Source organism: Vibrio sp. bablab_jr001 (assembly GCF_016464285.1).
In the GTDB taxonomy this organism is placed as follows: domain Bacteria; phylum Pseudomonadota; class Gammaproteobacteria; order Enterobacterales; family Vibrionaceae; genus Vibrio; species Vibrio fluvialis.
On record NZ_JACDWZ010000102.1, the window covers coordinates 115,343 to 230,685 of the forward strand.

Here is a 115,343-nt window from a genome sequence, read left to right on the forward strand (position 1 = left end):
TTCAATATGACTGTATGCCCGTCCAGCTTTTAGGCATTTCAAAGAATTGCAAAATTTAAGTAAATTGGATGAAAATTCCTAGGCGAGAAAGTCTGGGTTTGACTGCGCCACAGACAATGGGTCAACTCGCTTTGGGGCATAACCAAGCCAACACCAACCTCGCTAGCTTGGGGCAACAAAAATGAATTGCAGAAGTCGATGTAGTGAGTAATCGATGTGTCGCTACGCGCTTACTTTACGATGGTCTATCCAACATCAAGAATAAAAAAAAGCGAACCCGAAGGTTCGCTTAAGCATCGTCAGAGTGTGGAGCAAACTAAACGATTACAACATCGCGACTGATTGTTGAGCAATCACGAATTCTTCATTGGTTGGAATGACCATAGCAATCGCGTTCATCATCTCGGATTTCGCGACAATGCCAGCATTACCAAAACGTGCGTCTTCGTTGCCTTTTGCATCTTCAACGAAACCGAACACGGATAGATAGTTCAGGATTTCGCGACGGATCGGCAGCGAGTTCTCACCGATGCCTCCGGTGAAAATGATGCCATCCACACGACCCAGCGGGATCATGTAAGAAGCAATGTATTTCGCAACGCGGTAGGTAAACACTTCAAATGCCAGTTTCGCGCCTTCGTGACCCTGTTCCATCGCTTCCAGAACGCCACGCGCATCAGAAGTCAGGCCAGATACACCAAGGAAACCCGATTTTTTGTAGAGCGTTTCGAACACTTGTTCTTTGGTCCAGCCTTTCTTAAGCAGGAACTCGATGATGCCCGGGTCGATGTCGCCAGAACGGGTACCCATCATCAGGCCAGCTTGTGGGGTGAAGCCCATAGAGGTATCAACACTCTGACCATCGCGGATGGCACAAACTGACGCACCGTTGCCCAGGTGAACGGAAATCACGTTGGTGTCGTTGACGTCTTTGCCGAGCATCTTGGCGGCTTCGCGGCTTACGTAGTAGTGGCTGGTACCATGGAAACCGTAACGGCGGATAGCGTACTGTTTGTACAGCTCAGTCGGGATTGCACCGCTGTACGCTTTTTTCGGCATGGTTTGGTGGAATGCGGTATCGAACACAGCAAACTGTGGCAGCGTCGGGAATGCTTTAACCGCAGCGCGGATACCTTTCACGTGTGCCGGGTTGTGCAGCGGCGCCAGGTCAGCCAGTTGTTCAATTTCGTCGATCACGTTGTCGTCAATGCGCACGGTGGACGTGAAGTGCTCACCACCGTGAACGATACGGTGACCTACAGCCACGATGTCGTTGGTAAAGCCAAGGGTATCAACCAGTTTTACAATGCGGTCTACCGCGTACTGGTGATGGTTTTCTGGGGTACTAATGGCTTCTTCGGTTTTCTGACCCTGATATTTCCAGCTGATGACCGCTTCCGGCAAACCAAAACATTCGCCAAGACCCGACACCAAAGCATCACCGCTCTTTGAATCAATGACTGCGAATTTAAGTGAGGAGCTACCTGAGTTGATGACCAACACATACGAGTTCGACATGGGGTTGTATCCTGTTTCCGACTGAGAGTTCGAAGCCTGCGCTTCTCCATTTACAGACTCCCATTATTCAATAATTTTTGAATCTTTCAACTTTGTTTTAGTCTTTTATGTGATGGAAACGTTTTTTTGTTGATCTTTGACAATGATTGATTTTTTTTGAGGTTGGAAATATTTCCATCAATCACAGTTCAGTGAATAAAAAAGAGCTCCGTCATTGCTGAAGGAGCCCTTGTTGCCTAGCTTAGCTGATGTTGTTATGAATATTATTTTGTATTTTATGCAACCAAAATCTCATTCCAGTCGAGTGTGATCGGTTCACGACGCGCGAACATGACAATGTGTTCATTGATGATCGACTGCTGCACGGCGACTTTCTCGGCACTGTCACTCTGGCAGACGAAGATCAGGCGCTGCTGTTCATCATCAAGTGAAAGCGTTGTCACACCGGATGGAAATTCCACGCGGCCTTGTACTTCATCCCAGCTGGCCGGCACTTTACGGGCAAAGTGACGACACAAGGTGACAAGGTATTTGGCGACATGTTCAGAACGTAATTCGGCTTTAGATTGGTATTGCATAAAATATCCTTGATGTTGCCCGCCTCGCAGCGGGCAAAAGGGTTAGAACTGGTAAGATGCGGAAATCTTGAAGCGGCGACCCGGTTCGTAATCATCCATGGCGCCTGCGCGGGCATTCGCTCCAGTGCGTGATGCGTGCGATACGTACAGCTCGTCAAAGATGTTGTCGATACCGAAAGTTACCGTCAGGTCAGGCACGGCGTAAGGCATCCACTGCGCATACAGGTTGTGCGTGTCATACCCTTCTTTCTTATCGCTGTTCTCTTCCACATTGGTTTCATCCAGCACCACGATTGACGTCCAGCCAAACAAGGTGTCGATTGAATCCGCGTGATAGCCCAGGTTCAGAGCAATGCTGTCGCCCATGTCGGCGCTGCGGCCGTTGGCATCCAGCATCGGACCGCCGGTTGATTTGTCTTCGGTGTCTGAACGTGAGTAAGACAGGCGAGAGCTGAACGCTTGATATGCGTAGGTCGCACTCACTTCAAAACCTTTAATCACTACATCACCTGTATTTTCAAAGCGATAGCCGTCTACCGCGCTATCCCAGGTTTGCATGATGTAATCGTCGATTTCGGTGCGGAATACCGTCAGGTTCGCAGCCACAAAGTGATCATCAATGCGCTTGTCAAAGCGTACACCACCCTGAGTGTTCAGACCGGTTTCGGCTTTGATGTCATCCGCCAAATAAGATGTCTGTTGATACATCACGAAGGTTTCCAACAGCTCAGGCGCTTTAAACAGCGAGCGAGCATTGGCAAACAGCGTCCAGTCTGAATTCACTGCCCATTCGGTGCCCAGAGACCAGGTCACGTCATCGAAGTTGTTGGTTTCATTCACCGCTTTGCGCTTCACGTCGTCGTAACGCAGACCAGCGGTAATGTTCCAGCTCTCGGTCAGTGACAGGGTGTTCTCAGCAAAAATGGCGTTCGACAGGCGAGATTCATCCATGTAAGACGAACCGGCGTAAGAGCTCTTACTGGTTTGATCGACGACATCGGCACCGTAGACCACGCGGTTGTCCAGGTTCAGCAATTGGTAATCCGACTGGAACTTCGCGTTCAGACCCACGTTACGGTTGGTCGCCGTATTGGTATCTTTCGGACGCGGCCAACGACCGGTCACTTTGCTCTCGTCACGTTCGATTTCGGTTTCGCTGCTGTAAAGCGTTACCGTACCGCTGTGTTTCTCTTTGGTCAGTTTGTATGACGCAGTGACAGTGTCACGGTTGTATTTGGTTGGCAGCAGGTCATCAGCAGTCAGGTTGGTGTTCGCTGAACCGTTCATGTCCGGGCGCGGGCTGTAATCGCCTTCATCGCGATACAGGTCATAAGCCAGCTGGAAACGGTGGCCGGCCGCTGGTTCATAACCCACTTTACCCAGAATATTGTAGGTATCGCCTTTAACGCCAAAGGTTTCATCACCATTGCCGTCTTCAAAATTGTCACGAGCAATGCCTTGTGCGTACAACATGGCATCAACATCGTCGCTCAGCTGACCATAAACGGTTACCGAACCTTGCTCGCTGGCGTTTGAGTTGTAGCCGCCAAAAACGCGTACACCGAATTGTTCGTCACCGCGCAGCAGATCTTTCGCGTTCTTGGTTTCAAAATACACCGCACCGCCAAGACCACTTTGCGTCACCGAGTTGTTACCAACCTGAATATCGGCCGATTTCAGAATGTCTGGGTTAAGAGTCAGGTTGCCGATGTGGTGGAACATGTTGGCGTGTTGTGAAGCACCATCAAGACGAATATCCAGGTCCGTTTCGTTCAGACCACGAATGTTGATACGCTGGTTGACTGAATGTGTGCCGCCGACATCCACACCTGGAATATCACGCAGCAGGTCGGACATATGGTCAGCCTGCTTGACTGACAGATCATCCGTACCCAGAGATTCTGAGCTACTGGACACTTTGGTTCCCCACACCACAACATTGTCGGTCTGAGTCTCTTCTTGCTGGGCAAAAGCCATATTGCTCAGCGCCGCACTGATCGCCAAACATACCACTGACTTGTGAATAGAACGCATTTTCTTACATTCCTTATATTTTAGTTATGAAAATACAAATGATAATAATTCGCAAGCATGGTAGAGTGACGCACTCAGAATGAGAAGATGAATAGGTTATGCAAAATCGCATAACGCTTATGAGAAATAACCGTATGTCACTCAGTCAACGTCTGGAAATGATTCCGAAAAAGGTCACGATGACCCGAAAACTGCAGCAGGATGATAAGCAGATTATTATTAGCCACGGCCAGAGACAGGCGGCCGCGCTGGCAGAAGGATCGTACATCAATTACGCCAACGAAGGCGCATTTATGCTGCATGGCGGAATAAGCCATGAGCTGACCGACTCCAATGTGGTCGCCACGACGCCTGCATCGGTCATCATCACGTTGCTGCTTGAAGGCAGTTTGATTTTTGGCTATGACGATTTGGAGTTTAATTTAGAGGCGGGCAAACAGGCTCAGGGCGTGATTGTCAATTTCACTCAGCCAGCGAGCTTTCGCCGCCGTCTGCAAAAGGACAATCACGTCGTTAAACTCAACATCATTCTGGATCAGGCGTGGCTGAGTAAACGCATTCGCAAGCCCTGCCCGCTGACACAGTTTATTCAGCAAGACAAAGCGTTTTGCCATCTGACATTAAGTGAAGAGATGGTGAGCGGAGTACGCCGAATACTGGCAACGCCCAAACCGCAGACTCTGTTAGAAACCTTGCACCTTGAGCACGCCGCGATTGATTTGGTGCTCAAAACCGTTGAACAACTTGAGCCACTCAATCATGAAAAAATGACCAGCGAGACTCGCAGTTACTGTTCGCAAATGGGACAGATCGTGCATTTTCTCGATCAGCACCTTTACGAGGAGTTATCTCTCGACACATTGGCACAGCAAATGGCGATGAGCACGTCAAATCTGCAACGCAAATTCAAGCAGCAGATGGGCATGACGGTGGCGAACTATGTGCGCCAGCGACGCCTCAATAACGCGCGCCAGCAGTTGGAGCGGGGCTACGTCACCATTACCGAAGCGGCGTATGAAGCGGGCTATCATCACCCGTCCAACTTTACCGCGGCATTTAAAAAAGCCTTTGGTCAATCACCGCAGGCTTTTATGGCAAAGCAATCGGATTAATCGGGCATCAGTGCGTGTGATACAGACACATGCGCTTGCCTTCAATCTCAAGCACGCGGAACGGCGTTTCGTAGATATCGCCTAAAACCTCTTCCCGTATCACCTCTTCCACACTGCCCGTCGCCACCACTTTGCCTTTCTTCAGCGCAATAATGCAATCGGAATAGCACGACGCAAAGTTGATGTCGTGAATGACCACGACCACCGCTTTATTGAGATCGTGCGCCAAGCGTTGAATCGTCGCCATGATTTGCAACGAGTGTTTGATGTCGAGGTTATTCAGCGGCTCATCCAGAAACACATAGTCGGTATCTTGAGCAATCACCATGGCAATGAACGCCAACTGACGCTGACCGCCACTTAGCTCATCCAGATACTTGTTCTCAATGCTCTGCAGATCGAGATACTCAATCGACTGGTCGATCACTTGCTGATCACGCGCATCCAGTTTGCCCTGCGAATAAGGAAAACGGCCGAACGAGACCAGCTCTCGCACTGTGAAACGCATCGTCAGCGTGTTGGCCTGACGCAGCACCGACAGCTTTTTCGCCAGCGCTTTGGTATCCCAATCCACCAGCTCTTTGCTGTCGATCCATACTTTACCTTCATCGCGATTCACCAGTCGGCTTGCCATCGAGAGCAGCGTACTTTTACCCGCGCCGTTGGGCCCGATGATTGACGTGACCTTACCTTTTTCGAACTCAGCACTGGCGTCTTTCACCACCGCTTGTTGCCCAAATATTTTCGTCAGTTTATCGAGTTGAATCATTGCTAGACCACTTTGTTACGAATCAGAAGAGAAAGGAAATAGATGCCACCAACAAAGTTGATGATGACGCTGAGTGTGGTGCCAAATTGGAACACTTTTTCTACGATCCACTGCCCTGCCAGCAGCGCAAACACCGACATCGCCGAACAGGCAATCAGCAGCACGCGATGCTGATAGGATTTAAACCATTCGCGCGTCAGGTTGGTGACCAGAATGCCAAAGAACATGATCGGACCAATCAGTGCGGTGGAAATCGAGATCAGCACTGCGCTCAACATCAACACATTACGCGTAGTTTTACGCACATCTACCCCGAGACTGACGGCGTTATCGTTGTCCAACCAAAACACATCCAGCACGCGGTGCATGCGAAACAGCAGATACGCGACCAGCAGTAGTAATGGCGCAACAAAATAAACCAGGCTGACTTTGACGTTGTTGAAGCTGGCAAACATATTCGCCTGCACCGACGCAAAATCGTTCGGGTCCATCAACATGATGAGGAAAGATGCGATGTTGGAGAACAACTGCCCCAGAATCACACCCAGCAGCAACAACGCAATCAGGTTGCGCTTCTCTTTGCTGAAATAGAACGTAAACAGCACAGTTGAAAAGCCCAGCATCGCCGCGACCGACAACGAGAAGTTGAGGTAGGCATTCATCGCAAAGCTGCTCAGGCCGCCAAACAGCGCCACAATCCCCACCTGTACAAACAGATACAAGGAATCAAAACCCATGATGCTCGGTGTGAGGATGCGGTTGTGGGTGATGGTTTGAAATGCCAGCGACGACTGCGCAATCGCAATACCTGCCAGCACAATTGCCAGCACTTTCGGCACGCGGCGCGACAAGAAATACTGATAGTTGTCCGGCGTCAGGCCGACACCGATGAATGCAGCGGCAAACACCATTGCCAGCACAATCAACAGTGTGAGTTTAAGTTTATCGTGCATGGCGCTGGCCTCGCAGAATCAGCGCAATAAACGCCACACCACCAAAAATACTGATGATCATAGAAATCGGAACTTCATACGGGAAGATAATCACGCGGCCAATCAGGTCGCACAGCAGCACCAATAACGCGCCGAAAATGGCGGTGCGCGGAATGTTGAGTCTCAGGTTGTCGCCGTAGTAATAGCTCACTACGTTCGGCACAATCAGGCCCAGAAATGGCAGCTGACCGACAATCATCACCACCGTCGCCGACATCACTGACACCAGACACACCCCAATCACCAGCACCTGCTGATAATTGAGCCCCAGATTCACGGCAAAGTCTTTACCCATACCCACCGCAGAAATACGCGCTGCGTACAGGTAACTGAATATCGCCACGGGAACCGCGATATACAACAGCTCATAGTTGCCTTTAAGCAGGTTGGCGAAGTTGGCCACCGCCCAGCCCGACAGGTTCTGCACCGCGTCGTATTTGTAGGCGATAAACGTCGCCGCCGAACTGACGACATTACCGAAGATGATCCCGACCAGCGGCACAAAGATGGCGTTCTTAAACTGAATGCGCTGGATGAACTGGACGAAAATCAGCGTCCCCACCATGGCTACCGCAAAAATCAGCCACAGGTTATTGCCGTCACCAAAAATGACCAGACTTAACACATAGCCCAGCATCGCACACTCGATGGTGCCGGAGGTGGACGGCGCGGCAAAACGGTTCTGACTGATTTGCTGCATGATCAGGCCAGCGATGCTTAACCCCGCACCGGCCAGTAATACCGCGAGAAGACGTGGAGCACGGCTGGTGAACAGCAGGTTCCAGCTATTGGCATCGCCATTCATCAGGGCGATAAAAGACAAATCGCCCACCCCCACAAACAGTGAAGATAGGCTGATTAGCACAAAAACAAGCAATAATCTTTTCAAAACTAACCTCAGCTTGCTGGCTCACAGCCTGCTTCTAGAGCAGGCTGTACCATCGCCAATTACAGCAGACCGATAGACTGTTTCATGTCCGCCACCATCTGTTCTGTCGCTTTCACGCCAGAGATGGAGATGTACCAAGCATTCAGGTCAAGGTAAGTCATGTGTTTGTTTTTATAAGCGTCTGTCGCTTTCACCAGATCGTTTTCAAACTCTTCGTGGGTGTGGCTCGTGCCTTTATTCACCAGTTTGTCACGGTCGATGATAAACAGTGTCTGTGGGTTGTGTTCACGAATGAACTCGTAAGAGATCAGGTCGCCATGACGGCCGCCCTGCTTCACTTTCACGTTCTCGTGGAAACCGAAATCGCGGTAAATCGCCGAGAAGCGCGAATTAGCACCGAAAGTAGTCAGGTTGCCACCTGAGCTCATCACCGTTAGCGCGTTCACTTCATGCGTTTGTGTGTAATCGTTCACCGCTTTGAACTGATCGTTGATTTGGGCAATCTTGGCATCCACTTGTGCTTCGATATCAAAGACTTTACCCAGGTTGTGCCATTGTTCCTGAGTGCTTTCCCAGTAACCTTTGCTGTCATCGGCCGCAAATACGATGGTCGGCGCAATCTTAGCCAGTTCGTCGTAGCTGGTTGCCGCACGCGGACCGATGATGATCAGATCCGGCTTTTGCATATAGATAGATTCGAAATCCGGTTCAAACAGCGAACCCGCCTGACCGTATTGATCGCCTTTGTACTTTTCCAGGTAAGGTGGCAGTTGAGGCACTTTCGATACCGCAACAGGCTGAATACCGAAACTGTCTACCGCATCCAAAGCACCCAAACCGATCACCACTACGCGCTGTGGTTTCTGTTCCAGTGTGGTTTTACCCATCTGGTGTTCAATGGTTACCTGCGCAGAATGGGCAGAAAAAGACATCACCAGGGCCAAAGACGTCAAACTGATAACGGATTTCATAATCTTCCTTTCTATTAATAATTGCGATGAATTTTGATAAGCATTCGCATTAAGATGGCGCAACTATACCCATATCGAAGTGTGGCCGCAACTGGGTTGCGTCACTTCTGTTTGTAAATCTATGTAAAAGAAGGAAGATGTTGATCTGACGTTAAAAAGACGTCAGATCAAATGATCGATTAAGCGGCCTGAGCAGAGGTAAAGGTGAAGGTTTTGCAGTGTGAACCATGCACATGGGTGATGGTTTGCGGCGCGACAATAGTCCAACCCGGTTCACTATCGAGCGGCTCAGAAGCCAGAATGATGTCGCCTTCCATCACCTTAGTGAATACCGTCGGCGGATGTTGGTCTGAGCTGTAACGTACCAACCAGAACTGTTCACCATCGGAAATACAAATCGATGCTTTGAAAGGAGTGTGAACGCCCTTCTCTGCCATCACCTGCTCAATCTCATGGATGGTGGTGCGAATAGCGTCCACTGGATTGTCGGTCAGCCCGTTTTTCATCATCAGCAGAAAGATCAGTTCACTGTCAGTCGTTCCGGTCCGTTGCACATACAGCGATTCCGGCAACAGGCGTTCCAGCGTGTATTTTACTTTTTCATACTCGCCAATCTGACCGTTATGCAGAAACATCCATTTATCCAAAATAAACGGGTGACAATTTCGGCGTGAAACTTGCGTGCCGGTTGATGAACGCACGTGCGCCATAAAGCGGTGGGAACGAATGTGATGAGCCAGTGAACGAAGGTTTTCGTCACTCCATGCCGGAAGCACTTCATGAAATTGTCCTGGCGTGCTGCGCTCGGTGTACCAGCCCAAACCAAAACCATCGGCATTGACGCGCGTCACGGCTTTGCGAGCTTCAATACTTTGATGAACTAAGGAGTGTTCCGGTTGATAAACCAGTTGATCGAGATAGATAGGGTTGCCCTGATAGGCGAGCCAGCGGCACATGACAAATTCGTCCTCCAGACAGAAAGAGGCTTCAATTAACCACGTTTATCGGACACAGGCAATATCCCGACAAAAATTGTTTTTATTGCTCATAAAACAGCCAATTCTATCTGCCATTTTTGCACCCAATTCGAGCAACCATCACTGCTGCCATCATGCTTGCACCATAATTAAGCAAGGTATTCATTTCCCAGCATTTTTCACTGGTTGAACCATAGATAATAAATATGAATCAAGTTCAAACTTTCGCAAGTCGCCAAATCCGCCCGTGTTGAGCGAACAGTAAGTTATTTTTTCATTCCACCGCGCCCTTCAATTTAGAGTAAAAATTCTAAAAGCCATGCTTTATCTACCCTGAAGAAGCACAGAGCATTTCTTATTACTTTATTTATCCGTTATTTATTTAAACATTGTGCATAAATAAATGACCACACCCTCAATAATTATCGTTATTTTATGTTCACTTATTATGTGTAATTTGGAATGGTTATTTCAGAGCTTAATTATTTCGTCTTGTCGATGAAATACGCTGACTATAAATTGTTACAAATATTTCACACACGTTGAGTTGACTCGATGAAAATTATTTTTGCATCGCTACTAATGCTGGCAACCTCACAGGCCAATGCGACTGCGCAGCCTGATGATGAACGTTTGATCGCAGCTCTGATAGAGCGAGGCGTTATTTGTCAGGGGCTAACCGCCGAGCAACAACAACAGGCGTTAAATATATATTTAAATAAAAAACACAATAAAAAGAATCCTAATAATAAAAATACCGGTTCCTCATCAAACCCTAACCCGACTGAACACTGTATTTCTCCGGACTCCGAATAAATACATCAATAAGAATTCATGCTGGCAGAGTTTTCTGTTGGCGTGTTTGCACCATAAATATGGGAAATAATAAGGAAATATAATGAAAAACATGAGGAAAACCTTGCTTGCCTCAGCAGTGGCTTCTTGGTTTAGCGTCGGTGCATTTGCACAAACACCAGTGGATATGGGTGTCGTTAACGAAGACAAGTTGATCGACATGCTGGTACGCAATGGCACCGTTAGCGCAGATGCAACCGCAGCAGAAAAACGTCACGCACTTGACCTTTATCTAGAGAGCAAAATTCGCTCTGGCTTTAAGGGTGACGCTCAGTTTGGCAAAAAGGCACTTGAGCAACGCGCGAAAGTGCTGAAGGTGATCAAGAAAGAAAAAGGCATGCACAAAGCCAGTGTGTTCGCGCTGGAAATTGGCCAGCAACGCACCGATAAAGTGCTGGCTTTGCTGATTGATTTCCCGGATCTGCCGTGGAACGACAACCAGCTCACCAAAGAGCATACCGAAATGCTCTACGACAGTTACGATGCCGCGCACTATCAGAATCTGCTGTTCTCAGACAGCGGCTATACCGGACCGAACGGCGAAAACCTGATCTCCATGCGCCAGTACTACCAGAATGAATCCGGCAAAAGCTACAGCGTTGCAGGTCAGGCTGCCGGTTGGTATCGCGCATCGAAAAACGCGGCTTACTACGGTGGCAACTCTCCCGCGACCGATAGCGACATGCACGCTCAGGAACTGGTGCGTGAAGCACTGGATCAACTGGCGCAAGACCCAAGCATCAACCTTGCCGACTACGATGTTGAAGACCGTTACGACTACGATGGCGATGGCAACTACCGTGAACCGGATGGCGTGATTGACCACCTGATGGTATTCCACGCCTCTGTGGGTGAGGAAGCTGGCGGTGGCGTACTGGGCGCTGATGCGATTTGGTCACACCGTTACAATCTCGGCCAGTACCATGTATTAAAAGGCACCAGCAGCACGGTTCCGGGCCGCTTTAACGGCCAGTATGCAGCCTATGACTACACCATTCAGCCGATTGATGCGGCAGCTGGTGTGTGTGCCCACGAATACGGCCACGACCTTGGTCTGCCGGATGAATACGACACGCAATACACAGGCAAAGGTGAGCCGGTCTCTTACTGGTCCATCATGTCTTCTGGCAGCTGGGCAGGTAAAATTGGCGGCACGCAGCCAACCGCGTTCTCCGCGTGGTCTAAGCAATTCCTGCAAACTGCGATTGGCGGCCGCTGGATCAACGACGACCAGATTTCCATTGACGATCTGAAAAAAGGCGCTCGCACTTACACCCTGTTCCAGACCACCGACAATGCGCGTCCGAACCTGGTTAAAGTGAACCTGCCGATGAAACGCACCGAAGGCATTCAGCCATATGAAGGTCAATACGCGTTTTACTCCAACAAAGGCGACGATCTGAAAAACAGCATGAGCCGTCAGGTCACGATTCCGGCTGGCAGCAGCGCGATGCTGACGTTTAAAGCCTGGTATCAGATCGAAAAAGATTACGACTTTGCGCGCGTGCTGATTAACGGTCAGCCGATTCAGGGCAACATCACGTCGATGGACGACCCATACAATACGGGTCTGGCGCCAGCGATTGGTGGCGAGTCGAACGGATGGGTCGATGCGCAGTTCGATTTGTCTGCCTGGGCAGGCCAAACGGTTGAGCTGAGTTTTGACTATGTGACGGATGGCGGTCTGGCGATGGAAGGTCTGTACATCGACAATCTGGCGCTGGACGTCGACGGTAATGTAAGCGCTCTGGATGACGCGGAAAGTGGCTCTACGTTCGCTCTGAACGGCTACACCACCAACGATGGTTTCCACGAAGCTAACCACTACTACCTGCTGCAATGGCGCAGCCACAACAACGTCGATGAAGGTTTGGCGAACATCAAACGCATGGGTCAGCTGATCAGCTTCGAACCGGGTCTGTTGGTGTGGTATGTGGATGAATCGTACAAAGACAACTGGGTAGGTAAACACCCGGGTGAAGGCTGGTTAGGCGTGGTTGATGCCGACCAGAACGCGATGGTCTGGGCGAACAGTGGTGAAGCAGCGCAAACCCGATTCCAGGTTCGTGATGCGGCATTCTCACTGTTTGACCAAGCGCCAATGCGCCTGGAAAGTGCCGATGGTGATGTTCTTGAGGACGTAAGCCTGATTGGTAACGCAAACTTTGCTGATTCTCAGGATTACAGCTCGCCATTAGCACCGGACTCCGGCCGCCTGCTGACCGAATTTGGTCTGCAAATCGACATCGTGAATCAGAGCCAGGATAACGAGTACGGTGTGGTTCGCCTGTCTCGCGCCAACACAGCGAATGTACCGCCAACTGCGAACTTCGAACTGGATGTGAATGGCCTGAGTGTCAATGCACACAACTACAGTCAGGATCAGGATGGCAAGCTGGCAAGCTATGCCTGGGATTTTGGCAACGGCCAAACCAGCAGCGAACTGTCTCCAAGTTGGAGCTATGACGCCGCAGGCACGTACACCGTTAGTCTGACCGTGACCGATGATCAGGGTGATAGCGATACCTTCACTCAAAGCATCACCGTCGTGCAGCCGAACAATCCGCCAGAAGCAAGTGCTCGTCACATTCATCTGGGTCGCTGGGTGACCATGTGGTCCACCAGCACTGACAGCGACGGTCGCATTGTCGACACCGAATGGACGCTGCCAAACGGCAAAATTAAACGTGGCCGTATGTTTAGCGCCATTCTTCCGAGCTACGGCAAACAGGACATCACACTCAAAGTGATGGACGATGACGGCGCCAGCACCACCACAATCATTTCCCTTGATCTGTAAGTCCCACCTTTGTTTCTAATCCATGGAAACAGTTGAGCGCAACGCCCGTTGCGCTCTTTTTTTATTGCGTTTGCATACGTTCCAGCGCTTCAACCCGCCGCCATTGTTTGGCATCAAAGCTCGATTCACGCAACGCGGCAATTTGCTGCGCTTTTTGCGTCTCACTCAAGCTGTTGTCGGCCAGCAGCTGCGCACGCTGCGCTAGATATGACGTTAACGCCTGCTGAAATTGGGCGCGTTGATTATCGAGTTCTCCCAAACGCTGCGCTCCGGCTTCACCGACCATTTCGACACGGGCCAGATAACGCGACTGTTCATCGTCGCCATCGGCGCTGTAAAGTCGGTTGACTAAATCGGCATTCTGTTCGCTGCGCTGAATATAATCTTCCTGCTCAGCCACAACGCTCTGCCACTGTGATTTGGCATCGGCGGCGTCACTTGCCTGACCGGCAATACGCAGTTTTTCCATCGCCAGATGCCTGAGCTGATTTTCTTCGCCAAACAAACTCTGCTGTTGTTGCGGGGTAAAAAACTGCAACTGCAGGGCGAGGATCTGCTGATTAAGTTCAGCAAGTGAGTGGTAATCAAGCGAACTGATGGCAACCGACGGTTCAAGCCCAGCCAGTGCCTGCTTGTAGAGCACAAATTGATCGAACAACGCCCCGTCGACCAGAAAGCCGTTTGCACTCTGTTCGTAGTTGGCGACGTGGTGCTCAATCTCTTTTAAATCACCTTCCCCCAGCCCGGAAACAAAATAGTCGAGCAGATCTCGCGGTGAAGATTGATCCAACTCGGTATCGCTTTGAGACGCCACCTGCATCGCAGCAGGTGGCAAAGTGGAATCGGAAGGCCAAAAGGCCGCACTGAGGCTCCCCAATACGGCCACTATTCCTAAACACAGTGCGGTCTTTTGCATGTCGACTCCTTATAGGCCTTGCAGTTTCAGACGGTTAGCGTGCTGGCGGTACAAGGTAACAGGGTCAGTTTCAAACAGGTGGTGAATACCGAGCAAGCCGTTGATTTCATCCAAATGATTCATCTTGTAATCATCTCGAATCACTTTGCCTAAATGGGCGCTGCACGTCCCCACCAGGCCATCACTCGGGCCATCAAACGCCAGTCCCAGCACCATCATCGCCGCATCGGTAGGATCAAGCGCATTGGTAAACGTTGATGCGCCAGTCCAAGAGTAGTAACGCACGCCGTTCACCTCATAATCGCCTTCACCACATTCAGTCGCAGGAATGCCTTCCGGGTAGTTTTGGTTGAACGCCAGTGACCCTTGGGTCGTCAGTGCATCGAGCGATGCCAGCGCATCTTGTTCAAGATCGCTGCCGCCAGACAGCAGGTTAATCAGCGTCACCAGACCATCGGCCAGTTTAACCGCCAGCGCTTCAGTGACAGAGTCTTGCGGAATGGTATTGCGCACTAAATCCGCCACCGCCGAGCCTTTGTTTACTCCGCCAATACTGGTTGCCGAGGCGACCAAATCCGGACGGACCGAAGCAACGTAACGCACCGTTGGTCCACCATGACTGTGGCCAATCAGGTTGACTTTTTCCGCGCCCGTAGCGGCGAGCAGCGTTTCAACCTGCTCAAGCAGCTGTTCACCGCGCAATTCGGTGCTGTTGGTGGCAGACACCTGCGCCACGTACACCGTCGCGCCATCTTTGGTCAGAGACTGAGGAATGCCATAGAAGTAATCCACGCCAGCTAACGTATCGAAACCAAACAGACCATGGACCAGCACAATAGGATATTTGGTGTGGGTATAACCTGTTTGGTCGAGCGCGCCCGCACTGGTCGAGGCCAGTGACAACGAACTGAACAGGCAGAGAGCAGAAAGTAATAGTTTGTTTTTCAAGTGATCTTCCTTCTTATTAGGGGATCTGTGCTTCATAAAAAACACAGACATCGGACCTCTGAGGAGCAATCTAACGTTAGAAGAAAGTGACGAAATTACCGACGACAAAAAACCTGCTTCGTGAACCCGAGCCAGTATTCAACAGATTTAATAAACATAGGTTCATCAATGTTACGGATAAAATAGATAAGAAGAACAGATAGAATGGAGTGGTCAGTACGTCGCGTGAAGACAACACGCGACGCTACCGGCAGTTAAGCCAGTTTAAACTGTGCCATTTCGTGGTTCAGGTCGGAAACTTGTTCACGCACCTGCTGTGAAGTCTGATTTGAGCGTTGGCTGATTGCCGCCACATCTTCCACCGCATGCGTTACGCCATGCATCAGGCTGGTGATCGCTTGAGTAGCCTGGGTTTGCTGCTCTGCCGCGCTGGCAAGTTGCAACATTTGATCGTTCAACATCGCGATTTGTTCCGTGGTGGACTCCAGTTTTACCACCGCCTCTTCGATGTGCTCCGCGCCCAGCTCCGCAATCTGCTGACCTTGCTGGATCTCTTTCACCACCGATGCCGTTGAGGACTGAATCGCCTGCACAATCTGGTTAATCTCGGTGGTCGACTGCGTAGTGCGGGTGGCCAGCAAACGCACTTCATCCGCCACCACCGCAAACCCGCGGCCGTAATCGCCGGCGCGTGCTGCTTCAATCGCTGCGTTCAACGCCAACAAGTTGGTTTGCTCTGCCAAGCCTTCAATCACTTCAGTCACTTTACCAATCGCCGCACTCTCTGCACTGAGTTGGCTCACCAACACGTTGGCTTTCTCAATCGTCTCATGCAGCGTCTGCATAGTCTCTTTGTTGAGTTCCAGTGACGCTTTGCCCTGCGCGATTTCGCGCTGCGATTCCGACAGGGTCTCAACCGAACGCTGCGCCTGAGCCAACGTGTGCGTGGTGGATTGCGCGACGTCAGACAATTCAGCATCCATCTCCGTGATGTGTTGTTGCTGGTTTTTCACCTGAGTCAGCGTCTGTTGATTGGAGTTGAGCAACGCGTTCATACTCTCACTCACCTGATTGGCTTTGTCCGTCACACCGCGCACAATGCCCGCCAGAGAAGCGTTCATGCGGTTGATGGATTCGGTCAGCGCAGACAGCTCATCGTTGCCTTGCACAGCTAATGGTTGCTGCGACACATCGCCAGCAGCAATCCGTTGCGCTCGCTGTGAAATCTCCGACACACGGCGACCAATGCTGCGTCCCATGTAATTGGATATCGCCAGTGCCGCAACAATAACCAGCACCAGCGCGACTACCAGAAACGTCAGCACCTGATGAATCGATGCTTCAATACCCTGCCCGCTGCGATCGGCTTTTTGCTGCTGCGCGGCCACCACATTTTCCAGACTCGCTTCCAGCGCGCTCGCCGCAGGTAGCAATTGCTTTGCCATTTCCTGGTTGGCAAAGTTCCAGTCTGGCGACTGACGCAGCGCGATGGTTTGATCCGCCAGTGGGAAATAGAGTTGTTGCATCTCTTTAAACAGATCCCACAACGAGCGATCGCTGTCATCCAGCAATTCGAGTTTGTCTTCGATCTCGCTGACCGACTGGTTGTGCGCTTTGATGAACTCCTGATATTTGCTCAGGTATTCCGGTTTGCCGTACAGCAAGAAGTCGCGCATCGCCGATAGAGCGTTGGCCAAAGAGTTATAGCTGTCGGCGTAAACTTTAAACAGGCGCTTACGTTCATCGCCCTCTTTCTTGGACGCTTCGTCGTTGATAAGACCCTGAATCTGGTCCAGCGCCACCTCGGCAATCGGCGCGGCTTCGTTAGTAAACAGGTTGTGTGCCGGCAGGTTTTCCGGGCCGTGCGCCAGTTCCACGATCTTATTGACTGAGGTTTTTACCTCGCCCCACTGTTTAACCACCGTTTGATAATCCTGCTCGGCGATCAGAGTTTCCAGCACCGGTAAGCTTTCGTCGGTTTGCACGATGATGCTATTCAACTGCTGCTTGAGGGTTTCACCAGCAACTTCGTCACTGCCCAGCAACATGTAGGCGCGCACGGTGGACAGCGTTGCCTGAATCGACTGCTGAATACCGCGGCTGGTATCGACGGTGGGTAAATCAGAATTAAGAAGGGATTGCGTGTGACGCTCTAATATCGACACACTGCGATAGGTCATCGCGGCAGACGCGACAAACAAAAGGGCCAACAACAAAAAACTCAGCTGCAACTTCCCTGAAATCGTTAGCTTCATCCATAAGCTCCTGTACAACGTTAGGCGGTCACTATAACGTTAATTTTCTGTTACGCAAACCGGGGAATATGAGATACCGTAAACGCGTAACTGACTGATATAAAATCCCATGCACATTCATATTGTTAACGAAACACGGGCAGCGAGCCGGCCTGTTTGACCTGACGCATTGCCAGGTGAGTGTGAATGTCTTTCACGTTGTCCAACTGCTGCACTTTACGAATAAAGCTCTCATAGCCGACCAGATCCGGGCTGACCACTTCCAGCAGATAATCGTACGCCCCCGACACCACGTGCGCGCTGATCACTTCATCCATCTCCACCAACGCCAATTCGAACTCGTCAATCGAACTGGCTTGATGATTGTTGAGGCTCACTTCAACAAACACCGTCATGCCGATGCCAATCGCTTTGCGATTCAGTTTGGCCTGATAACCGTCAATCACGCCTTCATCTTCGAGTCGCTTAAGCCGCCGCGCGCAAGGCGAAGCCGAAAGCCCCACCAACTCCGCAAGCTCGGCGGTTGAGAGCCTTCCCTGTTTCTGAATCAGAGCCAGCAAGTGGCGGTCAATTCTGTCCATTTTCATTTTTGGTCATTTCCAGCGTTATTTTTCATTTCATTGATGAAATCCATCAATATTTCTCTCTACATAAACTAAATTCGCCGAATATCAGCGTCAAGTAACCGTGATAATAAATATCGTCGCCGGATTTGTGAATCGCACACGGCACCACTGCTTATCAAGGATGACATATGTTCTCAGGATATCTGGCCATGCTGGCCACGCTGCTGCTCTGGTCTGGCTTTTTCTTATCACTGCGCGAAGGGGCCATCAGCGCGCTGACGCCTGCCGATATCGCGCTGACGCGTTTTTTGATCCCCGCTGTCGTGCTGCTGCCGTTTGTCATGAAAGCCAAAGCAAAAATCGCGGTGGTGCCTAAGCGTTACCTGCTCGGTATGTTCATTGGTTGCGGCCTGCCCTATCTGCTCCTGACTGGCAGCGCGATGCATTTTGTACCGGTTTCCGATGGCAGCACACTGGTTCCCGGCACACTACCGCTCTTTGTCTCCGGCATTGCCGTCTGGCTGTTTAATCAGCCGTTAAGCCAGCATCGTATCTTTGGTTTGGTGTTGGTATTGGGCGGGATTGGCGTGTTTCTCTCAACCAGCGCAATGGATTATCAGAGTGATAAACTGTTTGGCCATCTGCTGTTTCTGCTCGGCAGTATGATGTGGGCGGTGTTTACCATCTGCGCCCGCGTTGCGAACCTCCATTCGCTGGCAGCGGCCGGATTCATTTCGCTGCTATCCGTAGTGCTGCTGCTCGCGCTGATTGCGACAGGAGTATTACCCAGTTATCTGGCACAAACGCCCGTCGCACAATGGCCATGGCAGACGCTATTTGGTCACAGTTTGATTCAGGGTGTCGGGGCAGGCGTCATTGCCGCATTTACTTATCTGCACGCCGTAACCACACTGGGCGCGGAACGCTCGGCGGCGTTTGGTTCAGCAACCCCGGCCATTGCAACCTTACTGGCAATTCCGGTATTTGGTGAGATTCCAACCAGCATGACCTGGCTGGGATTGGGATTAGTCAGTTGCGGCAGCTTAATTGCCAGCAACGTATTTATGAAGTACGACGCATCGCTGGCGTACCAGCCACCGCAACACGGCAAAGGATAACTTAGCGAATCACTTCCACGATGAGTGGCACAACAACGCACAGGCCAAACAGAGTGTTGGCCTTGTCGCTGTAGCGTAAATGGATAAGAAATGGCGAGGCGACAAACAGCGTCACTAACACGGGAACCGCGCTAATCACACCGAACAGATACAGCGCCACCAACAGGACGGACAAAGCGACTGTCCAGCGCACCGGCACCAGCAGCTTTTTTCCTAATCCAAACATAAATACCAAGGCAGCAAGCAAAGGTAACATCAAAACACCTTTATGATATTAATTCTCATTTAGATTTATAATAGTCATGCCCGTTAGCAAAAGCAATAGGCAGAGCAACAAAGATATCCGGCTTGCGGTTGGGCAACTCCGCGACTTCAGGTATATTTCGCGTTTACTCAATAAAGAAGTCAGCTGTTATGAAAACCCCCTGTATCGCCGCCTGTAAAAATAACGCCGGAGTTTGTTCTGGTTGTCATCGCACCATGGATGAAATTATTCAGTGGCGTCATTTGTCCGACCACGAGCGGGACACCATCATGCAGCGCTTATCCGGCCAGCAAACCACGCACCACTGCCCATCTTGTGGTGAGCCGGCACATTGCGATATCAGCGCAGGCAAAAGCACCTGCTGGTGTTTTGAGTTGGAAAAACGCGACCTTTCAGCCCTGCCAGAAAGCTCAGTGTGTTTGTGTCGCCGATGCTTAGCAAAACAGCCGCTTGAATAATAATTTCACATTACTTTTTCTAATTCAAAACATAGATTTTTATCTTGCGTAAGATCACACTTTTCGATTGATAAAGCGCTCCACCCTCACTAATATCTCGCGCCGAGAACACCGCATTCCTTCCCGTTCTCATTAGTCATATTTTTGTAATTTATCTTTCTCGCGTTATTAATGTTGTTGGGTGGAGAAAAAGATGTCTGCAACATTTCCGTTAGCCAAACTGACGTTCCTGATCGCCATTCTGACCGCTGTCGGCCAGATGACTCAGACCATGTATGTGCCTTCTATCGGTCATATGGCCGATGATTTTCTGGTGTCTGCCGCATCGCTGCAGGCGGTGATGGCGTGCTATCTGATCCCTTATGGTGTCTCGCAGTTTGTCTACGGGCCACTGTCTGATCGCCTGGGCCGCAAGCCAATCATTATCGCGGGATTAGTTATCTATATCCTTGGCTCTCTGGTTGCTTTGTTTGCACAAGAGTTTTCCTGGTTCCTGGCGGGTAGCTTTATTCAGGGGCTGGGCATCGGTTGTGGCGGTGCGATGTGCCGTACTCTGACCCGAGATTGTTTTACTGGCGCAGAACTGCATCGTGCAAACAGCCTGATCAGCATGTGTTTGATCTTCTCACCGCTGATCGCCCCGGTGCTGGGCGGCTACCTGACGGAGTTCTTTGGTTGGCGTTCAAGCTATCTGTTCTTATCGCTGTTTGCGATTGCCGTGGTCATTACCATGATGACCAGCATGGTCGAGACCTTGCCAAAAGAGATCCGTAAAAAAGAATCGGTGCTGCGCAGCTACAGTTTCGTCATGTCGGATCACCGTTTTCAGGGTTACCTGATCTGTTTGGTGGCAACCTTTGCTGGCGTTGCAGTGTTTGAAGGTGCCGCGGGTGTGCTGTTAGGCGGCGTACTTGAGTTGCCGGCGACCACCGTCAGCTTGCTGTTCGTCACCCCGATTCCGGGTTATCTGGCTGGTGCCTGGCTATCAAGCGTGATCGCTCAGCGCTACAGTGAAAAACGTGCGCTGCGCGTGGGCCTGTTCGCGATTATGCTGGGATCGATGATCGTTCTGATCCCGGGTCTGCTTGACCAAACCACAGCGCCAACCTTGATCGGCGGAGCGACCGTTTACTTTCTGGGTGCAGGCATTCTGTTTCCGGCTGCGACCACTGGCGCGTTGGCGCCGCTGCCTTACCATGCCGGTACTGGCGGCGCGATTCTGGGCGGGATGCAAAATCTGGGAGCTGGCTTGGCAACGTTGCTGGCCTCCGTATTCCCGGCCTCAAACCAACTGCCATTGGGCATTATTATGTTGGTGATGTCGCTACTGGCTCTGCTTGGATTGCGCCGCGTTTACAAACGCCACGATCCATCCAAACACATGCCATTGGCCGTATAATCAGACGAAAAAAAGGGAGGCTCAGCCTCCCTTTTTGTTTTCAGTCACTGCTTATTTCGCGGTCAGTGCCACACCTTCAAACTTCACGCCATCCCAACCAAAACGGATGAAATTGCGAATATTCTGGTGATCGTCGTTCTCCGGATGTTGCAATACATCCTGACGGTAAAAATCACCAAAACAGGCCAGTGTGGCTTCCGGGCTGAGCTGATTCAGCTGGGCGAACGCAAAAATCTTACATGAACCATTATTCTGGTTCGCTTCGTTGCGGGTTTCGCCGTTATCAAACGCCGTCGGTGTGAAATCGTAATGCGCATCGATGGTGGCAATCACCTCTGCAAATACGACGTTTTCAGGTTGCTCAGTCAGTTGAGTCAATAGCGCGCTCAGTTCCATGTGTGTCCATTCCCGTTGATTTCGAAAGCCCGCAGTCTAAAGAAAAATTTCCCCGATGAAAACCTATGCACAACTTGAAACACTTTATGCATCCAACAAGGTATGAAAAATGCTAGTAATTAATGAGAAAGTTGATGCACATATCGCCTGTGTTACAGCAGTAATTTGTCCGGCATCAAACCCGATGCAAATAGGGATACAATTTTATTGCTTTAATACGTACGTTATGTTTTTTAATCCTTGTCTACACTAATGTTTTACCGATTAAACCTATAAATTGAATGAGTCGTCAGAGGGCTTTATGAAAAAACTATTGCGGCATTTTCCTTTGTACAGGGTGGTCACGCTGATTGCCGGGCTGCCTATCGCCATTGCGTTAATACTTGCTACGTTCAACGTCCTCGACCTCAGACAGCGAGTCGAAACCGCCGAACACGATCAGGAAACGGTAAAACTGATCCTGCTGTACGATAACCTCGCCCACAACTTAGCCCTCGAACGCGGCCTGACTGCCGGTGTGCTGGGTTCCAAAGGCCAAGGGCCTCAGGTTGAACAGCTGAGAAAACAGCGCAGCGAAACCGATACGCACGTCAAAGCGCTGCAGAGTTTTTCTCCGGTGACCGTCAATCCCGTATTGGCCAACAAACTGAAAGCGGATGTGCAAAACCAGCTCGCTCAGTTGAATGATGTACGCCGTCAGGTCGACTCGTTAACGCCAACGGTTTCTCCTTTTGCCTACTACTCCAATCTGAACCAACTGGCGATCGATGACTCACAGATTCTGCTCTCGACCATTGATGATGCGAATGTCGCCGAATTGGGCAGCTCTCTCATTTCTGTGGTGATCATGAAAGAGCGTGCAGGTCAGGTACGTGGTGCCCTAAATGGTGCGTTTGCCCGAAAATCGTCCACACCGGCGCAGTACACCGCCGTGAATGGTTATATCGAATCGGGTAACTACGCAGAACGTATGGCCGCGATGACCATGCCAAAAGCGCTGAGCGACAAACTCAGCGAATTCAAAAGCAGCGAAACTTGGAAAAACGTCGATAAGGTTCAGCAATCTTACCTGTCACAAAGTCAATCTCTGGATGCGTTAGAAGGTCCGGCCCCGGCTGAGTGGTTCGCGGCGGCAACCGAACGTATCAAATTGATTAACCAACTGCGCAACGGCATTCAACAACAGATGACCACCATGTCGGCCGAGCAGGCGACTCAGGCTATCTGGAATCAGAACGTGATTTTAATTGCCAGCCTGATTGTGGCGGTCTTGTTGGTTTGGAGCCTGCTGACCAGCGTCATCACGCTACGCGAACGCGCGGGCAAACTGAATAAAACGCTGCATTCAATGGCATCGAAGCGCGATCTGGGTGTGTCGATTGCATCCGAAGGACGTGACGAGATTTCGCAGATTTCACAAAGCGTCAACGGCCTGACCAACAACATTCGCAGCCTGCTGTCTGATGTGACGCAAACCAACGATCATAGTGCCGAGCGCCTGAAGAAGATTGTCATGGGCGCACAAGACCTCGGTAAAAGCAGCGGTGCAACGACCGCAAAATGTGAAAACATTGCCGCGGCGATGACCGAGTTGTCGCAATCTAGTGTCGAAATCGCTCAGTCTTCAGAGCGTGCGCTGGAAGAGACACACCAAATGACTCAGCGCGTCGTCGAGTGCCAGGGTCAGAGCCAATCCTCCTTTAAAGCGGTTGAGGCGCTGGTGGAGCAAATCGAACAAACGCAAACCTGCATGAGCGAGCTGGAAAAAGACGCCATGAGCGTGAGTAAGATTGTCGATACCATCAACGGCATTTCAGAACAAACCAACCTGCTGGCACTGAACGCCGCGATTGAAGCGGCGCGTGCCGGTGAACACGGGCGCGGTTTTGCGGTGGTGTCGTCAGAAGTTCGTGATTTGGCGCAGCGCAGTAAAGAAGCTACTGAGCACATCAGCCAATTGCTAAGCAACATCACCAACAACACTGCGACAGCAGTGAACAACATGGAAAAAAGCCGTGATGCGACCCATGAAACTTTTGAGTCCGTCTCAACGGTAACAAACAGTGTTGCCGCTCTGGAAAGCGTGATCGAAGAAGTTAACGCTCACATCACCAGCATCGCTAACGCCACGATCGAGCAATCAAAAGCCAGCGAAGCCGTCGATAAAGACGTCGATATTCTGGCTGAAATTGCCCAGCAAACTGGTGAACTGGCGCAGCAGATGAATAACATCGTCAGCAGCTATCACGGCGAAGTCGACCGCGTGAAGCAGCAACTCGGCGCGTTCAAACTGAATTAATCAATGCGGTAACCAATAAAAAAGGTCATCACTGTGATGACCTTTTTTATTACTGTTCATAGAGGTTCAGAACGGCACTTCAATCTGCATAAACCAGTCTGCCTGATACACTTCGTGCCAGCGATAATCCAAACGAACGCGCGGCTCGCCCGCTTTCTTCTGGCCAAAACCCAGGCTCAGTTTCAAACCATGACTCATTAGCCACTCTTCGGTGCTCATCTGGTTTTCGCGTGCGGCCAAATCGGTCGGCATCCACACCCCCAGCCCCAAATAACTGTTTTCCAGTTGTTGAGTGAGAAACGGGTTCGTGTCATTACTATCTGCGGCAATCCAGCCGTTCCAGTAGTTGACATCATGGGCGCCGGATTCGGTTTCGACATCGAAGTTCAACAAGTGCTCTGAGGTGTATTCCCAGCCATCGCGCAGAGAAATACACACACCAGCATTGTCTAGTTGGGCGGTTTCGTAGGATTCATCGGTAGGGAGTGTTGCGGGCGTATAGAGATCGCATGCAGACGCTAAGGTCGGCAAAGAGAAAAGTGTCATCAGCAAAACGCACTTTTTCATGAATACGACTCCAGCCCAAAACGGGCAAACAATTAATAAACATCCAGTTTTCGCAGCAAATGTTCTACCGAAGGTGTGGTCATTGAAGACACATCCCCTTTCTCAGCCAGTCGCTGACGGATATCCGTACTGCGCACTTTGACTTTTTCCGGACAGGCCATCACTGACCAGCGCTGCAAAATCTCTTTGGATTTAAAAAACTTACCGAAGTTGAAAAGATTATCAGGTCCGACCACGAAAGTAATGTCAGCGTTTGGAAAAATTTCCTGTAAACGCTCTAAAACGGCGTAAGTGGTAACACTTTCACCCGGATTGATTAAATCTTGTTCTACAGTACAACGTTCTAGCTTATTTGAAGCCAAATCGCTAATAAAAGCATCAATAAGCTGGCATCGGATCTCATAATTTAGCATTTCCTTACCCCAGGCATGCGAAATGCTGGGTACGAGTAAAATGCGATCAAAATGTTCCAGTGAGTCGATTACGCTCTTGTGCCCCAACGTTGGTGGGTTAAAAGCGCTGCCAAAAACAGCAATTTTTTCCATCTTTTTCCCGATTAAGAGTGAAAACGGCATTCACGGTTTTCTAATTGAATGTTTGCGGTATGATACTACTAAATGTTTATTGCTTGCAGGAAAAGGAACTCTAATGGAACAAATTATCCGAGAAGAGATGCGAGTGCTACCAAGCATCGATCCAGAATTCGAAATTGAACGCCGTGTTGGCTTTATCAAACGCAAACTGACTGAATCTGGCTGTAAAGCGCTGGTACTGGGTATCAGTGGCGGTATTGATTCCACTACGTGTGGCCGTTTGGCGCAGCTGGCAGTCGACGCACTGAACCAAGAACACGCCACCGACCAATACAAATTCGTCGCCGTTCGCCTGCCTTACGGCGAGCAGAAAGACGAAGACGAAGCGCAACTGGCGCTTTCTTTCATTCAGCCAACATACTCGGTGTCGGTGAACATCAAAGCGGGGGTTGATGGTCTGCATGCGGCATCACACGATGCATTGGCTGGTACTGGCCTTATCCCAAGTGAAGAAGCCAAAGTCGACTTCGTGAAAGGCAACGTGAAAGCGCGTGCGCGCATGGTGGCGCAATACGAAATCGCAGGCTACGTGGGTGGTTTGGTTCTGGGTACGGACCATTCGGCAGAAAACATCACTGGCTTCTACACCAAATTTGGTGACGGCGCGTGTGATATGGCGCCTCTGTTTGGCCTGAGCAAACGTCAGGTTCGCCAAGTTGCAGCAGCATTGGGCGCTCCGGATCTGCTGGTACACAAAACACCAACCGCCGATCTGGAAGAACTGGCACCACAAAAGGCGGACGAAGATGCATTGAATCTGACGTACGAACAGATCGACGATTTCCTCGAAGGCAAGCCCGTTGAGCAGTTCGTTATCGACCGTTTGGTGGGCATTTACAAAGCAACCCAGCACAAGCGTCAACCGATTCCAACCATCTACGACTGATCGGATTGCATACTTTTTGGTGCTTTATGCATCAATGCACCTAAGTTATTGTAAAGCCAAGCCTTCTGCGCTTGGCTTTTATTCACACGCCTTACGATGTAGCACAACATTCTCGCTACAAAAGCACTCCCAAAACCATTACGTATCAAGGGAATAGCGTGACTGTACTCCCATTACTTTCATTTCATTTTTGATAGCCAGATTTGTGTGAACCAAGCTTCATATTTTTTGTGAATAGCGTCGGAAAATATATTCATCTTTCACTTTATAAGGTTCACAAATATGTTGTACGTGGAATTCCTGTTCCTCTTGCTGATGTTATACATCGGCTCACGTTACGGCGGTATTGGCCTTGGCGTTGTATCGGGCATCGGCCTTACGATCGAAGTCTTTATTTTCAAGATGCCACCGACTTCACCACCAATCACCGTTATGCTCATCATTCTTGCGGTGGTGACCTGTGCTTCGATTCTTGAAGCGGCCGGCGGTTTGAAATACATGCTGCAAGTGGCTGAACGTCTGCTGCGTAAAAACCCTAAACGCGTCACCATCATTGCACCACTGGTGACTTACTGTATGACTTTCCTGCTGGGTACCGGTCACGCGGTGTACTCCATCATGCCAATCATCGGCGACGTTGCGTTGAAAAACGGCATTCGTCCGGAACGTCCGATGGCGGCGGCTTCTGTGGCATCGCAAATCGCCATTACCGCGTCTCCGATTTCTGCGGCGGTGGTGTACTACTTGGCTGAACTGTCCAACATCAACCACAACATCACACTGCTGTCGATTCTGATGGTGTCTGTGCCAGCCACGCTGTTCGGTACCGTGCTGATGTCACTTTACAGCCTGCGTCGCGGTAAAGAGCTGGAAGACGACAAAGAGTACCAAGCGCGCCTGCAAGATCCTGTGCTACGTGAAAAAATCTTCAGCACCACCGCAACGTCTTTGAATGAGCATCTGCCAGCTTCTGCGAAAAACTCAGTTCTGCTGTTCATTCTGTCGATCATCGTGATTGTACTGGTGGCGATGTTCCCTGAAGTGCGTCAAATCGGCGATGCCAAACCGATTAACATGGCAACCGTCATTCAGATGATGATGCTGTGTTTCGGCGGTATTATTCTGCTGGTCACCAAAGTGAATCCGAAAACGGTACCGGAAGGCGTGGTGTTCAAATCGGGTATGGTGGCGGCGATTGCGATCTTCGGTATCGCATGGATGTCGGATACCTACTTCCAATACGCGATGCCGCAGTTCCGCTCTGGCATCATCGACATGGTAAACGCCTACCCTTGGACGTTTGCGCTGGCGCTGTTCATCGTATCGGTAGTGGTGAACTCGCAAGCGGTGGTGGCGAAGATGATGCTGCCTGTGGGCTTGGCGCTGGGCTTAGAACCTGCCCTGCTGATTGGTCTGATGCCTGCGTTGTACGGTTACTTCTTTATTCCGAACTACCCGTCTGATATCGCAACCGTAAACTTCGATATCACTGGCACCACCAAGATCGGTAAGTGGTATTTCAACCACTCCTTTATGGCACCCGGCCTGGTTGGTGTGATTGGTGGCTGTTGTATGGGCTACGTCCTCGGTCAAATCGTGATTGGTTGATCACCCAAGCGAATGAAAAAGCGGGCTTCATGCCCGCTTTTTGTTTTGAACCACGGTTTATGTAGAACCCATCCTATTTGAACGGGTTCTTTCGCTATTTAAATTGGCTTTGCAATGCCCGGCTCACCGCCAATTTTCGCTCACCGATGTAGACGTACATTTTGCTGGTGAAGTCCTTTTTCACTTTATCCACCTTAGCGACATTGACGGCGACGGAGCGATGGATTTGCCAGAACTGTTCGGGGTTGAGCTGGGCCAGCAGATCCTTAAGCGATGAGCGCAGCAGATACTCTTCGATTCCACGCTCCCCCTGCTTGTAAACCGACAGGTATTTATCTTCCGCTTTGAGATAGAGCACATCTGCCGCAGCGATCAAATGAATCTCCTCGCCCTTGCTCGCTTTCAACCAAGTCAAATAACTGGGTTTAACGTTGAGCTGCGATAGCTGGGAAATCAGCTGCGTCATGTCCGGCGCGGTTTGCTCGGCGCTTTGTAATCGCTGCTGCAAACGTTCACAACATTGTTGCAGACGAGATTCGGTAACCGGTTTAAGCAGATAATCCGCCGCATTGGTGTCAAAGGCGCGCAGCGCGTACTCATCAAAGGCCGTGACAAACACCACCAGCGGCGGCTTGATGAGTCCTTTGAGTTTATTCGCCAGTGCCATGCCATCAAGCTTGGGCATTCTGATGTCCAGAAACACGATGTCCGGCTGATGCTGATGAATGGCTTCGAGTGCCGTTTCCCCATTATCCGCTGTGGCCACCACCGTGAGTTGTGGCCACAGATCCGCCAAAGACTGGTTGAGATGGCGGCGCAGCAGCGGCTCATCGTCTGCGATCAGCGCGGTCACGTCAGGCCGCATAGTGCTCTCCTTGTGAGTGTTCCATCGCGTGTTCAGCGATTCGAATAGCGGCCGTCACGCCGCCCTTTGCGTTCTGAGTAATCGTGAAATGGGCATCATGACCAAACAAACCGTGAAGACGCTGACGCACATTCTCCAGCGCGATACCATTCCCTTTGGGAATATCGCTGAGCCCAGCGCCATTATCAGAGACCGTGAATACAATCGAGTCCTGCAGGCGCTCAATCGCCACATTCACTTCTCCGCCCTCCGCTTTGGGTTCAATGCCATGCTCTATCGCATTTTCCACCAGTGGCTGCAACAGCATTGGCGGCAGGCAGAGCGAGTTCCACTGCTGACTAGCAGGTAAGCTGTAGCGCAAGCGGTCTCCCAAGCGAATCGCCTGAATTCCGAGATAAGCGTCAATCAATTCCAGTTCATCTTTGAGTGTCGAAACACCTTCGCGACAGCGCATTGAACTGCGCAATAAATCGGTCAGTTTTTCCAGCATACGCTGCGCTTTGTGCGGTTCGCTGGCAATCAGCGCATTCACATTCGCGAGCGTGTTAAACAGAAAATGCGGTTCAATCTGGCTTTGCAGCTGTTTGAGTTGACTCAGCAACAGTGCTTTCTCCTGTTCGCTCTGACGACGTTTCGCCACTTCGAGCGCATTTTCCGCCACCAGTTTTTGCTCATGGGCATAGAAATAGAAAAAGCACAGCGCGGTAAACATAAAGCCCAGCATCACCACCGGTTTGAGCGCTGCAATACTGTCGAATCCCGGGTATTGATTCAACCACATGTACGCGTTGGCGGTGCCCAGTACCATTCCGCCAGCCAACGCAAGCAGATTGATATAGCGGGTAGAAAGCGATGGGAGCGCCGCCCCGAGCACCAGTGCACACATATACGCACTCAAACCGTAACCAAAGCTGATGATGAGATGGCCGCTGAGCGGGCTTGACCAGATAGCCTGAGTGCCGAGCGCAATCACAAAGCAAAACAGCGCGGTAAATGTCAAGCTCTTGCCATGACGTTTTAGCCAAAGAGTTGTGTCTGTCATGAGACGATTCCTTTATCAATGAGTGGATCCTAAACAGTTCAGGCGGGTTTGCCTACGCGCTCCCTTTAATGCCGCAACGAAACGTGCGGCACATCCCTTTTCTGTGTTGTCGGGAATCAGATTAAAGCGATTTGAATACTCATTTGGCGCTTTGCGACGAACGGTCATACTCTGGCGTGAACGGTTATCTGTCAGCGTCATTGACGCAGAGAAATCGAATCAGCAACGTTCACATACTAAAAAACCAGCCCGAAGGCTGGTTTTCATCTTTTCAGCAGAGTGGTCTATGGCACACCATGGCCTTTCGACGCGACCCAAACTCGATACCACTGTTCGCGGCTGAGAGTCAGATCCAGTGCGTCAACAGCCGCTTGTACCCGCTCGATTTTACCCGAACCGATGATCGGCAGAGGTTTGGCCGGCAGTGCACGAACCCAAGCGTAGATCACTTGATCAATGCTCTCTGCGCCTAACTCTTCACGCAGTTCTTCTAAAACAGCGCGCACACGTTGCGCCTGCTCAGAATCCCCGTGAAAGATAGCGCCGCCACCCAAACATGACCACGCCATCGGACGGGTACGCAGCATCTGCATTTGATCCAACGTTCCATCGTGCGCGACGTCGAAATTGAGGGGGTTAATTTCCACCTGGTTGGTTACCAGCGGTTTACCCAGACGCGACTGCAGCAATTCGAACTGCGCAGGTGAGAAGTTCGATACGCCGAAGTGTTTCACTTTGCCCACTTTGTGCAGCTCGGTAAACGCTTCAGCCACTTCGTCTGCATCCATCAACACATCCGGACGGTGAATCAGCAGCAAATCAATTTCGTTCACACGCAGACGCTCCAGCGAGTTGTTCACCGACTGGTAAATATGCGCCGCACTGGTGTCGTAATGGTTGATTTTGCGCTCTGGGAATTTAGCGCTGCACAGCTTGATGTCACACTTGGTGACGATCTGCAATTGCTCGCGCAGCGACGGTTCCAACGCTAACGCTTCACCGAACAGTTGTTCACACTCGTAGTTGCCATAAATATCAGCGTGATCAACCGTTGTGATCCCAAGCTCGAGGTGCTGTTTCAGGAAGGTCAAACGCTCTTGCGCCGTCATACCCCATTCGCCCAGACGCCAGTAACCTTGTACTAACTCAGAAAATTCCGGGCCTTGAGAGGCAATCGTTACTTTCGCAACCATGGTTTTACTCCTTTTCTCTCTTTGGCGAACATCCTAAGCTTGTTTCCCTGCCACCTCAACGGATAGACTTGAGAAGTTCGAACTGGAGTACGAAGTTGTGAGTTTTGCTACACGTTTACAAGAATTGATCGGCGAAGAGAGCATCAGTGGTTTTGCTCGCCGGGTAGAAATGTCTGAAGGTCTGATCCGCAAATATCTCAAAGGCAGCGAACCCAGCCTGTCTAAAGCTAACCAGATAGCGATGCGTGCTAACTGCTCACTGGAGTGGCTGGCGACCGGTTGTGGTTATCTCTACCGTCAGGCCGAAGTGGTGGACATGGACGCTTACGCGCTGGCGCACAGGTATGTGACAGGTAACGTTTTATCGAGCAGTGATCAGGAGCAGCAGCGTCTGATCATCTCCGGATACCAGTATCTGCGGGCACATAAAAAAGCCGATGGCTATCTGGATGAAACCGCCATGGCGGCATTTTTGCAGCGTCATCCTAAGGAGCTGACGCCGTCCGCGTAAAAGTCAGGGCAATATCTGAACCGTCAGTGAAGAGCTTGGCCTGCGCGTTCTGGTGCTGCCAAATCAGAGTTTTGGGAAACGCCCGCGCATGTTGGTTGAGAAACACAACCAACGCTTTATCCGTTGCCTGCCAGCTTTGCGTCTGCATCTGCTGCGTCACATCAAAGGTTACCTGAGCCAGCTGTGCATGTTGAAGTTGAAAGCCATCTTTGCGCAATCCAAGCTGCAGCTGACTCCAGCTATGCATACTGTAATCGGTATGCAACACCATCTCACTTTGATGATCGTGGTGAAACGCAACCTCAGCCCATACGGTTGTGGCGTAATAGGCAAAAGGTTCGCTGCACCACTTTTTCACCGACGGTATTTCGCTGCACTCTATCCAATCGCTGCGCTCAGCAAACGATGCCTTACCCGCATTCTGCCCCAGCAGATAAGGCTGCAGAAAATCCGGATGCGCCGCCGTTGACGTCAGGCTCCAACATGCCATTACCGCCACGCTCATCCAGCGCCATGTGTTCATGGGTCTCTCCTCTTTTCTGCCAGTGTGCCGTTATCGATTCATCAGTACAACCGCCTCGCCTCTACGCCTTTTAATGGCAAAACGTGAGTCACTTCAAGCTCTTGGGGCGTAGGCTCAGGAAGGATGTATCCTGACACCACAAGGGGTAATGTGGAGCGTGAATAATTCCAACAATATCCCGACTACTGGCATCGTATCTCTTTTCGTTGAATCGGGTATGGGTAGAGAGGGAAACGAAGCAAGGACCTGAAAGAGTATGAAACTCAGCACCCTGACACTGGCACTGCTCGCCGTGGCTCCTGCCGCCATGGCCTCGCCCAACCTGACGATATCAACCACCACTAACAGCCGTGATTTTCCACTCAGCAGCGAAGAACCGTTGGTAGTCCCGTTAACCAAAGATGACTACACACTGCGCATCACGGGTGTCGACGGACAATGTCAGGCTCCGGCAGAGCAGAGCGTAAAATTCAACACGCCGATAGGCCTCAATTGTGGCAGCGCAACCGAGCTGCCTCTTAAAATTCGTTTTACCGGTGAATACGCGTTCAGTTACGACGCCAAGGCTCACACGCTGACGTTTGTGCGCCAGGCCACGGCTTCAGCCAAGAAAGAGTTCAAGCGCCCGATCCCGAATGTGTCATGCGAAGTGTATCAGGGTGGCGATGTCACGCTGACACTTGGCAATACCTTTGCCGATGGCACCCAGCTCAAAGATGCCTTTACCCAACAAGTTGTTACCGTGCAACAAGGCAAAGTCACGCTCACTCCAGCCAAATCCAGTGGTGGTCTGGTTCTGTTGGAACCGGTAGACACCAAGGCGCAACCTTTTACCTATCGCAACGCCAACATCTACTTTGTGATGGTTGACCGCTTTAAGAACGGCGATCCGAGCAACGATCACAGCTATGGCCGTAAAAGCGATGGCAAAGATGAAGTCGGCACCTTTCATGGCGGCGATTTAAAAGGTGTGATCGCCAAACTCGATTACATCAAGAGCCTCGGCACCGACGCTATCTGGCTGTCACCGATTGTCGAACAGGTGCGCGGTTTTGTCGGCGGTGGCGACAGCGGATCATTTCCGTTCTACGCCTATCACGGCTACTGGACTCGCGATTTCACCAAAATCGACGAGAATTTTGGTGTCGATGACGACCTGAAAACTCTGGTTGCCGAAGCACACAAACGCGGCATGAAAGTGCTGTTGGATGCGGTGATTAACCACGCAGGCTATGCCACGCTGGCCGATTTACAATTCGACGGTATTGATGTGGTCAATCCGGCCAACTTACCGAAAGCCTGGGCCGACTGGGCACCTAAAGCTGGCGAGAACTGGCACAGTTTCCATCAAAACATCGATTACAAAAGCCCGAACTGGAAAGAATGGTGGGGCGGCGCTTGGGTACGTGCCGACTTACCGGGCTATCCACAACCCGGTTCCAGCGACATCACCATGACGCTGGCTGGCCTCCCCGATTTTCGCACTGAATCGACCGACTATGTCACGCCACCCAAATGGCTGCTGAATAATCCCGGTACTCGTGTGGTCGCCAAAGACAACTACACGGTATCCGATTATCTGATCGAGTGGCAAAGCGACTGGGTCAAACGATTCGGGGTAGACGGTTACCGGGTTGATACCGTTAAGCATGTTGAGGGCGATGTATGGAAGCGCCTCAAACAGAAAGCGAGCGAGAGCCTCAATGAGTGGCGTGCGGCCAATGGTCAGCAAGGCGAACCGTTCTGGATGATGGGCGAAGTCTGGGGCCATCGCGCCTATCGCAGCCCCTATTTCGACGACGGTTTTGACGCGCTGATCAACTTCGATATTCAAAAACGCATGGACACCGGAGCAGCATGCCTGAGCCAGATGGCGATGGTGTATCGTGATTACGCGCAAACGCTGGCGAAATACCCAGATTTCAATCCCGTCAGCTATATGTCTTCACACGATACGGAGCTGTTCTTTGGCCGATTTAAATCGTTCGACATGCAGCGTAATGCGGCTAACGCTCTGTTGCTGACTCCGGGTGCGGTACAAGTTTACTACGGTGATGAAGTCGGCCGGGAAGCCGGGCCATACGCCGATGATTTCCATCAGGGTACCCGCTCAGATATGGTGTGGGATCTCAATGCCGATCGCGAGGCTCTGCTCAAACATTGGCAGACCGTAGGGCAATTCCGTCAGCGCCATCCGGCCATCGGTGCGGGTGAACATCATGTCATTGAACAAAAGAATGCTTACGTGTTCTCGCGTACGCTGGACGACGATAAAGTCGTGGTGGCGTTTGTCGGCCGTTAACTCAGCCATGCAAAGAAGAAATAAAGCGCACTCTGGGAGTGCGCTTTTTCTTAAGGGAAATAACAAGGGATCAGCAATCAGTCCAGACGCAGCGTCAGACCTGAGTAGGCGCTGTAGCCTTTCAGCATGACATGGTAAGTCGTGCCAGGAACCGCAGAGATAGAACATTGCTCACTGTTACCTGAACGATATGGACGGCAATCCCAAGAACTGGTGGTTGGTTTGCTGCCTGCTTTCACGTACAGGTCTGCATCGCCCGTTCCTGAACCGATAGAAACGGTCGCTGTCGACGCGCTGCTTACGGTAAAGGTATAGAAAGTTTCAGAGCCCGCAGAACCAGAAAGCCCGGTCACAGGTTGGCCTTTCACCAGCTCATTGCCAGAATCAACAGAACAAGATGAGTTCACACCCACAGTGGTAAAGGCTGCACTCACGTCGTTCACGTTGTAGCCCAGATCTTGCGCCGCTTTCACGACGCCACAAGCACCTTCATCAAACGTGCTGTTTGGTGTCCAGTACAACTGGTTTGCCACCGCAAATACTTCAAAGCCTTTGCGAACGTTCCAGCCCTGTTTGTTAGACAACAGGTAGAACGCACGGTTGAACACACCGCTTGAGTGGTGCACGTCAATACCGCTGTAGTACTGAGAAGCGTGGTCGATAGAACTGCCATCTTTAGACGGAGTATCGAAGTAGCGCAGACCACCGGACGACTTAAAGATGTCGCTGCCGACCACCCAGTCTACCGAGCCGCGCATGTAGTATTCCGCCGCTTCACCCGCGATGTCAGAGTAAGCTTCGTTGATACCGCCAGACATACCTTCATACACCAGACCAGAGTTTTGCTCGGTAAAACCGTGGCTGACTTCGTGCGCACTCACGTTGATATCCACCAGCGGATAAAAGGTTGAATAGCCGTCACCAAACGTCATGGCAGAACCATCCCAGAAGGCGTTCTCGTAGTTATTACCGTAGTGCACACGCATGGTTAACTGAAACGTCAGCGGAGATGTGTTCAGCCAGTCGTTATACATATCGAATACCACTTTACCGAAGTAATGGGCATCGTTGAGCGGAGAATACGCACCGTTCACCGCTTTATAATCGTTGTAGTTGCTGCTGTTGTTACAGTCGTAGCTGTACGCCGTCGTGCCTGAGGTTTTGTTTTTCAGGTCAACGGTTTTGACCGCAGAACTCAACATGGTACAGGTTGAACCGGTTTTGCTGATGGCAAAGCCCGGGTAATTAGTACCGTATTGATACATGCCGGTTTTCTGGTTACCACCAGGGCCGGTACCCGTTGCATCAGCGTGTGCAAGACCATCCCACTGTTTCAACACTTCGCCGCTGTTGGCGTCGATGAAGTAGAAAGGACGTGCAGGCGTGTCCGACGCCACAAAGAAGTTCACCAGATAAACCAGTTGCGCTTGTTGATTGTCGTCCAAACGCACCATCAACACCGCAGATTGGTTTTCCATCGGCAGTTCCTGACCAGCAAAAGAGGCGTTGGCCGCACTAAAATTGTCCGCCGCTTTGGCAATGGCCTGTTTCTCATCGAGCGTTGGCTGCACTGTCGCCACATCCGCTTCAATGCCTTGTGCCATCATGCCCTGTACTTTGGTTACCCCTTTGCTCGACTCTGTCGCAACCACGGCAGTATTGAACACTGGAACACCGTTATACATTTGCTGATAACGTACTTTTACTTTGCCGTTTGGCAGTTTAATGGTTTTGACTGCCTTATAACGGTTTGCCTGAGTGACGACGCTGCTTTTCTGCTCAGTCAGCGCTTGCTGAAACTGACCGCTGTCTTCAACCGCAACCCATTGCGCGGCAGAAACCGGGAAAGCCATCACTGAACCTACTGCGAGTAAGCCTTTAACTTGACGTTGTAGTTTTTTCATTTCTCAGTCCTAGAGAGTGTGAAAATAGTTAGATTGCCTTTTAACTGGCATCTGTTGACCTGCGACGAACGTCGCCCATTGAAAGTGGAACAAGAAAATCCAGCTCGCCACTCGGTCAAAAAAATAATTTTCACCCCATGTTCATTAAAGCTTACAGTGACTTAGCGGAATGAGGGCTCATTGATAAAAAAGACAGGAAAATCCTAGTTATCAATCAAAAGTTTATATTTAACTGATAAATATATGCACACAAAAGCATACACATATTTGTCAATAGATTTGGTCGCGACAGGCACAAAAAAAGGCAGCTTTCGCTGCCCTTCCCGATAAAAATATCGATAAAAAATCAGAACTTATAGCCGCCTGCAATCATGAAGACCCAAGGGTTGATTTTCACATCGGTTGAGTATGATGTGCCACCCGCTTTGTATTTCGCGGTGGTTTCGATGTTTGCATACCAGGCAGATGCGTTCAGGAACCAGTTGTCGTTGATTTTGTAATCCACGCCCAGGTTAGCCGCCAGACCCCAAGAGTCGTCCAGTTTCAGATCGCTCAGACCAGCGTTCTCACCCGTGCTGTTGAACTTCTCATCGAAGAACATGGTGTAGTTGATACCCGCACCTACATATGGACGAAAATCAGATTGTGGCTCTGCAAAGTAATATTGCAGCATGAACGTTGGCGGTAGATGTTTAGTCTCACCGATTTTGCCAAGACCGCTCAGGTCAGTCGAAATATCGTGAGAGAAAGGTGATGCCGCCAGCACTTCAAAGCTGATGTTGTTGGTGATCATGTAGCCAAGAGTCAAGCCTAACTGAGTATTGCTGTTTACTTTCAGCTCTTCATCGCTACCAAGAATTTTGTCACTGCTGTCATTTGGGACTACCGCAGCCAGACCTGCACGAACAATAAAGTCACCTTCTTGGTGAGCCAGAACGTTCGCTGAAGCCAGCGCTGAAAGTACAGCAAGTCCGCAAAGTGTTTTTTTCATTATGTGATTTCCTTTTTCTAGGGCTAGAGTTTGTAGTTCTTGTTGCTGCGCACAGTAGCACATAAAGACCACACATTTTTGATGGAAATCAATTTGTAAAATTTATTGCGGCAAATAGTAGAAAAATGCAAACCCCATCACTTTTTATTGCAATTATCAAACATTTATCTAATGCAACTTTTGCGTGCGTCACAAGATGCCATTCGATTCTCACTTGACTTAGATCAATTCAGGTGAAGTTTGCGAATCGAAACTTTGGACGAGATCTACACTTATGATGATGGGTTAAACGGTGAAAACAGGAGGGCGTTATGAGCTTAATTCCGCGTGACTCTTGGTCAGATTTCTATCGTTTGTTCGACAATGCCTTTCCGGCACTTCGGCCTCGTTTCGATACTGACACTTTCTCTCCACGTGTAGATGTGATTGAGAAAGAGACGGCATTTGAAATCATCGCCGATCTACCGGGAGTGGCAAAAGATGACATAGCCGTCACCTGCCGCAATGGTACGCTGACGATTGAAGCTTCAACCACGAAAAACGAAGAAACCAAAGAACAGGACAAAGTCATTCATAAAGAACGCTATCACGGCAAAATGGTGCGCAGCTTCTCTTTAGGCGACAACGTGGATCTGAAAGAGATCTACGCCGAATTTGAAGAAGGCGTTCTGGTGGTGGTCGTTCCCAAACTGGAAGGCAAACCTGAAGAGAGCCAACGTATCAACATCAATTAACGGGCTCTTAATCGGCGCGGCGCTGGCAACAACGCCGCGTTTTTATTGTGGATAATTTGCTGATCATTTGACCTTTTGCTAACACCAACCCGCCAGATCCCGACCACAATGATCCCGTCAATACAAATCAGACTGGAGTAAGTATGAAGAAGATCATTCTGCTGCTTGCCGCCATGTTGTTTAGCAGCGTTGCTCTGTCTGGCATGCGCCTTGGTGCGCCGCAAACGAACCTGAGCACCGCCAGTTACCAGACACAAAAGCAAGCCGCCGAAGCGGGCGAAGCCATGATGGCCAATCTGCAAGCAATGCCCTCGCAAGAGCTGTTAAAAGTGCTGCCGATTTACGACGAAAATGTAGACAGCAAAAGCGTGCGAATCAGCCAGATTCGGCGCAGCGTCAAACCGGTCGCCGAGCCCAGTGGCCAGATTGAGTTTCAAAGTATTCTGACCGTTAACTACCGTTATCAGTATTACCCTCACGACGATTAGTCGCTCCTGCCTGATGAGTTCCCCCGCTCATCAGGATTTTTTATCCTAGCCATCAACGCCAGCACAATGCCTTAGTCGTAGCGGCTTGCTGAGTAGCCGCCTGATACTTTCCGATCTTCACTCACTTCGTACAAGCGCAGAGCCTTTTCTTGCTCAATCAATGCGTTCATTTTTATGCTCACACGGACAGCAAATATGTTTTGGGACAGAAGTGCGTGAGTCACTTGGCAAATTTAGCAAAAGGCAATGAGCTGACCCCGTTAGTGCCAACTTATTTATTGAGAGGATATTTTTGAGGAAGGTAAAGTTTGCCTTATATGCCGATATTCAGCATATAAGGCAGCAATATTATTATTTTGTTGGCGGTGTGCCTTCAGCATTTGAAACAACCGCATCAATTTGAATCAATGCGCCTGATAGGATCTTTTCAACACCAATCACGGTTCTTGCTGGAAGTTTGCCATTGAAAAACGTCGTGTATACCTCATCAACCAGATGCAGGTCAGCGATATTGGTCAGTTGAATATTGACCTTCACCAAATCATCCATTTCATGACCAATGCTTTCAACGATGGACTTAATATGTGTGAGACACTGCTTCGCTTGCTCGCCAGTATTCCCGTCTACCAGTTTTCCTGTCTGTACATCCACAGGAAGCTGAGCTGAGATATGGTTGTAGTGAGAGAAAGCCACGGTTTGCGTTGAAAGCCCACTCACTGGTGCCAATTCGGTATTGTTCGCGCGAATCACAAGCCCGTGTCTGTCTTCCACTTCTTGTGGTGGAGTGCCGTCGCCATGAGAAATAACCGCATCAATTTGAACCAATGCATTCATTGGCAGGCCTGCCGCTTGGGTCACGGTACGCGCTGGAACATAAGCGACGCTGCGAGCGATGGACGAGTCAGGGAAGAACGTCATGTATACTTCATTCACTTGCTCAATGTCGGCAAGATCTCTCACCTGAATGCCCACTTTGACAATATCATCAAACGGTACATCAATACTTTCTAAAACTGTCTTTAGGTTACGCAAACACTGAGCCGTTTGCGCCTTGATTCCACCTTCAACCAACGCGCCTGTATTCGGATCAATTGGCAGTTGCGCAGAAAGGTTGTTGTAGTGCGAGAAAGCCACTGAATGAGTCGATGTCGCGCTCTGAGTCACGCGATTACTGTTTCTCGCCAGCTTAATCAACGCGCAGGGTTCTTGAGGCTGGGTACCTTCACCGTTAGAGATTAAAGCGTCAACCTGAATCAGTGCATCACGGTCAGGGAGTTCAGCCACTGCAGACACTGTTTTCGTTGGGAAGCATTGAGTAAAGAACGTCGCCATCACTTCGTTGACTGCGCCTGCATCGTCAATATTCTTAAGGAATACATTTACTTTAACCACATCATCCATCACGTGCTCAATGCTCTCTACGATAGATTTAATGTTTTCAAAACATTGCTTCGCTTGCGCTTTGATGTCCCCTACCACCAACTCACCACTTTGAGGATCAATCGGCAGTTGCGCCGAGATATTGTTGTAATGAGAGAAAGCAACGCTCTGTGTAGAGAGTGCATTGATTGGCGCTCGGTCTGTATTTCGAGATAGCTTGATGATCTTACCGCTCATGATGATAGGTATCCTTATAATAGGTTTGTAGGGGATTTTGATAGTGATTATTTAGGGCTTATCTTTCTAAGAGCGCTGATGGTAATTCAAGGCTATTTACATGAGTGTGATGAAATTCAAAATTCAATTTCACTGGCAAGCTTACACGCCTTGGATAATTAGTCATGGCAAGACTAATTATCCAAACAATCCAGAATAAACCTCACTATATTTATTCAATAAGCGTATTCATTCCCTGAAAATGAATATATAGCATTTAAAATATGCCGTTTATTTTAGTTTAGATATTCAAATGTGATGGCAGCTTCACAACATACTAAAGAAACGACCCGCGCCAGACCAAATCGAGTGCTTTGATACCCGCATTTAATGAATAGATTTTTGTTTGAAATATCGTAGATACAAAAAATCCAACTCTGAGTCAGATTTTTAAACAACCCATCTACATTTGCCTGAACAGCTTAACATCGTTATCCAAGATTTCATTGTTAGTGCAAGGTTGCTGGGGAGCAGTCGTCGCTGGCATATCAACTACTGTTTAAAAAAAGTCTAAATGCTTAATTCGCATGTGACATCCTTCTACATATTTCATCAATGATTTAAATCGATGAATGGAATACCAGATAAATCGCCAATAATATAAATAGGATAGCATTGATCTTATTTAGCCAATGTCGATGTGTTCCCACGAAGAGGTTTTTGGCTTTATAAGCTAGTAGCGCATAAGTTGAATGGGCGCAGATAAATGCCAGACTGAAAATCCCCACTAAAACAGAAAATTGCATAACATAGCTTTCATCTGGTTTTATAAAGTGAGGAAAAATAGAAAAGAAAAACAGGATAGCATTAGGGTTGGTAAATTGTAACAGTATACCTTCTCCGAACACTTGGCGTTTTTTGAACACTAAGTTCGAAGAGATAGTCTGAGCCTTTCGACTGCTAAACCACAACTTAAATCCCAGATAGAACAAGTACGCGGAGCCACAGTAAGAAACCGCTTGGAAAGCCATCGGTGATGACACCAACAGCAACCCTAAGCTAGTGGCAGAGAATACTGCAACAGCACAAACTCCCAACGTTAAACCGGAAATACCGACGACTGAACCTTGAAAACCAAAGTTAATCGCGTTCGTGATCGATTTTAAGGTGCCCGGACCAGGCATATATACAACGGCTAATGCAATAGCAGCAAAACTGAAATAGGTATCCAAGATGAAACCCGTTATGGTGAAGAAAGAAACACTATTGTCAGCCGTTCTAGAGTGGGGGGAAAATACTATTTAACTAATAGTTTGATACATTTTTCTTATCAGTGACATGTTCTTTCAGCCAATTGACACCGTATTCGACCAAAGGCTGACCACGCTCTGGATCCCACACTAGTGCTGCAGTCACAATTGAAATCGGCTCTTCCAGCGGGACGAGTTTTACGTTATTGGGAATCATGTTGACCATGCTCATGGGTACCAAAGCAACACCCTGACCACAACTCACATAGGCAATCTGAGCCGTAACAGAACGAACTTCGTAGAGTATGCGTGGATTGAACCCATGGTTTCTACAGGCCGAAGTTAATAGATCGAAATACGTTGGATTGACCCGCCGAGAAGACATAACAAATGCTTCCTCTTTCAGATCTCTCAATGAGATACACATATCTTCACCCATTGGATGGTTCAGCGGTAACGCAACACCGAGCTTATCTTCTGTTAAAGGTAACGTGCTCAATCCCAAACCGACCTCACCTTCCACCCGCACAAACGCCAGATCCAATTCACCAGATGATAATGATGTGATTGCTTCAGCACTGTCAATTTCATCAACAAAAACAGTGACATTCGGGTAGCGTTGTTTGAAATGTTCTAGAAAGGCGGGCACCACTTCAAACATAGCAGACGTGATCGCACCAATGTGGATGACACCAGATTGTCCGTGCGCCACCTCTCGAACGATCTTTTCCAGCGATGACATTTGAACAACAAACTTTTGCACATGAGGAAGAATCGCTTTGCCCGATGCGCTCAGTTTGGTACCGCGTCGAGAGCGTTCAAACAACGTGAGCTTCAACGACTGCTCAAGTATTTTGATTTGCTCCGTTAAAGGAGGCTGAGACATTCCCAATCGCTTTGCCGCGCGACCAAAGTTTTCTTCTTCAGCCACCGCCAGAAAAAGATAAAGTTGTTTTATCAACCGGTAATCGATTTTACTCATCAATAGTCCCTAACCACACCATAATGAAGTACGTTAAAATGCCTCACACTCTGCTGCTAATTCTATTTTCGTATCACAGAGATACTAATATTAGAATTTAACTATCAATCAAAAGTTGTACATTGGCAACATCAACAACAGATGCGAGTATTGTATGGAGTTATTTTCAAGCCAACGTTTACCTTTTTTAATCGAAGGTATACACCTTAGCGTTTCGGCGATAACCAGATCGGGCACAAAAGCTCCGATTGTCTTTCTCCATGGATTTGGTTCCACCAAAGAAGATTACGCCGACATCGTTCACTATGCAGAGTTCAACGGTCATCCTTTTCTGGCCTACGATGCCCCGGGATGCGGCGAAACACAATGCAGCGACCCCACATCCGTTACGATCCCGTTTCTGCTGAAAACCGCCATTGCGATATTGGATCAAGTAGGATTCAAGCAATTTCATCTTGTGGGACATTCCATGGGAGGTTTAACCGCATTGATGTTGGCACATCAGTACCCAGAGCGTGTACTCAGCTTCACCGATATTGAAGGGAATATAGCACCGGAAGATTGTTTTCTGAGCCGCCAAATTATCAATTATCCTGCTGACAACGCTGTAGATTTTTTTGATGCATTTATTGATCGAACAAGACATGCGCCAGACTATGCCAGTGCCTTATACTCAGCAAGCCTACGTCATAAAGTACGAGCAGATGCCGTTAAACCTATCTTCTCATCTATGGTTGAACTGTCTGATGATGGTGAATTGATGGATAAGTTTCTTAACTTACCTTGCCCTAAGATGTTCATGTATGGTGAGCAGAATCAACATCTTTCCTACTTATCTGATATTGAGAGCCAAGGTGTAAAACTGGCAGAAATACCATACTGCGGACATTTTCCTATGTACTCAAACCCTGTGAGTATGTGGAACTCTATTGCTCAAAACATCAAACGTTCATCTTAAAACATTCTTTTGGGGTCACACTCATAATTCGTTAAACATAGCCATAAATGCAGACGGATTTAAATAGCCAAGCTCAAGGGCTTTAACTTTACCGTTATCGCCCACCCCAACCTATTTTTAAGGGCTTAAGTGCCAGGGCAGTTCAGACGACTCACGGCTAGTAATCATGAAGAAGTTTCGGAAACTCGATGGCGTAGTATATTGCTGGGTATTTACGCTAAGCAGAAAGGAACAAAAATGAGTTTGACGACGTGCCCTATTAGATTACAACCAGCAAAGAAACACACTTAGCGATTAATCAATGAGACAGGTGTTACATCTTTAGGGGTTCGTAACATCACCTTTCTCTTCGTCATTCATATCCTCATCCATTTGAGCAGAATAACGCGTCATGGTTGCCATTTGCTTAACAAGCATTGTGCCTAATTGTGAGGTCAGCACCTTGAACGCTGCTGGGGAGCAATCCCCGCCGCGCGCCAGTGTGTATGCCGTATCGATCTGCTCGGTTTGCTGCGGATAGTACAACTTGGCAACCCGGGCACACATAGCTAAATCGGTGTACCAACTGCCGTGACGTTCGGCGATGAGGTAATAGGCTGTACGCAGGATCTTTTTGGCCAAGACTTGGTTTTGAACCTTAACTTCCCTACCCGCCACATGCTCAGAGCTAAATGAGAGAAATGCCGCAAGATCATGGTTCAGCTCCAGCGCGATGTGGCGGCTGGGCTTGAGTGCCTCAAAGGTTTTTGCAACATCATCGCCGCTAATACAGCAACAGCAGTGCTTTAACCAGAACTGCCAACGATATTTCTCTCTGGGATGCAGCACTTCTTCCAGACAGCCCGGGTCGAGATCGAGTTTGGAGATCTGAGAAAAGCGACGCGGAAACTCGCATGAAATTTCGCGCAGTCTTTCACGTTGAGATGCTTGCATTTGATGGTTGAAAATCAGTGAAATATCCAGGTCTGAACGCTCGATCTCCGCCACTCCGCGAGCGCCGCTGCCATACAGATAAACGCTGTGTATCTCGCCCGGAAAAGCGTTGTTTAAGTTATCAAGCAAAGCATCAACAACGGGCAAAAATTCGCGCTGAATCTTGTCTGGTGAGCAGGTATTATGAATCAAGCCTTGCTCGTCGAGGCCTGTATCGGCAGCGGCGCCGTCGCTTTGGTGAAAGCCACTCTGCGTTTTTGCTTGCATGCTTATTCCTTCATCACTGACACTACCTGCATGGCAAAGTCGTATCCATATCTCTTTATTTTTTGCCTATTCGTATAAACCGGGCGAATCACTTCAATGTGCGTATTTATCCAACGCAGACGTTGCGCTACTATTGCTCAGAACAAAAGCAAATTAACGAATACGGCCACCGCCGCGAGCCCTTCACATTTTTCTTATTGTGCCTTTGCTCGGGCGATTTCTGACACCGCGTTATTGAACACTGCCGTTTCGTTGTCTCGTCTGGACAGTCACTCATGCAATTATTTCAACACCTTAAGTGGTTTTTCCGCCAGCACCGCTTTACCTATGCGTTGGCGCTCTCGATGCTTTTTGCCGTCGCGATGCTCAATATGGCAGTGCCGTGGTTTATTGGTCACGCTATCGATAAGTTACTGGAAACCCGCGATTTTTCTCAAGCAGAATTTTACCTGTTTGCTCTGCTTGGAGTCAGTGTTCTGGTCTACCTGCTGCGTTACGGCTGGCGCCGAGTGCTGTTCGGCACCTCTTATCAGCTTGGCAACATTCTGCGCGAGCAGTTCTATCATCGTCTGCTGAGACAAGGCCAAGCGTTCTACAACCAGCACTCCACCGGTGATTTAATGGCGCGTGCCACCAACGATATCGACGCGGTGGAAATGGCGGCCGGTGAAGGCATTTTGTCGGGTTTTGATGGCCTGATGACCTTCATCCTCGTGCTGGTGATGATGTTTGTTTTTATCGACTGGCAACTGGCTGTGCTGGCCATTCTGCCCTTCCCGTTTATGGGCTATGGCTTCTATAAACTGTCGAATCGCATTCATCACCAGTTTAAAGACACGTTAGATTCCTTCTCGACCCTGAATGAGCAGGCACAACAGTCGGTCGCTGGCATTCGCATGATCAAGTCCATGGGCCGTGAAGCGATTGAAGCAGACAAATTTGAGCGTATTGCTGAACAATCGGCGCAAAGTACTTACAAAGTTCAGCGTTCTGAAGCGTTATTCGATCCGATTATTCAGCTCAGCTTGGGTGCGGCACTGCTCATCGCCCTGCTTATGGGTGGCTGGCAGATCAGCAGCGGTAACCTCACCGTGGGTCAGCTCACCAGTTTTACCCTGTATCTGTCCGAGCTTATCTGGCCCATGTATGCCTTTGGTTGGCTGATGAACATTTTGCAGCGCGGCAACGCCGCGATCGGCCGTTTGGAAGAGCTGCTCAACCTGCCAGATTCCATTAACGATCAAGGCACCACTGAGCCAGCAGGCTATGCGCTGGCGATTGAGCACGTCAGCTTCCATTACCCGGAGACCGGGCAACCTTCACTGAGCAATATTTCCCTGCAACTGGGCGAAAACCGCGTGCTTGGTATTGCAGGAGCCACAGGAGCTGGTAAGTCGACCCTGCTGCACCTTTTGATGCGCTACTGGGAAGCAGAGCAAGGTTCGATTGAGGTCAGTGGTATTCCGATTCAATCCATTCCCCTGCCCGCTCTGCGCAACCTGTACGCGTATGTGCCGCAGGATGCGTTTTTGTTCAGCATGAGCATCATGGAAAACATTCGTATCGGCCGCAGTGAAGCCAGCGATGAAGAAGTGCATCAGGCAGCAAAACTGGCAGCGATTCACGACGATATTTTGCAGTTTCCGGAAGGCTACCAAACTCTGGTGGGTGAGCGCGGTGTGACGCTTTCTGGTGGTCAGCGTCAACGTATTTCTATCGCTCGTGCGCTTATTAGCCAAGCACCCATTCTGGTATTGGATGATGCGCTGTCGGCGGTCGATATCAAAACGGAAAAAGTGATCATTGAGCACCTGCAGCAGCGACGTGAGCAGACGCTGATTGTAGTCAGCCACCGTCTGTCCGCCATTGAACGCGCGGATGAAATTGTCGTGCTGGCGCATGGCGAAATGATTGAAAAAGGCACGCACCGCGAACTGATTCGCCAAGACGGCTGGTATGCGCGCATGGCGGCGTACCAACAAATGGAGCAGGCACTGGAGAACAATTTGCAATGAAAACTCAACCACAGAAAGCCAAAAGCTCCGGGTCATTGCAACTGCTGATGAGCTATGTGTTTGCCGAAAAGGCCCTGTTTGTCAAAACGCTGCTGCTGGTGATTCTGGCCACTGGATTTGATGTACTCGGCCCGATGTTGAGCAAAGTGTTTATCGACGAATTTGTGATGCAGGATCACTACCCACTGTGGCCAGTGGCGGGCGTGATCGGTCTGTTTGTGTTCTCGGTATTGGCGGGAACTTACCTCAAATACAAACAGACGCTGCGTTTTCTCGATATCGCACTCAATGCCGTGCTGGATATTCGTAAGCGCCTGTTCAAACATGTACTGACGTTGCCCGTCGCTTTCTTCGATTACGCGCGCACTGGTCAGTTGGTCAGCCGAATCACCAACGATACCGAATCGATTAAAGATATTTATGTGCAGTTCTTGTCGAATATCCTCGCCAACTTGATTCTGCTGATCGGCATTCTGACCGCGATGGCGATTCTGGACATTCAACTGATGTTGGTGGCCCTGATGCTCATCCCGGCGGTCGTGACGCTGATTTATCTCTATCAAAAGTTCAGTGTCAAAGCCGTCACCGAAAGCCGTCAGTTGCGTTCGGACATCAACTCGACGATGAATGAATCGATTTCCGGCATGACGGTGATTCAGGCCACCAATCAGCAGCACGCGAAATATGAGCAGTTTCAGGCCATCAACCGCGATTACTACGCCACAAGGCTGAAATCGGTCACGGTCGGATCTTTGCTGCTGCGTCCGGCCATCAACCTGCTGAGTATTCTGGTGTTAGGCGGCGTGGTGTGGTTCTTTGGCCTCAAAGTGGTCGAGGGCGTGGCAGAAGTCGGCGTACTGTATGCCTATTTGAATTATCTGGGCCGTTTCACCGAACCGCTGGTTGAGATTACTCAGCGATTCAGCCTTTACCAGCAAGCCATTGTGGCAGGCGATCGCGTGCATGAACTGCTGCAAGAGCCTTCCGCCCATGAAGGTTCCGCTCGTTGGAGTGAAATCTCACGTGGCGATCTTGCCATTGAACAACTGACGTTCAGCTATCAGAAAGATAAACCGGTTCTGCACGATATTAATGTCCAGGTAGACGCGGGGCGTTTCTACGCCATTGTTGGTCATACCGGCAGCGGCAAATCGACGCTGCTGAATCTGTTGCTCAATTTTTATCAGCCACAATCCGGTAGCATTCGGATTGATGGCCACAAACTGAGTGATTACGACCAGCACACCTTGCGCCAGGGGATTGGTTTTATTCCTCAGGAGCCGTTTGTATTGGCGACCACCGTGTTCGATAACATTGATATGGGGCGTAATCTGAGCCAGGAGGCGGTGGAACGCGCAGCCAAGCAGGCACATCTGCATGAAGTGATCATCGCGATGAACGACGGTTATCAGACTGAACTTGGTGAAGGCGGTTTGCGCCTCTCGACGGGTCAGCGCCAGCAGTTGATCATTGCCCGCGCGTTAGCTGGCTCACCAAAAATTCTGTTGCTGGATGAAGCAACAGCCAACATCGACAGCGAAACAGAGCAGGTTGTGCAGCGCGCACTGAATGAATTGCAAGGCAAAGTCACCTTGATTGTGGTGGCACACCGCCTTTCCACCATTCATCATGCCGACAATATTCTGGTGCTGGATAAAGGCCACTTGATTGAACAAGGCAACCACCAGCAATTGATGACGATCGAACATGGTCGTTACCGCGCCATGTACCTGTTGCAGCAGCAGGAGCAAATGGTGGCGCAGGCAGAACAGACCGTTTGCTTATCGTCGTAACGTCCTCTGCAGCAATAAAAGCCGGTGATAAAAAAGGCCGCCGAGTCTACGCTCAGCGGCCTTTTTCTATTTCAGACTCAGCCACCCTAAGCCCGAAGATGTTGGGTCGCCAACCGGCAACCTCGCCATTATTTGTAGTAAGCTTCTACTGTGCCTTTCAGCGTCATCAGCAGCGGTTGACCACGGCGGTCCAGTGCTTTAGGCGCGGCGACTTTTACCCAGCCTTCGCTGATGCAGTATTCTTCAACGTCGGTACGCTCTTTGCCGTTCAAGCGAATGCCGATTTGGTGTTCAAAGCATTCAGCCACAAAATGCGGGCTACGAGGGTTACCTGCCAGGTGATCCGGCAGTGCTGGTTTTGCAGTCGTGTCGTTCATATTATTGACCCAGTGTCATTAAAAAGTGCGCCATTTTAGACAATGCGCCGCGCGGGCTCAAGAAAACAATCTGGGGTTGTTCATCTCGGCTATGTTTCCCCGATGTAAATTATCCCTGATGATTATTGTGTGAAAGGCATTAACTGCGCATACTCAGTACTTTATTCCAATCGGATTCAGTGGGTAAGAATGGCTCATAGCGTGTTGAAAAGAGTGGCCATGTTCCTCGCGGCGTTTGCTCTTACTTTGGGTGTTCTCGAAGTGACTACCTATTACTTACAGCAGGATGAACAGATTCGGTTCGCCAAAGAAGTGCTGGACGAAGCTGAGCAAGCGACTGAGCAGATATCTGATGCCCTTCACGTTGCCAATACCATCTTCCAACCCAGTTGCGATCACGCCACCATGACGGTGATTCGCCAACTCGTTCACGAAAACTCCGAAATCTACGACATCGGTTTGATGGAGGGAGAATCCGTCCTGTGCTCCGCGAACTGGGGCGTTTTTGACCCCGTGAATGTCGCCGATAAATTCCAGACAGCATTTAAAGGCTATCGTTTTTACACCCAAGTGGGTCATCTTTTCCCTGTGGATGACAAGTACGATTTGACCCGTCTGAACCAATTCGTGACACTGACCGTACCCGATCAATACCAGCACTTGATGCAACGTATGCCGAGATTCCGTTTCAGTGTGGAATCAGCCACGGATGAGCATGTTTTTACCCAATACACACCTGGCAACGATTATGGCAACCCGTTTCCGCCATTGAGCATCAAAACGAAAACCTGCAGCGACCGGTTCAACTACTGCGTTCATACGCACAACGCCAAAGCCGGACTGGCGAACTACTCGGCGCATGTCCTGTTGGCTTTGCTCGCAATCGCACTGCTGTTCAGCTTTCTGCTCGCCTACTCTTTCTGGACGTTTATCAGTCGACACAATTCCATCGAACATCGTTTTCGCGAGGCGTTATCGCAGAAGAAACTCTATATGGAATATCAACCCGTTGTCTCGGTGAAAGACAAACGTATCGCCGGAGTCGAAAGTCTGGTGCGCTGGGAAGACAACCAGTATGGCCGAGTGTCACCGGAACTCTTTATCGGAATTGCCGAAAAGCTCTCCCTTTATCCGCAACTGGCCTATTTCGTTGCCGAGCGCTCTATCAGCGAAATGGCGCCGATTCTTCAAGAGAATCCGGGCTTTTCTCTTGGGATCAACATCGCCGCGTTCGAACTGCAGGATCCTCAGTTTTTGCCGTTCCTAAGTAAGCTCACGCTTGAGCTGAGTATTCAACCCTCACAAATCAAAATAGAGATCACCGAACGAATTGACCTTCCTCTCAACGAATTAGCCGATTTTTCCAGAAGAGCGAAATCGATGGGCTTTATGGTCGTGTTAGATGATTTCGGTACGGGCGTCGCTAACTTAGTCTGGCTGACCGAAATGGATTTTGATTTCATCAAAGTCGATCGTGTGTTCGTCAATGCGCTTAATTACGACATGAAACGCAATATTGTCAGGCCAGTGATGGATCTCATCACCGGACTCAACAAACAAGTGGTTTTTGAAGGGGTTGAGACGGAACATGAGTTTAAGATCATTGAAGAAAACTGCCCGTGGGGTTACATCCAAGGCTGGTATTTTTACAAGTCGATGCCCAAAAGCGAACTGGATGCGGTTCTCGCTCGCGATAACGCATAGACACACGCAGTGTTACTCGGCGCGCTTAAACACAACGTAGTGAGAAAATAGAAAACCGAGTACAAGGCTGGTTGCGGAGAAAGCGACCAGCGTCATCAACGGGTAGAAGTTTGCCATATCGCTAATTTTCCCCATTAGTAACGCTAAAGCGCCGAGAAAAGCGGTATAGAGCAGATATTTTTTCGATGTCACAGACGATTTAAACGTGAATCTCGCATTCACAAAGAATGAAAATGTCACCGCAATCAAGAAGGCCGAAAAGTTCGCCACACTCTGTGAAACGCCCAACGAGTAGATCAGCGCAAATGAGAGCCAATGCACCACCGTGTTGACTAATCCAACACTGACATACTTAGTAAATCGTTTCTTAATAAGCTCTGACAAGGTTGTTCTGCTTCCCTGAATAAAGGCTACTTTCGTTTATAAAAGTCGTCGCGCAGTAAGTCAAACAATCACACTGCGAGATTTCCGCTGAATTAATACTGGCAGCCAAACTGGCACGCCTAAAAAGGGTTACAACTTTCGTTGTATATTTTTTTGTTTGTGACATCTATCCAGAATAATCCCTCACTTCTTCGTGGAGAATGCGTCAATATTCATCAAACCTCATGATATGCTCCCTGTCTCATAGGAAGTGTTTATAAATAACATAAGGCAATAGATTGATGAAAATTTCCACGCTCGCTACATTTGTTCTCGTCTCAACACTCATGGGCTGTGCAACAGCGCCTCGTACAGCGCAAGAGAAAACCGTCGAAGTTGACGGGAAAGTCCTCAAGTTTGCAGGCAGTTACCTAGAAGATAAAAACAAGCTGATCCTCACCGTCAATGGTGACCCTATCATGCAAGGACAGTTTCCTCCTTACACGCCAACCCAAAACTTCAGCTCTACCTACCAAGGATTAGCCCTGCGCAGCCACTGTTATTTCGGGTCTGTCTTAGGCGATCAAGGCGGTGCATTCGGCGTGGTTGCAGGCATCATTCAGTCGACTAAAAACAGCAGTGCAGACAAATGCGAGCTCTTCGTTAACGATAAACTTGTCGACCAACTTTATTTCTAATCACTATTCTGCTTCGGATAGATCAGCGCTAATGCAGTGAAACAACGTAGGGAAATAACATTCCCGACGCTGCCGCAGGAATAGATAATGGCCATCGAATATAACCTTTAAATTCGATGGCCATCTTGTTTATTTCCCTTGATTAACGACTCACACCACTGTTTGATGCGCTGATTCGGTTGAGTCATTAGCCTTCCTACAAAGCCACGGCACCTAAATTCTGCATTTGTCTCAGTACCCAGTTCACACGTTGCTGGACGTAGTGTGTCATCGGATAAGGCTGAATGCGGTACGGATTCGGAAGAACAACGGCCAATTGCGCAGCTTGGTAACGCGTTAAGCGGTTTGCCGATACGCCAAAGTAGTGCTCGCTCGCAGCCTGAATGCCATAAATACCCGGACCAAATTCCACCACATTGAGATACATTTCCATGATGCGCTCTTTACCCCAAATCAGCTCAAGCAACAGCGAGATATAGAGCTCATAGGCTTTGCGGATATAGGTGTGACTTGGAAACAGAAACACATTCTTCGCAGTTTGCTGAGTAATGGTGCTCGCACCGCGATCTGGCCCATTTTCGCCACGATTTTTTATTACCGATGCCAAAGCGTTCACGTCAACACCCCAATGCTCGGGAAAGCGTTGGTCTTCGGAGGCCATAACGGCCAGTGGTAACGAGGGAGAGGCGGATGCCAAAGGAATCCATTGATGCTGAGACTGTTGAGGGTATCCTTGCGGCGGAAACAGCGTACGCGACACTTGCCATCCCCAGAATGGCGGATTGACGTATTTCAGCACCAAAACCAAAACAACTGGCAATCCCAGCGCTAAAACGATAGCCGTCATCAACAGACGTTTAATCCGATGTCGGACTCCTCGCATAAACACTCTCACACCTCTGCTTTTGGTTTCGTTGATGACTCAAAAGAGACAAGTAAACGAGATTTGGAACTGAAAGTTGTCCGTTGTATGTAAAAGTGATGACAAATTTATTAGTTCAATGAGAGAGCATCACCAAACAAGAGGCAGCCGAATACATGGATAGTTGAGAACCGCCGCGCCCTCGCGTTATTGCCAGCGCGAACGTCTATTTAGACAATTCAGCCATCGCTTCTGCCAATTCAGCGTTGGCTTCATCGAGTTTCTGCATTTTCTTTTCAATCTTGTCCGATTTTCCAGAAGCACGCGCTTCTTCAAGTTCTTGACGTCGTTGCTGCACTTCTCGTTGTTTCTCTTGGACTTTCGCCTGTCGCTCTTTTAACAGACCGTCTTCGGTACAATGCTCACGGACCTGGCTTAATGCTTCGTTTAAGCCATCAAGCTTGCGCTGATTACCATGCGCTTTTGCTGCATCGATTTCTTGTTGAATGGCCTGCTCTTTCGCCGCACAGCCTTTTAGTGGCGGTGTATTAGCTAAAGCAACCGACACTGGCAGCAAAGCGAACAAAGCAACACTGATAGATTTTTGGGTCATACAAACACCTCCTGATTATTGAGCGATGAAGTATGCCACGCAGTGCATTACCTAAGGTCTAGGCTATGTAAATTTTTCTGCTTAGTGAGGCCGTTAGAATGTTCTCGACGTGGTTAAAAAGTTGTCGAAGCGGAGGCGCGGGAGGACTGGGGGGAAGTGAGGTGCCTTCGTCAACAAACAGAAAAGGCACCCGGAGAAGTTTCGTTACCAAACGCGCTTACTTGGCGTGCGCTTTCACATACTTCTTCACTTTCTTCATCGCCATTTGACGTTTCAATGGTGACAGATAATCGATAAATAGGTTGCCGGACAAATGGTCGATTTCATGCTGCATAACGATCGCAAGAAAGTCATCGGTTTCAATCTTGATAGGATTGCCGTTCCGGTCTAATGCTGTCACGACAACCGAAGTAAAACGCTCCACTTCCGCATAGTAATCAGGTACCGACAGACAGCCTTCTTCGCCCATCGCTTTGTTGCTGCCACTGACAACTTCCGGGTTCACTAAGACCAATGGCTCGTCACGATTTTCGGAAAGATCGATCACCACCACGGCTTCCTTACGTCCCACTTGTGTTGAAGCAAGACCAATACCATTGTCGGTCGCGTATAACGTATCCAACATATCATCAATCAGAGACTGAATAGCGTTAACGTCCTGAACCTTTTCTGCCTGAATATTCAAGCGAGGATCCGGAGCGGTGAGGATGTCTAAAACTGCCATATATACCTGTTCAAATGTCTTAATAATTTAACTAGCGTGTTGGAGCGCGATTATCGCAAAGTCTCGTTGAGGTAGCAAAACTAAAGCATCATTAGGCTAAGCGACAACTGACAAAAGCACTCACATTCATCTTGAACCCGTTAAATTTTGGCGACGTTGTGGCTCAGCTTGATGTAAATAGCGCGTAAAGGTATCTCGCGGGCGCTCAAGATTGTTCTCAGCTAATACTCTTGAGGCCATGCCTCGGTGATTGCTTCCGTGCGTCAACAGATGCAGCAGGATCTCTTCCACGCTGAGTTGCCCTGAATCACCGTCGACAAACGTAAAGTGAACCACTCGTTGCAGCTCTTGTGCAGTGGCCGATTCAACGTATTGGATCAACCACGAGTCGTTGCTGTCCATTGTCTGGCGCAACTCATTTAACGTCGGCGTTTCGACTGTGTTGTCGGCGCTGTACTGTTCTGGCTCACCAAGAATGCGGCTGATGAACAAACTGTCCACCACCGTCGTGTGATTTAAGATGCGAATGAAGAACGTAGCATCGCTTTCGGGAAGCTGGGAAAACTGCTTTTCCCCCAGCATTAATAACTCACTGTTTGCCCATTTTTTATATTGAAACGCTTTACCCAACTGCATTGTCTTTCCTTAACGATGTCATTGTTAAATCGTGCCAGAGCGAATCTTAAAGCCATCGCATCTGGTCATATTGTCAGTCAATATTCTGAAATTCTAATACGGAAAAAAGGTACTCACATCCGATACCAACAGTGATTGTAGCTCTTGCAATCCCTCTTCCAATCGAGCCTCGTTACTGATCGACATGAGAGACAATCTGACGTGTGGCGACGTTTTGTTGTTGGTGCAAAAGTAGCTGCCGCTGGTCACGATCACGCCACGATTCTTTGCTTCCATCGCAAATCGGTCCGGTTGCCAATATTCAGGCAGTGGCAGCCAGATGTGATAGCCCGATGCGCTGCAGTCAATCGAAGTCAAAATTTCTCTCGCCCGCTTTTGTCTCTCGTTGGCGATTTCACGTTGTTGGTCAGCCAAACGGAACGCTTCTCCCGACTCGATTAAGAGCGTCGCCGCGATAAAGTTGATGGGCGACGCCAGCCAGATATGGGTTCGAATGTTGGCATTGAGTGCCGCAACCTGGCTCTCAGGCGCTTTTAAATAGCCACAGCGCATAGCCGGGCTGATCGCTTTTGACAACGCCGAAATATGAAACGTGTAATCCGGCGCAAAGTTGGCGATAGGAGCAATCGGTTCATCATCGAGAAAACAGTAAATATCATCTTCCACCAGCCAAACTTTCTTATCGTTGATGACCTCGGCAATTTCCCTCTTGCGCGATTCCGGCATCGAAACGCCGGTCGGATTCTGATGGCTGGGAATGGCAATCACCATCGCCGCTTTGTGCTCGTCAATGGCTGAAGCAAGAGCGTTAGGACAGAGACCATGCAGATCCATATCTACCCCCACTATCTGGCGGCCAGAGGTGTTGATGATGGCTAAGATTCCAGGGTAAGTCAGACGTTCCACCAATATGGTGTCACCCGGCTTGGTTAAGGTATCGACGAGTAAAGACAACGCATGCTGAGCCCCGTTGGTCAGCAACATGTTGTCGCGATTCGCCCCTTCCAAGCCATATTTTTGTGCCCACTTCACGCCAGCATCGCGGTGCGCGTCGTGCCCGGAATGTTCCGTGTAACCAATCACCGCCGTCGTCAGTAACTCCGCAGATTGGCGATAGGCATTTTTGAGTGCAGGTAAATTACGGTACAGGCAAGGTTGAAGGATAGAAAAGTTGTAACTTTGCTCTTCATCCGGGGCTTGGATGGCTTTATCAAGATCAGAGTTCGCCCGAACAAAGGTTCCACGGCCAACAAAAGACTCAAGGCACCCTTTTTCATTCAATAACTTATAAGCCTTCGCGACGGTTACTGGCGTTGTACCCAGCTCTTCCGCGAGCAAGCGATGAGTGGGCAGCTTGGAACTGGGTGGAAATTCACCGCTTTCAATTTTCTGTTCTATGACTTCTGCAATGCGAATGAATTTGCTCGTGCTCACGCCCGTTTTCCCTCGGAGTAACCCATCGTTGCCGGATGATAACATATGTCTTTTGGGTTTTATTACTTTTTGAATACGTCAAATTTATCATTGACATATATCAATATGATCAATAGCCTAATTAGAGCAACTAAATGACATAGTTCAATTTGGTCATTTACAACGTTCAGTGAGGAGAAAAAGATGGAAAAGATGCAAGTAAGGGAATGCGTTAACGTCGCATTTATCGGTCTGGGTGTGATGGGCTTTCCTATGGCGGGTCACCTTTCACAAGCGGGCTATCGCACCAACGTATTTAATCGCACAGAGAGTAAAGCAAGACGGTGGGCTCAGCAGTTTTCCGGCGAGTTTTTCTCAACGCCCAAAGCTGCTGCTACCGAATGCGACATTGTGTTTTTGTGTGTGGGAAATGATGACGATGTAAGAAGTGTCGTCTACGGCGACAACGGCGTGCTGGCTGGCATGGAGCCAGGTTCAGTATTGGTTGACCATACCACCACCTCAGCTGAACTCGCCGAAGAGCTAGCCAACGCTTGCCAAGAAAAAGGCATCGCGTTTATCGATGCACCAGTATCAGGTGGGCAGGCCGGCGCGGAAAACGGTGCACTGACGATTATGTGTGGCGGCGAGCCCGCCGTGTTTGAACGCATCGCTCCCGTGATGAAAAGTTACGGCAAGCAGGCCGCTCTGATGGGTAAACACGGTCAGGGTCAACGCAGTAAAATGGTCAATCAAATCTGCATCGCGGGCGTATTGAAAGGGCTAAGCGAGGGTTTATTGCTGGCTCAGAAGGCTGGTTTGGACGTCGGCCAGTTGGTTGAAGTTCTCAAACATGGCGCCGCAGGCTCTTGGCAAATGGAAAACCGCGCCATCACCATGTCACAGGGGAAATTTGATTTTGGTTTCGCTATCGACTGGATGCACAAGGATCTCAATATTTGTTTAAGTGAAGCCAAGCAGATGGGTATCGAACTGCCGCTCACCCAACAGGTTGATAGTGAGTATCAAACTCTTCAACAGCAAGGGCTTGGCCGCATGGATACTTCTGCGCTATTTAAGATTTACCAGCGATAACCATACAAAGGAGTGCGAAGTATGGAAATCTTCGGCAATGACATTACCCTTGTCATCTTGATCGCGTTAATGGCCTCGGCCTTTGCGGCTGGCTTTATTGATTCTGTCGCCGGCGGAGGCGGACTGATCTTAGTGCCCTCCTTCATTCTTGCCGGTTTGCCCCCTCAGTTGGCCCTTGGCCAAGAAAAAATCGTCAGCACACTCGGCACGATTGCCGCCATCAGAAATTTTGTTCGTAATAAGAAAGTCATTTGGACCGCCGTAGCCACAGGTATTCCGGCTGGTCTCATCGGCGCATACGCGGGCGCGCAGGCGATTCTCTATTTTGACCCGGATACGATTGGTAGAATCATCCTCTTTATGCTGCCTTTCGGCATCGCTTTGTCGTTCATTCCGAAAAAGAGTCGCCATGAGCCAAATAGCGCCCCCATCAACAAAGGTGTCATTCTCTTTGGCGTACCAAGTGCGGTATTTGTGATTGGTTTTTATGATGGATTCTTCGGCCCAGGAACCGGCAGCTTTTTGATTTTGGCCCTGCATTACCTGTTGAAATTCGATTTAGTGGCCTCATCCGCAACATCGAAGATGTTTAACTTTGCATCCAACATTGGTGCGCTGATCGCCTTTATGCTGGCTGGAAACGTGTTGTATATGCTCGCTATCCCGTTAGTGGTCATGAACTTGTTGGGGAACCATGTCGGCAGTGCATCCGCCATGAAATATGGCGCAAAACTGATTCAACGCACCATTTCACTCTCACTCAGTTTATTGATGCTGTCATTAGGCTATAAGTTTCTTGTCTGAAGTGGGCGAATTCAGTGCTTAAAAAGGCCTCAATCATTTGAGGCCTTATTGCTTTGCAGTGATTGTTGCCTTAGTTCCACGTTCATCAATTTCGCCAGCAAACGGGCAACCCGTTCACGCATATCACGCCTTTCCACAATCATATCCAATGCACCATGTTCCAGAAGAAATTCACTGCGTTGAAAATCGTCTGGGAGCTTTTCACGCACCGTTTGCTCTATCACGCGCCGCCCGGCAAAGCCGATAATCGCTTTCGGTTCACCGATGTTGATGTCGCCGAGCATGGCTAGACTGGCGGAAACACCGCCAAAAGTTTGGTCAGTGAGCACCGAGATATAAGGCAAACCGGCGCGAGCCAACTGGTCGAGTGCGGCGCTGGTTTTGGCCATTTGCATCAAAGACATCAGCGACTCTTGCATACGCGCGCCACCACACGCGGAAAAGCACACTAAACCACATCGATGTTCGATCGAGGCCTCGACCGCTTTAACAAATCGAGCTCCGACCACCGCCCCCATTGAACCAGCCATAAACGAAAACTCAAACGCGCAAGCCACGACGGGCAATCCCATTAGTTTTCCTTGGATGACAACTAACGCATCGCTTTCCCCTGTCTGTTTTTGCGCCAGAGATAGCCGCTCCTTGTATGTTTTCACATCTTTGAAGTGCAAGAGGTCCTGGGAGTGAAGTTCACTGCCGATCTCAACTCTGTCTTCTTGATCCAAAAAGCGCTCCAAACGAATACGTGCAGGCATTCTAATGTGATGCTCGCACTTGGGGCAGACCCACAAATTCTGCTCAAGTGCCGTACCATACAACACCTGCTCACAGGCAGCGCACTTGAGCCAAACACCTTCCGGAATCGTTGCTTTACGGGTGTTTAAAATGTTCTTTTTATCAAATAGCTTTTCCAACCAACTCATGGACGACCTTACTTCACCTTTCAACCGTTGCTTAGGATTGTATGCACCTATATTTGGTAATAAAGTGGCGATTATTAGTTTTATAATCCAACAAAATGGGATTATTGAAGTGCTAGATAAGATCGAACAACAATGGCTGACCAGCTTTCACTGCGTTTACGAGAACAATAGCTTTAAAAGAGCGGCGGAACTGCTGATGCTTCCTACCTCGAACGTCAGCCGTCATATTTCGCTGCTAGAAAGTCGGTTAAATATCCGTCTGTTCGACAGAACGACACGCCGCATTGCACCGACACAGGCCGGAGAACAGCTTTACGCTCAAACACAACCCTTGTTAAGTAAGCTGAACGATGCGTTAGAAGAGGTAACCCAGCATTCCAACGAAGTGATGGGGCAATTGCGAGTCCTAATGCCTGATTCACCGGAACTGGCTCATGCTGTCGTGGCCTTTTGTCGCCAGCACCCTTCCATTTCACTGTGCTGCGATACCAGCGTGAGCCCGAAGGAGGATTTGTTGGACGGTTTCGATGTTGTTCTGAGTTTTCAACGCGGCAAACTCAACGACCACAATTGGATTGCAAAAGAAATCAAACGCTGGCCAAGTGCTGTGGTGGCGTCACCAGAGCTTCTTAACGCCTACCCCACACCTTTTCATATTACCGATTTGAGCCAACTGCCCTGCATCAGCAGCTTGTCGGCGCTCAAGGGAGAACCTTGGGTGTTCAAGCGCTCAAATGCCGAAGTCATCACGCAAAAAGTGCAATCGGCGTTCAAAGTAAACAGCGGCAATCTCGCGAAATCCGGAGCCATTGCTGGCTTAGGGTTTGCAATCCTACCTATCGCATTCTGCCGCGGTGAAATTCAAACCGGATTGCTCAACATCGTTAAACTCGAATACCAACCAGAAGACTTGGTGCTCTATGCTTTCTACGCCTCACGCAAACACCTAGCCAAGAAAATTCCTATGTTTATTGAGCATTTACAGCAATGCGCCAGGGAAGACGAGGGTTAAAACGTCGTCTATCGAACCCTCAAAACATATCTACAAGCGTGTTTGATTACCAAACTCTGTCTAAGTCTTTCGCATACAAAGAAATAGCACGCTGGTATTGTTTAATGGCGTCGCTATTCGTGGTTGAAACCAATAGTTCAAGCAACAAAGACGTTGCTTCTTTATGACGGCCTAAATTGTAAAGACACATCGCATAGAAAGGCTGAACTTCGACAGAGTCAGGATACTCGCTGATCGTTTGTTCGAAATAGCTTAACGCCTCTGAATAGTTACCGAGGCTTCGATACGTACTCGCGAGACCAAATAACGCGTCAAACCGCTCTACCGATGAAAGATGGCCAACCAGAGATGATAAATAATGACCTATCGCTTCCTGCTCTTTACCTTCATTGTCATACGACCACGCAATTTGCAGATGTGCTTTAGCCGCGTAACGCTCATCGTTTAGTAGCGTAGCTAACAACGCTCTCGATTCTTGATACTTAGCCTCTTTTCTCAACTCAATCGCTTGTGTGATGATATTTTCCATATACTCCTCTGAGCTTACTGTCACGTTAAAGGAAGAGAGTACTGCCGCCAAAGCAGACTTTACCGCCCTAATCACCTGAGCAAATTTGCAATCAAAATGCGATGCACTGAACGTCCAAATTTAACGGACAGGTAAGCAAGTTTTTACTTCTTACGACTTTTTAAAGCCGATTCTAGCATCAACGCAAATGAGTAAACTGGGTGACGAGCTGAATTGGCTCCGTTTAACTCATGCTCAAGCCTATCCATATACTTTTGAATGGCTTCTTCTGGAGAGGCTGCAGTGATCGGATCAACATCAAGTTCAAACCCTTGGGAAAGCAATATCTCTTTCTCTTTTTGATAACTGGTTGACGCCGTGTCCAAATAGGTGAAATTGCGCTCTAGTCTACTGCCCTGATAGAAGATTTGATACTGATGGACAGGCATAAATTGACTCCTAACTCAAAACACAACGGCATTGAATAGCCCTTTCAGCACAAATAAAAAAGCCCCGTCTTCCAAGCTACGAGTGTATTCACATAACTTTGTTAGACAGACGGTATTACAAAGAGAGTTGTGGGCAACTAGCGCGAGCAGTAGACTTGCGCTAGCTAAAACGCCTGATTGAGGCGCGCTAAACATGAACCTTTGATGATGCTAACGCATAATCGATATTTAATTTGATGGAGATAGATAATGAACGGCAGTTGGTCCAACTTCTTTCCGTACTTCGCAGGAGCTTTAAAGATTGTTGTATTAGGTATTGGAGGCTACTTAGCGATTAAGTGGCATTTCGATGAAGAAGCGAGAGTAAGAGAAGAAAAAGGCGTGGCATTTGATAGATCAAGCTACATGAAAAAGATGGTAATGATACTCGCCTTTCTGGTCACTGTAGTGGTTCTTGTGATTTATGCGACTAACTGGTACCTCGACTAACAGGCTTTATTGGTACGGTCTGGCCAACGTTCCTTAATCTAGTCCAGCCTACGCTTATTAATGTTCATCCAACCAAGGGGATGATGAACATTAATAAGCAATTCAATCAACAGCAAATCACTAGCATTTCAAAAGAAGCGGAAACCGGTATTCCAGCCCGTATCCAATTAAGACTGCGTCCATCAAGTCGATGGTTATGCATTTCTTATTGATACTAGGAACCAACGCAGCTCAATTCCAACTGACTGAATCATGTTCAGTCCATTCGGGTAATAAAGGTTTTCTCGTCGTCCACAAAAGCCACAAAGCCGCCGTGATAGATAAACATCCGGCCACGCCCCTCAACGAGGCAGGCAAGCTGTGGGTTCAAATCTTCTTCGTTATTTGGCCTTTGAAACGTGCCGGTATCGGTGATTACGCCGTCGAGTGTCGGCAAATATCCATAAGTGCGCTTGGCTTGATCAATCAGGCCCAATTCGCTGGTGGTAGAGAAGTAAGAAGGAATAGCACCAGCGTCTTCGATGAATAGCGCTTTCAATTCTTCAAAGGCTGTAATCACCAGCCAGTCGATGTCGTTAACATGATGGATAAACATGGAGTTTCTCGGTAATTCTAATGCGGCGATGTTATCACTATCCGACGAATACGTCGTAGAGATTTAGTGACCAAAGTCAGCAATACTGTGCCATTCCCGGACATTTACTCGCCAACTTCAAACATGTTTCTGTCTTGAACATACACAGTTGGCTCTTCATAACTTAAATTGCCCCAAACCTTTCTGGCATAAGAATCAGGACTCATTTCTTCTGTTATAAATTGGCTTATTTTTGGTAATGCTAAAAGTGGCTACGACACTGGTGGCTATTCAAATAATAATGCCTTGCTTCAGTCACAGTTTTTTCAACAATCCCCCTATATAGTAACTTGCATACAATCAATACTCTGCTCCGATGTACGCTGTTTAAGTACGCGCTACAACAAGTTTATAAAACGTTCCCATGGAGGTCTCTATGTCCCAGGTTTATGATAGACATATCAGTAATTTAACCAAAGACACTTACGCTTTGATATTGGCAGGTGGTCGAGGGAGTCGTTTATTTGAACTTACCGATGTCCGAGCAAAACCTGCTGTATATTTTGGTGGTAAGTTTCGTATTATCGATTTTCCACTATCAAACTGTTTCAATTCAGGTATTCACCGCGTAGGTATCGCTACACAATACAAGTCGCACTCATTGATCCGTCACATTAGCCGCGGTTGGGGAAGTTTTAGGGCTCAACAATTTGTTGAAATTTTACCTGCTTCACAACGAACGGGCGATGATTGGTATGCTGGTACAGCAGATGCGGTATATCAAAATATTGATATAATTCGTTCACATAAACCCAAGTACATTCTAATTCTGTCTGGTGACCATGTATATCGTATGGACTATGGTTCTCTGCTAGCGGAGCATGTGGCAAATAACGCCGATATGACAGTCTGTTGCCTGGAAGTTGATACTGAGGAAGCCGCAGGTAGTTTTGGTGTTCTGACCGTAGATTCCAACAACAAAATAGTCGCTTTTGATGAGAAACCAGCCCAACCCAATGCAATTCCGAACAAACCAAATAAGTGTTTGGCTTCAATGGGCAATTATTTATTCAATGTTGATTTTCTTTTTAACCAGTTATTAAAAGATGTGGATGTCCAAGGGTCCACCCGCGATTTTGGCCACGATATCATTCCTTCAATCATTAATGACAGTAATGTTTTTGCGTACTCTTTCAAAGATCCAGACAGTGAAAATCAGCCCTACTGGCGTGACGTGGGTACACTAGACTCATTTTGGGAAGCCAATATGGAACTTGTGACACCTAAACCACAACTTGACCTTTATGATAAAGACTGGCCGATTTGGACATATCAAGAACAGCTTCCACCTGCTAAATTCATTTTTGATAACGATGAACGCCGTGGTATGGCCGTTGATTCAACGGTTTCTGGAGGGTGCATCATTTCTGGTTCTACCATTAGAAAGTCATTGTTGTATTCAAGTGTCCATGCCCACTCATACAGTCTTATTGAAGAGTCAGTATTGTTGCCTGGCAGTGAAGTTGGTGAACACGCTAAACTGAAGCGAGTTATCCTTGATAGTTATTGTTGTATCCCGGCCGGTTTGAGCATTGGTTATGATAAGGAACAGGATGAAGCCAATGGTTTTCGTGTTACAAAAAAAGGAGTCACTCTAGTAACTAAAACTATGCTGGAAAATCTTGCGAAATAAACGTACTGAATAATTTTTTTCGAAATACGAGTCAACGACATCGCATGGCGAGAAATATAGCACGAGAGTACAATTAGTCTTATACCCAAATTATGGTCTTATCTTCACCACTCGGAGATAAGACCACTTTCCACCTAAATACATACATATGACCTTCATAGCTTATTTATGGACAAAAACGCGTTAGATATAAAACTCTAACGCGTTCACTTCATATAAGGAAATGTATGTTGTAATTTAAAAGTTTGCTAGTTTGATTTACCACTTGCTTTCGAAATCATTGCAGTCTGGGCATGTGTATACATAAGTATCAACCCAACTTGACATTTCACCATTAGGCCAAGATGAACCGCATATTTCACATTCAACCTCTATGTCTTCAGACTCTTCGTTGCCACATAAAGTACAGCGATAACCAGTTGAGGAATCGTCGTTTGGAATCATCAAGTTATCATTTCCACACTCAGGGCAATCATAAGACTCCCAGTGTACATCATACATATGTTTAGGACGTACACCTCTGAATGCAGACTCGTGAGATTCTCGTACTTCAACCTTAGCTTCTTGCAGTTCGTGCTCATATTCATCAGCTAACGTTTTGAATACACCCAGTTGTTTCTCGTCGATAACCTCTGCTAACCCCAAAATGCCGAATACATCCGTAAATTCATCAAATCCACGAGTGAGCCGACCTAGAGCAAGCCTAACTTCCTTGGTGTCCATTGAAAACTTGTGGTGCTCAATGTCATTTCTTAAGTTTTTCATTGCACGAATTTCAGCAGCTAAATCTGAATTAAAATAAGCCTTGTCTGACTCAACATATGCAAGAGCGCTTTCAACAGGAATGGTATGTGGATTACTATATCCTTTAATTGGAGAGGAAAAATCAAACTCCTCTTCCTCAAGCACCTCATAAGCATCTATAAGAGAGATGCCATCAGCTTTAGCTCGTTTAGATACAACCTTAAACACATTCGAGTAAATTAAGTTTTCATTTACTGTAGATATATAGTGTTTAAGTATTAACTCCATAAAGTGACAAAAATTTAGTATCGCAAATTTATGCGCTCTAATATCGCCATCTTGACCTTGAGCATACTTATCAAGTGATTCATGCAAACTATCCATTGCATTGCCAATTATATCCAATTCGTATTTCGCCATATTTTACCTATTAAACTATCGCCTTGCTAAGGGGCAAAGGTGTGTTACACATCGACGTCAGCACACCTCTGGAAAAAAATAAGTTAGCGCTTTGGTTTGAGAATAGAGAGTACAGATTATTTATATTAGCTAAAAGTGAAAATTGGTTTAAAGCGCCCTACAAATAGAGCGCCTCTCTCTGCTTCGGCATCACTGGTTGATTCGTTCTAATATGAGGGTTATTTTGTCCACATTACTAAAGAATCGAGCTGGATATGCCGTAGGGAATTCAGATTCAATAAGCGCCTCCGTGACTGATAAAATTCGGCTCAATTCAGTAGTAATACGACTTTCATCTACTTGCATAATATTTGTAGCACGTTGTAGATTTGGTGTAGTACGCAAAATGTGACCAGCAAACACACGATTAGCATGAGTGAGAATTCCGTACCTCTTCTTATCTGTTTGCCTATTAGTTTGACCTAGTAACTCTTTAATTCCATGTTCAATCACTCTCTGATGTGTAACAGCATTGATTAATTTAATCCCACTGACAGATGAGTTAAATATTGCTTTGTAAGCTGAACCTTCTAGATTTTCAAAGAATTTACCACGTTGACTCTTCAATAGTGCCAGAGTCGATGGTCTACAACTCAAGCAAGCTAATGCATCCAAGGCTTCATCGATATCGATGCTCTTATCACCCAATGAATCACTAGATATGTCACTTCTAAGTAGCTGATATATATAATCTTCAATTATAAGTTCATCGCGTAAGCGCACTTGTTGAGGATGCTGAGAAGCAAAGTCTCTACCAAGGACTCGGTTTTGATGGTTATTAGCTCTGGTGATGGAGTTAATAATATCATCTGGTGCTCCTTGAGGTATCTGTATGAATCGAACCTGAACTTTTATATTTGCTAGGGTATCGTCATCAATACCATCTAAAGAGCCAATGCTGCTGACGGTCTGGGCACCATTTATCACACTTACATCTCGAAAATTAAATCGCCCCATGTCTCGTTGGTTTGTCTTATTACGTCGATGAGGTTCAACTGAACGAACAAGGACAGTAATACCATTGTTATAGAACCAAAAATGTTCAGGGTCGTTTAATGCCGTTTGCTTAATGGATTCGTTAACTTCTGTTTTACCTAACAAGTTACGAATATTCTTAGTAAACAACTTCGATGAGTGTAATTGCCACCATTCAGCAATTTGATCCCCACTAACTACACCGAAAAAAGCGGTATACGGATTGTCAATCTTACCATATTGCTCTAATTCGATATCTTCCAGATCGATGGTTGCTGATGTTTGAGCATGGCGCCATTGAGTAATATCTTCGGATGATACTAAGTGAACCTGAAATGGCTGTTCATGATTGGGTGGGATAGTTTCTAGAGATGCTGCTTCATTAAGCTCATCCTGCCACTGCTGCATATCAGATAGAATCGTGCTTGCAGCCCCACGTTTCCCTGTATGAGCCATAACAAAGAGAAACTTATAATCAATAGAGCCAAGTGCTTGACTAATATCTTCACGTTTGTTTCTCAGAATAGGATCGAAGCGGTCATATTCTTCTTCGATCAAGTGGTCACAGGCTTGTTTAAACACGAGGAAATCTGCGTTTGTCCACGTTGAACTACCCGATTGAGAATATTTTGCTTGTACAACAACAACAGTTTTTTCAGTATGGTTCACATGTATGGCATCAATCCCGCCGTCCTGCGAACTATCACATACAGAAGCTCCAGAAACATTATCATCAACTTGTCCAAGATGATGAACGACAAATGCAGCTATAGCTCGACTAGCCATTTTTACGTTGTAGTCTGATTGCCCTACAGAACATTCACGTTTGTGGATAAAGGACTCGAAGCGTTCTCGCAATGTTGTACCAAGTCTCGTTGCCATCAAGTTAGCTGTCGCTGTGGCAGGAGTTGCATTATCCTCTGGGGTTAATTCTGTAACAAAAGCCATAAGTATTCCTGAATATCATGCGGTTGGAAGTATGTAGAGCTGCTCACATGGACTATATTCCATTGCTGAACTAGAAAAGGTTAGTCAACCAAACACATAGTGCGCCATTAGAAAAACTTGGTCAATATTATGAAATACAAGATGTTGTGTTTTTTGATGCTAAATCGTTTTGGGGCAAATGTAAGGTTGTAGGGTAGAAAATACTGGGGGCGTTTTTGGGGCGTTAGCTTAAGGAAGTTTTCCATTTGGGGGCTAGAAAGGGGCTACTTTTGGGGGCTAAAAAGGGCTTTATCTTCCAATCCGCTGTATATACACTCATGAGCACAGAGACTAAAAAGCGCCCCTTTCGGAGCGCTTTCTATTTTATTCCCAATCGAGGATAACTTTACCGGAAGCCCCGCTACGCATAGCGTCGAAGCCTTTTTGGAAGTCATCCACTTTGAAATGGTGAGTGATAATTGGCGTCAGATCCAAACCAGATTGGATCAGGCTTGCCATCTTGTACCAAGTCTCGAACATTTCGCGGCCGTAGATGCCTTTGATCACTAAGCCTTTGAAGATCACTTGGTTCCAGTCGATCGCCATGTCTGATGGTGGAATACCCAACAGGGCGATGCGGCCACCGTGGTTCATGGTTTTTAACATGGAGCTGAACGCGCTTGGTACACCAGACATTTCCAAGCCAACGTCGAAACCTTCTGTCATGCCCAGTTCAGCCATCACGTCTTCCAGCTTTTGCTCAGCAACGTTCACTGCGCGGGTTACGCCCATTTTACGCGCCAGATCCAAACGGTATTCGTTCACATCGGTGATCACCACGTGACGTGCGCCGACGTGTTTCGCTACCGCTGCCGCCATAATGCCGATTGGGCCAGCGCCAGTGATCAGCACGTCTTCACCCACCAGGTCAAACGACAGAGCAGTGTGAACTGCGTTGCCGAACGGGTCGAAGATGGATGCAAGATCGTCTGAGATGCCTTCTGGGATCTTGAACGCGTTGAATGCTGGAATCACCAAGTATTCGGCAAATGCGCCAGTGCGGTTTACGCCTACACCGATGGTGTTGCGGCATAGGTGAGTGCGACCGCCACGACAGTTACGGCAGTGGCCACACGTGATGTGGCCTTCGCCAGAAACGCGGTCGCCGATGTTAAAGCCGCGAACTTCCTGACCAATCGCAACTACTTCACCCACGTATTCGTGGCCGACAACCATAGGTACTGGAATGGTTTTTTGAGACCAGTCGTCCCAGTTGTAGATGTGTACGTCAGTGCCGCAGATCGCGGTTTTCTTAATCTTGATCAGCAGATCGTTGTGGCCCATTTCTGGTTTATCCACTTCGGTCATCCAGATGCCTTGTTCAGGCTTTAGCTTAGATAGCGCTTTGATTTTCATACTATTCACCCAATATTGCCCCGCTCAGTGCGAGGCAAAAAATTCCATGTTCTTCGTTATCACTAATGGCAGTGAAAACTTAGATGATGCCCATGTCTTTACCGACTTCGATAAAGGCATCAATCGCTTTATCCAGTTGCTCGCGCGAGTGCGCTGCAGACATCTGAGTACGGATACGAGCCTGACCTTTTGGTACCACTGGGAACGAGAAGCCAATCACGTAGATGCCTTTCGCCAGTGCGCGCTCAGCAAATTCCGCTGCGACTTTCGCATCACCCAGCATGATTGGGATAATGGCGTGGTCAGCACCCGCCATGGTAAAGCCCGCATTCGTCATGCGCGCGCGGAAGTGCGCCGCGTTGTCCCACAGGCGTTCACGCAGATCGCCGCTTTCTTGCAGCAAATCCAGAACGCGAATCGATGCAGACACAATCGCCGGAGCCACTGAGTTCGAGAACAGGTATGGACGAGAACGCTGACGCAGCCAGTCGATCACTTCTTTCTTACCCGAGGTGTAACCGCCTGAAGCGCCGCCCATGGCTTTGCCCAGCGTACCGGTAATGATGTCGATGCGGTCAATCACGTTGTGGTATTCGTGCGTACCACGACCGTTTTCGCCCATAAAGCCAACCGCGTGAGAGTCATCAACCATCACCAGCGCGTTGTATTTGTCTGCCAGGTCACAGATAGCCGGTAGGTTTGCGACCACGCCATCCATTGAGAACACGCCGTCAGTGACGATCAACTTGTGACGAGCGCCTGCGGCATCAGCAGCAATCAGCTGCTCTTCCAGCTCTTGCATGTTGTTGTTGCTGTAACGAAAACGCATCGCTTTACACAGGCGAACACCGTCGATGATCGACGCATGGTTCAGCGCGTCAGAAATGATGGCGTCTTCTTTGTCCAACAGAGTTTCGAACAGGCCAGCATTGGCATCGAAACATGAGGTGTAAAGAATGGTGTCTTCTTTACCCAGGAATTCAGACAGCTTCTGCTCCAGTGTTTTGTGCGTGTCTTGTGTACCACAGATGAAACGCACTGACGCCATACCAAAACCGTGAGAGTCCATGCCCTCTTTCGCCGCTTCAATCAGCGATGGGTGGTTAGCCAGCCCCAGATAGTTGTTGGCACAGAAGTTCAGGACTTCTTCGCCAGACGCGATGTGCACCGCCGCTTGCTGCTGAGAGGTGATCACTCGTTCGGCTTTATAAAGACCCTCAGCTTTCACTTCCTCAAGCTGATCGCGAATCTGTTGGTAAAAAGCAGAAGACATTGCATTTTCCTTCTTGTTTTTTCTTTGCCTTGCGGCATGTAGGGTCAGTGAACGGATCCTTCAGGTTGATCCATTTACACTGTAAAAATTCAACTCTTCTAAGTGTAATCCAAGCTCAGAAAAGGGATTATCCCGCTTTGTGGAAAAGCATTGGTGATTTGAAGTCACAAATAAGGTTTATTATTCCTCTATCGCAGAAAAAGGGACGAAAAAAGCGCCTATCAAAGGCGCTTTGGTTTGATATTGAAACGATTTAGAAGAAGCCGAGTGGATTCACATCGTAGCTCACCAACAGGTTTTTGGTGTTCTGGTAGTGATCCAGCATCATCTTGTGTGTTTCACGACCGATACCGGACTTCTTGTAGCCGCCGAACGCCGCATGCGCCGGATACGCGTGGTAACAGTTGATCCACACGCGACCTGCTTCGATGTTTCGTCCCATGCGATACGCGAGGTTGGTATCGCGTGTCCACACCCCGGCGCCCAAACCATATTCAGTATCGTTGGCAATGGCCAGTGCTTCCGCTTCATCTTTAAAGGTGGTGATCGCAATCACCGGACCAAAGATCTCTTCCTGGAACACGCGCATTTTGTTGTGACCGGCCAGCATAGTTGGCTGAATGTAGTAACCCTGGCTGATGTCGCCTTGTTGCCGCGCAACTTCACCGCCACACAAGACTTGCGCCCCTTCCTGACGGCCAATTTCGAGGTAGCTCAGGATCTTATCAAACTGCTCTTGTGATGCCTGCGCGCCCACTTGGGTATCGCTGTCTAACGGGTTCCCTTGTTTGATGGTTTTCGCACGCTCCACCAGCTTAGCGATGAACTTGTCGTAAATCGATTCGTGGATCAGCACGCGCGACGGACAAGTACACACTTCGCCCTGATTGAAGAAGGCCAGCAACGTCCCTTCCAGACATTTTTCCAGATACGCATCTTCGTGATCGAACACATCGGCGAAGTAGATATTCGGTGATTTACCGCCCAGCTCCACAGTGGATGGAATTAAGCTCTCAGCGGCGCATTTCAGAATGTGGTGTCCGACATCGGTTGAACCCGTGAACGCCAGTTTGGCGATTCGATTACTGGTCGCCAGCGCCTGCCCCGCTTCCGCGCCATAACCGTTGACCACGTTCACCACGCCCGGTGGCAGCAGATCACCAATGGTTTCCATCAGCACCAGAATTGACGTCGGCGTTTGTTCTGCCGGTTTGAGCACCACACAACAACCGGCTGCAATCGCAGGCGCGAGTTTCCACGCGGCCATCAGCATCGGGAAGTTCCATGGAATGATCTGCCCGACCACACCAATCGGTTCCGGGAAATGATAAGCGGCAGTGTTGGCATCAATTTCTGCCGCGCTGCCTTCCTGAGCGCGAATACAGCCTGCAAAATAACGAAAGTGATCGACCACTAAGGGCAAGTCTGCCGCGAGCGTCTCACGAATTGGTTTGCCATTTTCCCACGTTTCAACAAAAGCCAATTTCTCGAGATTCGCTTCCACGCGGTCGGCGATTTTCAGCAGAATATTGGCGCGCTCCGCCACGCTGGTTTTGCCCCACTGTGCCCGTACTTCATGTGCTGCATCCAACGCCAGATTGATATCTTCAGCGCCCGAACGTGCTACCTGACAGTACACCTGGCCATTCACCGGCGAAATGTTGTCAAAATATTCTCCGTTTACTGGTTTCACCCACTGGCCACCAATGTAGTTATCGTAATGGCTTTTGAAATTGAAAATCGCGTTGTTGGTTCCTGGTTGCGCATAAATCATCGTTCGATCCTTCTCACTTTCTCATTCACGTTAGTTTGCTGTTCGGGTGTCGCGTTTTCCTTTTAATTCCGTCCCTTAGAAGACTGTTTAAAACAGACAAGCGGCGCACCTTCTGAAGTACGTAACGCAAATCACAAGCCAGAGTGCGAACTCTTGTTGTTAATGAAATGTAAAACTATGATTAACAAAATGATTAAAAGATCAGTGCTTCAACGGAATGGATGTTCGGGAGCTGCCCCCGATGTTCCAGTGTCCCAAAATGACACACTGCCACTGTGACAACATGGAACAGTTATGCAAATTCAATCAGTTAATCAAGATTGGCTCACCACTTCCTGGCATCGCAGCCAAGAAGCCGGGCTGACACAGCGAACCCGGCCGGAGCATATTCGTCTACCGAACTATGAGCTGAAAGAACGTAAATGGCGCGCCACATCGCTGCTTTCTGCTGTCGAAAAATACGCGCTGCCGCTGTTCAATCAAATGTGTGGTCACAGTGACAGTCGTTTGATTCTGACCGATAGCGAAGGCGTGATCCTCGCCACCTGGGGTCAGCAACATTTTAGCGAGAGACTGACGGAAATCGCGCTGGAATCCGGTGCTTGCTGGCAGGAAAAACTCAAAGGCACGAACGCAATTGGCACCGCGATTGTCGAAGCGCGACCCGTGACCATCATCGGCAATCAGCACTATATTCGTCAGCACCATTTCATCAGTTGTTCCGCTTGTCCGCTGTTTAATCATCAAGGCGAACTGCTCGGCATTCTCGATATCACCAGTGAGCAACAGCAGCACGATCTCTCTACTCAAGTACTGGTGCAAAACATGGTGCAGTTGGTGGAAAACCATCTGCTGTGTGATATTCCGCAAGGCTCGACTCGTATTAATCTCGCCTACGACCGTTCGCTGCTCAACAGTGGCTGGCAAGGCATCGTGATTGCCGATGAAGGCGGAAAAGTGCTGGCACACAACCACATTGCCGCGCAGCTATTAGCGCAAAATTCGGTGGTGGGCCACTCGATTGAGGAACTGTTTGATACCCGCGTGGCGGGTTTTGTGTTTGAAAAGCATGAACTCAAAGCCAAACCGCGCACAACACGGGCCTACTCCGCTTCCTGTGACCTGCATTTTGGTGATACCCATGTTGAACAGGCGTGGCAACAAGCCAATAAACTGATCGACAAAGACATTACTCTGTTGATCCTCGGTGAGACGGGTGTCGGTAAAGGAGAATTTGTTAAAGCGCTGCACAAACGCAGTTCGCGCCACAGCAAGGCGCTGGTCAGCGTCAACTGCGGCGCGCTACCCAAAGACTTAATTGAATCAGAACTGTTTGGTTATGTCGCGGGCGCCTTTACCGGCGCCAACAGCAAAGGCTATCAGGGTAAGATTCGCCAAGCCGATCAGGGTATTCTGTTTCTGGATGAAATTGCCGACATGCCGTTGGAGGCGCAATCGCGTCTGCTGCATGTGTTGCAAGATAAGCTGGTCGTCCCGGTTGGATCCAACCAGAGCTATAACGTCGACATTCAGATCATCGCCGCCACCCACAAAGATCTCGAACAGGCGGTGGCTGAGGGTCGTTTTCGTCAGGATTTGTATTACCGACTCAACGGATTGGTGTTGCAACTGCCCGCTCTGCGTGAACGTCAGGATAAAGCGGCACTGATTGAGCATATCCACCACAAATATCGCATTGGCGCACAAGCACTCTGCCCTCACCTGATGACACTGCTGTGCAGCTACCATTGGCCGGGTAACATTCGTGAATTGGATAATTTAATGAAGGTTGCGTCATTACTGTCCAGTGACGAGCCGGAATTGCGTCTGGAACACGTGCCCGGGCATATCACCAAATCCCTCACCAGTACCGCGCTTACCCCCGCAGATAGCGCAGCGATGGATCTCAAATCAACGGTTGAAGATACTCTGCTGCAAGCGTATCAAGCCAATCAAGGCAACATCAGTCGGACATCCAAGATGCTGGGAATCAGCCGCAATACCCTGTATCGCAAGCTTAAATCGCTCGGCATTTTGAAATAATCCGATGGATAGTTAAAAGTGATGATTTTGACCCTCAGGCTCACTGATTCCAATGAGCCTGTCTTTTTAAAAGAAGACAACATTTTCGCGTGAATACGCGCTTTCTTGAACGCAATATTTATGATTTCAATTCACTAATCGAGCAAAATAAAATTTAGTTTTATCAATTAGATACTAATATGCGGATGATTTATTGGTTTGATGAATACCATTTTTTGGCACAGCGCACAGATTGAGATATTAAAAACGATAGTCGGACACTTATCCGCCACAAATCTGCCAAAATGTCGCACTTTCTTACACTAACCGAACGATTACCTATAAAATCGACGGTTCGATGTTTGCCACTCTGTCCTGTTGCACAAGGAGTTCGTGGCAGCACTAAAGAGCATCCGAAACATGAATTTTTGGAAAATTGAAGAAGTAGAAAGACCATGTTAAATACCAAACTCATTGGCCTACTTCCCGACTTAGCGACATTTATTTTGGTGGTAAATGAAGGCAGCTTTACAGCCGCTGCCCACAAACTTGGGGTTACCCCCTCTGCACTGAGTAAATTGATCACTCGCCTGGAACTGGCCCTTTCCGTCAAACTGTTCGAACGTACCACCCGTAAACTGATCATCACTCAGGCGGGGCAAAAGGTTTACGATCAGTGCCTGGTGATGGTGAATGCTGCTCAACAGGCCGTTGAGCTTTCCGGCTCCGATCACACAGAGCCGTCCGGTGCGCTCACAGTCGCTGCGCCAGAGGCGTTTCTGAACTCGGTGTTGCAGCCCTTTGTAGTGCCATTTCTCAAAAAATACCCGCAAATCCAGCTCAAGCTGCGCGCCGCCGATGGTGAAATTGATCTGTTCAAACACAATATCGATGTGGCATTTAAACTAACGGACAAACCGGATGAAAATCTGGTGCTGCGCGAACTGTGTAAAACCAATCTGGTATTGTGCGCCAGCCCGGACTACCTTGAGGAACGAGGTGTTCCGACTCATCCCACGCAGCTGACTGGGCACGATTGCCTGTATCTGGCCGAAACCGACAAAGATCACCTGTGGGACTTTTTGAAAGACGATGAATTTCACACTGTTTCGGTGAGCGGGCGTTACGCCGTCAACCATTCGCAAATGCGCTTGAATGGAGTGAAAAATGGTTTGGGTATCGGTATCTTTCATGACTTCGTGGTACAAGATGCGCTGGCAGAAGGCAAAGTGGTTCAACTGCTCAAAGACTGGACCATTAAAAGCAACTATCATGGCGCGATTGCCATGCAGTACGCCCAGACCAAATACATGCCCGCTCGCCTGCGTGTGTTCATCGACTACGTCATGAAGCACCTCAGCCCGAAACTGAACGAGAAAGGATAAGTCATGCTGAAAAGGATTCACCACACCGCCGTTATCTGTTCCGACTATGCTCGCTCAAAAGCTTTCTATACGGAAGTTCTGGGGCTGGAGATTGTTGCAGAGAATTACCGCGCGGCCCGTGATTCCTACAAGCTGGATCTGGCGCTGCCCGATGGCTCTCAAATTGAACTGTTCTCCTTTCCCGATGCACCGGCTCGCCCGAGTTACCCGGAAGCACAAGGCCTGCGCCATCTGGCGTTTGCGGTAGATGATGTTGCAAAGGTAAAGCAGCAGTTGGAACATCAAGGGATCTCGGTTGAGCCAGTGCGCATCGATGAGTACACCGGACGCGCGTACACCTTCTTTCAGGACCCGGATGGCCTGCCGCTCGAACTGTATCAGGCATAACGGCACAAAAAAGCCAGAGTTCATACTCTGGCTTTTTTATTTCATTACGGATCAAGGCTTATTGCAGGGCATTGCGCAGCGTTGCAACCCGGCTGAAGAGCAGCCAATCACACAGCAAAGCCACAACAATCGTTGCACCCGCCAGCGGGAATGCCACACCAATCACGACCAGCGTTACCAAACCCACTTTCCAGATACCTGCTTGTGCAAAACGTGGCGGTACCCCCAGTCTGCCTTTGCCGACTGGACGGCGAATCCACCACATCGCGATGCCACTCAGCGCGATCAGAATAAACGACAGGCAAAACGCGACGTTAAGGTATTTATTCAACGAACTTAAATCGCCCTGATGCAAAGACACACCTGCGGCCATGGCTTTGGCGAATGGTGTGTAATCCTGCCAAGTCACATCCATCAGCAGTTCACCCGAATATTGGTCAAAGTGCGATGTGCGATCGTTACGCGGATCGGTGATGTCTCCCGCCATGGTATTGGCTGCGACGGTGTACACGCCCCTTGCGTTTTTCGGGAAGTAGACGCGGTAATGTTCAAAGCCCAGCGCCTGCGCTTTGACAATAATGCTATCGATATCGACGGTATTCGACGCCATCATGTGCGCCTCTTCCATCCCCATTTTGGAGTGGTCGTGCGCTTTTTCCGGTTCCGCCGACTGAGGCATCGGTGTCTGCTCCAGGTTCCAAGGCATCTCTTCTTCAGAGCCATGATTCAGGCTGGCGTGAGTAACCGGCGTTGAGGTCGGTTTCTGTCCCCAGGTGTAATAGGTTGGAAATGTGTTCCACGCTTGCACCAGCGTTTTCCCCCAAAATCCGGTCCACGACAGACCAGAGATCAGAAAGAACAGCAACACAATCGACAGCACACCACCCAGGTTGGCATGCAGATCACGCATGACAATACGCGTGCCGCTGCCAAAACGGATTTTCAGGAAACCAGCTTTGCTCGCGTTGTCGCGCGGCCACCACAGATACAGGCCACTCACCAGCAACAAAATACCCAGGCTGGCGGCAATTTCCAGCAAGTAATCGCCAGTGTCACCAATGAGTAGTGTCGCGTGAATGGAGTTCGCCAGCTGATACCAGCTTTGTGAGCGGTCAATCGTGCCCAGCACCTTACCAGTATAAGGGTTTACCGTCGCAAACAGCTCCAGACCATCGGCCATCTGAATAGAAAATTTATTCGCAATCTCCGGCGATGCCGACGGGATGAACTGGGTCACCGCGGCATGCGGAAAGGCTTCTTGCACCGCCATCAGCTGTTGAGAAACAGCCACACTGTGGTGCTGCGGTATGACTTGCAGTTGTTCACTGTAGCGCGCTTGCTCAATCTCATCATCGAACAACATCACCAAGCCCGTCAGAGAAAGAATGAGCATAAACGGTATGACGAACAGGCCAGCATAGAAGTGCCAGCGCCAGGTGAGAAAGTAGAGTGATTTTCCGCGCGCAGCAGAATCGGGTTGAGGCGTTGAAGCTTGTCCCAACATGAGTTTTCCTTTTTATAAACGCAAAAACACCCTCTTCAATAGGTATTGAAAGGGCGTCAGACGTATAACTTGACTGATTTACTTATAAGTATTGTAAGAATGATATTTAGGCAATGATCGGCTCAGGTGGGCCGCGAGGAACTTGTCTTTCAAATCGTACACTTAGAGCCAAAAAAGTGTAGCTGTCTGAAATGACAGAGCTCTGTGTGGTGTTGGGTCGTGTAGTTGGAAGCTTGTCGGCGTGAAAGTTCGAGAAGTGGGCAAACGGACACGGCTTACCATGTTGAGTTTGTGGCTTACCATCGGAGACTTTGACCAGTTCAAAACCATTGATGGTACACAGTGTTGCCCAGACGCCCGCGCTACTGCCGTGCGCATTAATCACAGGCATCAACGACACCAGTACCCAACTCAGGATACTGGCACGTAGCATGATTCTGTGAAAAAGCCGTAAGCGGGTCATATCGATTCTCTAATCTAATTGCCCGCCACTATATCTGCTCATCAATAAAATAACAGTGCTGATACTCAGAAAATTAACAAAACCTGCGATTTTATAAGGATATTTTCTCAACCGAACAGGCGTTTCCAGATGCTTGGATTACGCTTTTCGTGATACTCCTTGCGCAGGCCATCCACTTGCTGAAGTGAACTTTTCGCCGCGTCAAACTCGTCGTGCTCCAACTCGTTCTCGATCTTGTCCAGCGCGACGGTAAGCTTGTTGAAACCTTCCAGGTAAATGTCCTGTTTCTCTGGCGGGTATTCACCCAGTTTGGCTTGGGCCACCAGTTTGGTCAGCTCCTGAATCGGTGCTTGCATCTCTGCAGTCGTCTGCGCTTCAGCCGCATGTTTAAACTCCACTTTCATCTGCTTCATGATCTGTTTGAGATCAGAATCAGCAGCAAACACCTGAGTCGCCAACAGCAGGCCTGCGGTTAAAATAATGGCTTTTTTCATTGTATTTATTCTCTTCCTTTTGATGGACGGGACAGTTTACGCCATCCCTCCGATGATGTTGATGCGAAAATGGTTTCAAATGTTGAGCCATGTGAAACCGTACCCAGCCTTCACCTGCATCAATCAGCGCGCATACCACGCTTGATACTCTTCCACAGGCTGACGGCCACGGATTTGCAGGAACGCTAAGAACTGCTCAGCAGTATGGGTAATGACGTTGTCTGACTCGACGCCGACGTTGTCCAGCAGCTCACTTGCCAGCGTTAAGTTGCCGACATCCTGACAGAAGTGCGCATCGCTTCCGGTGGTGATCCAGGCACCGGCCGCTTTAGCAACTTCCGCTATCTGGTAACAGCGGTCGACGCTACCCACCCGGCTGTGCCCTTTCAGGGTGCTGTTGTTAATTTCAATCGCGACGTTGTGCTCTTTCGCGCAGTGAATCACGCTGTCAAAGTCGAAATCGAAGTGCGGGTTACCCAAATGGCCAAGCGCGTCGATACGGCCACTTTTAATCACATTGATCAGGGCTTCGGTATGGTCTTTTTTGTCCGAGGGACGAAATACAGGCTCATGAAAGCTGGCAATCACCCAATCAAGATGTTGGTCGACGGATGGATGAATATCGATTTCGCCCTGAGAATTGAGAATGTTGGATTCCACACCACGAATGATGGCAACCCCTTCAAGAAAACGAGGCAGGATACGTTGGTTGGCAAAGAACCAATAATGTGGCGCACCAGGCATGGATTCCGCGTGATCCGTGGTACAGAACATCGATAAACCGCGTTCTGACGCCGCCTTGGCATTTTCGATTAACGTGCTGTAAGCGTGACCACTGGCATAAGTGTGAGTGTGTGTATCAACCGCAAGTTTCATTTCGACATTCCCTCCCTCCGTAATCGCTGCAGTTTATCAGCCACACCGTACGGATACCAACAAAGAGGGAGAGATGCGCAAATTTTCCATCAAACCATTGAGTCGATAAATATCAGACCAGAGCATGCATGGAATCGATCAATAACCAAACTAAGCTTTTTGCTCGCACAACAATTTGATCAGCGGCAATGCCTTTTCCCAACCATCATTGAACATACTGACAAAATCGGAATGGGTTGTGATGGTGACTTGCAGGATCACGCTGCCCGCCTGGGGAATGATGCGATAACTTTCCGTCGAACCAATCCATTTTCTCGCCATGTCGCTGTCGATATCCTGCACATGCTCTGGGGTGAAAATCGCGACATGATGATACGCCAGTGATTTACCCGGCTCGACAGTATCGAGCACCGCACGAGTGCCACCCAGTTGTGGATCGAAAAACTTCATGTCAGTACCTTCGCGCCATTCACCACTGAACTGAGAATGTGGCGAAAACGCGGTCGCCCACTGGGTGTAGAGTTCCAGCTCCGTTAGCATTTTCCACACCATGTCGGGATCGGACTGAATTTCGACTTGGTAATTCAGGGTCAACATACGGCTTTCCTTTTGTCTGTCATTCATTCGATGGTGCTGATGAGCGCAGTTACGCACCCGGTTGCACCATGTGAGGCATGATTACAGTTATAGATGACACTTGATGTAAATTGCCGATTTTTTACCCAACGTTTCAAAGATTTGTGAGCCAACAACGGAAAGCAAAATAGAACGCACGCAATGTGCTGATTTTTTTGCAAGTTAACTAAGTTGAACAATACTTATACAATCGTTTGGCTAGGGATTGGTTTATGACGAAGCATCATTACCCTTTAAGCATACAGATCAGCACGTTATTTCTGATCCTCATTACTATTATCGGCGCGGTATTGGTGTCCGTCAGTTATCAGCACGCTCAACAATTGTTAATCAGCAGCGCCAAGGAAATCAGTTACGAAAACAGCGATAAACTGGAGGCGACATTCAGCGAGAACGTATCGCCTATTCTGACAACGCTGGACTTCATGGCCTACAACAAATTTATCGAACAGAACACGCCAATAATGCAGGAAAATCGCTGGCTCAGCTCTGCTCGTCTTTTTTTTGAAAACAATCCCCACGTTGTCTCGCTGTATTACGGTACCGATGACGGTGACTTCACCATCATTCGCCCCATGTTTACGCCTCAGGCACGCGAACGGTTTAATGCCCCCGATAATGCTGTGATGTTTATTCGCAATACTCAGATCAATGGCAATGGGGAAATGATTTTCCTTGATGCTGATCTGAACATCATTCAGTCGGTTAAAAATACCGACAACCAATACGACCCGCGCGCGCGCCCCTGGTATAAAACCGCGGAGCAGGACGGCGCCATTCGCCTCACCGAACCCTATTTTTTCTATTTCTATAAAGCCTATGGCGTGACGCTCGCTCGCCGCTCCGGCAGTGGCAAGCAGGTGGTCGCCGCCGACTTCACGCTGGACTCGTTATCGAGTCAGATTGCCAAAATCGGCTACTCGCCGAACACCAAACTGGCACTGTTCGATCATCAGTTTAACTTGCTTGCCGACTATCAATCAGACCTCAATCCTCGCACCGACGAAGCCAACGTCAAGGACGAGTTGAGTAACAGCGTTTTCGCCCCCGTAGCGAACCGCATCAGCAGCCAAATGCTCTATGAGACCACCACTTATGACCGAACAAAATGGTCAGTCACGTTGACGCCTGTCGCGCTCAACAAACATGTGCATCTGCTTCTGGCTGAAGCGACCCCCACCGACGATCTGCTCGCAACCCTGATTGGCATGCGCAACAAGCAAGTGATCGTAGCTGTTATTCTGCTTGCCTTCAGTTTGGTGCTGGTGTGGTTTATCTCGGGTCGTTTGGCACGCCCGCTCTCGACACTGGTGGTCCAGACCGACAACATCGCCCGGTTTGATTTCCAGAAAACCCGTTATCCGAAAAGCATGATCAAAGAGGTCGCCGACCTCACCCACTCCATCGAACTGATGGAACATACCCTGCATGATTTATTGGGTTTACTGCGCGATACCGCTTCGAATCAGGATTTCGAAGTACTCGCGAAAACTATTACGCATCAAAGTTATCTGGTGACACGGGCAGAAACCATTCTGCTTTATACCTATTCCAACGAGCAGCAGGCGTTTTCCATCGTCGCCAACCACGCCATCATCCCGTTCAAAATTGACCTCAATGTTTTGGTTCATGATACCCCCTGGCTACTGGCAGAATTGCGCAAAGGGGAAATCGTTCATCTGACGCGCGACGACAATATTCTACGTAAGCACAAAGAGCAGCTCTACAACAGCGACATTTACCTGTTTCCACTGCTCAACCGCGCCAAACAGTTGGTGGGAGTACTCAACCTCGGCTATGAACGCACCACCACCAAAGCACAGCTCGACAAACACGCCTTCCTGCGCGAAGTGCTGAGCTTTGCTGAAATCGCCAAAGACAACATCGACAAAATGCAGCAACAAAAAGACATGCTCAATGCCTTTATTGCTCTGATTGCATCCGCCATCGATACCAAGTCGCCGTATACAGGCGGCCACTGTCAGCGCGTGCCGGAACTGACCAAAATGCTCACCGAAGCCGCAGCGAAAGATGACCACTACTTCCCCCGTTTCAAAATGAACAACGAACAGTGGGAAGAATTAATGCTGGCGGCGTGGATGCACGACTGCGGTAAAGTCACCACACCGGAATACGTGGTCGACAAAGCGACCAAGCTAGAAACCATTTATGACCGTATTCATGAAATTCGAATGCGCTTTGAAGTGCTGAAATCGCAGGCAGAAAGTAATTACTGGCAGGCACTCGCCAACGGTGGCGACGCAAATGAACTGCAAGCGCATCTGGCAGCCACGCATAAGGCGCTGGATGAAGAATTTGCCTTTGTCGCACAATGCAACATCGGCGGCGAATTCATGAGTGATGAAGACATTGAACGCCTGAGCCAGATTGCCCAGCGCCAATGGAAACGGACTCTGGATGACCAATTGGGTATTTCGTGGCTGGAAAGCCGTCGCTGCGGTGATAAACCTGAACTGCCAGTGATGGAAAATCTGCTCGCCGATAAACCAGTGCACCGTATCCCGTGGGAGAAAGGTAAGCGTCCACAGGATGTCTGGTCGGAAGAATTCATTCTCAAACCGGGAGAACTGCAATACAACCGCGGCGAACTCTACAACCTGGGCGTACGCCGTGGCACACTGACCGACGAAGAACGTTTCATCATCAATGACCATATTGTGCAGACGATTGTGATGCTGCAGCGTCTGCCCTATCCGGAGCATCTGAAAAACGTGCCGGATATTGCCGGAGGTCACCATGAACGCATGGATGGCAAAGGTTACCCACGTGGCCTGAACGAAGAAGATCTGTCGATTCCGGCGCGTGTGATGGCGATTGCCGACGTGTTTGAAGCACTGACATCAAACGATCGCCCATACAAAAAAGCCAAAACGCTGTCTGAATCAATCAACATCATGACCAGCATGGCCACCTCAGGCCACATCGACCCTAAACTCTACGTCCTCTTCCTCGAAAAAGGCATACACAACGACTACGCCGCGCGCTTCCTTGACGAAGAACAGCGCAACGACGTCGACGTTGCCGAGCACATCAAAACCGTCAAAGCGTACATGAAAGCGCAGTTCTGACTAGAGCAATAACTCCATATGCAACGAAAGCGGCCAAATACGGCCGCTTCTTTTAAAATTAATGACTTAACAAAAAAACGAGTCAATATTTAATCGATTGCGTTATCAATAGTTGATGTGTGTCAAATTGTCGTAGACAATACGCACCCGGGCGAGATCTCAAATCTGCTAGCAATTGTGATCTGGCTATCGGTTTTGTCTATATGAATGATAGGCAATGCCTTCTTTCTATTTGTGTATTGCGCTGCTAGGGTTGGCGCATGCTAACTACCTCGTTTTTAAGGGAAAGATGATGGTAATACCTGAAAACAGCAGCATCGTGATTTTTGGTGCTTCGGGAGACTTGACTTACCGCAAGTTGATTCCTGCTCTGTATCACTTGTATGCGAGCAAACAACTGCCAGAGTCCTTTGCTATTTTGGGCGTGAGCCGAACTGAATACAGCGATGAATCATACCGCGAGAAGTTAAAGCGCTCACTTCAGGAACTGGAAAAGACAGAACCTGCGATTCTTGAAGCCTTCTGTGAACACCTTCACTATCAAGCAATCAATACATCCGACATGGATGACTACGCGAAGCTGACCACTCGCCTTGATCAACTTGCTGACAAGTACGATCAAACTGAACGCAATACACTTTTCTACCTTGCGACCCCTCCAAGCCTTTACGGCGTAATTCCTGCGTGCCTTGCTGCTCAAGGTCTGAACGACGAGAAGAATGGCTGGAAACGTCTGATCATCGAAAAACCGTTTGGTTACGATCTGAAATCGGCGCAAGAGCTGGATATCGAAATCCACAACCATTTCAAAGAGCACCAGATTTACCGTATCGACCACTACCTGGGTAAAGAAACGGTACAAAACCTGTTGGTGTTCCGCTTTGCGAACGGCATGTTCGAACCTCTGTGGAACCGCAACTTCATCGATTACGTTGAAATCACTGGCGCAGAATTCCTTGGTGTCGAAGAACGTGGTGGTTACTACGACGGTTCAGGCGCGGTACGCGACATGTTCCAGAACCACCTGCTGCAAGTGCTGGCAATGGTCGGTATGGAACCACCAGCGGCCATCAACGCCAACTCTATCCGTAACGAAGTGAACAAAGTTCTGCAGAGCCTACAGCCACTGTCTGATGAAGATCTGCGTAAGAACCTGGTTCTGGGTCAGTACACAGAATCCGAAGTTCGTGGTCAGTTCCTGCCGGGTTACCGCGACGAAAACGGTGTAGCGGAAGATTCACGTACCGAAACGTACGTGGCACTGAAGATGTTCATCAATAACTGGCGCTGGAACGGTGTACCATTCTACGTACGTAGTGGTAAACGCCTGCCAACGCGCGTAACCGAAGTGGTTATTCACTTCAAACGCACTCCGCACCCGGTATTTGGTCAGAATGCCCCGGAAAACAAACTGATTATCCGCATTCAGCCGGATGAAGGTATCCTGATGAGCTTTGGCCTGAAAGAGCCGGGCGCAGGTTTCAAGGCAAAAGAAGTGTCGATGAATTTCCACTACGCTTCGCTGGAAGAAACCAAAATGCTGACCGCTTACGAGCGTCTGCTGCTGGATGCCCTCAACGGCGATGCAACACTGTTTGCCCGTACCGATGCGGTGGAAGCGTGTTGGAAGTTCGTTCAGCCAATTCTGGACTTCAAACAAGATCCGCAATCACTGTACGGCTATGCCTGTGGTACCTGGGGACCAAAAGAGTCTGACGAGCTGCTGAAAAACGACGGCCGCGACTGGCGCTTCCCTTGTAAAAACCTGACTAACACGGACTACTGCGAATTATGATCAATCATAAGATTTTTCCAACTGCCGATGCCGTTGTTGAATCCTTAGCGAACGACATGAAGGCGTACAGCGAGCTGGGTCGCCCTGTGCACATCTCACTGTCAGGCGGCAGCACCCCAAAAATGCTGTTCAAGCTACTGGCTTCTGACGCTTACACCACGACTATCCAGTGGCAGAACCTGCACTTCTGGTGGGGTGACGAGCGTTGTGTGGCACCGGACGATGCAGAAAGCAACTACGGCGAAGCGAACGCGCTGCTGTTCAGCCAAATCGACATTCCGGCTGGCAATATTCACCGCATCTTGGGTGAAAACGAGCCACAAGCCGAAGCGCAGCGCTTTGCGCAAGAAATGGCAGACGTGATTCCATCAGAAAACGGCACACCAGTGTTTGACTGGATTCTGCTGGGTGTTGGCGCAGACGGCCACACCGCTTCCCTGTTCCCGGGCAAAACCAACTACGACGACGAGAACCTGTCTGTGGTTGCCAGCCATCCGGAATCCGGCCAGCTTCGCGTATCGAAAACCGCGAAAGTACTGGAAGCAGCAAAACGCATCAGTTATCTCGTTCTTGGCGCAGGTAAGGCCGAGATCGTTTACGAAATTCACACAACTCCGGCTGAAGATCTGCCTTACCCGGCAGCGAAAATCCAGTCAACAACTGGTGAGACGGAGTGGTATTTAGATTTAGACGCAGCAACGAAAATTGCGTGAAGGAGAGAAATAAAATGAAAGGTGATATCGGTGTAATTGGCCTGGCAGTAATGGGCCAGAACCTAATCCTGAACATGAACGACCACGGTTTCAAAGTGGTAGCGCACAACCGTACTGCGGCAAAAGTTGACGAATTCCTGGAAGGCCCGGCAAAAGGCACCAACATCGTTGGTGCATACACGCTGCAAGAGCTGGTTGATAAACTGGAAGCACCACGCAAAGTGATGCTGATGGTTCGTGCTGGTGCCGTAGTTGACGCGTTCATCGATCAACTGGTTCCTCTGCTGGACAAAGGCGACATCATCATCGACGGTGGTAACACAAACTACCCAGACACTAACCGCCGCGTTGCAGCACTGCGCGAAAAAGGCATCCACTTCATCGGTACTGGCGTATCAGGCGGTGAAGAAGGCGCTCGTTTCGGACCATCTATCATGCCAGGTGGCGCACCAGAAGCTTGGGCAGCAGTGAAACCTATCTTCCAAGCGATCTCTGCAAAAACTGACGCTGGCGAGCCTTGCTGTGACTGGGTTGGCAACGACGGTGCTGGCCACTTCGTGAAAATGGTTCACAACGGTATCGAATACGGCGACATGCAGCTGATCACTGAAGCTTACCAGTTCATGAAAGATGGCTTGGGCATGACTGCTGACGAAATGCAGTCAGTGTTCGCTGACTGGAACGAAACTGAGCTGAACAGCTACCTGGTAGAAATCACGGCTGACATCCTTGGCTACAAAGATGAAGACGGTGAAGCACTGGTTGAGAAGATCCTGGATACTGCAGGCCAGAAAGGTACCGGTAAATGGACAGGTATCAACGCTCTGGATCTGGGTATTCCACTGACTCTGATCTCTGAATCTGTATTTGCGCGCTGCCTGTCTGCACTGAAAGACCAACGTGTTGAAGCGGAAAAACTGTTTGGCAAAACCATCACTCCGGTTGAAGGTGACAAACAAGAGTGGGTTGATGCACTTCGTCAAGCGCTGCTGGCATCAAAAATCATCTCTTACGCACAAGGCTTTATGCTGATGCGTGAAGCGTCAAACGAAAACGGCTGGGATCTGAACTACGGTAACGTAGCGCTGATGTGGCGCGGTGGTTGTATCATCCGTTCTGCATTCCTGGGCAATATCCGTGATGCATACGAAGCGAACCCAGATCTGGCATTCCTGGGCTCTGATGATTACTTCAAAGGCATCCTGACAGGTAGCCTGGCAGCATGGCGCAAAGTGGCAGCGAAATCTCTGGAAGCCGGTATTCCAATGCCATGTACCACATCTGCCCTGACCTTCCTGGACGGTTACACCACGGCTCGTCTGCCAGCGAACCTGCTGCAGGCACAACGTGACTACTTCGGCGCGCACACGTATGAGCGTACTGACCGTGCACGTGGTGAATTCTTCCACACCAACTGGACTGGTACAGGCGGTGACACTGCGTCGACTACCTACGACGTATAAGACGTAACCAGGGGCAATATCAGCCCTGAGCCTACGCCTAAAATTTGAGCATCAAGGAGGATGTTAACATTGTTAACATCCTCTATTTTTTGCTCAGCTTTCCTACTGAGAGAACTAACGATGACATTCATGAAAGACTATGTTTTCGTTCCAGTGGAGTTGGAACACGAAGCGGGTAAGGAAAATGAACAACTGTCAGAGCAAGAAGCAAAACGTCTCGCTCTGGTGCAACAAGCCCAGCAACAAGGCGGTTGTTAACAAAACCCGAACGTAAAAAAAGCACCCTCAGGGTGCTTTTTTATTGGCCACAACGTTCAGCCACTCAGTGTTTTGGCTTATGCCCTTTGCCCGGGTTGTTGTTGCCTTTGAAACTGCGGTTTTCCGGCTTATCGGATTTCGGCTTTTTCGCCTCACAGTCGCCTGTGCCAATCGTGATGCCTTTGGTCGCCACTTCCAGACAATCGGTTGAGATATCCAGTTGATTACCAGCAACGTTCACTTTTGCTTGTGCTGCGCCGCACAGCATCATCAGTGCCAGGCAGGTTCCAATACGTTTCATTCTTTTTCCTTATCAGACAGACTCGGAACGCATTTAACCTTGCTATCATTTTCGGCTCAATATGCCGCCTGAACACTGACAATAAAATCACTTTCCGCATACCGCCCGCTAAAAGTAGCGGATAAAAAAAGAGCACCGCAGGGTGCTCTTTAAACCAATGATGCGCTGATAACGCAAGTCGCTTAGTGGACTTTAAACTGCCCGACCACGTGGGACAGCCCGTTTGAAGTGTCACCCAGCTCTCGGCTGATAAGGTCAGTATCCGACGCGTTCTGGTTCAGTTGTCCTATCAGGCTCTGAATCGCCGCCATATTACGGCTGATTTCGCCCGTTACCTGACTTTGCTGCTCAGCAGATGTTGCCATCAGCGTATTGAGGTCGTTGATCTCCACCACCGATGTGGTCACCGTGTTGAGCGACTCCATCACTTTGTGGGTACTGTCCGATGTCGCTTCACAGCTGCGACGAGTCGATTCCATCTTGTTCACCACATTGTCACTGGTCTGACGCAGTTTCGACAGCATATCGTTGATCTGCGCCGTGCTTTGCTGCGTGCGGGCTGCCAATGCGCGAACTTCGTCAGCGACCACCGCAAAGCCTCGGCCCTGCTCACCTGCACGTGCCGCTTCGATGGCCGCATTGAGTGCCAGCAGGTTGGTCTGCTCAGCGATGTCGCCAATTACCTGCAATACGGTGCTGATTTGCTTGGTGTCTTCGCTCATGGTGCCGATGGTGTAAGACATTTCCGCTACGTCCGATTCCAGCTCAGTCACGCTGTTCACCGCATCGTTGACGGTGTGTTTCGATTCGTCTGCGTAGGTGTTGGTGCGCTCGGTGAGCTTGGCTGCGTCTGCCGCACTCTGCGCGATGGAAGCCGCCGTCGCACTCATCTCTTCAATCGCCGCAATCACCTGCTCAGTTTCAACAGTATGCGACTGCAACATGTGAACGTTTGAAGCAGACTGACTGGACAACTGATTCACCGCACCATCAATTTGTGATGATGAACTGGAAACCTGAATGAACATGCCTTGCAGCTGCTCAATGAAGCGGTTGATCGACGAAGAGATCTGACCGATTTCATCTTTCGAGGTGACGTCAAGACGCTGAGTCAAATCACCATTGCCCTGCGACAGATCTGCAACCAGGTCTTTCAAACGCAGTAACGGTTTAAACGCGAAATGCAGCATCAACACACTCAGAGCAATGATGATCGCCGCACTGATCAGCAGCGCCAGAGTGATCATCCAGTTGAGACTGTTGGTGTTCGCTTGAATCTTATCCAGATCAATATAACCCGTCAGTGTCCAGTTCTGGTCACCCACTTTCACCTGACGAGAGATGGGGATCAGGTTGGTGCCGGTTTTGTTGGAGAAAATGGTGACGTTGTTGCTGGACGTCAGTTCCAGGTAGCTCCCTTCGAGCGCGTAATTCTTCAGTACGCTGGTCAGCTCATTCAGATCGAGTACAAAGAAGTTCACCGAATCATCGACCTTCTTCACCGAAATGGTAAGCATCGGGTGGCCATCTTCCATTTCTACCGGACTGATGGTTGGCTCCATGCTTTGCGTTTCTGCCAGATCGATGTACTTCTGCGCTTTGGCTTCATCCATCGAACCTGTGTCATCAAATGCATAACCACTCACAATCTTAATGATGCGGTAAAAGCCGGAATTCTCTTTGGTATCCACGATATCCATCATACTAAAGTTCAAGCTGCTCGCGAGCGAGAGCTTAGAGCCCAGTTCAGTATTCAGTTTGTGGTCTACTAAATCGATATTGTGCGTAATGTTCTTAGTGTCGGACTCGTAAATGTAGCCACTGATAAAGTGGTTAACACTCAGATACGAAACCAGAATGGTGACCGTTATAAGCGAAACGATTAAAAGTATAAGTTTGTTTTTAAAGGAAAAGTTTTGCATGACACTTTACATCCATCAAAGTGATCTTAGTCCATTGATATCCTACACATTGCAGTGCATCTGAAATGTAATGAAAATGTTTCTTATATTCATGTAAACAACATGCTATGCGACCTTTGTTTTTCATGCAAATACTAAAGTCGAATATTCTGCCACTTGTTGTGCTTAAAATAGTCGAACAGATGATCAATTAGGCTACGGACCGCAGGAGCAAGATGTTTACGTGACGGATAGAGTGCATAAATATCCATCGTAGTCGGCTGCCATTGAGGCAACACCTGCACAAGTTCGCCCCGCTCCAGCGCACTGGTGACCAGATAGGTGGGCTGCATACTCACTCCCATATCCAGCATGGCCGCACTGAGCAGCGTGGTGGCTTCGTTGGCGGTCAGCGCGCAGTGCACTTCCACCGCCGCTTGTTCACTGCCGCGGGTAAGATTCCACACATGACGGTCAAAGTTCTTGTAACCCAAGCAGCGATGCTGCGCTAAGTCTGATGGAGTATGAATCTCACCTTCCTGCTGAAGATACCTCGGCGATGCCACCAACACTGACTCACAACGCCCTATCCGGCGGCCGATGAGCGACGGATCCGGATTGGCCGCAATACGAATTGCCAAATCTATGCGTTCCGTTACCAGATCTGCGGCTCTGTCCTGCACATCAATATCGATCTCCACCTGCGGGTGCTCAGCCAGAAACGAATTGACGGCCGGGATCAACTGAGAGAAGCCAAACGACATACTGGTCGCGAGGCGTATTTTGCCACGCAATTCATCGCGGTTGAGCAAGCGGTGTTGCAGCCCTTCTGCCTGCTCCACCCAGAGCTCGACCTCGCTCAGACACTGCTCGCCCGCCGTTGTGAGCGACACTTTGCGCGTGGTGCGGTTCAGCAGGCGCACATTGAGCCAGCTCTCCATCGCATCAATGTAACGCGTCACCATCGGCCGTGACATCTCCAGCCGATCGGCGGTCGCGGTAAAACTGTTGGTCGTCGCGACATCAATAAACACTTTGGCCGCAATCAGTCTGTCCATAATTAGCTCGATTTAAGAAACAATGATGCTAATTATTCGCTATATATCCGAACAAGTCCAATGCGTAAACTGCGTCCATCAACTCAACGAAGTGAACAGGACAACCTAATGAAAACCACACTTGCATTAAGCACAACCCTTCTTGTTTCTGGCGGCGCGCTGGCGGCACAACCTTTGACGCTGGATATCTACAATGCCGATGGCAACAGCTTCCATGTCAACTCAACTCTGGTTTATGGTGAAACCGAAGCGATGGTGATCGACACTGGCTTTACCAAAGCCGACGCACTGCGCATCGCGGCCAAAGTGGCCGATTCTGGTAAGAAACTGACCACCATTTTCATTAGTCAGGCGGATCCGGATTACTACTTCGGTGCTGAAGTGCTGCATGAACTGTATCCGGACGCAAAAGTGCTGGCTACGCCGGCGGTGCGCGCCACGATTGAAGCGAATCTGGCTGGCAAACTGGCGTTCTGGGCACCGAAAATGGGCAGCAACGCGCCAGTGAAGCCGGTATTGCCGACTGCGTACAACGGTCACACACTGAACATTGACGGCCGCACCATTGAAATCCGCGGCAGCGAAGGCGAACTGAATCATCGTCCATACTTGTGGATTCCGGCGAATCAGGCGATTCTGGGCAACGTTGCAGTATACGGTAACGTGCATTTATGGATGGCCGACGCACAAAGCGATGCCGAGCGTCAGGCATGGACCCAGCAGTTGTCTGAAATGGCAGCGCTGAAACCGAAAATGGTCATTCCGGGCCACATGATGCCGGGCACCAAAACCGACAGCAGCGCGATCAAATTCTCGCAACAGTATCTGGCTGATTTCGCGAATGCGAAAGCGCACAGCAAAAATAGTCAGCAGCTGATCGACGCCATGCAACAACGTTATCCGACCGCAGGTCTACCGATGGCACTGGAAATCGGCGCGAAAGTACACACAGGAGAGATGCAATGGTAACGGCCCACTATATTTTCGACCCGATGTGCGGCTGGTGTTACGGCGCCACCGCACTGATGCAGGCTCTGGCCGCTCACCCTGAGGTGAATTTAGTGATGCATCCGGGTGGCATGATGACCCGCAGCGCGCTGAGTGATGACTTCCGCCAGCACATTCTGGAGGCGGACCAACGCATCTCGGGCCTTACCCGTCAACCGTTTGGTGATGCGTATATCGCCAGAGTGCGCAGCGGCGAAACCATCATGCTCGATTCTTATCTCACGGCTCAGGCTATTCTGGCTGCTCAGTTGACAGGTCAGTCGCCGTTCGAGATGCTGAAACGCATTCAGGCAGGCCACTACGTCCACGGCTTAGCCGTCGCGGAACGTGACGTGCTTGATGGCCTCGCAGCTGAAATGGGCATTGACGCCGACAGCTGGCAGCAGGCAATGCAAGAGGCGAAAGCGTCGCTCATGCCAGAAATCGAACGCACCCAGATGCTGATGTCGCAATGGGGCTTGGGCGGTTTCCCGTCACTGGTGTTGGAACAAAACGGTCAGTTCAAATCCGTTCCGCTCAGCCACTACTATGGCCGGGAACGTGACTGGGATGCCCTGTGGCAATCCATCACTGCCAATTCGTAACCCTTCTTTCACAACGCACCGCTCTCGGTGCGTTTTTTTTCTTCTGCCTCTCCGCCTGCTCACAATCTCACCAACGCCTGACTTTTTTCGAGTCATATCACTTTTTCTGTTGAATCTGAATCGGCTTCGCCTTAAGTTATAGACGTCTAAACGTCTTTGCGTTTAAACATCTAATAAAAATAATGAGGTTCTTACTATGTCAAATCATGCTGTCAGTGTTCTCGACGGGGGAATGGGTCGAGAGTTGGAAAAACGTGGCGCGCCGTTCCGCCAGCCTGAGTGGTCAGCACTGGCAATGATCGAAGCACCAGAAATCGTACGGGACGTTCATCGTGCGTTTATTCAGAGCGGTGCCGAAGTGATCACCACCAACAGTTATGCTCTGGTTCCGTTCCATATTGGCGAAACCCGTTTTCATCAGGAAGCCCAGCTTCTTGCACACCGCGCGGGCGATGTCGCGCGTCAAGCCGTGCAACTGGAAGGCAAAGCGACTCGCGTTGCAGGTTCGATTCCCCCCCTGTTTGGTTCATACCGTGCTGATCTGTTCGATGCTACCCGTGTTGAAGAAATTGCCACACCGCTGATTAACGGGTTGGCGCCGCATGTTGATTTCTGGCTGGCGGAAACTCAAAGCCTGGTTGCCGAATCGGTGGCTGTGAAAGCCCTGTTGGATGAGCTGGATACACAACACAAACCGCTGTGGGTGTCGTTCACTCTTGAAGACGCAGAGCCCACTGATGTGCCGCGCCTGCGCTCGGGCGAAACCGTTGCCGATGCCATTCACGCCATGATCACACTGAACGTCAGCGCGATTTTATTCAACTGCTGCCAGCCGGAAGTGATTGAAGAAGCCCTCACTATCGCGGCCGGCATTCTCAAAAAAACCGGCGCGCAGCAGATTCAGCTGGGCGCTTACGCCAACGCGTTTCCTCCTCAACCGAAAGATGCCACTGCCAACGATGGCCTCGACGAACTGCGCGCCGATCTCACCCCTCCAGCTTATCTGCTGTGGGCTGAAAAATGGCAACAACAAGGCGCCACTCTGATTGGCGGCTGCTGTGGCATTGGCCCGGAACACATCGCGACGCTGAGCCAACACTTCAGCCACGCTGGGTGATGGCATGCAGAACACACAAAAAATTGGCCTGACGACGCTGACCGCACTGGTGTTTAGCTCCATGGTTGGCGCAGGCATTTTCAGCCTGCCGCAAAACATGGCCGAAGTGGCGGGCGTCGATGCGATTCTCACTGGCTGGCTCATCACTGGCGTGGGTATTCTGCTGCTGGCGGGCTGCTTTCTTCATCTGTCTCGCCTGAGACCGGATCTCGATGGTGGTATCTACACCTACGCGCGCACTGGCTTTGGTGATGTCGCGGGCTTTCTTTCCGCCTGGGGTTACTGGCTGTGCGCCACCATTGGTGTGGTCGGCTATTTGGTGGTGGCCTTTGCCGCCGTCGGCGCGTTTGTGGATACACCCGATTCGGTATTATTCGGCGACGGCAATACGCTCCCGGCGTTCATCGGTGAATCCATCATTTTGTGGTCAGTACATTACCTGGTGCTGCGCGGCGTGAAACAAGCGGCGTTCATCAACCTGCTTGCCACATTAGCCAAAAGCCTGCCGCTGATTGCGTTTATCGTTCTGGCTTACCTGGCTTTTGAGCCAGAGACCTTCAACTTCGATCGCTCTGGCAGCACGCTCGGCACCCCGTTTATGGAACAAGTGAAAAGCACCATGCTGATCACGCTGTGGGTTTTCACGGGCATTGAAGGCGCGATCGTGTTGTCGATTCGAGCCAAGCGCCGTGAAGACATCGGCAAAGCGACCTATCTCGGAGTGGTATTCGCGCTGGTGTTGTACGTGGCGATTACGTTGCTCTCTCTGGGCGTGATGAGCCGCGGTGACGTGGCAGCGCTGGGTAATCCGTCGATGTCTGGCCTGATGGCGCACATGAGTGGCAGTGTCGGTCAATGGGTCATTAGTCTCGGGCTGATTGTGTCGGTGCTGGCCTCGTATTTGAGCTGGATTCTTTACTCCGCCGAAGTGCCGTGTACCGCTGCGCAACATGGCGCATTTCCGCGCTTTTTTGCTCAGCAGAATGAGCAAGGCACATCGACCGCTTCTCTCACTCTGACCAGCCTGACGGTGCAACTCTGTTTGGTGCTGATTTTGTGGACGGGCGAGAGCTACAACACCTTGGTGTTGGTCTCTACCTCAATGATTCTGGTGCCGTACTTTTTGGTGGGCGCATATCTGGTGAAAGTCGCCTTTGAGCAGTGCTGTCACTGGCCAATCAAAGCCATCGGTCTGGGCGCCAGTGTGTATGGTTTGTGGCTGATCTATGCCGCGGGGCTGAATAGCCTGGCGCTGTCGACCTTACTCTACATACCGGGATTGATGGTGTTTTTCTACAGCCGCCACAAGCATCGTCAACTGGCACTGCAACCTTAACCCTGCTCTTTCGTTTGCTCTGCCCTTTGCTTGTTGAAGGGCAGACGCGCACTGCTTTTTGCATCGTCATTCAGCTCCTGCGCCAGTTGCTTCCATCCGCTCACTTCATCACGGAAATAGCGCACTTGCTTCGGTGTCGCTAAACGCACAATCTGTACCACGTATTTGTCGCTGATGCTGTCGTTGTACTTCTGCTTCGCTTTCAGCACCGGACTGTAGTACTGCTCCGGCTCAAACAACAAGGCTTGCAGATGAGTGCTGAACCTTGATTCATCATGGCGCTCATCAAGCAGGGTTTTGAGTTCATTGCGCAGGCGGGCCTGAAACGCCATCCAGTCGTTGGTGGTCACCTGCACCTCATTAGCCCACTGCTTCACCAGTGTTTGCTGCACTGGAGTCAAATCGCCCAGCCACTGCTCCATCCGTTCGGAGATGCGTTCGACGTAACGGCCGCGGATCTCAGGTTCATTGAGCCCCTGATATTTATCGGCGAATTTCTGATGGCGCTTGGCCACACCCTGTAAAAACTCCTCAGCCTGCGCATCACTGAGGTTATTGGCTAGCTGATAAACGTCGGGAAGAAACTTACTCAGCAGACGCTGATAATGGTCATTGATCAACGCTTGCTGCTGCTTGAGATCCTGCTCGGTAAAGCTCGCCGGGTCGAGTGCTAGCCACTGATCGAGCTGCTCAATGTAGGCGGGCAGCTCGGCACTCTGGTGCCACTGGCTGAGCAGCATAATGCGATCGCTCAACCTATCTTCCTGCTCATCGGTCAAATCAACGTAATCTTCCAGATAGTCAATAACGATCCAGTCGATATTGTGATAAACAAATTTAGTGCCGCACCCCACCAGCACCAGCGTGCTGAGCAAAAGCGCTATCCATTTCGCCATGACGTTTTATCCCTGTTGCTCTGTGAGTAAACATAGTCATTGAAAGCTTGTTGCGCGACCTTAACTCACCAATATGACCGTCAGGCGAATACGTTCAAACTGGCGTGAATTTTTTTCTCAATCAACGTGATGAGTTCACCGTTGAGCTCATTGAGTGCCGGTTCGACGTTTTTCGCCAGCGGTAGAATGATTTGAAAATCGTAATGAATATCAAACCCCAGCGGCCTGACCACCACCCCTGCCCGTTTGGCATCACATGCAGAAACCGTATTAACAATCGACAGCCCGGTGCCGTTGGCCACCAGCCGAATCGCCATTTCGCTCAATGACACCGTCCAGATTTTCTTAGGCGTGACTTGCTGGTCGGTCAGGTGCTGAGTAATCAGATTGCGGCTCTGCTCCGCAGGCTCGCCACAAATCAGCGTTTCGTTCTCGAAATCGCTGATCTCAATCACCGACTTCGCCGCCAGCGGATGGTCAGCCGGAATCAAACAGACGCCCGGTAACGAATGCTGAAAGCTCTGATAACGGGGATCGAGCCGAGTGTCCGTCGTGATGCCAAAGTCAAAGCGCTGCGCCACCATATCTTCCGGAATCTGATTGGAGCGGTACGAATAGAGGCTGATTTCCAGATCCGGAAACTGCTGGGCCAGTTGTGCGGCAGCCTCCGGAACCAGACTCATGGCAAACGAAGGCATGCTCACCACGCGCAGTTGGCCTGTCGCCTGTTCTCTCAGCCGATCGGCAAACTGTCGCAGGTGATTAAGACCTAAGTAGACCCGGTCAACTTCGTCATAGAACAGAGTGCCACGCCTTGTCGGCAGCAAGCGATTGTTGTGACGTTCAAACAATTCAAAGCCCAGTCGCGCTTCCAACTGCTTGATTAAGCGGCTGATAGCGGGCTGAGAAATCAACATCTTATCCGCCGCTTCCGTCGCACTGCTGGTCTTCATGATCCACATAAAGGCTTCAATCTGACTGTCCGTAAAACCCCGATGAGCCATAACTTTTCCTTATCGTCCAATAATCACAAGTCATTAGAAAGCGTAAAGGCAGCCAGTATACAGTTAAAAACAACAAAAATGTCACATTTGAACTCATACGCATAACATTTGGCTATGGGTAACACTTAGCAAAGGACGAGGCGATGATCGAAGAAATCTCCATCAATAATGAGCTGTTTACTGCCTGGCGACGCGACATTCACCAACACCCGGAACTCGGGTTTGAAGAGCACCGCACCGCCCAAGTTGTCGCCGACAAACTGACCGAATGGGGTTTCGACGAAGTCCATACGGGGATCGCCACCACGGGCGTTGTGGGTGTGCTGCGAGGCCGCACCGCATCAACTCGCACCATCGGCCTGCGCGCCGATATGGATGCGTTGCAGATGACGGAGAATAACGACTTCGGCCATGCCTCTTGTCATCAGGAGAAAATGCATGGCTGCGGCCACGATGGGCACACCGCGATGCTGCTGGCGGCAGCCTGGTATCTGGCCCGCCACCGCAATTTCGCTGGCACCATTCACTTTATTTTTCAACCCGCCGAAGAAGGTTTAGGCGGAGCGAAAGTGATGATTGATGACGGCTTGTTTGAACGCTTTCCGTGTGACCGCGTATACGGCATGCACAACATGCCGGGCATTCCCCAAGGCCATTTCTGGCTGCGTGAAGGGGCGCTGCTGGCAGGCTCCGATCGCTTCACCATTGAGATTCAGGGTAAAGGCGGCCACGCGGCCCTGCCGCAGCATGCCGTCGATCCGATGCTGGTTGTCAGCGCCATCATCAGCGGCGCACAAAGCATCATCAGCCGCAACACCTCGCCGCTCGACTCTGCGGTGCTGTCGTTTACCGATCTGCATGCGGGTTCCGGCACGTTCAACGTGATTCCAAGCAACGCGACCATGATGGGCTGTATTCGTACCTTTGATAACAGCGTACGCGAGCACGCTATCGAACGTCTGGAACAGCTGGTTGAGAGCACCGCGCGCGCTTATGGTGCCAGCGCGTCGGTAACCTTCCGTCCCGGCAGCTACCCAGCAACCATTAACGACGCTGATGCTACCCGCCTTGCCACCGAAGTCGCACGGCAAGTAGTAGGCGACGCGAACGTTAACCCCGACTGCCTGCCGCTGTCTGGCAGCGAGGATTTCTCATTCATGCTGCAAGCCGTACCGGGTTGCTACCTGCTGCTCGGCAATGGGTTGGAAGGCGAAACCGGTGGCATCTGCGTGCACAACCCTCACTACGATTTTAACGATGAAATCATTCCGGCTGGGGCCTCGTTTTTCGTGCGCCTGATCGAACGCGAATTGCCGACACAGTAATCCAGATTTATCCCAAGGAGAATTTTTCATGGAAGAAAGCAAAACCCTGACCTCCGGCAACAGCTCCGGACTCATGCATCGCATTGCGAATATGGCGAATGCCTTACCGCATCCTTTCATCATGTTTTTCGCCCTGTTTGTCGCAACGTTACTGCTCTCGGCTGTGATGAGCGTATGGGCGGATCCGATTCATCACCCGGTGACCAATGAGCTGATTCAGGTACGTTCGCTGCTGAGCTGGGACGGCCTCAAGTTTATGGTTACCAAAGCGGTGACGAACTTTACCGGCTTTCGTCCGCTCGGCTTAGTGTTGATGATGGTGCTGGCGCTTGGTTTGATCCAAAAAACCGGTCTGGCTGACGCAACCATTAAGCGCATGCTGAGCAACGTCTCACCGCGCTTAATTACGCCTGCGGTCGTGATGACATCGATCATCGGTAACCTGGTTTCAGATGCCGCAGTGTTCCTCATTCCGCCGCTTGCGGCCATCATGTACAAAACCGTCGGTCGCAATCCGATTGCCGGTATTGTGGTGGCCTTTATCGCCATTTTCGCTGGATTCAGTGCCAACTTCTTTATCGCAGGGACTGACCTGCTGCTATCCGGGATCTCTACCGAAGTGGTGCAGAGTGTGCGTCCCGGCTATGAAGTCAGTGTGTTGGCCAACTGGTTCTTTATGTGTGTATCCGTGCCGTTTATTACTCTGATCATCACGGTGATGAACGATAAATACACCGAGCCGATGCTGGCGCGTTTTCATGTGCAGGAGACTGGACACAGAAACGCGCAGCATACCCAACTGACAGACATTGAACGCCGTGCGCTGCGCAAAACCGGTCTGATCGCATTGGGTTATGTCGCTGCGGTAGCGCTGCTGATTTTGCCGGAAACGTCGGGGCTGAGAAACCCGCAAGGTGGCCTGCTGCCTTCCCCGTTTATGAGCGGCTTGGTGCCGATCATCATGATCTTTTTCTGTTTGTGCGGCATCGTCTACGGGGTTTCGGTAGGCAAGATCAAATCGTCTGGTGACGTGCCGCGCTTAATGGAAGAAGCAATGCGCGAGATGTGTGGCTTTATAGTCATCGTTTTTATGGTGGCGCAGTTTATTGCGATTTTTAACTGGTCCAACTTAGCGATTGTCGGTGCGGTCAACGGCGCGGACTGGCTGCTGCACATGAATCTGCCCTCTTCTCTGGTGCTGGTCGGTTTCATTCTGTTGGCGGCGGTGGTTAACCTGTTTATTTACAGCGGCTCTGCGCAATGGGCGTTGATGGCGCCTATCTTCCTGCCGATGCTGATGTTGCTCGGCCTGGAGCCGGAAGCGATTCAGGCGGCTTACCGCATCGCGGATTCGTCCACCAACGTGATCTCGCCGATCAACCCATATCTGCCACTGATTCTGGCAGTGATACAAAACTACAATAAGTCGTTCTCGCTGGGGCACCTGCTGACCACAGCCATGCCTTATTCACTGGCAATTCTGTTTGGTTGGAGCGCGCTTTACTTCGTCTGGTACGGTCTGGGCTTACCTTTTGGTTTGTAACCTTTGCTTATCGCTCACAAAACGCCTTGTATCCTTCCGGTTTTGTGAGCATTTTTCTTCCTCACCCTCGCGATGGCGAGCATAAAAAAGCCAGCTTTCGCTGGCTTTTTTCGTTAGGAGAGATTCCACAGTCTGGCGACGTTCTCGGCCAAATCGGCGAGGTTAAAGTCGGACTCTTTGAGCGCATCTTCCAGTGTCATGGCACGCGGTACAGCAGAAAACACCGCATCGATACCACATTGATACACCGCCTGGTAGTTGTCTCCGGTACAGCCGGAAAGCGCGATCACCGGAATATCAAACCGCTTGGCGACCTGTGCCACGCCCATCGGCGTTTTGCCGTGGACCGTTTGGCTGTCAATCCGGCCTTCACCCGTAATGACCAGATCCGCGCCCTGCACCAGCTCGGCCAGTCTGACTGTTTCAAGCACGATGTCGATACCCGGTTTGAGTACCGCTTGCGTGTAACCCAATAACGCAGCGCCCATACCACCCGCCGCGCCCGCGCCCGCCGTATCAATCACGCTTTTGCCGGTGGCGTGTTGGGTGAGCAAACCGAAGTTTTTGAGTGCGTCATCCAGCAATTCAACATCCGCCGGCGTTGCACCTTTCTGTGGACCAAAAATAGCGGATGCGCCTTTCGGGCCACACAACGGGTTGTTCACATCGCTGGCGACCAGAATTTCACACTCGCTCAGCCTTGGATCGAGCGCATCAATATCAATCTGCGCCAGTTCGGTCAGGCCTCCACCCGTCAGCGCAATACTGTCGCCATCACGGTTGAGAAAGCGGGCGCCCAGCGCAGCCAGCATGCCGACACCGGCGTCATTGGTCGAGCTGCCGCCCAAGCCGATGATCAGCCTTTTCACACCTTGATCCAGCGCGTGACGAATCAGTTCGCCCGTGCCAAAACTGGTGGTCAGTTTCGGGTCACGTTGCGCCAGAGGCACATGGTGCAACCCACTCGCCGCCGCCATTTCAATCACCGCGGTCTGGCTATCACCTAACATTCCGTAGAAAGCATCCACTGGCTTGTTTTGCGGTCCTTTCACTTTGAGATGCACCAGATAACCTTCGGTGGCATCCACCAGCGACTGAACCGTTCCTTCACCGCCATCAGCCACAGGTACTGAGACAAATTCTGCGTCCTGCCACACTCGTGCGAGTCCGGCATGGATGGCGTCACTGACCTGCTTCGCCGTTAAACTTTCTTTAAACGAATCTGGGGCGATAACCACTTTCATATCACTCTCCTAAATTAAATTACAGCAGGACCAGGCTCAGGATATACACGACAACCATTGCCGTAATGCCCTGTACCAGGGTTGCCATGGTTTGTGCGCGGTACGCAAGGCCGACGCTCATGCGGCTGAACTGCGACACCACCCAGAAGAAACTGTCGTTGGCGTGCGATACTGTCATCGCGCCGGCACCAATTGCCATCACGGTGAGCACGCGACCCATTTCGGAATCCAGACCCAGTTGGCTCAGCATTGGCGCAACCAGTGCAGAAGTGGTCACCAGTGCCACCGTCGAAGAACCTTGCGCCGATTTCAGTGCCGCCGCGACGATAAATGGCATAAAGATGCCCACACCCAGTGCCGATAGCGTGGTACCGAGGTAGTCGCCCAGTGGCGTCGCTTTCAATACCGCACCAAATGCGCCGCCCGCACCAGTGATGAGAAGAATCGGAGCCGCGGCGGTAATACCCTGGCTGATGCGTTCACCAAATTCGGCTACTTTGTTGTCGGATTTGAGCAAGCTCACCGACAAGAATAGACCAATCAGCAGTGCCGTCAGTGGCTGGCCAAGGAAGCTCAACACGTCAAAGAGTACGCCGTCACCGAGCGGATGGCTTGGGAATTTCGCCACAGAGCCAAGACAGATCAGCAGAATCGGCACGAAAATCGGCGCAAAAGCCTGAGTGGCGCTTGGTAGCTTGCCATAAGAGGCTTTCAGCGCTTTCCAGTCTTGTTTCAGGTGTTCTTCATGATCGATACCATCCGGCTCTACGTCCTTGAAACGGTTCGCCCACAGCATACCGGCAATCGCCGCAACCGCCGCTACGAACACGCCAACCGCAATCACCAGACCCAGATTGGATTCCAGCCCCAGGTTACCTGCCGCTGCGATAGGTCCCGGAGTCGGTGGAACAAAGGTATGGGTGGCGTAAAGACCCGTCGCCAGCGCCACACTCATCGCTACGCTGGAGGTGCGCAGGCGTTTGGCCAGCGACTCTTTGAGCGAGTTGAGGATAACGAAGCCAGAGTCACAGAACACCGGAATCGACACGATGTAACCAATGATGCTCATGGTCAGAGTTGGGAAACGCTCACCCAGCAGCTTAATCACGGTGTCTGCCATGGTGATGGCCGCGCCGCTTTTCTCCAGAATGATGCCGATGATAGTACCCAGCACAATCACCAGGCCGATGTAGCCCAGAATGCCGCCAAAGCCTGATGCGATGGTTTTCGCGATGCTCTCTGCCGGCAGTCCATAGGCAAACGCAGCCAGAAATGCGGCCACGATCAGTGCTAAAAAGGGGTGTAACTTAAATTTGGTGGTAGCGAGCACTATAAAAGCGATCACCGCCAGCAGAATGAGGATCAGACTCATACCAAAAACTCCATGTCATTTTTATCAGTGTCAGGCCTCAAAGCGGGCCTGTGTAGGGTGAGTCTATTATCCGGAGTTTATGGCGCGATTCCTTTAGGCAACTGGCCAAATAACTTTGGTGAATAACTGTAACATTTTGTGCATACGCACAAATTATCACTCATGTTGAGATCTGACACGCAATATATAATTCGACCAATCCAACGAAACTTTGGGTCGAGATCCCGGTGATCTCGGCGATTTTATCCAGCCGGTAACGCAGCGTATTGCGGTGGATATAAAGGGCATTGGCGCACTCGGAAAGATTCCCTCCCTGCTCAAATAACACCTGCAGAGTTTTCATCAACTGACCGGACCGATCGCGCTGCTTGAGCTTCACGACCGCTTCACACAATTGTTCACCCTGCCAGTAGTCACGCAGTGGCGACATCAGTACCGGCAGTCGCAATTCCTCAAACAGATGCTTATGTTGCTTAGGCTGCTTCTCCTTTCCTATTCGCAGCACCTGCTTGGCACTTTGATAGGAAAGGTGCAGTTCACTCGGGTCGGGAAACAGCTGGCCCAGCGCGATGTCATAACCATCGATATGATGCTCCGTCAGACGGGCAATCAGTTTATCGATGCGCAGGCTCTCTTCATCACTGGTCCAGTGTTCAGGATGTTTGACTGGCTTTAACACCACGATTTCGTTCATGGACACCACCGCGACCAAGTTGTCACGTTCCGGATGCTCAAGCAGGTCGACCACCTGACGCACGCTGTCGACATTTTTGGCGGATGTTTGCTGGCGAAACTCAATCACCACCGCCACTCTCGGCTTTGTGACATTGAGCGAAAGGCGCGTCGCCCACGCCTGCAATTCATCGTGTGACAGCGGATGACTGATCCAGGCCGAAATGAACTCTTCGCGGTGGCGGCGATCCCATTGCAACTGCTCAATCAGTTCAGCCTGGTCGATGATCATTTCCGCACTCATTTTTACCAGATTGGCGAACTCGCGAATCTCGTCCGGTTCTCCGGTTACGCCAACCACCCCCACCACCTGCTGACCTTGCATCAGCAGCATATTGATGCCCGGTTTAACGCCCTTCAGCGACTGGCAGCTTTGCGAGTTGAGCTCAATCGAATCACCATGCTTCAACGCCAGAATGGCGCCGTCGTGCACATGGCCGATACGTCTGCGGTCGCCACTGCCGATGATGATGCCGGCATGATTCATCACGTTGATGTTGTAGCCGATGATCGACATCGTGCGGTCAACGATCTGCTGCGCCAGGTTTGCATCTAACATGATGTTCTGTCCTAATGTTCAAAGGGGTTAACGGTGAGCTTATATACGCAATTGTCACCAGCGTCTTTCTCAATCGCTGTTTTTGTGAGTAAGCACAACTCAGCCGCTTTCAAACTTGTCATCTGTTAAGGAGAACCCGATGAAACCACAAGTCGTGCTGTACAAATCGCTTCCACCCGCCGAGCTTGCTAAGTTACAGAGTCACTTTGATGTGATTGAGTTTGACGGTGTTAATGTCGGCAACCGCGCCGAATTTACCCAAGCACTGACACGCGCTGAAGGTACTATCGGTACGGGTGTGATGATGAGCGCCGATTTACTCGACCGCGCACCAAAGCTCAAAGCGATGGCCACCATTTCGGTTGGCACCGACCAGTTTGACGTCGACTACCTGAGCCAGCGCGGCATTCCGCTGATCCATACTCCGGGCGTGCTCAATGAAACCGTCGCCGATACCGTGATTTTGCTGGCGCTGGGCGCAGCACGACGAGCGGGTGAACTGTCTGCGATGGTGAAACAGGGACGCTGGACCCAGAATCTGACCGAAGCACACTTTGGCGTCGATTTTCATGGCAAAACGCTGGGTATTATTGGTATGGGCCGCATCGGGTATGCGGTTGCCAAACGCGCTCACTATGGCTTTGGCATGCCGATTTGCTATCACAATCGTTCCGTCAATGTGGAAGCCGAACAGGATTTCGGCGCCCAGCGGATGGATCTTGAAGATCTGTTACAAATCGCCGACTTTATCGTTGTGTTAGTGCCGCTGAGCCCGGAAACCGAACATCTTATCGGCGACAACGAATTTAATCTGATGAAACCGAGTGCGGTGTTTATCAATGCCGCACGCGGCAAGGTGGTCGATGAGCCCGCATTGATTCGGGCGCTACAAACTGGCGCCATTCGCGCGGCCGGGCTGGATGTTTTCCAGACTGAACCACTGCCTGCGACCTCACCGCTCACCCAGCTCGACAACGCGTTTTTACTGCCTCATATCGGTTCGGCAACCCACGAAACCCGCCTGAGTATGGTGCAGTGCGCCGTCGATGGCTTGATTGCCGCCATGCAGGGTGACTATTCCGACGCGTGCGCCAACCGAAAGCAGCTCGAACAGACCATCGTCTAACCCACACGGCGCACCGTAAGGTGTGCCTGTTTAGTGCGTCATCACCACCTCAGAAAAATCGACCCAGCCATTGGAAAGCAATTCGGTGATGGTGACCGACTTGGCGACAGACAAGTTTTGCTGAACATGAAAACGCGGCAGATAGAGCCCTTTTTTGATCAGCTTCTTCTCCAAAGATTGGTAGGCTTTAACGCGCTTAGATTCGGATAACGGATAGATGCTCGCCAGCTCTTGCTGAAGCCACTGCATCTGCGCATCGGTCAAACAGACTTGCACGTTGGTGCTCGCCAGCAACCAACCGAGCCAGGACATGTCGACATCATCACTAAAGACTTCGCCGGACAGAATAATATCGGCCTGTGACAGATTCGGTTTTCGGCAAAATTCAGGAAACGGTAACACCAGGACCTGACACAGAATCCCAAGCTCACTGAGTAAATCCGCAAGGTGGTGTGCGTATTCGATGTGCTGTCCCAACTCGTAGGTGAGCAGCTGTAGCGGCTTTGGCGGTTTATCCAGTTGCGCCGCGAGTTGTCTTGCCAAACCAAGATTGGCCTGCAATGGCTCTGACGGTGTGGATAACATTCCGTTTGCTTTGGCAACGTTGTCAGCAAACGAAGCGGGGACACCTAACGCATCAATGATGGCCATCAGTTTCTTGCGGCGATTCAGACTGCTGAGCCACACTGAACGATTGGCATTAAGCAACACATACTCGCAGCCCGCTTCCCATTGTGCTTTCTGCTCGTATTCACCCTCATGGTTATCCAGCTCCAGCAACGGATGGAAAAGATGACTGTTGGGCGCAAAATCTTTGGCTTTGTCGCCGATATTCCACACTTCGATGCCATCGACCCACGGGCGATAGCCGTGGTAGTAACGCGACACTTTCATCAGCGTGCGCCATTCGGTTTGCTCTACCAGTTCAAAAGGACCGCTGCCGATAACATTGGCCCCTCGCCCTTCACTTCCCTCCGTCCAGAATGCAATTCCCATCGCTCCGGTACAGAGCAGCTTGGGCAGAATATGGCGGGCTTGAGAGCTGATGATTTCGAGGCGATAGCGGTCATGCACTTCAATGCCGTCAATCAATTGATACAGCAAGCGATAATACTCAGACGTAGTAACCAGACGTTCGAAATGCTGTCGCACCGATTCGGCGGTCAAAGGTTCACCATTGTGAAAACACAGCCCTTTGCGCAGCGTGATCGCCATGCCGCGCTCGGTGGTTTGAAAGATCTGAGCTAAATCGCCGCGATAGCAGCGCGCTTGCTCATCAAACCGCAGCAACTTGGCATACAGATAGTTGGCCAGATGCTGCTCAGTGCGACGCGTGATCCCAATCGGGTCAAGGTCGTGCGTACCACGATAAAAGGGAATTTGCAGAATATCTTCGTCGTGACTGCCTGTTTGATAACGGGCGATGTAGGCGGCAATAAAAGCTTCACGTTGCTGTGGTGCAATCAGGCTGACAGCGAGATCTACTTTGCCTTCTTCAATCCAGCGACGCGCTTTGTTTTCGAGCATGGGTCTGGGATCTTTGAGTAAGGTCGCTGACGGAAAATTGCCGCGTCCGACCGACGGTTGCCAGCGAATCACGCCGTTATCCACCAGCTTTTTCACCACCAGTTGCGCGTTGCGTTTGGTGCAACCCAGTTCGTGCGTGAACGTGTCCAGAGAGAGCGGCGTTGGTGTATTAAGCGCCAGACGATCACGCAGCAAGGTTAATGCCTTCCAGTAATGCATAAAGACGAAATCCTTTTTCTATTCTTCTATTTTTCTTCATCTTTTTATTTCGATAATGAATAAACGTCTTCGTGAAAAAAGGAACCTAAAATGAACACGTTAACGGATTATCGAACTTCCATCTGGAAAAGTTCCAGCTTTGTCATTCTATTCTCAAGCGCTTTTTTTGTCGCATTAGGAAGCAAAATATACGACTTAGCTCTCCCATTGTTGGTCTATGATCTGACCCAATCCTCTGAGATGATGGGTTGGATGCGCGCCGTCGAATTTCTGCCTAACCTGCTGCTGGCGCTGTTTATCGGTGTGTGGGTTGATCGCTTTGATAAAAAACAGTGGTCGCAGGCGATGCTGCTTGGCCAGATCGTCACCATTCTTATCTCCTACTCGGCGGTGAACTGGATGACAGAGCCGCTGTATGTGCTGTTTCCGTGCGCGTTTTTGATGATGGCGTTTAACTACGGCTACCATAATGCGCGCATGGCGATGCTCAAACTGGCGCTGCCGCAAGAGCAACAAAATACCGCCACCGCGCGCATGATCTCGCTCTACAGCCTGATGGAAACGGTCGGCCCCGTGCTCTCCGGCGCGTTACTGCTGCTGTCTCAGTTGCATCAGATTTTTCTCGGGCTTGCTCTGCTCTGGTTGCTGGCCTACTGGCAGCTCAATCGTCTGACGCTGGAAACGCCCCAAGTGAGCGACCATCCTCCGCTGTGGCAGGCACTACGCGAAGGGTGGCAGGTTCTTTACAATGAAAAGAACATGTGGCTGATCACGCTGGCGGTGATGGTGATCAACACCACTGGCTCAATCTTCTGGATTCAGTCGATCTACTTTGCCAAAGCGGAATTGTCGCTAAGCGCCATCGAAGTCGGCTATATGGTCGCCGCTTCGGGCATTGGTGGGGTACTGAGCGCATTTGTGGCCGACAAAGTTCGCCGTCAAATCGGCCTGGGGAAACTGCTCATCCTCAGCATTGCGCTCGAATCGGTCGGGTTTGTTCTGCCAGTGCTGAGCCCGACGCCGATGATGTTGATCGTGGCCTTTTTCTGGGTATCGGCGGTGGGGCTGTTCAGTAACATCTGTATCTGGAGCTATCGTCAGGAAGCGTTTTCGCAGCAGCATCTCGGCCGCATTGCCGGCCTGACGGGTTCACTGTTCAAGCTGTTGATGCCGTTTGGCTTAGCGGCTTCCGGCTACTTAGTCACGCGTTATGGCTCGGCGGAACTGTTTAGCGTCTGCTTTGCCGTGCAATTTGTGGTAGCGATTTTCCTGCTTTTCAGTAGAGTGAGAGCGATACCGGTAACGGAATACCTCACAGATTGAGAATGATGGATGAAGCTCTCTTATCGCCCCGCCACTGATGCCGATTACCTGTTCGCTTTTGAGTTGAAAAAGGCCACTGAACAAGATTTAGTCACACGTAATTTTGGCTGGGACGAAGAGCTGCAATGGGAGCTTCATCGTCAGGAATGGAAATCCGGTTTGCCGACGATCATCTGCATTGATGACCAACCCATCGGCACTTACATGCTGCATGATAAAAATGACACCCTCTATTTTTCCCGCTTTTTCATTCTGCCCGACTATCAGGGACAGGGGGTTGGCGGCCAAGTATTAAAATCGGTGACGGAGTTTTCTGACAGAACAAATCTCCCCTGCGTTTTATGCTATCTGCAAGGCAATCGCGCCGCTAATCTTTATCAACGCTTTGGCTTTCGTACTTATCGCGAAGATACCCAATTCGTCTATATGAAATATCGCCCTGGAACCCATCTCTGATATTTTCCTTCATTTCTCGCTATCTCTTTGTCATTTCATCACTTATTTATCCATCGCCTTCAATTGGAAGCGGTTTCATTGCCCGAAATCAATGTGCCATAGGGATGAGTTTTTTATAGTCGTTGAGCGTTTTTCAGGGGGAACGCATTACCAACAACAATAATATTCATCAGAAGAGACTTACCATGATTCGCTATTACAAAAATAAAACCGTGGGGTTCCAGCTACGTGCTGTCATGGCGATATGCCTGCTGATTGCGTTCAGCAGCATCGCCGCTCTGGTTTATCACAACGCGTCACGCATTCTGCTCGACGCCACACTCAAGGAACAGCAGTCCAAAGTCGATGCGATGGCGAAAACCATCGCCGGCCAGTTTGACGCTTATCTGGAAACCGCGCAGGTTCTGGAGTCCACTTTCCAGCACGGCTACCTCAATGGCACCTCAATGCAAAGCAGCAGCGTTGAGTTCCAGGGACATGAGGTCAACGACATCGTGCAGAACGGCGTCAGCCTGATCAACAACAATACGGTGGTGGATAGCTTTACCCGCGACACCGGCGCCGTGGCGACGATTTTTGCTTCTGCCAATGGTGACTGGCTGCGGGTTGCCACATCACTCAAAGATCACTCCGGTAACCGGGTGATCGGCACATTACTGGGCCGTGACCATCCGGGTTATCAAAAGCTGATGAGTGGTCAGCCTTACTACGCGCAGGTGACGCTGTTCGGTCAACGCTACATCACTTACTACGCCCCGATTAAAAACCATAACGGCGAGCTGATTGCTATCTCCTTCATCGGTTTACCAGTCGAGAAAGCGGCGCAGGACATCTTTGACACTCTCAAAGCTGTCGCTTGGGGTGACACCGGCTATACCGTAGTGGTCGACAACAGCGAAGACCATCGTGGCCAGTACCTGCTGCATCCAACCATGGCAAACGGTTCCAACTCCATCATCAACACCACCGACGCACAGGGAAACAAGCCGTTTTCCGCGATTTTCCAGCAAGCCAGCGGCCTGATTCTCTACCCGAGCCAGACACAAAACGGCATCAGCGAAAAATACATGGTGTACGCTGAAATCCCCGGCTGGGACTGGAAACTATTGGGCGGTACCTATACCGCGGAAGTGACCAAAGCAAGCCGCGATTTGCTCAAGCTGATCGTGCTCATCTCTGCACTGGTTGCGACAGCCACCTTTGCGGTCGTGACGCTGTACATCATTCGCACTACCAAACCGCTCACGGTGTTAACCGGATACATGGAGCGTTTGAGCCAGGGGGAAGTCAGCCTCAGCGTTGCCAAAGGGGATGCGCAATCGGCCAATGAAATTGTGCGCCTGACCAACGGTGTGGCCGACATGGCGACGCAACTCCATGTGCTGGTGAGCGATATTCGTGGCACCAGCGATAAGGTTCACAGCCAGTCCGGCAGCGTGCTGAGCGATGCTCGCCACAACCTGCGCCAAGCAGATGCACAGCAGCAACAGGTTGAGCAGGTGGTCACCGCGATTGAAGAGATGGCAACGTCGGCGCAAGCCGTCGCGCAGCAGGTTGAAGCGATTGCCGGCAACGTACGCGAAGCGGATCTCAACACCCAAAGTGGTTTGTCGGTGGTGGAAATGGTGTGCATTGATGTCGCCCAGCTCAACGATCAGCTCGATCAATCGGCGGCGGCGATCAATCAGGTCAGCGATGACAGCGCCAGCATTCATGCGGTGACCAAAATGATCGATGAAATTGCCGAGCAAACCAACCTGTTGGCGCTCAACGCCGCCATTGAAGCCGCGCGCGCCGGTGAACAAGGTCGAGGTTTTGCGGTCGTGGCAGACGAAGTCCGCACTCTCGCGCACCGCACACAAGTATCGGTCAAAGATGTGGTCACCATCATTGATAAGCTGAAAGATTCCACCAGCAACGCGGTGTCACTGATGAAAATGAGCCAGCACAACGCCAACCAGGTATTGGACAAAGCTCAGGAGGCCGGAACCTCGCTGGAGTCTATCGCCGATCAGATTCGTGATATCGCTGGGCAGTCGGATGCGATTGCCGCGACCGCCGAGCAGCAAGCGCAAGTGTCTCAGGAAGTGGCCGCAAGCGCAGCGCAAATTAGCCAACTCAACAGCGAAAGCCGCGATACTACCGCGCAGACCTCACACAGCGCCGATGAGCTTTCTCAACTGGCGAGTCATCTCAAACAACAGGTCGATTTCTTCCATTGATCGCCTGATAAAAGAGCCGCAATGCGGCTCTTTTTTATTCCTCGGTAACGGGTCGTTTACACCGATACATTGCGGGCGATCATCAGCACTTCATCGGCTGAATAAAGGTTGCTGATGGTGGTTTCCACCTCTGCTCCCAGCGTCTCGCGGTAGAGCTGCTGCGCGAAGTTATCCGCGCGGGTGGTCACCAGAATGTGTTTCAGCGTTGAGCCCTGCTTGCTCAATTGCGCTTTGACCAGAGGCAGCGAAGCGGCGATCAATTCCCGTCCAATGCCCTTGCCCTGATGCTCGGGCGCAACCGCCAACTGCTCCAGTTCCAGCACGGCTTCCGGCCGGAATCCACTTTTCTGAACCCAGATGATGTAACCGACAATCTCGTTGGCCTGCTGCGCGACAAAACAGAGATAACGGGGCGCAGCATTGAAATTACACTGCAGCCACTGCTGCGAATGGCGCTGCCTGGGAAACGCGGACTGGTGAACCAAAGCAGCGGCAGGAATATCCTCTGCAAGCATAAAACGAACGGTCATAACATTCTCCGAAATCAGACGCAGCGCCACTTTAGCATCTCCTTTCCTTTAATTCTGAGTGACAACCCGACTAAACTTTGAAGCGACTCACCAATCGATCCAACTGCGTGCATTGTAGGTTGAGGGTTGCACACGAGGATTTGGTTTCGTGCACCATATCAACCATGCGCGAGGCATTGTCGGCCATATGCTGAATACTGCCGTTCAGTTCTGAACTGACCGTCGTTTGCTGGGTTGCTGAGGCTGCGATCTGAGTATTCATATCATTCATGTGCGCGATGGAAGCGGAGATCTGCTGCAGCGAAGCATTGGCTTGTTCCACTTCCTCCATTGCCTTTTCCCGATGCGCTGAACTGTCTGCCATCACTTTTACTGCCTGTGAAGCGCCGGATTGCAGGCTTTCAATCATCTGTTGAATCTGCCCGGTGCTTTGTTGAGTGCGGCTTGCCAGACTGCGCACTTCATCGGCCACCACCGCAAAGCCTCGGCCCTGCTCCCCAGCCCGCGCGGCTTCAATCGCAGCGTTAAGTGCCAGCAGGTTAGTTTGCTCGGCAATACCGCGAATCACATCCAACACGGAGGCGATATTGAGCACTTCTTGATCCAGTTGATGAATAGTTTCTGTCGCGCACAACATCTGTTCCGACAGTTGATTAATGGAAGTCACCGTCGCACTCGCGGTTTGTTGCGCACTCGATACATCCTGATGCGCTTCGTGGCTCGATTGTGCAGCCTGGCAGGCGCTGTCGGTCACCGACTGACTGGTCGCCTGCATTTCGTGCACGGCGGCGGCGACTAGATCATTCTCCTGCTGCTGCGCCAGCGAAAACGCACTGACCTGATCCGCAGAGTGAACAATCACCTGCATTTCCCGCCGCAGTGCATCGCTCAGCTTGGTCACTTCTTGCATCGTATGGTGAATCTGAGAGACGAACTGGTTGAACGCTTTGGCAACGTGGCCCAGTTCATCATTGCTCTGCTCAGGAAGGCGCTGCTTCAAATCGCCCTCGCCTGACGCGATATCCACCATCGCCTGTTCAATGTTACGAATCGGTTGCAGCACAAAGCGAAACGCAACCGCGAAGGCGGCCATCGCGCTCAGCAGTGCACACACCAGACCGATTTCAAGGATACGCTGCGCCACCTGCTGGCTGCGCTCAAAATCTGCCTGCAACTGCGCCTTTTTGTCATCAAGCCGATTACTGATGGTTTTCAGCTGCTTACGAATGACCTTAAATTCAGAGTCGAGTTGGTTATGGATCTTTGCGTAGTACTGATCAGCCTGATAAGGATGAGTAAACACTGGCTGATACAACTGCACCCAACGATGGGTTGCCGAAAGGAGCTGATCAAGATCGCCTTGCACCGACAACGGCAGCAACTGCTGCTCAATCAACGTCGCCACTTTGGCCATTCTGGGCGCGGCCTTGTAGGCGTTGTCGTCAAATTCCGCGCTGTAGTACTCGATCGACGCTTGGTCCTGATTGAGTAATACCCCCTGCGCCGCATGCATCACCTGATAGAGATCGCGGTAGGCGTCATCAAGGCTGAACGCCACAGGATACATGTGTTGATTGAGGCCCTGAGTGATTTTTCGCTGTTGTTTGGACTGGTAGATGCTTGATGCGGTCACCAAGCCAAAAGTAAAAACCATCAATATAATAGGAATGGATAACTTGTATTTAATCTTCATTTCAACATCCGCAGATTCACTTCAAAATAGACGGCAACTATTGTTACCGCTGCAGTGAGTGCAAACGTTGATACGCATCGGTATTCAACCGCCAGCAAATTTTCATTTGGGTTAGTTTTGACCCATAAAAAAGCCCCGGAACCGTCCGGGGCTTTTTATATACTTTAGTTAGCTTTGGTAAGTTTGTTCGTCCAACTCACCTTCGCTTTTCGCAACCAGAACGGCCACCATCATGTCACCACAGATGTTGATAGTGGTGCGTGCCATATCCAGAATACGGTCGATACCAGCGACAATCGCCAGACCCTCAATGGGCAGACCCACGGTGCTCAGCACCAGTGACAACATGATCAAACCCGCACCCGGAACACCGGCAGTACCGATCGATGCCAGTGTCGCGGTCAGGATAATCGTGATGTAGTCCGACGTTTGCAGATCAACACCGAACGCCTGAGCGATAAACAGTGCACACACGCCCTGATAAAGCGCGGTGCCGTCCATGTTGATGGTCGCACCTAGAGGCAGAACAAAGCTCGACACCCCTTCCGATACGCCCAGCTCTTCACGTGACGCTTTAATTGTCGCAGGCAGAGTGCCTGAGCTGCTTGATGTGGTAAACGCAACCGCCGCAGGGTTTGAAATGCCGCGCAGGTATTGGATTGGGTTCAAACGGCCCAGCAGCGTCAACAGACCGCTGTAGAAAATACCGATGTGGATCAGCGCGCCGATATATACCGCAGCAATCACTTTGATCAGCGGCATCAGCACATCCAGACCATACGTACCGGCAACCCACGCCATCAGACCAAAGATGCCGTAAGGTGCCAGCTTCATCACGATTTCAGTCAGCTTGTACATGGCTTCGGCCAAGCTTTCAAACACCTTCACCGCAGGTTCGCCTTTCTCGCCAACCAGTACCAGAGATACCCCCAGGCCAATCGCAAACACGATGATTTGCAGAATGTTACCCGCCGCCAGAGCGTTCACCGGGTTTTGCGGGATCATCGCCAATAGCGTTTGGACCAGAGGCGGCGCAGCTTTACCTGCTTCATCCAGATCTTTCGCCACCATATTCAGGCCAGCCCCCGGCTGAAGCAAAGCTGACAGCGCCAGACCAATGGCAATCGCCACCGCGGTGGTACCCAGATAAAGGATAATCGCTTTAGCACCGATACGGCCCATCTTGCGGGTATCTTTCATCGATGTGATACCGACGATCAATGAACAGAAAACCAGCGGTACGATCAGCATTTTGATCGCATTAATAAACAGTGTGCCGATGGGTTTAAGCAGCGCAGCGCTTGGGCCCATCAGAGCGCCCACCACGATACCCGCGACCATACCAACCAGAATTTTCTTCCATAACGCCATACCTGACCAAAATCCCCGACGGGGCAATTGTGCTTGAGTGTCCATTTCTTCCCTTGTGAGTTGTAGATTGCTAGTGAAAACGACCAAAAAAACAAAGCGCCGATTACACAATAAAAGTGCTCTTCGGTAAACAGTCACAAAAGACCAGTTTTCACTCAATTTGTAGAATAAACAGACAATTGAACAATCCGAATTATCAATTGAAAGCACAAACGACATCATTCACACGGTGAAAAACATTCATTTTTGACATAAATATCAAACATTTAATCAAACATTCAGATGAAAACAACTGTCAGGTCGGTCACAAAATCAAGGGGGTGAGCCGGGGTAAAAAAAGTCAATTTGACAGGTCAGACTTGTCAAAATCTGACCAATTAAGGAAAGGGGAAATGAATGTGAAGAGGTAAATCAGGCATCGCTGGCTCAACGCGGGCAGGCCAGCGAGCGAAACGAACGAGCTAAGCTTGCAAAGCGATGATCGCTTCCATTTCCAGCAGCAAATCCGGATGGATCAGGCTGGAGATTTCCACCAGCGAACAGGCGGGCAAATGTCCGTCGTAGAAGGCAAACAGTTGCTCTCTGACCGCCGACAATTGAGCAATATCTTTGAGAAATATCGTCACTTTCACGATATCGCCCTTAGAACGTTTTTCTTGTTTGAGAACACCTTCAATCTGTGCAAGAACCTCGGCACATTGTTCTTGAAAACCACCAGCCTGAGCTTTGGTAGCAAGCGCCGTTAATCCGGAAAGATACAAAGTTTCGTTGTGTTTGGTGGCATGCACGTAAGGCCCCACCGCTTCGGGTAAAGTATCGTAATTCACTCTTTGTACCATGTGGTTCTCCTTAACTGATGTACTGAGTCAGCTCGACGTGTGGCGCTCAAGGCGAAAAATGCGACTCTTTCACGCCGCAGCCGTCGACCGATTCACCTTACCAGAAAAACAGCGACGAGTAGCGGGGGTAGAATCAGATTTTCTACCACATTTCTCTTTTTCATCATTCACTTAGTCCGTGACGCAAAGATGAACCCGACTCAGAACTTCCAGCGCAAACTGAGGTTAAACACATCCCGCGTAAAGCGATGGTGTTCGATCAGCGGTTTAGCATAGTCAAACGAGAGATGAACGTTGCGGCTGTAGCCAGCCTCAAACCCGACCGCAGCGGACGCCAGTTCGGAATAAGGCAGTGTCAACCGCTCCTGCTCGGCGTTGGCGTAGTCCACTAAGATAAACGGGTTGAGATAATACTTTTTGCGGCTGTTTCGCTGCATGAATTTCAACTCAGCCCCATATCCGCGATCGCCTTCCAGCGTTCCTTCGGGATAACCTCGGGCAAAATTCACCCCACCGTAGCTAACCCGCTGAGAAGGCACGATGCTTTCGCTGGCATATACGCCATTACCTCTCAGTGACACAAGATAGCGACTGGTCATTTGATAAGAAGAGAGCACATTCATCTCGTAAAAACGAAAACCGTCATCGTACAACTGGCTGTTGCCCAAATCGCTGGTGTAATCGAACGCGCTGGGCACGCTTTGGTTCACGCCCACACCGACCGAGAAACTAAAATTTTCCTGCGTGTGCTGCGAAGTGACATACAGCGAGGCAATAAGGTATCGAATGGAATCATCAAGTTGCCCGAGATAGGTATCGTTGTATGAAAGATGATATTCCCGGTCTTCTGACTCATACAGCAATCCTACTTTCGCCGTCAGACGCTGGTTTTTATTGAGGATAAATGGATAAGACAAGTCGTAGTTGGCCGATTGGCGCTCAATTTTGTTGTCGATAGAGACTTGGTTGCCGTTGATCGGCAACTCGCTCTCTTCGTTGTCCTGATAGTAAGTCAGATTGAGCACGCTGCTTAACCCATCACTGCCTAATGCGTGGGTGAAGTTTGCCGAGTAGAACTGTTGGTCGTGATTGTCGATCGGAACCAGCGCGTTCACCGTCAGACTTTGCAGATAAGAGCGGTTAGCGTTCAGCCTCAAGCCGACCGACATGCTCTTATCGGAATCTTTTTGCATGGCGTAGCCGACAAAGGGTTCAATCATCTCTCGGTTTTTCTGTTCAATGCGAAATGACGTTGCTCCGGACAGCGTTTTAGGCCTTGGCAGTGACAACGTAAACTGATACCCGGGAATGTCGTTAATCAGAGCAATCGCACGTTCCAGCGTTTCCTGACGCGCGGGCTTCTCTTGCAGGACGTCAGCCAGAATATCATCGATCCTCTCTTTAACATGCGGGTCGTCAACAACGATTTCGCTGCGAATGATATAGCCCTCCACTACGGTAATGGTGAGCTTGCTGTCAGCGAACCCGTTGCGGCCGACGGTGGCAAAAGCCAAGGGAAATCCGTTGTCGTGAAAACGGGCGGACACTTTATCAATCGCAATTTGTACCAGATCTTTTTGGTATGGCTGCCCAATCAGAAAGTTGACGTCCTGCGCAATGAGCTGCAAATCCAGTGAGGTGCCACCGACAAAGTGAATGGCTTTGATAGTGCTGTCACCTTGCGACTCAACCTGGCCGACTATTTTCTCGACCGGGGAGAGTTCAGTAATGGGTTGGTTTGTGTCCGGCTCCTGTTGAACAGGTGGTTTAACAAGCAGTGGAGGCTCAATCGCCCAGGAGGATGCAGAAGCAAACATCAAGCTGATGCCTGCAAAATAAAGCGGCTTCTTTTTTACCATTGATTACTCCTGCGGGGCCCTGGCATCAGGCCCCGCGAATCTAAGCAGACAACATCAGTTACCCAGTAATGGTGATAACACCTGAGTATTAAGGTAATTCAGTAAGTTAGTTTTTTCGCTTGAATCCGATGCCACGACACTGCTGTCGGTAAACACATCGTCGGATATTTTGGTCAGAGAGAGCGTATTGACCGTTGAGCCCGTCAGCGAGCCCACAATGGTGGTCAGGCTTTGTGCCGAACTGGTCAGCAGGCTTTTCAGCGGCGTTGAAGAAGTACTGACGCTATCCAGATTCAGCAGCGATTGATTGAGATCGAGTGAACCAATCAACCCCGCATCCAAACTCAGCACGTCACCCAGTCTTTGCGTCACCAAGGTCAGATTGCCTTGCACGTCGGTATACAACCCGCCGCCACTGCCCAAATCGAGATCATTCAGGTCATTCAACTGGCTGGTACTGAGTTTGTCTGACAGCTGATCTTTCACCGCAGC

The 115,343-nt window shown here is 50.0% G+C and carries 103 protein-coding genes (1 of these 103 cut by a window edge); 41 read left to right on the forward strand and 62 right to left on the reverse strand.

What is annotated here, in order from left to right:
* Positions 1–324: 324 nt before the first annotated feature.
* The 3 genes from JIG40_RS18645 to JIG40_RS18655 form a co-directional block, all read right to left on the reverse strand.
* Positions 325–1,518, reverse strand: coding sequence for an acetate/propionate family kinase (locus JIG40_RS18645; protein WP_024375275.1), 1,194 nt, complete (start codon positions 1,516–1,518; stop codon positions 325–327).
* 275 nt (positions 1,519–1,793) lie between these two features.
* Positions 1,794–2,096 carry a DUF2218 domain-containing protein gene (locus JIG40_RS18650; RefSeq protein WP_020328210.1) on the reverse strand — a complete coding sequence of 101 codons (303 nt, stop codon included), beginning with the start codon at positions 2,094–2,096 and terminating at the stop codon, positions 1,794–1,796.
* Positions 2,097–2,138: 42 nt separating this feature from the next.
* A complete protein-coding gene (locus JIG40_RS18655; protein ID WP_199465832.1) occupies positions 2,139–4,130 on the reverse strand; it encodes a TonB-dependent siderophore receptor in 1,992 nt (663 codons plus the stop codon).
* Positions 4,131–4,264: 134 nt separating this feature from the next.
* On the opposite strand from JIG40_RS18655, the gene JIG40_RS18660 reads away from it, so the two are divergent.
* On the forward strand, positions 4,265–5,242 hold the full coding sequence (locus JIG40_RS18660; protein ID WP_244662696.1) for an AraC family transcriptional regulator: 978 nt from the start codon (positions 4,265–4,267) through the stop codon (positions 5,240–5,242).
* Between the two features lie 7 nt (positions 5,243–5,249).
* Here JIG40_RS18660 and vctC read toward each other — a convergent pair whose 3' ends face one another.
* From vctC to JIG40_RS18685, 5 genes are all read right to left on the reverse strand, one after another.
* Positions 5,250–6,011, reverse strand: a complete 762-nt coding sequence (gene vctC / locus JIG40_RS18665; RefSeq protein WP_199465833.1) for an iron chelate ABC transporter ATP-binding protein VctC — start codon at positions 6,009–6,011, stop codon at positions 5,250–5,252.
* Between the two features lie 2 nt (positions 6,012–6,013).
* On the reverse strand, positions 6,014–6,964 hold the full coding sequence (gene vctG / locus JIG40_RS18670; RefSeq protein ID WP_199465834.1) for an iron chelate uptake ABC transporter permease subunit VctG: 951 nt from the start codon (positions 6,962–6,964) through the stop codon (positions 6,014–6,016).
* Positions 6,954–7,892, reverse strand: a complete 939-nt coding sequence (gene vctD, locus JIG40_RS18675; protein ID WP_024375265.1) for an iron chelate uptake ABC transporter permease subunit VctD — start codon at positions 7,890–7,892, stop codon at positions 6,954–6,956. The genes vctG and vctD overlap by 11 nt, the downstream gene beginning before the upstream one ends.
* 59 nt (positions 7,893–7,951) lie before the next feature.
* Positions 7,952–8,863, reverse strand: a complete 912-nt coding sequence (locus JIG40_RS18680; RefSeq protein ID WP_020328202.1) for a siderophore ABC transporter substrate-binding protein — start codon at positions 8,861–8,863, stop codon at positions 7,952–7,954.
* A gap of 179 nt (positions 8,864–9,042) precedes the next feature.
* Positions 9,043–9,819: a class II glutamine amidotransferase gene (locus JIG40_RS18685; RefSeq protein WP_020328201.1), complete on the reverse strand. Its 777-nt coding sequence runs from the start codon at positions 9,817–9,819 to the stop codon at positions 9,043–9,045.
* 576 nt (positions 9,820–10,395) lie between these two features.
* On the opposite strand from JIG40_RS18685, the gene JIG40_RS18690 reads away from it, so the two are divergent.
* Positions 10,396–10,656, forward strand: a complete 261-nt coding sequence (locus JIG40_RS18690; RefSeq protein ID WP_020328200.1) for a hypothetical protein — start codon at positions 10,396–10,398, stop codon at positions 10,654–10,656.
* 82 nt (positions 10,657–10,738) lie between these two features.
* Complete coding sequence (locus tag JIG40_RS18695) at positions 10,739–13,495, forward strand: immune inhibitor A domain-containing protein (protein WP_199465835.1); 2,757 nt, start codon at positions 10,739–10,741, stop codon at positions 13,493–13,495.
* A 61-nt stretch (positions 13,496–13,556) separates the two neighbouring features.
* Here JIG40_RS18695 and JIG40_RS18700 read toward each other — a convergent pair whose 3' ends face one another.
* The 4 genes from JIG40_RS18700 to JIG40_RS18715 form a co-directional block, all read right to left on the reverse strand.
* Positions 13,557–14,411 carry a lipase secretion chaperone gene (locus JIG40_RS18700; RefSeq protein WP_199465836.1) on the reverse strand — a complete coding sequence of 285 codons (855 nt, stop codon included), beginning with the start codon at positions 14,409–14,411 and terminating at the stop codon, positions 13,557–13,559.
* Positions 14,412–14,420: 9 nt separating this feature from the next.
* Positions 14,421–15,359: a triacylglycerol lipase gene (locus tag JIG40_RS18705; protein WP_024375262.1), complete on the reverse strand. Its 939-nt coding sequence runs from the start codon at positions 15,357–15,359 to the stop codon at positions 14,421–14,423.
* A 254-nt stretch (positions 15,360–15,613) separates the two neighbouring features.
* Positions 15,614–17,614 (reverse strand): methyl-accepting chemotaxis protein, encoded by a 2,001-nt coding sequence (locus tag JIG40_RS18710; RefSeq protein ID WP_199465837.1) that lies wholly within the window; start codon positions 17,612–17,614, stop codon positions 15,614–15,616.
* 125 nt (positions 17,615–17,739) lie between these two features.
* Complete coding sequence (locus JIG40_RS18715) at positions 17,740–18,195, reverse strand: Lrp/AsnC family transcriptional regulator (RefSeq protein WP_140228913.1); 456 nt, start codon at positions 18,193–18,195, stop codon at positions 17,740–17,742.
* Positions 18,196–18,368: 173 nt separating this feature from the next.
* Here JIG40_RS18715 and JIG40_RS18720 point away from each other — a divergent pair, with 173 nt between their 5' ends.
* Complete coding sequence (locus tag JIG40_RS18720) at positions 18,369–19,298, forward strand: DMT family transporter (protein WP_172558263.1); 930 nt, start codon at positions 18,369–18,371, stop codon at positions 19,296–19,298.
* Position 19,299: 1 nt separating this feature from the next.
* Here JIG40_RS18720 and JIG40_RS18725 read toward each other — a convergent pair whose 3' ends face one another.
* Positions 19,300–19,554: a hypothetical protein gene (locus JIG40_RS18725; RefSeq protein WP_047460605.1), complete on the reverse strand. Its 255-nt coding sequence runs from the start codon at positions 19,552–19,554 to the stop codon at positions 19,300–19,302.
* 158 nt (positions 19,555–19,712) lie between these two features.
* On the opposite strand from JIG40_RS18725, the gene JIG40_RS18730 reads away from it, so the two are divergent.
* On the forward strand, positions 19,713–20,021 hold the full coding sequence (locus JIG40_RS18730) for a cysteine-rich CWC family protein (protein ID WP_020431616.1): 309 nt from the start codon (positions 19,713–19,715) through the stop codon (positions 20,019–20,021).
* A gap of 193 nt (positions 20,022–20,214) precedes the next feature.
* Positions 20,215–21,420, forward strand: coding sequence for a multidrug efflux MFS transporter EmrD (gene emrD / locus JIG40_RS18735; protein WP_020431615.1), 1,206 nt, complete (start codon positions 20,215–20,217; stop codon positions 21,418–21,420).
* Positions 21,421–21,471: 51 nt separating this feature from the next.
* Here emrD and JIG40_RS18740 read toward each other — a convergent pair whose 3' ends face one another.
* Positions 21,472–21,816, reverse strand: a complete 345-nt coding sequence (locus JIG40_RS18740; RefSeq protein WP_020328189.1) for a HopJ type III effector protein — start codon at positions 21,814–21,816, stop codon at positions 21,472–21,474.
* A gap of 301 nt (positions 21,817–22,117) precedes the next feature.
* On the opposite strand from JIG40_RS18740, the gene JIG40_RS18745 reads away from it, so the two are divergent.
* Positions 22,118–24,115, forward strand: a complete 1,998-nt coding sequence (locus JIG40_RS18745) for a nitrate- and nitrite sensing domain-containing protein (RefSeq protein WP_199465838.1) — start codon at positions 22,118–22,120, stop codon at positions 24,113–24,115.
* Between the two features lie 66 nt (positions 24,116–24,181).
* On the opposite strand, the gene JIG40_RS18750 is transcribed toward JIG40_RS18745, so the two are convergent.
* Together JIG40_RS18750 and JIG40_RS18755 are read right to left on the reverse strand one after the other, a co-directional pair.
* On the reverse strand, positions 24,182–24,682 hold the full coding sequence (locus JIG40_RS18750) for a hypothetical protein (protein ID WP_075989691.1): 501 nt from the start codon (positions 24,680–24,682) through the stop codon (positions 24,182–24,184).
* Between the two features lie 32 nt (positions 24,683–24,714).
* Positions 24,715–25,227, reverse strand: a complete 513-nt coding sequence (locus JIG40_RS18755; protein WP_020328186.1) for a nicotinate-nicotinamide nucleotide adenylyltransferase — start codon at positions 25,225–25,227, stop codon at positions 24,715–24,717.
* Positions 25,228–25,330: 103 nt separating this feature from the next.
* Between JIG40_RS18755 and nadE the strand changes: the two genes are divergently transcribed.
* Complete coding sequence (gene nadE / locus JIG40_RS18760; RefSeq protein WP_020328185.1) at positions 25,331–26,161, forward strand: ammonia-dependent NAD(+) synthetase; 831 nt, start codon at positions 25,331–25,333, stop codon at positions 26,159–26,161.
* Positions 26,162–26,443: 282 nt separating this feature from the next.
* Entirely contained in the window at positions 26,444–27,769 is a 1,326-nt protein-coding gene (locus JIG40_RS18765) for an anaerobic C4-dicarboxylate transporter (protein ID WP_020328184.1), read from the forward strand.
* Positions 27,770–27,863: 94 nt separating this feature from the next.
* Here the strand turns inward: JIG40_RS18765 and JIG40_RS18770 are convergent, their stop codons facing one another.
* The 3 genes from JIG40_RS18770 to JIG40_RS18780 form a co-directional block, all read right to left on the reverse strand.
* A complete protein-coding gene (locus JIG40_RS18770) occupies positions 27,864–28,634 on the reverse strand; it encodes a LytTR family DNA-binding domain-containing protein (RefSeq protein WP_158146372.1) in 771 nt (256 codons plus the stop codon).
* On the reverse strand, positions 28,624–29,676 hold the full coding sequence (locus JIG40_RS18775) for a histidine kinase (protein WP_199465839.1): 1,053 nt from the start codon (positions 29,674–29,676) through the stop codon (positions 28,624–28,626). Before JIG40_RS18775 ends, JIG40_RS18770 begins: the two co-directional genes overlap by 11 nt.
* A gap of 284 nt (positions 29,677–29,960) precedes the next feature.
* Positions 29,961–30,869, reverse strand: a complete 909-nt coding sequence (locus JIG40_RS18780; RefSeq protein WP_199465840.1) for an aldo/keto reductase family oxidoreductase — start codon at positions 30,867–30,869, stop codon at positions 29,961–29,963.
* Positions 30,870–30,966: 97 nt separating this feature from the next.
* Between JIG40_RS18780 and JIG40_RS18785 the strand changes: the two genes are divergently transcribed.
* Positions 30,967–31,380, forward strand: a complete 414-nt coding sequence (locus tag JIG40_RS18785) for a hypothetical protein (protein ID WP_020328178.1) — start codon at positions 30,967–30,969, stop codon at positions 31,378–31,380.
* On the opposite strand, the gene JIG40_RS18790 is transcribed toward JIG40_RS18785, so the two are convergent.
* Positions 31,355–31,903 (reverse strand): hypothetical protein, encoded by a 549-nt coding sequence (locus JIG40_RS18790; protein WP_199465841.1) that lies wholly within the window; start codon positions 31,901–31,903, stop codon positions 31,355–31,357. The two genes, JIG40_RS18785 and JIG40_RS18790, sit on opposite strands and share 26 nt — an antisense overlap.
* A gap of 256 nt (positions 31,904–32,159) precedes the next feature.
* On the opposite strand from JIG40_RS18790, the gene JIG40_RS18795 reads away from it, so the two are divergent.
* Positions 32,160–34,205, forward strand: coding sequence for an alpha-amylase (locus JIG40_RS18795; RefSeq protein ID WP_199465842.1), 2,046 nt, complete (start codon positions 32,160–32,162; stop codon positions 34,203–34,205).
* Positions 34,206–34,282: 77 nt separating this feature from the next.
* Here the strand turns inward: JIG40_RS18795 and JIG40_RS18800 are convergent, their stop codons facing one another.
* The gene (locus JIG40_RS18800; protein ID WP_199465843.1) at positions 34,283–36,109 is read right to left on the reverse strand and encodes a M4 family metallopeptidase; all 1,827 of its coding nucleotides are present in this window, start codon (positions 36,107–36,109) and stop codon (positions 34,283–34,285) included.
* A gap of 346 nt (positions 36,110–36,455) precedes the next feature.
* A complete protein-coding gene (ompW, locus tag JIG40_RS18805; RefSeq protein WP_024374932.1) occupies positions 36,456–37,100 on the reverse strand; it encodes an outer membrane protein OmpW in 645 nt (214 codons plus the stop codon).
* Between the two features lie 311 nt (positions 37,101–37,411).
* On the opposite strand from ompW, the gene JIG40_RS18810 reads away from it, so the two are divergent.
* Both JIG40_RS18810 and JIG40_RS18815 read left to right on the forward strand, forming a co-directional pair.
* Positions 37,412–37,834, forward strand: coding sequence for an Hsp20/alpha crystallin family protein (locus JIG40_RS18810; protein ID WP_020431605.1), 423 nt, complete (start codon positions 37,412–37,414; stop codon positions 37,832–37,834).
* 143 nt (positions 37,835–37,977) lie between these two features.
* Positions 37,978–38,322 carry a DUF3316 domain-containing protein gene (locus JIG40_RS18815; protein WP_143683729.1) on the forward strand — a complete coding sequence of 115 codons (345 nt, stop codon included), beginning with the start codon at positions 37,978–37,980 and terminating at the stop codon, positions 38,320–38,322.
* A gap of 351 nt (positions 38,323–38,673) precedes the next feature.
* On the opposite strand, the gene JIG40_RS18820 is transcribed toward JIG40_RS18815, so the two are convergent.
* The 3 genes from JIG40_RS18820 to JIG40_RS18830 form a co-directional block, all read right to left on the reverse strand.
* Entirely contained in the window at positions 38,674–39,939 is a 1,266-nt protein-coding gene (locus JIG40_RS18820) for a RidA family protein (protein ID WP_199465844.1), read from the reverse strand.
* A gap of 599 nt (positions 39,940–40,538) precedes the next feature.
* Positions 40,539–41,150 carry a LysE family translocator gene (locus JIG40_RS18825; RefSeq protein ID WP_199465845.1) on the reverse strand — a complete coding sequence of 204 codons (612 nt, stop codon included), beginning with the start codon at positions 41,148–41,150 and terminating at the stop codon, positions 40,539–40,541.
* A gap of 73 nt (positions 41,151–41,223) precedes the next feature.
* Positions 41,224–42,150 (reverse strand): LysR substrate-binding domain-containing protein, encoded by a 927-nt coding sequence (locus JIG40_RS18830; protein ID WP_158143120.1) that lies wholly within the window; start codon positions 42,148–42,150, stop codon positions 41,224–41,226.
* A gap of 154 nt (positions 42,151–42,304) precedes the next feature.
* Between JIG40_RS18830 and JIG40_RS18835 the strand changes: the two genes are divergently transcribed.
* Positions 42,305–43,108 (forward strand): alpha/beta hydrolase, encoded by an 804-nt coding sequence (locus JIG40_RS18835; RefSeq protein WP_158151977.1) that lies wholly within the window; start codon positions 42,305–42,307, stop codon positions 43,106–43,108.
* A 321-nt stretch (positions 43,109–43,429) separates the two neighbouring features.
* Here the strand turns inward: JIG40_RS18835 and JIG40_RS18840 are convergent, their stop codons facing one another.
* Positions 43,430–44,308: a nucleotidyltransferase domain-containing protein gene (locus JIG40_RS18840; protein WP_199465846.1), complete on the reverse strand. Its 879-nt coding sequence runs from the start codon at positions 44,306–44,308 to the stop codon at positions 43,430–43,432.
* Between the two features lie 275 nt (positions 44,309–44,583).
* Between JIG40_RS18840 and JIG40_RS18845 the strand changes: the two genes are divergently transcribed.
* Together JIG40_RS18845 and JIG40_RS18850 are read left to right on the forward strand one after the other, a co-directional pair.
* Positions 44,584–46,323: an ABC transporter transmembrane domain-containing protein gene (locus JIG40_RS18845; protein WP_199465847.1), complete on the forward strand. Its 1,740-nt coding sequence runs from the start codon at positions 44,584–44,586 to the stop codon at positions 46,321–46,323.
* The gene (locus tag JIG40_RS18850; protein ID WP_199465848.1) at positions 46,320–48,116 is read left to right on the forward strand and encodes an ABC transporter transmembrane domain-containing protein; all 1,797 of its coding nucleotides are present in this window, start codon (positions 46,320–46,322) and stop codon (positions 48,114–48,116) included. The genes JIG40_RS18845 and JIG40_RS18850 overlap by 4 nt, the downstream gene beginning before the upstream one ends.
* A gap of 128 nt (positions 48,117–48,244) precedes the next feature.
* Here the strand turns inward: JIG40_RS18850 and JIG40_RS18855 are convergent, their stop codons facing one another.
* Positions 48,245–48,493 carry a DUF3297 family protein gene (locus JIG40_RS18855; RefSeq protein ID WP_020332511.1) on the reverse strand — a complete coding sequence of 83 codons (249 nt, stop codon included), beginning with the start codon at positions 48,491–48,493 and terminating at the stop codon, positions 48,245–48,247.
* 201 nt (positions 48,494–48,694) lie between these two features.
* On the opposite strand from JIG40_RS18855, the gene JIG40_RS18860 reads away from it, so the two are divergent.
* Entirely contained in the window at positions 48,695–50,197 is a 1,503-nt protein-coding gene (locus JIG40_RS18860; protein WP_348541344.1) for an EAL domain-containing protein, read from the forward strand.
* A 12-nt stretch (positions 50,198–50,209) separates the two neighbouring features.
* On the opposite strand, the gene JIG40_RS18865 is transcribed toward JIG40_RS18860, so the two are convergent.
* On the reverse strand, positions 50,210–50,581 hold the full coding sequence (locus JIG40_RS18865) for a GtrA family protein (protein WP_081381502.1): 372 nt from the start codon (positions 50,579–50,581) through the stop codon (positions 50,210–50,212).
* 281 nt (positions 50,582–50,862) lie between these two features.
* Between JIG40_RS18865 and JIG40_RS18870 the strand changes: the two genes are divergently transcribed.
* Entirely contained in the window at positions 50,863–51,258 is a 396-nt protein-coding gene (locus tag JIG40_RS18870; RefSeq protein WP_020332508.1) for a hypothetical protein, read from the forward strand.
* A 196-nt stretch (positions 51,259–51,454) separates the two neighbouring features.
* On the opposite strand, the gene mtgA is transcribed toward JIG40_RS18870, so the two are convergent.
* The 5 genes from mtgA to JIG40_RS18895 form a co-directional block, all read right to left on the reverse strand.
* Positions 51,455–52,141: a monofunctional biosynthetic peptidoglycan transglycosylase gene (gene mtgA, locus JIG40_RS18875; protein ID WP_199465849.1), complete on the reverse strand. Its 687-nt coding sequence runs from the start codon at positions 52,139–52,141 to the stop codon at positions 51,455–51,457.
* Positions 52,142–52,346: 205 nt separating this feature from the next.
* On the reverse strand, positions 52,347–52,733 hold the full coding sequence (locus JIG40_RS18880) for a DUF1090 domain-containing protein (protein WP_199465850.1): 387 nt from the start codon (positions 52,731–52,733) through the stop codon (positions 52,347–52,349).
* A gap of 217 nt (positions 52,734–52,950) precedes the next feature.
* Positions 52,951–53,457, reverse strand: a complete 507-nt coding sequence (def, locus tag JIG40_RS18885; protein WP_020332505.1) for a peptide deformylase — start codon at positions 53,455–53,457, stop codon at positions 52,951–52,953.
* A 126-nt stretch (positions 53,458–53,583) separates the two neighbouring features.
* Complete coding sequence (locus JIG40_RS18890) at positions 53,584–54,093, reverse strand: DinB family protein (RefSeq protein ID WP_154182605.1); 510 nt, start codon at positions 54,091–54,093, stop codon at positions 53,584–53,586.
* Positions 54,094–54,186: 93 nt separating this feature from the next.
* Positions 54,187–55,527, reverse strand: coding sequence for a PLP-dependent aminotransferase family protein (locus tag JIG40_RS18895; protein ID WP_199465851.1), 1,341 nt, complete (start codon positions 55,525–55,527; stop codon positions 54,187–54,189).
* A gap of 192 nt (positions 55,528–55,719) precedes the next feature.
* Between JIG40_RS18895 and JIG40_RS18900 the strand changes: the two genes are divergently transcribed.
* Together JIG40_RS18900 and JIG40_RS18905 are read left to right on the forward strand one after the other, a co-directional pair.
* Positions 55,720–56,601, forward strand: coding sequence for an NAD(P)-dependent oxidoreductase (locus JIG40_RS18900; protein WP_199465914.1), 882 nt, complete (start codon positions 55,720–55,722; stop codon positions 56,599–56,601).
* Positions 56,602–56,622: 21 nt separating this feature from the next.
* Entirely contained in the window at positions 56,623–57,405 is a 783-nt protein-coding gene (locus JIG40_RS18905) for a TSUP family transporter (RefSeq protein ID WP_154182610.1), read from the forward strand.
* A gap of 29 nt (positions 57,406–57,434) precedes the next feature.
* On the opposite strand, the gene accD is transcribed toward JIG40_RS18905, so the two are convergent.
* Positions 57,435–58,328, reverse strand: coding sequence for an acetyl-CoA carboxylase, carboxyltransferase subunit beta (accD, locus tag JIG40_RS18910; protein WP_199465852.1), 894 nt, complete (start codon positions 58,326–58,328; stop codon positions 57,435–57,437).
* A 103-nt stretch (positions 58,329–58,431) separates the two neighbouring features.
* On the opposite strand from accD, the gene JIG40_RS18915 reads away from it, so the two are divergent.
* Positions 58,432–59,340, forward strand: coding sequence for a LysR family transcriptional regulator (locus tag JIG40_RS18915; RefSeq protein WP_199465915.1), 909 nt, complete (start codon positions 58,432–58,434; stop codon positions 59,338–59,340).
* 46 nt (positions 59,341–59,386) lie between these two features.
* Here JIG40_RS18915 and JIG40_RS18920 read toward each other — a convergent pair whose 3' ends face one another.
* Positions 59,387–59,869, reverse strand: coding sequence for a tetratricopeptide repeat protein (locus tag JIG40_RS18920; RefSeq protein WP_061055854.1), 483 nt, complete (start codon positions 59,867–59,869; stop codon positions 59,387–59,389).
* Positions 59,870–60,012: 143 nt separating this feature from the next.
* Positions 60,013–60,297: a hypothetical protein gene (locus JIG40_RS18925; protein WP_199465853.1), complete on the reverse strand. Its 285-nt coding sequence runs from the start codon at positions 60,295–60,297 to the stop codon at positions 60,013–60,015.
* 249 nt (positions 60,298–60,546) lie between these two features.
* Here JIG40_RS18925 and JIG40_RS18930 point away from each other — a divergent pair, with 249 nt between their 5' ends.
* Positions 60,547–60,786, forward strand: coding sequence for a hypothetical protein (locus tag JIG40_RS18930; RefSeq protein ID WP_032082258.1), 240 nt, complete (start codon positions 60,547–60,549; stop codon positions 60,784–60,786).
* Positions 60,787–61,042: 256 nt separating this feature from the next.
* On the opposite strand, the gene JIG40_RS18935 is transcribed toward JIG40_RS18930, so the two are convergent.
* Complete coding sequence (locus JIG40_RS18935) at positions 61,043–61,381, reverse strand: cytosolic protein (RefSeq protein WP_199465854.1); 339 nt, start codon at positions 61,379–61,381, stop codon at positions 61,043–61,045.
* A 415-nt stretch (positions 61,382–61,796) separates the two neighbouring features.
* On the opposite strand from JIG40_RS18935, the gene glgC reads away from it, so the two are divergent.
* The gene (gene glgC / locus JIG40_RS18940) at positions 61,797–63,053 is read left to right on the forward strand and encodes a glucose-1-phosphate adenylyltransferase (RefSeq protein ID WP_032082256.1); all 1,257 of its coding nucleotides are present in this window, start codon (positions 61,797–61,799) and stop codon (positions 63,051–63,053) included.
* 258 nt (positions 63,054–63,311) lie between these two features.
* Here glgC and JIG40_RS18945 read toward each other — a convergent pair whose 3' ends face one another.
* From JIG40_RS18945 to JIG40_RS18965, 5 genes are all read right to left on the reverse strand, one after another.
* Positions 63,312–64,217, reverse strand: a complete 906-nt coding sequence (locus JIG40_RS18945; RefSeq protein ID WP_199465855.1) for a hypothetical protein — start codon at positions 64,215–64,217, stop codon at positions 63,312–63,314.
* Between the two features lie 189 nt (positions 64,218–64,406).
* Entirely contained in the window at positions 64,407–66,179 is a 1,773-nt protein-coding gene (locus tag JIG40_RS18950; RefSeq protein ID WP_199465856.1) for an AIPR family protein, read from the reverse strand.
* A gap of 363 nt (positions 66,180–66,542) precedes the next feature.
* Positions 66,543–67,574, reverse strand: coding sequence for an L-threonine 3-dehydrogenase (tdh, locus tag JIG40_RS18955; protein ID WP_024374360.1), 1,032 nt, complete (start codon positions 67,572–67,574; stop codon positions 66,543–66,545).
* Positions 67,575–67,653: 79 nt separating this feature from the next.
* Positions 67,654–68,847, reverse strand: coding sequence for a glycine C-acetyltransferase (locus tag JIG40_RS18960; protein ID WP_024374359.1), 1,194 nt, complete (start codon positions 68,845–68,847; stop codon positions 67,654–67,656).
* Between the two features lie 253 nt (positions 68,848–69,100).
* Positions 69,101–70,621, reverse strand: a complete 1,521-nt coding sequence (locus tag JIG40_RS18965) for an aldehyde dehydrogenase family protein (protein WP_199465857.1) — start codon at positions 70,619–70,621, stop codon at positions 69,101–69,103.
* A gap of 294 nt (positions 70,622–70,915) precedes the next feature.
* Here JIG40_RS18965 and JIG40_RS18970 point away from each other — a divergent pair, with 294 nt between their 5' ends.
* The 3 genes from JIG40_RS18970 (at position 70,916) to JIG40_RS18980 (ending at position 74,415) form a co-directional block, all read left to right on the forward strand.
* A complete protein-coding gene (locus JIG40_RS18970; RefSeq protein ID WP_199465858.1) occupies positions 70,916–72,664 on the forward strand; it encodes a sigma-54-dependent Fis family transcriptional regulator in 1,749 nt (582 codons plus the stop codon).
* Between the two features lie 434 nt (positions 72,665–73,098).
* Positions 73,099–74,028 (forward strand): LysR family transcriptional regulator, encoded by a 930-nt coding sequence (locus JIG40_RS18975; protein ID WP_199465859.1) that lies wholly within the window; start codon positions 73,099–73,101, stop codon positions 74,026–74,028.
* 3 nt (positions 74,029–74,031) lie between these two features.
* The gene (locus JIG40_RS18980) at positions 74,032–74,415 is read left to right on the forward strand and encodes a VOC family protein (RefSeq protein ID WP_020332483.1); all 384 of its coding nucleotides are present in this window, start codon (positions 74,032–74,034) and stop codon (positions 74,413–74,415) included.
* Positions 74,416–74,473: 58 nt separating this feature from the next.
* Here JIG40_RS18980 and JIG40_RS18985 read toward each other — a convergent pair whose 3' ends face one another.
* The 5 genes from JIG40_RS18985 to JIG40_RS19005 form a co-directional block, all read right to left on the reverse strand.
* Positions 74,474–75,916 (reverse strand): PepSY domain-containing protein, encoded by a 1,443-nt coding sequence (locus tag JIG40_RS18985; protein WP_199465916.1) that lies wholly within the window; start codon positions 75,914–75,916, stop codon positions 74,474–74,476.
* 109 nt (positions 75,917–76,025) lie between these two features.
* Complete coding sequence (locus JIG40_RS18990) at positions 76,026–76,382, reverse strand: hypothetical protein (protein ID WP_024374354.1); 357 nt, start codon at positions 76,380–76,382, stop codon at positions 76,026–76,028.
* A gap of 107 nt (positions 76,383–76,489) precedes the next feature.
* Positions 76,490–76,876 (reverse strand): cytochrome b562, encoded by a 387-nt coding sequence (locus JIG40_RS18995; protein ID WP_158143104.1) that lies wholly within the window; start codon positions 76,874–76,876, stop codon positions 76,490–76,492.
* A gap of 123 nt (positions 76,877–76,999) precedes the next feature.
* On the reverse strand, positions 77,000–77,752 hold the full coding sequence (locus JIG40_RS19000; protein WP_061055863.1) for a phosphatase: 753 nt from the start codon (positions 77,750–77,752) through the stop codon (positions 77,000–77,002).
* Between the two features lie 150 nt (positions 77,753–77,902).
* The gene (locus JIG40_RS19005) at positions 77,903–78,349 is read right to left on the reverse strand and encodes an SRPBCC domain-containing protein (protein ID WP_020332477.1); all 447 of its coding nucleotides are present in this window, start codon (positions 78,347–78,349) and stop codon (positions 77,903–77,905) included.
* A gap of 251 nt (positions 78,350–78,600) precedes the next feature.
* On the opposite strand from JIG40_RS19005, the gene JIG40_RS19010 reads away from it, so the two are divergent.
* The 5 genes from JIG40_RS19010 to JIG40_RS22985 all read left to right on the forward strand — a co-directional run bounded on the left by JIG40_RS19010 (position 78,601) and on the right by JIG40_RS22985 (position 85,706).
* A complete protein-coding gene (locus JIG40_RS19010) occupies positions 78,601–81,477 on the forward strand; it encodes an HD domain-containing phosphohydrolase (RefSeq protein WP_199465860.1) in 2,877 nt (958 codons plus the stop codon).
* Positions 81,478–81,769: 292 nt separating this feature from the next.
* A complete protein-coding gene (zwf, locus tag JIG40_RS19015) occupies positions 81,770–83,272 on the forward strand; it encodes a glucose-6-phosphate dehydrogenase (protein WP_020332475.1) in 1,503 nt (500 codons plus the stop codon).
* On the forward strand, positions 83,269–83,985 hold the full coding sequence (pgl, locus tag JIG40_RS19020) for a 6-phosphogluconolactonase (protein WP_199465861.1): 717 nt from the start codon (positions 83,269–83,271) through the stop codon (positions 83,983–83,985). The genes zwf and pgl overlap by 4 nt, the downstream gene beginning before the upstream one ends.
* 14 nt (positions 83,986–83,999) lie before the next feature.
* A complete protein-coding gene (gene gnd / locus JIG40_RS19025) occupies positions 84,000–85,448 on the forward strand; it encodes a decarboxylating NADP(+)-dependent phosphogluconate dehydrogenase (protein ID WP_165879436.1) in 1,449 nt (482 codons plus the stop codon).
* A 129-nt stretch (positions 85,449–85,577) separates the two neighbouring features.
* A complete protein-coding gene (locus tag JIG40_RS22985; protein ID WP_257939536.1) occupies positions 85,578–85,706 on the forward strand; it encodes a hypothetical protein in 129 nt (42 codons plus the stop codon).
* A 64-nt stretch (positions 85,707–85,770) separates the two neighbouring features.
* On the opposite strand, the gene JIG40_RS19030 is transcribed toward JIG40_RS22985, so the two are convergent.
* From JIG40_RS19030 to JIG40_RS19040, 3 genes are all read right to left on the reverse strand, one after another.
* Positions 85,771–86,007: a hypothetical protein gene (locus JIG40_RS19030; protein ID WP_020432620.1), complete on the reverse strand. Its 237-nt coding sequence runs from the start codon at positions 86,005–86,007 to the stop codon at positions 85,771–85,773.
* Between the two features lie 182 nt (positions 86,008–86,189).
* Positions 86,190–87,929 (reverse strand): methyl-accepting chemotaxis protein, encoded by a 1,740-nt coding sequence (locus JIG40_RS19035; protein WP_020432632.1) that lies wholly within the window; start codon positions 87,927–87,929, stop codon positions 86,190–86,192.
* Positions 87,930–88,063: 134 nt separating this feature from the next.
* A complete protein-coding gene (locus JIG40_RS19040) occupies positions 88,064–88,966 on the reverse strand; it encodes a LysR family transcriptional regulator (protein ID WP_199465862.1) in 903 nt (300 codons plus the stop codon).
* 108 nt (positions 88,967–89,074) lie between these two features.
* Here JIG40_RS19040 and JIG40_RS19045 point away from each other — a divergent pair, with 108 nt between their 5' ends.
* From JIG40_RS19045 to JIG40_RS19060, 4 genes are all read left to right on the forward strand, one after another.
* Positions 89,075–89,935 carry an MBL fold metallo-hydrolase gene (locus tag JIG40_RS19045; protein WP_047462947.1) on the forward strand — a complete coding sequence of 287 codons (861 nt, stop codon included), beginning with the start codon at positions 89,075–89,077 and terminating at the stop codon, positions 89,933–89,935.
* Complete coding sequence (locus JIG40_RS19050) at positions 89,929–90,558, forward strand: DsbA family protein (RefSeq protein ID WP_199465863.1); 630 nt, start codon at positions 89,929–89,931, stop codon at positions 90,556–90,558. Before JIG40_RS19045 ends, JIG40_RS19050 begins: the two co-directional genes overlap by 7 nt.
* A 196-nt stretch (positions 90,559–90,754) precedes the next feature.
* The gene (locus JIG40_RS19055; protein ID WP_199465864.1) at positions 90,755–91,675 is read left to right on the forward strand and encodes a homocysteine S-methyltransferase family protein; all 921 of its coding nucleotides are present in this window, start codon (positions 90,755–90,757) and stop codon (positions 91,673–91,675) included.
* A 4-nt stretch (positions 91,676–91,679) separates the two neighbouring features.
* The gene (locus JIG40_RS19060; RefSeq protein ID WP_199465865.1) at positions 91,680–93,011 is read left to right on the forward strand and encodes a basic amino acid/polyamine antiporter; all 1,332 of its coding nucleotides are present in this window, start codon (positions 91,680–91,682) and stop codon (positions 93,009–93,011) included.
* Here the strand turns inward: JIG40_RS19060 and JIG40_RS19065 are convergent.
* Positions 93,008–93,907, reverse strand: a complete 900-nt coding sequence (locus tag JIG40_RS19065; RefSeq protein ID WP_143683893.1) for a DUF6279 family lipoprotein — start codon at positions 93,905–93,907, stop codon at positions 93,008–93,010. The genes JIG40_RS19060 and JIG40_RS19065 overlap by 4 nt on opposite strands.
* 80 nt (positions 93,908–93,987) lie before the next feature.
* Positions 93,988–94,911, reverse strand: coding sequence for a LysR substrate-binding domain-containing protein (locus JIG40_RS19070; RefSeq protein ID WP_020332462.1), 924 nt, complete (start codon positions 94,909–94,911; stop codon positions 93,988–93,990).
* A 143-nt stretch (positions 94,912–95,054) separates the two neighbouring features.
* On the opposite strand from JIG40_RS19070, the gene JIG40_RS19075 reads away from it, so the two are divergent.
* On the forward strand, positions 95,055–96,236 hold the full coding sequence (locus tag JIG40_RS19075; protein WP_199465866.1) for a M20 aminoacylase family protein: 1,182 nt from the start codon (positions 95,055–95,057) through the stop codon (positions 96,234–96,236).
* A gap of 28 nt (positions 96,237–96,264) precedes the next feature.
* On the forward strand, positions 96,265–97,779 hold the full coding sequence (locus JIG40_RS19080; protein WP_199465867.1) for an AbgT family transporter: 1,515 nt from the start codon (positions 96,265–96,267) through the stop codon (positions 97,777–97,779).
* Between the two features lie 113 nt (positions 97,780–97,892).
* Here JIG40_RS19080 and JIG40_RS19085 read toward each other — a convergent pair whose 3' ends face one another.
* From JIG40_RS19085 to JIG40_RS19095, 3 genes are all read right to left on the reverse strand, one after another.
* Positions 97,893–99,023: a glycerate kinase gene (locus tag JIG40_RS19085; protein ID WP_020329856.1), complete on the reverse strand. Its 1,131-nt coding sequence runs from the start codon at positions 99,021–99,023 to the stop codon at positions 97,893–97,895.
* Between the two features lie 19 nt (positions 99,024–99,042).
* Entirely contained in the window at positions 99,043–100,395 is a 1,353-nt protein-coding gene (locus tag JIG40_RS19090) for a GntP family permease (protein WP_020432650.1), read from the reverse strand.
* A 160-nt stretch (positions 100,396–100,555) separates the two neighbouring features.
* Positions 100,556–101,689, reverse strand: a complete 1,134-nt coding sequence (locus JIG40_RS19095) for a sugar diacid recognition domain-containing protein (protein ID WP_199465917.1) — start codon at positions 101,687–101,689, stop codon at positions 100,556–100,558.
* Positions 101,690–101,825: 136 nt separating this feature from the next.
* Here JIG40_RS19095 and JIG40_RS19100 point away from each other — a divergent pair, with 136 nt between their 5' ends.
* The gene (locus tag JIG40_RS19100; RefSeq protein WP_199465868.1) at positions 101,826–102,812 is read left to right on the forward strand and encodes a D-glycerate dehydrogenase; all 987 of its coding nucleotides are present in this window, start codon (positions 101,826–101,828) and stop codon (positions 102,810–102,812) included.
* Positions 102,813–102,842: 30 nt separating this feature from the next.
* On the opposite strand, the gene JIG40_RS19105 is transcribed toward JIG40_RS19100, so the two are convergent.
* Entirely contained in the window at positions 102,843–104,558 is a 1,716-nt protein-coding gene (locus JIG40_RS19105) for an ABC transporter substrate-binding protein (protein WP_199465869.1), read from the reverse strand.
* A 90-nt stretch (positions 104,559–104,648) separates the two neighbouring features.
* On the opposite strand from JIG40_RS19105, the gene JIG40_RS19110 reads away from it, so the two are divergent.
* The 3 genes from JIG40_RS19110 (at position 104,649) to JIG40_RS19120 (ending at position 108,559) form a co-directional block, all read left to right on the forward strand.
* Positions 104,649–105,881 (forward strand): MFS transporter, encoded by a 1,233-nt coding sequence (locus tag JIG40_RS19110; protein ID WP_199465870.1) that lies wholly within the window; start codon positions 104,649–104,651, stop codon positions 105,879–105,881.
* Between the two features lie 9 nt (positions 105,882–105,890).
* Positions 105,891–106,337 (forward strand): GNAT family N-acetyltransferase, encoded by a 447-nt coding sequence (locus tag JIG40_RS19115; protein ID WP_100268811.1) that lies wholly within the window; start codon positions 105,891–105,893, stop codon positions 106,335–106,337.
* Between the two features lie 185 nt (positions 106,338–106,522).
* Positions 106,523–108,559, forward strand: coding sequence for a methyl-accepting chemotaxis protein (locus JIG40_RS19120; protein WP_199465871.1), 2,037 nt, complete (start codon positions 106,523–106,525; stop codon positions 108,557–108,559).
* 56 nt (positions 108,560–108,615) lie between these two features.
* Here the strand turns inward: JIG40_RS19120 and JIG40_RS19125 are convergent, their stop codons facing one another.
* The 6 genes from JIG40_RS19125 to JIG40_RS19150 form a co-directional block, all read right to left on the reverse strand.
* Entirely contained in the window at positions 108,616–109,074 is a 459-nt protein-coding gene (locus JIG40_RS19125) for a GNAT family N-acetyltransferase (protein ID WP_047462045.1), read from the reverse strand.
* A gap of 85 nt (positions 109,075–109,159) precedes the next feature.
* Positions 109,160–110,782, reverse strand: a complete 1,623-nt coding sequence (locus JIG40_RS19130; protein WP_199465872.1) for a methyl-accepting chemotaxis protein — start codon at positions 110,780–110,782, stop codon at positions 109,160–109,162.
* 168 nt (positions 110,783–110,950) lie between these two features.
* Positions 110,951–112,198, reverse strand: a complete 1,248-nt coding sequence (locus JIG40_RS19135) for a dicarboxylate/amino acid:cation symporter (protein ID WP_032080720.1) — start codon at positions 112,196–112,198, stop codon at positions 110,951–110,953.
* 416 nt (positions 112,199–112,614) lie between these two features.
* Entirely contained in the window at positions 112,615–112,992 is a 378-nt protein-coding gene (locus JIG40_RS19140) for a RidA family protein (protein WP_143683944.1), read from the reverse strand.
* 200 nt (positions 112,993–113,192) lie between these two features.
* Positions 113,193–114,851, reverse strand: coding sequence for a ShlB/FhaC/HecB family hemolysin secretion/activation protein (locus JIG40_RS19145; protein WP_199465873.1), 1,659 nt, complete (start codon positions 114,849–114,851; stop codon positions 113,193–113,195).
* A 54-nt stretch (positions 114,852–114,905) separates the two neighbouring features.
* Positions 114,906–115,343: the 3' portion of a collagen-like triple helix repeat-containing protein gene (locus JIG40_RS19150; RefSeq protein WP_199465874.1), read on the reverse strand. 855 nt of this gene lie beyond the right edge of the window; only the last 438 of its 1,293 coding nucleotides appear in the window; its start codon lies off the right edge, out of view; it ends in the stop codon at positions 114,906–114,908.

What these genes read in the sequence shown, in the direction of transcription:
- JIG40_RS18645 (WP_024375275.1), bottom strand. Translation starts at nt 1,518, where the DNA reads ATGTCGAACTCGTATGTGTTGGTCATCAACTCAGGTAGCTCCTCACTT.
- JIG40_RS18650 (WP_020328210.1), bottom strand. Translation starts at nt 2,096, where the DNA reads ATGCAATACCAATCTAAAGCCGAATTACGTTCTGAACATGTCGCCAAA.
- JIG40_RS18655 (WP_199465832.1), bottom strand. Translation starts at nt 4,130, where the DNA reads ATGCGTTCTATTCACAAGTCAGTGGTATGTTTGGCGATCAGTGCGGCG.
- JIG40_RS18660 (WP_244662696.1), top strand. Translation starts at nt 4,265, where the DNA reads ATGTCACTCAGTCAACGTCTGGAAATGATTCCGAAAAAGGTCACGATG.
- vctC (WP_199465833.1), bottom strand. Translation starts at nt 6,011, where the DNA reads ATGATTCAACTCGATAAACTGACGAAAATATTTGGGCAACAAGCGGTG.
- vctG (WP_199465834.1), bottom strand. Translation starts at nt 6,964, where the DNA reads ATGCACGATAAACTTAAACTCACACTGTTGATTGTGCTGGCAATGGTG.
- JIG40_RS18680 (WP_020328202.1), bottom strand. Translation starts at nt 8,863, where the DNA reads ATGAAATCCGTTATCAGTTTGACGTCTTTGGCCCTGGTGATGTCTTTT.
- JIG40_RS18685 (WP_020328201.1), bottom strand. Translation starts at nt 9,819, where the DNA reads ATGTGCCGCTGGCTCGCCTATCAGGGCAACCCTATCTATCTCGATCAA.
- JIG40_RS18690 (WP_020328200.1), top strand. Translation starts at nt 10,396, where the DNA reads ATGAAAATTATTTTTGCATCGCTACTAATGCTGGCAACCTCACAGGCC.
- JIG40_RS18695 (WP_199465835.1), top strand. Translation starts at nt 10,739, where the DNA reads ATGAAAAACATGAGGAAAACCTTGCTTGCCTCAGCAGTGGCTTCTTGG.
- JIG40_RS18700 (WP_199465836.1), bottom strand. Translation starts at nt 14,411, where the DNA reads ATGCAAAAGACCGCACTGTGTTTAGGAATAGTGGCCGTATTGGGGAGC.
- JIG40_RS18710 (WP_199465837.1), bottom strand. Translation starts at nt 17,614, where the DNA reads ATGAAGCTAACGATTTCAGGGAAGTTGCAGCTGAGTTTTTTGTTGTTG.
- JIG40_RS18715 (WP_140228913.1), bottom strand. Translation starts at nt 18,195, where the DNA reads ATGGACAGAATTGACCGCCACTTGCTGGCTCTGATTCAGAAACAGGGA.
- JIG40_RS18720 (WP_172558263.1), top strand. Translation starts at nt 18,369, where the DNA reads ATGTTCTCAGGATATCTGGCCATGCTGGCCACGCTGCTGCTCTGGTCT.
- JIG40_RS18725 (WP_047460605.1), bottom strand. Translation starts at nt 19,554, where the DNA reads ATGTTACCTTTGCTTGCTGCCTTGGTATTTATGTTTGGATTAGGAAAA.
- JIG40_RS18730 (WP_020431616.1), top strand. Translation starts at nt 19,713, where the DNA reads ATGAAAACCCCCTGTATCGCCGCCTGTAAAAATAACGCCGGAGTTTGT.
- emrD (WP_020431615.1), top strand. Translation starts at nt 20,215, where the DNA reads ATGTCTGCAACATTTCCGTTAGCCAAACTGACGTTCCTGATCGCCATT.
- JIG40_RS18740 (WP_020328189.1), bottom strand. Translation starts at nt 21,816, where the DNA reads ATGGAACTGAGCGCGCTATTGACTCAACTGACTGAGCAACCTGAAAAC.
- JIG40_RS18745 (WP_199465838.1), top strand. Translation starts at nt 22,118, where the DNA reads ATGAAAAAACTATTGCGGCATTTTCCTTTGTACAGGGTGGTCACGCTG.
- JIG40_RS18750 (WP_075989691.1), bottom strand. Translation starts at nt 24,682, where the DNA reads ATGAAAAAGTGCGTTTTGCTGATGACACTTTTCTCTTTGCCGACCTTA.
- JIG40_RS18755 (WP_020328186.1), bottom strand. Translation starts at nt 25,227, where the DNA reads ATGGAAAAAATTGCTGTTTTTGGCAGCGCTTTTAACCCACCAACGTTG.
- nadE (WP_020328185.1), top strand. Translation starts at nt 25,331, where the DNA reads ATGGAACAAATTATCCGAGAAGAGATGCGAGTGCTACCAAGCATCGAT.
- JIG40_RS18765 (WP_020328184.1), top strand. Translation starts at nt 26,444, where the DNA reads ATGTTGTACGTGGAATTCCTGTTCCTCTTGCTGATGTTATACATCGGC.
- JIG40_RS18770 (WP_158146372.1), bottom strand. Translation starts at nt 28,634, where the DNA reads ATGCGGCCTGACGTGACCGCGCTGATCGCAGACGATGAGCCGCTGCTG.
- JIG40_RS18775 (WP_199465839.1), bottom strand. Translation starts at nt 29,676, where the DNA reads ATGACAGACACAACTCTTTGGCTAAAACGTCATGGCAAGAGCTTGACA.
- JIG40_RS18780 (WP_199465840.1), bottom strand. Translation starts at nt 30,869, where the DNA reads ATGGTTGCGAAAGTAACGATTGCCTCTCAAGGCCCGGAATTTTCTGAG.
- JIG40_RS18790 (WP_199465841.1), bottom strand. Translation starts at nt 31,903, where the DNA reads ATGAACACATGGCGCTGGATGAGCGTGGCGGTAATGGCATGTTGGAGC.
- JIG40_RS18795 (WP_199465842.1), top strand. Translation starts at nt 32,160, where the DNA reads ATGAAACTCAGCACCCTGACACTGGCACTGCTCGCCGTGGCTCCTGCC.
- JIG40_RS18800 (WP_199465843.1), bottom strand. Translation starts at nt 36,109, where the DNA reads ATGAAAAAACTACAACGTCAAGTTAAAGGCTTACTCGCAGTAGGTTCA.
- ompW (WP_024374932.1), bottom strand. Translation starts at nt 37,100, where the DNA reads ATGAAAAAAACACTTTGCGGACTTGCTGTACTTTCAGCGCTGGCTTCA.
- JIG40_RS18810 (WP_020431605.1), top strand. Translation starts at nt 37,412, where the DNA reads ATGAGCTTAATTCCGCGTGACTCTTGGTCAGATTTCTATCGTTTGTTC.
- JIG40_RS18815 (WP_143683729.1), top strand. Translation starts at nt 37,978, where the DNA reads ATGAAGAAGATCATTCTGCTGCTTGCCGCCATGTTGTTTAGCAGCGTT.
- JIG40_RS18820 (WP_199465844.1), bottom strand. Translation starts at nt 39,939, where the DNA reads ATGAGCGGTAAGATCATCAAGCTATCTCGAAATACAGACCGAGCGCCA.
- JIG40_RS18830 (WP_158143120.1), bottom strand. Translation starts at nt 42,150, where the DNA reads ATGAGTAAAATCGATTACCGGTTGATAAAACAACTTTATCTTTTTCTG.
- JIG40_RS18835 (WP_158151977.1), top strand. Translation starts at nt 42,305, where the DNA reads ATGGAGTTATTTTCAAGCCAACGTTTACCTTTTTTAATCGAAGGTATA.
- JIG40_RS18840 (WP_199465846.1), bottom strand. Translation starts at nt 44,308, where the DNA reads ATGCAAGCAAAAACGCAGAGTGGCTTTCACCAAAGCGACGGCGCCGCT.
- JIG40_RS18845 (WP_199465847.1), top strand. Translation starts at nt 44,584, where the DNA reads ATGCAATTATTTCAACACCTTAAGTGGTTTTTCCGCCAGCACCGCTTT.
- JIG40_RS18850 (WP_199465848.1), top strand. Translation starts at nt 46,320, where the DNA reads ATGAAAACTCAACCACAGAAAGCCAAAAGCTCCGGGTCATTGCAACTG.
- JIG40_RS18855 (WP_020332511.1), bottom strand. Translation starts at nt 48,493, where the DNA reads ATGAACGACACGACTGCAAAACCAGCACTGCCGGATCACCTGGCAGGT.
- JIG40_RS18870 (WP_020332508.1), top strand. Translation starts at nt 50,863, where the DNA reads ATGAAAATTTCCACGCTCGCTACATTTGTTCTCGTCTCAACACTCATG.
- mtgA (WP_199465849.1), bottom strand. Translation starts at nt 52,141, where the DNA reads ATGCGAGGAGTCCGACATCGGATTAAACGTCTGTTGATGACGGCTATC.
- JIG40_RS18880 (WP_199465850.1), bottom strand. Translation starts at nt 52,733, where the DNA reads ATGACCCAAAAATCTATCAGTGTTGCTTTGTTCGCTTTGCTGCCAGTG.
- def (WP_020332505.1), bottom strand. Translation starts at nt 53,457, where the DNA reads ATGGCAGTTTTAGACATCCTCACCGCTCCGGATCCTCGCTTGAATATT.
- JIG40_RS18890 (WP_154182605.1), bottom strand. Translation starts at nt 54,093, where the DNA reads ATGCAGTTGGGTAAAGCGTTTCAATATAAAAAATGGGCAAACAGTGAG.
- JIG40_RS18900 (WP_199465914.1), top strand. Translation starts at nt 55,720, where the DNA reads ATGCAAGTAAGGGAATGCGTTAACGTCGCATTTATCGGTCTGGGTGTG.
- JIG40_RS18905 (WP_154182610.1), top strand. Translation starts at nt 56,623, where the DNA reads ATGGAAATCTTCGGCAATGACATTACCCTTGTCATCTTGATCGCGTTA.
- accD (WP_199465852.1), bottom strand. Translation starts at nt 58,328, where the DNA reads ATGAGTTGGTTGGAAAAGCTATTTGATAAAAAGAACATTTTAAACACC.
- JIG40_RS18920 (WP_061055854.1), bottom strand. Translation starts at nt 59,869, where the DNA reads ATGGAAAATATCATCACACAAGCGATTGAGTTGAGAAAAGAGGCTAAG.
- JIG40_RS18925 (WP_199465853.1), bottom strand. Translation starts at nt 60,297, where the DNA reads ATGCCTGTCCATCAGTATCAAATCTTCTATCAGGGCAGTAGACTAGAG.
- JIG40_RS18930 (WP_032082258.1), top strand. Translation starts at nt 60,547, where the DNA reads ATGAACGGCAGTTGGTCCAACTTCTTTCCGTACTTCGCAGGAGCTTTA.
- JIG40_RS18935 (WP_199465854.1), bottom strand. Translation starts at nt 61,381, where the DNA reads ATGTTTATCCATCATGTTAACGACATCGACTGGCTGGTGATTACAGCC.
- glgC (WP_032082256.1), top strand. Translation starts at nt 61,797, where the DNA reads ATGTCCCAGGTTTATGATAGACATATCAGTAATTTAACCAAAGACACT.
- JIG40_RS18945 (WP_199465855.1), bottom strand. Translation starts at nt 64,217, where the DNA reads ATGGCGAAATACGAATTGGATATAATTGGCAATGCAATGGATAGTTTG.
- JIG40_RS18950 (WP_199465856.1), bottom strand. Translation starts at nt 66,179, where the DNA reads ATGGCTTTTGTTACAGAATTAACCCCAGAGGATAATGCAACTCCTGCC.
- tdh (WP_024374360.1), bottom strand. Translation starts at nt 67,574, where the DNA reads ATGAAAATCAAAGCGCTATCTAAGCTAAAGCCTGAACAAGGCATCTGG.
- JIG40_RS18960 (WP_024374359.1), bottom strand. Translation starts at nt 68,847, where the DNA reads ATGTCTTCTGCTTTTTACCAACAGATTCGCGATCAGCTTGAGGAAGTG.
- JIG40_RS18965 (WP_199465857.1), bottom strand. Translation starts at nt 70,621, where the DNA reads ATGATTTATGCGCAACCAGGAACCAACAACGCGATTTTCAATTTCAAA.
- JIG40_RS18970 (WP_199465858.1), top strand. Translation starts at nt 70,916, where the DNA reads ATGCAAATTCAATCAGTTAATCAAGATTGGCTCACCACTTCCTGGCAT.
- JIG40_RS18975 (WP_199465859.1), top strand. Translation starts at nt 73,099, where the DNA reads ATGTTAAATACCAAACTCATTGGCCTACTTCCCGACTTAGCGACATTT.
- JIG40_RS18980 (WP_020332483.1), top strand. Translation starts at nt 74,032, where the DNA reads ATGCTGAAAAGGATTCACCACACCGCCGTTATCTGTTCCGACTATGCT.
- JIG40_RS18990 (WP_024374354.1), bottom strand. Translation starts at nt 76,382, where the DNA reads ATGACCCGCTTACGGCTTTTTCACAGAATCATGCTACGTGCCAGTATC.
- JIG40_RS18995 (WP_158143104.1), bottom strand. Translation starts at nt 76,876, where the DNA reads ATGAAAAAAGCCATTATTTTAACCGCAGGCCTGCTGTTGGCGACTCAG.
- JIG40_RS19000 (WP_061055863.1), bottom strand. Translation starts at nt 77,752, where the DNA reads ATGAAACTTGCGGTTGATACACACACTCACACTTATGCCAGTGGTCAC.
- JIG40_RS19005 (WP_020332477.1), bottom strand. Translation starts at nt 78,349, where the DNA reads ATGTTGACCCTGAATTACCAAGTCGAAATTCAGTCCGATCCCGACATG.
- JIG40_RS19010 (WP_199465860.1), top strand. Translation starts at nt 78,601, where the DNA reads ATGACGAAGCATCATTACCCTTTAAGCATACAGATCAGCACGTTATTT.
- zwf (WP_020332475.1), top strand. Translation starts at nt 81,770, where the DNA reads ATGGTAATACCTGAAAACAGCAGCATCGTGATTTTTGGTGCTTCGGGA.
- pgl (WP_199465861.1), top strand. Translation starts at nt 83,269, where the DNA reads ATGATCAATCATAAGATTTTTCCAACTGCCGATGCCGTTGTTGAATCC.
- gnd (WP_165879436.1), top strand. Translation starts at nt 84,000, where the DNA reads ATGAAAGGTGATATCGGTGTAATTGGCCTGGCAGTAATGGGCCAGAAC.
- JIG40_RS22985 (WP_257939536.1), top strand. Translation starts at nt 85,578, where the DNA reads ATGAAAGACTATGTTTTCGTTCCAGTGGAGTTGGAACACGAAGCGGGT.
- JIG40_RS19030 (WP_020432620.1), bottom strand. Translation starts at nt 86,007, where the DNA reads ATGAAACGTATTGGAACCTGCCTGGCACTGATGATGCTGTGCGGCGCA.
- JIG40_RS19035 (WP_020432632.1), bottom strand. Translation starts at nt 87,929, where the DNA reads ATGCAAAACTTTTCCTTTAAAAACAAACTTATACTTTTAATCGTTTCG.
- JIG40_RS19040 (WP_199465862.1), bottom strand. Translation starts at nt 88,966, where the DNA reads ATGGACAGACTGATTGCGGCCAAAGTGTTTATTGATGTCGCGACGACC.
- JIG40_RS19045 (WP_047462947.1), top strand. Translation starts at nt 89,075, where the DNA reads ATGAAAACCACACTTGCATTAAGCACAACCCTTCTTGTTTCTGGCGGC.
- JIG40_RS19050 (WP_199465863.1), top strand. Translation starts at nt 89,929, where the DNA reads ATGGTAACGGCCCACTATATTTTCGACCCGATGTGCGGCTGGTGTTAC.
- JIG40_RS19055 (WP_199465864.1), top strand. Translation starts at nt 90,755, where the DNA reads ATGTCAAATCATGCTGTCAGTGTTCTCGACGGGGGAATGGGTCGAGAG.
- JIG40_RS19060 (WP_199465865.1), top strand. Translation starts at nt 91,680, where the DNA reads ATGCAGAACACACAAAAAATTGGCCTGACGACGCTGACCGCACTGGTG.
- JIG40_RS19065 (WP_143683893.1), bottom strand. Translation starts at nt 93,907, where the DNA reads ATGGCGAAATGGATAGCGCTTTTGCTCAGCACGCTGGTGCTGGTGGGG.
- JIG40_RS19070 (WP_020332462.1), bottom strand. Translation starts at nt 94,911, where the DNA reads ATGGCTCATCGGGGTTTTACGGACAGTCAGATTGAAGCCTTTATGTGG.
- JIG40_RS19075 (WP_199465866.1), top strand. Translation starts at nt 95,055, where the DNA reads ATGATCGAAGAAATCTCCATCAATAATGAGCTGTTTACTGCCTGGCGA.
- JIG40_RS19080 (WP_199465867.1), top strand. Translation starts at nt 96,265, where the DNA reads ATGGAAGAAAGCAAAACCCTGACCTCCGGCAACAGCTCCGGACTCATG.
- JIG40_RS19085 (WP_020329856.1), bottom strand. Translation starts at nt 99,023, where the DNA reads ATGAAAGTGGTTATCGCCCCAGATTCGTTTAAAGAAAGTTTAACGGCG.
- JIG40_RS19090 (WP_020432650.1), bottom strand. Translation starts at nt 100,395, where the DNA reads ATGAGTCTGATCCTCATTCTGCTGGCGGTGATCGCTTTTATAGTGCTC.
- JIG40_RS19100 (WP_199465868.1), top strand. Translation starts at nt 101,826, where the DNA reads ATGAAACCACAAGTCGTGCTGTACAAATCGCTTCCACCCGCCGAGCTT.
- JIG40_RS19105 (WP_199465869.1), bottom strand. Translation starts at nt 104,558, where the DNA reads ATGCATTACTGGAAGGCATTAACCTTGCTGCGTGATCGTCTGGCGCTT.
- JIG40_RS19110 (WP_199465870.1), top strand. Translation starts at nt 104,649, where the DNA reads ATGAACACGTTAACGGATTATCGAACTTCCATCTGGAAAAGTTCCAGC.
- JIG40_RS19115 (WP_100268811.1), top strand. Translation starts at nt 105,891, where the DNA reads ATGAAGCTCTCTTATCGCCCCGCCACTGATGCCGATTACCTGTTCGCT.
- JIG40_RS19120 (WP_199465871.1), top strand. Translation starts at nt 106,523, where the DNA reads ATGATTCGCTATTACAAAAATAAAACCGTGGGGTTCCAGCTACGTGCT.
- JIG40_RS19125 (WP_047462045.1), bottom strand. Translation starts at nt 109,074, where the DNA reads ATGCTTGCAGAGGATATTCCTGCCGCTGCTTTGGTTCACCAGTCCGCG.
- JIG40_RS19130 (WP_199465872.1), bottom strand. Translation starts at nt 110,782, where the DNA reads ATGAAGATTAAATACAAGTTATCCATTCCTATTATATTGATGGTTTTT.
- JIG40_RS19135 (WP_032080720.1), bottom strand. Translation starts at nt 112,198, where the DNA reads ATGGACACTCAAGCACAATTGCCCCGTCGGGGATTTTGGTCAGGTATG.
- JIG40_RS19140 (WP_143683944.1), bottom strand. Translation starts at nt 112,992, where the DNA reads ATGGTACAAAGAGTGAATTACGATACTTTACCCGAAGCGGTGGGGCCT.
- JIG40_RS19145 (WP_199465873.1), bottom strand. Translation starts at nt 114,851, where the DNA reads ATGGTAAAAAAGAAGCCGCTTTATTTTGCAGGCATCAGCTTGATGTTT.